Consider the following 115,343-nt stretch of genomic DNA (forward strand, 5'->3'; position numbering starts at 1 on the left):
GGGGGGTGGGCGGGGGGGGGGGGGGCGGGGCGGGGGCCATTTTCCCGCCGCCGGGCCACCGCCCGAACGCAACAGCCCGCCACTGGCCGGAGGTTGCCCTGACTCGCCGTCGAAGTCCGTGGATTGCATCTTCCTGCACCTCCCCTTGCCCGGGGCACACCGCTCGGCTGGTATTGGACTCGTCTTTTCGAACAGTTCGGCACCAGTTCGCGTGGGGCCGGGTGGAGCGCCGATCGTGCTCTGCCGGCCAGACAGGGGGAGTGATGCACGAGCGTGAATTCCGTGCCTTTGTGTCCGTGGCCGAGATCGGCCGGATGGACCAGGCGGCCAGAGTGCTCGGCTATTCCCAGCCCGCGGTCAGCTACCAGATCAAATGTCTGGAGCAGGTGCTGGGGATCAAGCTGTTCACCCGGGATTCCACCGGTGCGAGACTCACCAGAGAAGGCCGGATGATACTGCCCTCGGCACGGGCCGTGCTCTCGCTGATCGACAGTATGAAAGACGTCTGCACACCGACCTGAACGGCGGGCGGCGCGCAGGCCGGGCGAAGGTCTCGCGCCCCGCAAGTGCGTTACTCCAGCAGGCCGTTGCTCCACACCCAGGCGGCGATGCCGACCCGGTTCCGGGCGTCCAGCTTCCGCTGGACGTTGGCGATATGGGTCTTGGCGGTACCCGCGGAGATGAACAGCTCCGTACCGATCTCCGCGTTGGTCAGCCCCTTGGCGACCAGCCGCGCGATCTCCGTCTCCCGCTCCGTCAGGGCCTCCGCGGGCTGGATCGGGCGCGGGCGGGCGGCGGCCCGGGTGTGCCGTAGCAGACTCACCGTCAGCGAGGGGCTGATGAGGGTGTCACCGGCCATCGCGGCCCGTACCGCCTCCACCAGGAGCGTCGGGCCGGAGCGCTTCAGCAGGAAGCCGCAGGCGCCGTGGTGCAGCGCGGTCTGCACATACTCGTCCAGCCCGAAGGTGGTCACCACCACCACCCGCACCGGGTCCCCCACCTCGGGGCCGGCGAGCCGCCGGGTCACCTCCAGGCCGTCCAGGCGGGGCATCCGGATGTCGGCGAGCAGCACATCCGGTTTCAGCGCCCGGGCCAGTTCCACGGCCTGGAGGCCGTCGGACGCCTCGCCCACGACCTCCATGTCCGGCTGGGAGTCCAGAATCAGGCGGAAGCCGATGCGCACGGACTCCTGGTCGTCTGCGAGAAGAATACGAATCGTCACGCGCAGCACGGTAGTTGGGTGATCCACACCCCGGCCACCGGTACCCCGTATTCAAAGATTCACTGCGGACTTCGGTACGTATTCCGGTGCTGGCAGCATCGGCGCGGGCACTGTGCCGCCGCGGTGCGCCGCGTCCCCCTTTTCCCTCGCGTGATGCGCGAATTTCCAGCTTTGGAGTGGTGACTGAGCATGGCTCGCACCAAGAAACTCGGATGGGTCGCCGCCTCCGGCGCCGCGGCCCTGACCTGCACCCTGATGGGGATCCTCGCCCCGGACACGGCGAACGCCTCTTCGGCCGACGCGACCCGCCTGCCGAGACCGGCCGCCCCCGCCGGCACCCCCAACACCGCCGTCTGGCCCGGCGGCCGCTTCACCTCCGGCGGTGGCGGTGGCTCCGGCACGGCCCCCGCGACGGCCGGCCCCGCCGACGGCAGGACCCTGACCGGGGTACGGCCGAAGCTGTCGGCGGCCCGCCAAAAGGGCGCGGTGGCCTACGAGTTCGTCCTCTCCACCGGGGCGAGCCCGCGCAGCGGCCAGCTCACCTCCTCCGGCTGGGTCGGCGGCCCGAGCTGGCAGGTGCCCGCCGGACTGCTCAAGAACGGCGGGCACTACACCTGGACGGTGCGCACCAAGGACCGCTCCGGCCGGGTCAGCCGGGACGCCGCGGCCCGCTCCTTCACCGTCGCCCAGCCCCTGGGAGCGCAGGAGGACGGCAGCCCCACCGCGACGGACACCCTGGGCCCGGTGACCGTCGGCCTCGCCACCGGCGATGTCTCCGCCTCCGTCAACACCGCGCAGGTCCCCACCGGCGCGGGAATGCTGGGCGCCACCTTCCGCTACGACTCGCAGGCCGCGGGCACCACGGCCGGGCTGACCGGTTCCTACTACGCGGGGGACTCGGCCACCGGTATCGGCGCCCAGGAGAAGCCCGCCGCCCGGCGCACCGACGCCCGCGTCGACTTCGACTGGGGCCGCGCGGCGCCGTACCCGAAGGCCGGGGCGGGGGCCGCGTTCCGGGCGGCGTGGACCGGCCGGTTCACCGTGCCCGCCGACGGGGTCTACCGCTTCGGCGGCAGCCATGACGGCGGGCTGCGGGTGCTGGTCGACGGCCGTCCGGTGCTGGACGACTGGAAGGGCGCCAAGGCGGGCGACCGCCCGGCGTACGGCAGCGGGGTGCGGCTGAGGGCCGGGGGGACCCACCGCATCACCGTGCAGTACCGCCACCCCGGCGGGGCGGACGGCGGCCGGATCGCCCTGTGGGCCGCCGACGCCCGGCACTCCGCGCCCGTCCCGGCCTCCTGGCTCCAGCCCTCCGGCGCGGTACTCCCGCCCGGCTGGACCGTCACCCCGGACCCGACCGGAGCGGCCGCCGAATCGGCCGCCAACTCCCCGGCCGCACAAGCCAGTTCGGCGGTCCAGCAGGACGCCTCCGCCGCCGCTCCGGCCGGCGGGGACACCTCCGCGGCGGCCGGTACGACGGCCCCCGGCACGACCGTGAAGGCCGGGCAGGGGCGGGCCGGGGCCGATACCGGGAAGACCGCCAAGTCCGGTGCCGGTGCGGCCGGTTCGGCGACTCCCGAAGGGCAGCAGGCCGGTATCGCCGCCGCCGAGGACACCGGCGCCGGGTTCGTCTACGCCGGTGACAAGGCCTGCGCCGACGACGCGGCACCCGCGGGCTATGTCTGCGCCGTGCGGGTGCCGGGCGCCGGGACCACCCAGCTCTACTACCGCGGCGGCAAACTGGTCCGCTTCGTCAACCCGGGCGGTGAGACCACCGACTTCGGCTTCGCCGCCGACCACCGGCTCACCACCGTGCGGCCCCCGCTGGTGATGGACTGGATCGCCGCGGGCGAGGGCCGCGACACCGAGGCCGCCCGGTACGCCATCGGCTACCGCGGCGACAGCGCCGCCGCCGCCCGGGTCACCGGCCCCGACCCCGCCGGCACCGACGCCGCCTCCTCCCTGCGTCCCCGCCACGACTTCGTACCCGCCGAGGGCGGGACGCAGGTGCGCGTCGCCGGTGCCACCGGGACCCGTACGGTCACCTTCGACGGCGCCGGGCGCACCGCCACCGACACCGACGGCACCGGCCGCACCACCCGCTACACCTGGACCGAGGACGGCCGCCTCCGCACCTCGGCGGACCCGGCCGGCCGGCTCACCACCACCGTGTACAACGAGGCCGGAATGCCGGCCGGCACCTACGGCCCCGGCCCGGCCGCCTGCTTCGGCAGCGACCTGCGCCCGGTCCACCCCGCCCCCGAGGGCTGCGAGCGCGTCCCCGCCCAGACCACCGAGTACGGAGCGGCCGGCCTGACCACGGTACGGGCCGACTCCGACGGTGTCCCCGCGCTGACCACCCGGCTCCAGCTCAGCGAACTCGGCCTGCCCGCCGCCTCGGTGACCGACCCCGGCGGCCTCGCCCTCACCACGGCCTACGGCTACGACGAGGCGGGCCGCCCCACCAGCGAGACCAGCCCGGGGGGCGCCCGCAAGACCTTCGCCTACTACGGGGCCGAGGAGAGCGCCGACAACCCCTGCACCCGGGAGAAGGACCCGGCGCCCCAACTCGGCCTGCCCAAGTCGGTCGCGCTGCCCGCCGGCGCGGACGGCTCCGCCCGGGTGGAGAAGTTCGTCTACTCGCGGCGCGGATACCCCGTCGCCGTCAACTTCGGTGGCTCCGACTGGACTTGCACCCGGTACGACGACCGCGGCACCGTCACCGAGATGTCCATGCCGGGCAACGCCAACCTGCCCGGCTGGACCGTGAAGTACGACAGCGCCTACCACGGTGATCCGCTGACCGTGCGGGCCACCCACCCCGACCACACCCTGACCCGCACCGTCGACCTGCTCGGCCGCCCGGTGCGCTTCACCGACGCCCTGGGCGTCACCACCACCACCGGCTACGACCAGGCGGGCCGGGCCGTACGGGAGCACGTCGCCCCGCCCACCGGCTCGGGCGCCGCACAGGTCCGGCACACCCGCTACGACGCCGCCGACCGTGTCCAGCGGACCGACCTCGACGGCCGCACCCTCGCCACCGCCGGATACGACACCGCGGGCACCCTGAAGGACGTGCGCTACGGCAACGGCACCCGTCTCGACATCCGGCGCGACCCGGCGGGCCGGATCACCGCCAGGGACTGGACCCTCGCCGACGGCAGCAAGCAGTCCACCCGCGTCACCCGCTCCCGGTCCGGAACCGTCGTGGACGAGTCCACCGCGGGCAAGGACCCCCGCCCGGACGGGCCCAACTACCGCTACGACGCGGCCGGCCGACTGGTCCGCGCCCACCTCACCGGGCACGACTACACCCGCGACTTCACCGGCAAGCAGGCGGGCTGCCCCGGCGGCACCCGCCCCGAGGCCGGAGCCGACGGCAACGTGGTCCGCCTCACCGACCGCACCCCCGAGGGCACCGCGGTCACCGGCTACTGCTACGACACCGCCGACCGGCTGCTCGCCACCACCGGCGACCACCCCGTCACCGGCACCACCTACGGGCTCAACGGCCACCTCACCGGCTACCGCGTCGACGGCCGCCAGGAGACCCAGCACCCCGACGCCGTCGAGCGCTACCTCGGCGCCTCCGTGAGCGGGCCCGGCGCCGCCGACGTCCGCTACACCAAGGACGTCGTCGACCACCTGACGGGCCGCACCGCCAAGACGGTCCACGGCACCGAGGAACTCCGGTACGGGCACACCGATATGAACGACCCGGCCCCCGACCTCGTCCTCGACGGCGGCAAGCGGCCGCTGGCCCGGGTGCTGGGCCTGCCCGGCGGAGTCGTCCTCACCCTCGACGCCCACCGCTCCGGCGCCGCCGCCACCACCTGGAGCCATCCCACGGTCCGCGGCGACATCTTCCTCGTCACCGGCGACGACGGCCGCCGCCGGGGCGACCAGTACCAGTACGGCCTCTACGGCGAGCCGCTGCGCGCCGACGGCACCGTCGACCCGCAGCACCTGCCCGACAACCTGCCCGGCGCCTACGACTACGGCTGGCTCGGCCGGTACCAGGTGGGCACCGAACACCAGGGCGCCCTGCTCTCCACCGTGCTCGACACCCGCGTACTGAACCCGACCCTGGGGCGGTTCTCCGCACCGGTGTCCTCGGGCCCCTTCCTCAACCCCTACGAGTACGCGGCCGGCGACCCGGTCAACCACACCAGCATCAACGGCTACTCCCTGGAAGCGGAGACGGAATGAACACCACCCCCTTCACCGGCGCCGACACCGAGCTGGCCGAACTCGACGGCACCCACCTGCTGCGCGTCACCCCCGAAGGAGGCGACCACCGCGCCTGGTTCACGGCCAACGCCGAAGCGCTCCGGGCGGCGATGTACGAGCACGCCGCCGTGATGGTGAAGGCGAGCGGGCTCACCGAGGACGCCCAACTCGCCCAGATCGCCGAGACGGTGGGCGGCCGGACCCTGGAGTACAACGAGCGGTCCACCCCGCGCAGCCGCGTCACCGGCAAGGTGTACACGTCCACCGAGTACCCCAAGGACCAGAGCATCCCCCAGCACAACGAGAGCGCCTACTCCCGCAACTGGCCGCACAACGTCTTCTTCTACTGCGCGCTCGCCGCGGCCACCGGCGGAGAGACACCCGTCGCGGACAGCGCCGCCGTACTCGAAGCGCTCCCGGCCCAACTGGTGCGCCGCTTCGAGGAGAAGGGCGTGCTGTACACCCGCACCTACCGCACCGGGATGGGCCTGTCCTGGCAGGAGGGCTTCCAGAGCGACGACAAGGGCTATGTGGAGAGCTACTGCGCCGACCAGGACATCGAAACCGAGTGGGACGGCGATGTGCTGCGCACCCGGCAGCGCCGGCCCGCCGTCCTGGCGCACCCGGTGACCGGCCGCAGGGTGTGGTTCAACCAGGCCCACCTCTTCCATGTGGCGGCGCTGCCCGAGGCGGTACGCGAGGGCCTGCTGGAGATCTGCGGGGAGGACGGGCTGCCGCGCAACGCCTACTACGGCGACGGCACCCCCATCACCGCCGACGAGATCGCCACCGTGCTCGGCGTCTACGAGGAGCGGACCCTCGCCGAGCCGTGGCGCACCGGGGACCTGCTGATGATCGACAACCTCCTCACCTCGCACGGCCGCCGCCCCTTCACCGGCGACCGCAAGGTCGTGGTGGCCATGACCCGGCGCGAGGCGGCATGACCACCGAGACACCCGCCCCCGCCGCCGCCCCCGCCGCGCCGCCCGCGGCCGACCTCACCGATCCGGGTACCTTCCTCGACAGCCGGGAGCGGCTCTTCGAGCTGTGGCACGGGTTCCGCACCCGCAGCCCCGTCCACTGGCACCCCGTGCGGGACCGGGCGGTGCCCGGCTTCTGGGTGCTGTCCCGCTACCGGGACGTGATGGAGGTGTACCGCGACAACAAGCGGTTCACCTCCGAGCGGGGCAATGTACTCGCCACCCTCCTGGCGGGCGGCGACTCGGCCGCCGGGCGGATGCTGGCCGTCACCGACGGCCGCCGCCACCGGGAACTGCGCAACGTGCTGCTGAAGGCGTTCGCACCGCGGGTACTGGAACCCGTGGTCGAGGGAGTGCGGCAGCGGGCCGACCGGCTGGTGCGGGCCGCGGTCGAGCGGGGCGGCTGCGACTTCGCACAGGATGTGGCCGAGCACATCCCGATGGCCACCGTCGCCGACCTCCTCGGGGTGCCCGCCGCCGACCGGGACTATCTGCTGTCCCTCACCAAGCAGGCACTCAGCTCCGAGGAGGAGGGCCAGTCCGAGGAGGAGTCCCTCGTCGCCCGCAACGAACTCCTGCTGTACTTCTCCGACTTGGCGGAGGACCGCCGCGACGACCCCCGGGACGACGTGGTGAGCGTGCTCGCCGCGGCCACCATCGACGGCGAGCCGCTCACCGGGCAGGAGATCGTCCTCAACTGCTACAGCGTCATCATCGGCGGCGACGAGACCAGCCGGCTCTCCATGATCGGGGCGATGGACGAACTGATCCGCCACCCCGGGCAGTGGCGGCGCCTGAAGTCCGGTGAGGTGACGGTGGAGAGCGCCGTCGAGGAGGTACTGCGCTGGGTCACCCCCGCCATGCACTTCGGCCGCCGCGCCCTGACCGACGTGGAGATCGGCGGGAGCACCATCCGGGCCGGTGACGTCGTCACCCTGTGGAACACCTCGGCCAACCACGATGAGGAGGTGTTCACCGCCCCGGAGGTCTTCGACCTGGGCCGCACCCCCAACAAACATGTCTCCTTCGGCTACGGGCCGCACTTCTGCCTCGGCTCCTATCTGGGGCGGGCGGAGATCAGCAGCCTGCTGACCGCGCTGCGCACCCATGTCGCCGAGGCGGAGTCGACCTCCCCGGGCCGGCCCATCCACTCCAACTTCCTGCACGGATACAGCTCCCTGCCCGTTACCCTGCGCCCGGAACGCCGGCCGGCATAAGCCCCCGGCGCACCTTCCCGCGCGCCTTCTCGTACCGAGCGCCCCGTCCGTCCGGACGGGGCGCTCGCGCGTTCCGTGTAAAGACCGATGAGCATTCTTCGATATGGCCCCGTGAGCGCATCGAAGTTTTCCATGAGTCCCATGGCGGACGGGAATTGATTCGTAGTGTGGGCCGCGTCGTCGTCAACGCCCCCTGCCCGGCGGGCGTTTTCCGGGTATTGACGCGCCTAGCCAATCGGAGTGGGTAAATGGCCGATCAGAATGGACTCCAACTGCCGCTGACGGCCGCTCAGTACGGAATGTGGCTGGCCCAGCAGGTGAATCCGGAAAACCCGATGTACAGCATCTCCGAGTGCGTGGAGATATCGGGTCCCCTCGACACCGCGCTCTTCGACCGGGCCCTGCGCCGCACCGTGGACGACGCGGAGGCACTGCGGGTACGGCTGCACCACTCACCCGCCGGCCCGGTGCAGTCCGTGGTGGACGACCTCGACTGGCGGCTGCACACCGTCGACGTCAGCACCGCCCCCGACCCGGCCGCGGCCGCCGAGGAGTGGATGCTGGAGCGGGTGCGCACCCCGGTCGACCCGGCGGAGGGGCCGCTGTTCACCTTCGGGCTGCTCACCCTGGCCGAGGACCGGCACAGTTGGTTCAGCCGGGTGCACCACATCCTGGTCGACGGCTACAGCTGGTCCCTGATCGTCTCCCGGGTCGCCGCCGTCTACACCGCGCTGGCGGCCGGACGGGAACCGGAACCGTCCGGCTTCGGCCGGCTGCGCGACCTGGTCGACCTGGACACCGCCTACCGGGCCTCACCTCAGTCCACCGCCGACGCGGACCACTGGCGCCAGCACCTCGACTCGCTCGCCGCACCTGTGGGACTGGCCGGGCCGCCCCGGGGCGTCCCCACCGACCACGTCCGGCGCGCCGGGGAGGTCACCCCGGAGCGCGCCGAGGCACTGCGCACGCTCGCCCGGGAGACCGGGTCGAGCTGGCCCGCCGTGGTGGTCGCCGGGATCGCCGCCTATCTGGGGCGGCTCACCGGCGCCGACGACCTCGTCCTCGGACTCGCCGCCGCGGCCCGCCCCACCGCCGCCGCCCGCCGCACCCCCGGCATGGTGTCCAACGCCCTCCCGCTGCGCATCCGCACCGGCCCCGGCACCACCGTGGCCGGCCTGGTGCGCTCGGTCGGCGACGAGATCCACCAGGCCCTGCGCCACCAGCGGTACCGCTATGAGTCCATCCACCGCGACCTCGGCATGGTCGGCGCCCGCAAACGGCTCTGGGGCCCCGAGGTCAACCTCCTGATGTACGGCGGGCAACTCGCCTTCGCCGGGCACCCGGCGACCGTACGCGGCTTCTCCATCGGCCCCGAGGAGGACCTGTCGCTGGTGGTGGACAACCGCGCCCCCGGCGCGGGATTCCTCATCGACCTGCACGGCAACGCCGACCTCTACACCGAGGAGTCCCTCACCGGGCACGCCGAGGCGCTCGCCGCCTTCCTCGACGCCCTCGCCGCGGCCGGTCCCGGCACCCCCCTGGACGCCGTCCCGCTCACCGCCCCGCCCGGCTGGCGGCCCCCGGAGCGGGACACCCCCACCCCGGACCCGGAACCGCGGCGCGCCGCCTACCGGGCACCGGGCACCGAGCGGGAACGGACCCTGGGCGGGCTGGTCGCCGAGGTGCTCAAGGTGCCCGGTGTCGGGATGGACGACAACTTCTTCGAACTCGGCGGCCACTCCCTCACCGCGATCCGCCTCCTCAGCCGCATCCGGGAGGAGTTCGGCGCCGAACTCCCCATCCGCACCGTCTTCGAGGCGCCGACGGTCACCGCGCTCGCCGCCCGGCTCGACACCCCGGGCGACCGGCACCGCCCCCTGGAACCCGCCGCCCACCGCCCCGGGGAACTGCCGCTCTCCCTCACCCAGCACGGGCTCTGGCTGGTCAACCGGGTCCAGGGACCGAGCGGCGCCTACAACATGGGCCTGGCGCTCCGGCTCACCGGCCGCCTGGACCGGCCCGCGCTCGCCACCGCCCTCCGCGATGTCCTCGCCCGCCACGAGAGTCTGCGCACCGTCTTCCCGGAGAGCGACGGGCGGCCCCGGCAGCAGATCCTGACCCCCGAGGAGGCCGCCGCCCGCGCCGTACTCACCGAGCGGGCCGCCGACGAGGCGGGCCTGGCCGCCACCGTCGCCGGGGTCGTCGCCGAGGGCTTTGACCTCACCACCCAACTCGCCGTCCGCCCAAGGCTGTTGGTGCTCGGTGAAGAGGACCACGTCCTGCTGCTGGTGCTCCACCACATCGTGGCCGACGGGCTGTCACTGGCACCCCTGGCCCGCGACCTCGGCCACGCCTACACCGCCCGCACCGCGGGCCGGGCACCCGACTTCGCCCCGCTGCCCGTCCAGTACGCCGACTACACCCTCTGGCAGCAGTCCGAATTCGGCGACCAGGACGACGCGGACAGCCGGCTGGGCCGCCAACTCGCCTACTGGAAGGAGGCGTTGGCGGGTGCGCCGGAGGAACTCGACCTGCCCTCGGACCGGCCCCGCCCGGCCGAGCCGGACAACCGCGGCGACATCGTCCGCTTCGAGATCGCACCGGACCTGCACCGGCGGCTGACCGAACTCGGCCGCACCCAACGGGCCAGCCTGTTCATGGTGCTCCAAAGCGCGGTCGCCGTACTGCTGAGCCGGCTCGGCGCCGGGGAGGACATCCCCCTCGGCAGCGCCGTCGCCGGACGCGGTGACGCCCGGCTGGACGACCTGGTCGGCTGCTTCGTCAACACGGTGGTCTTCCGCAACGATGTCTCCGGCAGCCCCACCGTCGCCGAACTCCTGCGGCGCGGCCGGGAGATGGCGCTGTCCGCGCAGGCCCACCAGGACCTGCCGTTCGAGCAGGTCGTGGAGGCCCTCAACCCCGACCGCTCACTCTCCCGGAACCCGCTGTTCCAGGTGATGATGGACGTACAGAAGCCGGCCGAGTCGACCCTGGAGCTGCCCGGACTGGTCACCGCGCCGCAGCAGGTCGACCCCGGGGTCACCAAGATGGACCTGCTGTTCGGCTTCGACGAGCGGCTCACCGGCCAGGACGCACCGGACGGCATCGGTGGGCGGCTGGAGTACAGCACCGCCCTCTTCGACCGGTCAACCGCCGAGGCGATGAGCGTCCGGCTGCTGCGGGTGCTGGAGGCGTTCGCGGCCGACCCCGAGTGCCGAGTCGACGGCATCGACCTGCTCTCCGCGGACGAACGCCGCACCCTGCTGGACGACTTCGGCACCGCCCCCGCCGCCCCGCCCCGGGCCCTGCTGCCCGCCCTCTTCGAGGAGCAGGCCGCCCGCACCCCGCACGCCGAGGCACTCCGGGACGGCGACCGCGTCCTCAGCTACGGCCAACTCGACACCCTGGCCAACCGGTTGGCGCACGCCCTGATCGATGCGGGCGCGGGCCCCGAGCAGCGGGTCGCGGTCCTGCTGCCGCGCTCCGCCGACCTGGTGGTCGCCCTGCTCGCCGTCGCCAAGTCCGGCGCCGCCTATGTGCCCGTCGACCCCGAGTACCCCGCGGAGCGGATCGCGTACATGCTCGACGACGCGGCGCCCGCACTGGTCGTCGCCGGGGCGGGCACCCGGGCGGCCGTACCGGCGGGCCTCCCCGTACTGGACCCCGCCGCGGAGCATCCGGGACCCGGCACCGCGCCCACCGACGCCGACCGTGTCCAGCCGCTGACCGGGGACCACCCCGCCTATGTCATCTACACCTCCGGCTCCACCGGCCGCCCCAAGGGCGTGGTGGTGGAGCACCGCTCGCTCGCGGGCTACCTCCAGGACGCCCGCACCTACTACCCGAGCGTCGCCGGCGGCACGCTCCTGCACTCCCCGGTCTCCTTCGACCTCACCGTGACCTCGCTGTACGCCCCGCTGATCAGCGGCGGCGCGGTCCGCGTCACCGCCCTGGACGGCCCCGCCACCGGCGCACCGCGGCCCGCCTTCCTCAAGGCGACCCCCGCCCATCTGGCGCTCCTCGGCGTCCTGCCCGAGGAGTTCAGCCCCACCGGTGAACTGGTCGTCGGCGGCGAGATGCTGCTGGGTGAGGCCGTGGCCGAACTCCGCCGCCACCGCCCCGGCGTCGCCGTCGTCAACGAGTACGGCCCCACCGAGGCCACCGTCGGCTGTGTGCGGTACCGGCTGGAGCCCAAAGACGCGGTGCCCGGCGGCCCGGTGCCCATCGGCCGGCCCATGCCGGACACCTCCGTCCGCGTCCTGGACCGGGCGCTCCACCCGGTACCGCCCGGGGTGCCCGGCGAGATCTACCTCGGCGGCGGCCGGCTCGCTCGCGGCTACCTCGGCCGCCCCGCCCTCACCGCCGCACGCTTCACCGCCGACCCGTACGGCCCCGCCGGTGCCCGGATGTACCGCACCGGGGACCTCGGACGGTGGCGCCGCGACGGGCAGTTGGAGTATCTGGGGCGGGTCGACGACCAGGTCAAGCTGAACGGGTTCCGGATCGAACCCGGCGAGATCGAGGCGGTCCTCGCCCGGCACCCGGGGGTGGCGCACGCCGCGGCCGCGGTCCGCGAGGACGTCCCCGGCCACCGCAGACTGGTCGGCTACGCGGTCCCCGCACCCGGCGCCCGCCCCACCCCCGACGAGGTCCTCGCCCGCACCGCCGCCCGACTCCCCGCCCATATGGTGCCGTCCGCCGTGGTGCTCCTCGACGCGCTGCCGCTCACCCCGAACGGCAAGCTGGACCGGGGGGCGCTGCCCGCACCGGAGTTCGCCGCCCAGGCCGAGGCCCGCTCGCCGAGCACCCCGACCGAGGAGACCGTCGCGGCACTCTTCGCCGAGGTACTCGGGCGGGACGCGGTGGGTCTGGACGACAGCTTCTTCGAGCTGGGCGGCGACAGCATCGTCTCCATCCAGCTCGTCGCCCGCGCCCGCCGCAGAGGGCTGGCCCTCTCACCCAAGGACGTCTTCGAGCTGAAGACGGTCGCCGCCCTGGCCGCCCACCTCACCGAGACCGCCCCCGCCGACCGGGCCGACGACACCCCGGGCTCCGGCCCGCTGTCCCCGACCCCGGTGATGCGCTGGCTGGAGGAACGCGGCGGCCCCGCCGACGGCTTCCACCAGTCGGTCCTCCTGCTCGCCCCGCCCGCCCTCGGCGTCCCCCCGCTCACCGGCGCACTCCAGGCGGTACTCGACCGCCATGACGCCCTCCGCACCCGACTCAACCGCCCCGTCGACGGAGGCCGCTGGACCTACGAGATCCCCCCGCCCGGCGCCGTCGAAGCGGGTGGACTGGTGCACCGGGTGGACATCGCCGGAGCGGACGGCGACACCCTGCACACCGTCCTCGACCGGGAGGCCCGCGCGGCCTGGAACCGCCTCGACCCGGCGGCCGGGACCATGGTCCAACTGGTCTGGTTCGACGCGGGACTTGAGGCTCCCGGGCGGCTGCTGTTCGCCGCGCACCACCTCGTCGTGGACGGTGTCTCCTGGGGCGTGCTGCTGCCCGATCTGCGGTCCGCGTGGGAGGCGGTGACCGCCGGGAAGGAACCCTCGCTCGCCCCCGTCGGCACCCCGCTGCGCCGCTGGACACGACTCCTCCAGGAGCAGGCCGCCGGGCGTACCGGAGAGGAGCAGCTCTGGGCGCACATCCTCCGCGAACCCGCCCCCGCGCTCACCGAACGCCGCCCGGACCCGGCCCAGGACACCGCCTTCGCCGCCCGGCACCTCACCAGGGTGCTGTCCGCCGAGGACACCGAGGCCCTGGTGCGGCGGGCCCCCGCGGCGCTGAACGCGGGCGTCCACGAGGTGCTGCTGACCGCGCTCGCCGTCGCCGCCGACCACTGGCGCACCCCCAGACACCTCGCCGGTGGCAGCGGCCTGCGCGTCGATGTGGAGGGCCACGGGCGGCAGGAGATCGCCGAAGGGCTCGACCTTTCCCGCACCGTGGGCTGGTTCACCACCCTGCGCCCCGCCCGCCTCGACCCCCGGGTCACCGACTGGGACGGGCTGTGGGAGGGCGGCCCGGCCGCCGGTCAGGCCCTGCGCACCGTCAAGGAGGAACTGCGCGCGGTGCCCGAAGAGGGCCTCGGATACGGCCTGTTGAGGTATCTCGGCACCGAATCCCCGCTCGCCGCCCTGGCCGAGGCGCCGGTGCTCTTCAACTACCTGGGCCGCGCCCCCGGTTCGGGCGGCGGCCCGTGGGACACCGCGCCCGAGAGCGACGTGGTGCTCGCCGAGGGCGCCGACCTGCCGCTGTCCCACCTGCTGGAGATCAACGCCCTGGTGCGGGACCACCCCGAGGGGCCGCGCCTCACCGCCCGACTGACGTTTCCGGGACGGCTCCTTCCGGAACCCGAGGTCCGCGAGTTCGCGGACACCTGGTACCGCGCCGTCCGCGCACTGCTCCACCACGCCGAGCGCCCGGACTCCGGCGGCCGCACCCCCTCCGACCTGGCGCTGGTGGAGCTTTCCCAAGACGAGATCGACGGCCTTGAAGCCGAGTGGAGGACGCTGCAATGACGAAGTCGGGTCCCGAGGACATCCTTCCGTTGTCCCCGCTCCAGGAGGGGCTGCTCTTCCACGCCTTGTACGACGAGGCCGGCGACGATGTGTACACCGTGCAGGTCGTCCTCGACCTCGGCGGCGGCCTGGACACCGCGGCGCTCAGATCGGCCGCCCAGGCCCTGCTGGACCGCCACGCCAACCTCCGGGTGGGCTTTCTGCACCCCAGGCAGAGCCGCCCCGTCCAGGTGGTGGCCCCGCACGTCGAGGTGCCCTGGGCCGAGACCGACCTGCGGACACCGGGCGGGCGGGACGCGCCGGGCACCGCGGACCGGTTGGCCGCGCTCCAGGCCGAGGAGAAGGCCCATGACTTTGACCTCGCCCGGCCGCCGCTGATGCGCTACCGGCTGGTGCGGCTCGCCGACGACGCGTACCGGCTGCTGATCACCTTCCACCACATCCTGCTGGACGGCTGGTCGACCTCGGTGCTGCTCGGTGAACTGCTCCAGGTGTACTCGGCCGGGGGAGACACCTCCGGGCTGCCGCCGGTCACCCCGTTCCGCGAGCATCTGGCGTATCTGGTGCGGCAGGACCACCAGGCGTCCGAGGAGGCGTGGAGCGGGGCGCTCGCCGGGATCGACGCGCCCACCCGGCTGGTGCCGTCCGACCCGGCCCGTGAGGTGGTCCACCCCGAGCAGTACACGCTGGAGCTGTCCGAGGAGCGCACCGAGGCGCTCTCGGCCCGGCTGCGGGCCCGCGATCTGACCTTCTCCACCGCCGTGCACGGCTCCTGGGCGCTGCTGCTGTCCGTGCTCACCGGCCGGGACGATGTGGTCTTCGGCACCGTGGTCTCCGGCCGCCCGCCCGAGGTGCCCGGCGTGGAACGCATGGTCGGGATGCTCATCAACACGCTGCCGGTGCGGGTCCGGCTCTCCGGCGGCGACTCGCTGCGGTCCGTCCTCGCCGGGCTCCAGAGCGAGCACCTGCGGATGACGGACCACCAGTTCACCGGGATGCGCGACATCCACCGGCTCTCCGGGCACCCCGAACTCTTCGACACCTACGTCGCGTTCGAGAACTTCCCGTTCGACCTCCAGCGCCTGCGCGACCTCGCGGGCGGCCTCACCATCGACGGCTTCGACGTCCTCGACGCCAACCACTACCCGCTCTGCCTGGTCTCCCATGTGTACGAGGGACGGCTGCGGCTGCTGCTCAACTACCGCCCCGACCTGTTCGACCGGGACCAGGTCGAGGTGATCGGCGGCCGCCTGCTGCGCATCCTTCAGGCCGTGGCGGAGGACCTCGACCGCACCGTCGCCGGTCTCGACCTCCTCGCCGAGGACGAGCGGGCCCGGCTGACGGGCGGATCGCGGGCCGAGCAGGAGGACACCGGGCGGGCCACCTTCTGCGAGCTGTTCGCCGCCCAGGCGGCCCGCACCCCCGACGCCGTCGCCGTGGAGTCCGCCGCCCTCACCCTCAGCTACGCCGAACTCGACGCGCGCGCCGCGGCCCTCGCCGCCCGCCTCGCCGGGGCGGGCGTGGGGCCGGAGCAGACCGTGGCACTGGTCCTCGGCCGCAGTGCCGAGTCCGTGATCGGCTCCCTCGCCGTCATGAAGGCCGGTGCCGCCTATCTGCCCGTCGACCCCGACTACCCGGCCGAGCGCGTCTCGTTCATGTTCGAGGACGCCAGGCCCGCCGCCGTCCTCACCACCGCCGCCCACCGCGGCGCCGTACCGGACTCGGGGGCCGCCGTCCTGCTGGTCGACGGCGCCGAGGACAGCGGTACGGCCGGGGTGCCCGCTGTTCCGGTGCCGGTGTCCGCGCCCGCCTATCTGATCTACACCTCCGGTTCCACCGGTGTGCCCAAGGGCGTGGTGGTGACCCACAGCGGTCTCGCCGCGTTCGCCGCGACGGAACGCGAGCGGTTCGCCGTCGACGCCTCCAGCCGGGTGCTCCAGTTCTCCTCGCCCAGCTTCGACGCCTCGGTACTCGAACTGTGCATGGCGCTGACCTCCGGCGCCGCCCTGGTGGTACCCGAGCCCGGGGCGCTGGCCGGTGAGCCGCTGGCCGAGCTGATCGCGGACCGCGGCATCACCCACGCCCTGATCCCGCCCGCCGCCCTGGCCAGCGTGCCCGCGGCCCGGCTCCCCGGATTCTCCTGCCTGATCGTCGGCGGCGACTCCTGCCCGCCCGAACTGGTGGCCCGCTGGTCGCCGGGGCGGCGCATGGTCAACGCCTACGGCCCCACCGAGTCCACCGTCGTCGTCTCCATCAGCGCACCCCTCACCGGCACCGGCACCCCGCCGCCCATCGGCAGCCCGGTGCGGGGCACCCGCGTCCATGTCCTGGACGCCGCACTGCGGATGGTGCCGCCCGGTACCGAGGGCGAGCTGTATGTGTCCGGCGCCGGGCTCGCCCGCGGCTACCTCCGCCGCCCCGGCCTGACCGCGCAGCGCTTCGTCGCCAACCCCTTCGGCGCCCCCGGCGAGCGCATGTACCGCACTGGGGATGTGGTGCGGCTCGGCGGCGACGGGCAGTTGGAGTTCGTCGGCCGTGCGGACGACCAGGTCAAGATCCGCGGCTTCCGGGTCGAACTCGGCGAGATCGAGAGCGAGTTGGCCCGCCACCCGGAGGTGGACCGGGCCGCCGTGTCCGTCCACGAGGCGCAGCAGGGCGTACGGCAACTCGTCGCCTATGTGGTGCCCGCCCGGGGAGCGCGTCTCGACGCCGAGGGGCTGCGCGCCCGGGTGGCCGAGCGGCTGCCCGAGTACTTGGTGCCCTCGCTGGTGGTCGCCCTGGACGCGCTGCCGCTCACCGCGCACGGCAAGCTGGACCGCAAGGCGCTGCCCGCGCCGCTGCCCGCTCAGGCCGGGGGCCGCGCCCCCGAGGGGGAGCGGGAGGAGCTGCTGTGCCGGCTGTTCGCCGAGGTGCTCGGGGTGGAGCGGGTCGCCGCCGACCAGAGCTTCTTCGAGCTGGGCGGCGACAGCATCACCTCCATCCAGCTCATCAGCCGGGCCCGCAAGGCGGGGCTGCGCCTCACCCCGCGCGAGGTCTTCACCCACCGCACCGTGGAGGCACTGGCCGCCGCGGCCCAGGACACCGCCGCCGCACCCGCCCGCGGTGCCGCCCCGGACGGGGTGGGCGGCGTCCCGCTGACCCCGATCATCCACTGGTTCCGTGAACACAGCGGCCCCACCGCCCGGTTCAGCCAGGCCATGACCGTGCCGGCCCCCGCCGGACTCGACACCGGCCGGGTCACCGCCGTGGTGCAGTCCCTGCTGGACCGCCACGACACGCTGCGGCTGAAGCTGACGCGGATCGAGGACATCGGCGAATGGGCCCTGGAGGTGACCCCGCCCGGCAGTGTCCCGGCCGCCGAGGCGGTGCGCCGGGTGGACGCCGCCGGAGTAGAGGGGGAGGCCCTGGACGCCCTGGCGGAACGGGAGTTCACCGCCGCGCAGGACCGGCTCGCCCCCGAGGACGGCCGCCCGGTGCAGGCCGTCTGGTTCGACGCGGGCACGGGCCGCCCCGGCCGGCTGCTGCTGGTCGTCCACCATCTGTCGGTGGACGGGGTGTCCTGGCGCATCCTGCTGCCCGAGGTCTCCGCCGCCCTGACGGCCGCCGCCGAGGGCGCCGACTTCACCCCGGAGCCGGTCGGCACCTCCTTCCGCCGCTGGGCCCGCCATCTCACCGCGGCCGCCGGCGAACCCGACCGGGTACGCGAACTCCCCTTGTGGCGCTCGGTGTTGTCCGGCCCCGACCCGCTGCTGACGGAACGCCCCCTCGACCCGGGCACCGACACCCTCGCCAGCGCCGGCCACCTCACCCTGCGGCTGCCCGCCGACCTCACCGAACGCCTCCTCGGCAAGGTCCCCGCCGTGTTCAACGCCTCCGTCAACGACGTGCTGCTGACGGCCCTTTCACTGGCCGTCGCCGACTGGCGCCGTGCGCGGGGCTGCGGCGAGGCCTCCTCCGTCCTGGTCGGGCTGGAGGGCCACGGCCGGGAGGACCTCCTCGACGGGGCCGATCTGTCCCGCACCGTCGGATGGTTCACCAGCCTCTACCCGGTGCGCCTGGACCCGGGACCGCTCACCGCCGAGCAGTTCACCGCGGGCGGCCCGGAACTCGCCGGGGCGCTGCGGGCGGTCAAGAAGCAGCTCCGGGCCATCCCCGACAACGGCATCGGCTACGGACTGCTGCGCCACCTCAACCCGCGTACCGCGGTCACCCTGGCCCGGTTCCCCGAGCCGCAGATCGGCTTCAACTACCTGGGGCGCATCGGGACTTCGGACGACGGCGGGCTCGGCGGCGGAGCGGACCCCGCCACCCCGCTGCCGTACACCGTCACCGCGAACGCCGTCACCGAGACCCACGCCGACGGGCCGCGCCTCACCGCCACCTGGACCTGGCCCGGTGCCCTGCTCACCGAGTCCGAGGTGCGGCGGCTCGCCTCCGCCTGGTTCGACGCCCTGCGCGGCCTCGCCGCCTGCGCCGAGAGCGGCCCCGGCGGCCTGGTCCCCTCCGACCTGCCGCTGGTCGACCTCACCCAGCCCGAGATCGACCGCCTGGGCTCCGGCCGCGGCCCCCTCACCGACCTCCTGCCGCTGTCCCCGCTCCAGGAGGGCCTGCTCTTCCACACCGAGTACGACCGGCACGGCGAGGACGTGTACATCACCCGGATGGCGCTGGACGTGGACGGCGCCCTGGACACCGCGGCACTGCGGGCCGCCGTCGCCGGGCTCCTCACCCGCCATGCCAGCCTCCGCGCCTGCTTCGACCGCACCACCACCGGCGCCCCCGTCCAGCTCATCCCCGCCGAGGTCGAACCGCCCTGGCAGGTCGTCGACCTCAGCGCACTCGGTGCGGACGCCCAACAAGCCGAACTGGACCGGCTGTTGGCTGCCGAACGCGCCCACCGCTTCGCCCCCGCGCGGCCCCCGCTGCTGCGCTTCACCCTGATCCGGCTCGGCGAGGACCGCCACCGGCTCCTCTTCGCCGCCCACCATCTGCTGCTGGACGGCTGGTCGGCGCAGATACTCGCCGGTGAGCTGTTCGCCCTGTACGGGCAGCGCGGCGACGCCTCCGCGCTGCCGCCCGCCGCGCCCTACCGCGACTACCTGGAGTGGCTCGCCGGCCAGGACGGGGCCGCCGGCGAGGAGGCCTGGGGCGCCGCGCTCGCCGGGGTGGACGAGCCCACCCTGATCGCACCCCGGGCGGACGGCGCCGCCACCGCGCCGCCCGGCCGGATCGTGGACGAACTCCCCGCCCCGCTCAGTGCCTCCCTCACCGCGGCGGCCCGCACCCGCGGCCTCACCATGAACGCCGTGGTGCAGGGCGCCTGGGGGGTGGTCCTCGCCCAACTCACCGGCCGCCGGGACGTGTTGTTCGGTGAGACCGTGTCCGGGCGCCCGCCGGAGCTGCCCGGCGTGGAGTCCATGGTCGGCCTGTTCAGCAACACCCTTCCGGTACGGGTCCGGGTGGACCTCGCCGCCTCCCTCGCGGACACCCTCGCGGCCGTCCAGGCACAGCGGGTGGACCTGCTGGCCCACCACCACCTGGGGCTGGCCGACCTCCAGCAACTCACCGGCCTGGACACGCTGTTCGACACCGCCGTCGTCTTCGAGAACTTCCCCGCCGACGACACCGGTGACGGGCACACCCTCCACGGGCTGACCCTGTCCGAGGTGGACACCAAGGGCGACAACCACTACCCCCTCGGCATGGTCGTGCTGCACGACGAGCAGCGCACCGTCCTCAACTGGTACTACCGCGCTGAGGCGGTGGACCGGGAACTGGTGCACGGCGCCGTGCGCGCGGTGCGCCGCGTCCTGGAGGCCTTCGCCGAGGCCCCGGACACCCCGGTGGGCCGGCTCCGGCTGCTGGACGACGAGGAAACCCGGCGCCTGACCGCCGATGCCGCCGGCCCCACCGCACCCGTGACGGCGGCGGTCGTCCCGGAACTGGTCGACGCCCAGGTGGCACGCACCCCGGACGCCGTCGCCCTCGCCGACGGCACCACCGAGCTGACCTACGCCCAACTCGCCGCCCGCGCCGACCGGTTGAGCCGCACTCTGGCCGCCGCCGGAGCCGGACCCGAGACCTTTGTGGCGGTCGCCATGGAGCGCTCGGCCGAACTGGTCGTGACCCTCCTCGCGGTCCTGAAGTCCGGCGCCGCCTATGTGCCGCTCGACCCCGCGCACCCCGCCGAGCGCCTCGCCCTGATCCTGGCCGACGCCCGCCCCCTGATCCTGCTCACCGACCGCGCCACCGCCCCCGCACTGCCCCCAACCGACGTACCAATACGGGTACTTGACGACCCCGCGACCGCCGCCCACCCCACCGGCGAAGACACCGGAAGCCGTCGGCCCCTCACCGCGGACCACCCCGCGTATGTCCTCTACACCTCGGGCTCCACCGGCCGCCCCAAGGGCGTGGTCGTCACCCACCGCTCCGTCACCGACTACCTGGGCTGGACCCGGCGCGCCTACCCCGCCGCCGCCGGGGTGGCGCTGCTGCACTCGCCGGTCGCCTTCGACCTCAGCGTCACCGCGCTGTTCACTCCGCTGGTCGCGGGCGGCACGGTGCTGCTGGCTCCGCTGGAGGAGGACCCCGCGGTCTCTGCCAGGCTGGCCGCGGCCCCCGTCACCTTCCTCAAGGCCACCCCCAGCCATCTGCCGCTGCTCGACGCACTGCCCGACGCCTACTCGCCCTCCGGTGAACTCCTGCTGGGCGGCGAGGCGTTGCTCGGTGAGGCGCTCACCGGATGGCGCGAACGGCACCCGGACACCACCGTCTGGAACGTGTACGGCCCCACCGAGGCCACCGTCAACGTCACCGAGTACCGCATCGATCCCGGCACCCCGCTCCCCGCGGGCCCCGTACCGATCGGCCGCCCCCAGGGCAACGTCCGCGCCCAGGTCCTGGACGCGGCGCTGCGCCCGGTGCCGACCGGGGTGACCGGCGAGCTGTATCTCGCCGGCGCGTGCCTGGCCCGCGGCTACCTCGGCCGCCCCGACCTCACCGCACTGCGCTTCACCGCCGACCCGCACGGCCCCGCCGGCTCCCGGATGTACCGCACCGGCGACCTGGCCCGCCGGCTGCCCGACGGGAATCTCGTCTACGCCGGGCGCGCCGACGACCAGGTGAAGCTCCGCGGCCACCGGGTCGAACTCGGCGAGGTCACCGCGGCCGTCGCCGCCCTGGACGGTGTCACCGCACAGGCCGTGGTGGTCCGCGAGGGCGCGGACGGCGGGCGGCTGGTGGCCTACGCCGTACCCGCCGCCGGACACCCCGCCGACGGTCGGGAGCTACGGGAACGGCTCACCGCCGTGCTGCCCGAGTACATGGTGCCGGACGCGGTGGTGGTGCTTGACGCGCTGCCGCTCACCCCGAACGGCAAACTGGACCAACGGGCCCTGCCGGAACCGGACTTCACCCCGGCCGCCGCCGTCCGCGCCCCGCGCACCCCGCAGGAGGAGATCCTCTGCGGGCTCTTCGCCCAGGTACTGGAACGGCCCGCGGTGGGCGTCGACGACCACTTCTTCGAGCAGGGCGGCAACTCGCTCAGCGCCGTCCGGCTGCTCAGCCGGGTCCGCGCCGCGTTCGGCGCCGAGGTCGACGTCCGCGCCGTGTTCGAGGCGCCCACCCCGGCACTGCTCGCCGCCCGGATCACCGCGGGCGGCAGCGACCGGCCCCGACTGGCCGCCGGGACCCGCCCCGAAGAGGTGCCGCTCTCCTCGGCGCAACGCCGGCTGTGGTTCCTGGACCGGCTCGCCGGCGGGTCCGGCGCCTACAACATCCCGCTCGGCATCCGGCTCACCGGCGACCTCGACACGGCGGCGCTGCGTACGGCCCTCGGCGATGTGGTGGCCCGGCACGAGACCCTGCGTACCGTCTTCCCCGACACCGGGGGCCGCCCCCGGCAGCAGGTGCTCGACGCGGCGGACACCCCCGTCACCCTGGACACCGTCCGCACCACACCGGAGGAACTGCCCGAGGCGCTGCGCCGGGAGGCCGCCCGCGGCTTCCGGCTGGACGTCGAACCGCCCCTGCGGGCCACCCTGTTCACCGTTGCGGAGCGGGACCACGTCCTGCTGCTGACCCTGCACCACATCGCGTCCGACGGCTGGTCCAACGCCCCGCTCGCCCGCGACCTCACCCGCGCCTACACCGCACGGCGCGAGGGCACCGCACCCGACTTCGCCCCGCTGCCCGTGCAGTACGCCGACTACACCCTCTGGCAGCGCGGACTCCTAGGCGACCCCCAAGACCCGGAAAGCGTCGCGGCCCGCCAACTCGCCTTCTGGCGCGCCACGTTGGCGGGAGTGCCGGCCGAGCTGGAGCTGCCGGCGGACCGGCCGCGTCCGGCGGAGATGACCGGCGACGGCGCCACCGCGGAGTTCCACATCGGCGCCGAACTGCACACCCGGCTCGGCGAGTTGGCCCGTGCCCACCAGGTCAGCCTGTTCATGGTGGCCCAGGCGGCCTTCGCGGCGCTGCTCACCCGCCTCGGCGCCGGTACCGACATCCCCGTCGGGACGGCGGTCGCGGGCCGCTCCGAAGAGGACCTGGAGGAACTCGTCGGCTTCTTCGTCAACACCCTGGTGCTGCGTACCGACACCTCCGGCGATCCCACCTTCGCCGAACTGCTGGCGCGGGTGCGGGCCGTGGACCTGGCGGCCTACTCCCACCAGGACCTGCCTTTCGAGCACCTGGTGGATGACCTGGGCGAGGAGGCCCGCTCACTGGCGCACACCCCGCTGTTCCAGGTGTTCCTCGCCTTCCAGAACCACACCGCCCCCGCCCTGGCGCTGCCCGGCCTCGACATCCGGCCCGCCGAGATCGAACTCACCTCCGCCAAAACCGACTTGGGCATGGAACTCGCCGAGGAGCACGACACCGCGGGCCGCCCGGCGGGACTGCGCGGACTGGTCAGCTACCGCACCGACCTCTTCGACCGGTCGACCGTGGAGTCCCTGACGGCGCGGTTCACCGCCCTGCTGGCCGCGGTCGCGGACGACCCGGACCGCAGGCTCGCCCGGATCGACCTGCTGCCCCCCGGCGAGCTGCACCGGGTACTGACCGAGTGCAACGACACCGCCCGCAAGACGCCGGAGGCCACCCTGCCCGCCCTCTTCGAGGAGCAGGTGGCGAAGACCCCCGGGAACACCGCCGTCATCACCGCGGACGAGCACCTCACCTACGCCGTACTCAACGCCCGCGCCAACCGGTGGGCGCACCACCTCACCGCCCTCGGCGCCGGGCCCGAGCAGTACGTCATGGTCGCCGTACCGCGTTCCCCGGAATGGCTCGCCGTCACCCTGGGCGTCCTCAAGTCCGGTGCCGCCTATGTGCCGTTGGACCCGGGCCACCCCGCCGAGCGCCTCGCCCACCTGATCGGCGACGCCCGCCCGGCCCTGGTCGTCACCACCGCCGAAGGCCCCGAACTGCCCGACGGCACACCGGTGTTGTACGCCGACTCCGCCGAGGTCCTGGCCGCCGTCGCCGCCGCACCGGACACCGACCCCGACGACAGCACCCGCACCGCGCCGCTACGCCCGGACCACGCCGCGTACCTCATCTACACCTCCGGCTCCACCGGCCGCCCCAAGGGAGTCGTGGTCACCCACCGGGGGATCGGCGGGATGGCCGCCTGCCACGCGGAGAACCTCGCCGTCGACGGCACCAGCCGCGTCCTCCAGGCCGTCTCACCGAGCTTCGACGTCTCCATCGGCGACCTCACCATGACCCTGCTCAGCGGCGCGGCCCTGGTCCTGCCCGACGGCCACCGCGCCCGCGCCGGAGCCGAACTCGCCGCGCTGCTGGACCAGCACCGGGTCACCCATGTCCAGCTCACCGCCGGTGTCCTCGCCACCCTGCCGCACACCGAACTGCCCGCACTGCGCGCCCTCGCGGTCGGCGGCGAGGCCTGCCCGCCCGACCAGGTCGACCACTGGTCCCGCGGCCGCACCCTGGTCAACGTCTACGGGCCCAGCGAGACCACTGTCTGCGCCACCATGAGCCGCCCCCAGTCCGGCCGGGTGCGCCCGCCCATCGGCGCCCCGCTGTGGAACACCCGCGCCTATGTCCTGGACGCCTTCCTGCGCCCCGTGCCCACCGGAGTCACCGGCGAGCTGTACCTCGCCGGAGACGGACTGGCCCGCGGCTACCTCGACCGCCCCGCACTCACCGCGGAACGCTTCGTCGCCGACCCCTTCGGCGGGCCGGGGGAGCGCCTGTACCGCACCGGGGACCTGGTGTGCCGGGAACCCGACGGCCAGTTGCGGTTCGCCGGGCGCGCCGACGACCAGGTGAAGATCCGCGGCTTCCGGATCGAACCCGGCGAGATCGAAACCGCCCTGGACGGCCACCCCGAGGTGGCCCGCTCCTCCGTCACGGTGCACCAAGCGGCGGACGGGCGGCGGCAGTTGGCCGCCTATGTCGTCCCGGCCGAGGGTGCGCACCCCGACCCGGAGGCGCTGCGCACCCGGCTCGCCGAGCGGCTGCCGGAGTACATGGTGCCCGCCCTCTACACCGTCCTCGACACCCTGCCGCTCACCCCCAACGGCAAGGTGGACCGCGCCGCGCTGCCCGAGCCCGACCTCGGCGGCCGCTCCGAGGGCCGCGCCCCGGGCAGCGCCAAGGAGCGCCTGCTCTGCGAGCTGATCGGGGAACTGCTCGGGGTGGAGCGGGTCGGCCCGGACGACGGCTTCTTCGCGCTGGGCGGGGACAGCATCGTCTCCATCCAACTCGTCAGCCGCGCCCTGGAAGCCGGGCTGGAGTTCACCGCGGCGGACGTACTGCGCCACCGCACCGTCGCGGACCTCGCGGCGGCCGCCACCGGACTGGACGAACCGGCGGAGCCGGCGGCCGGCGGGGCGGACGCCGGGGCCGGCGAAGTCCCGCTGACCCCGGCCGTGCACGCCCTGCGGGAGCGGGTACGCAGGCCCGGGGAGGCGGCGTCCACCGCCGTTCTGGCGCTGCCCCCGGACACCGCCGGAGCCACCCTCCACACCGTGCTCCAGGCACTGGTGGACCACCATGCCGCCCTGCGGCTCAGGCTCACCCGGCGGGCCGGGAACCTGGTCTGGGACCTGGAGGCCCGGCCGCGCGGCGCACTCACCGCCGCCGCACTGCTCGACCGGGTCGATGTGTCCGGCGCGGGACCGGACCGGCTGGCCGCCGAAGTGGCCCGCCACACCGGTGCCGTCCGGGCCGCGCTGGCACCCGAGGACGGTGTGATGCTGCGTGCGGTGTGGCTGGACGGCGGACCGGGCGGAGCGCACCGGCTGCTGCTCGCGGTGCACGCCCTGGCCGCGGACACCGCCTCCTGGCGCGTCCTCGTCGAGGACCTGCGCACCGCCTGGACGCAGACCGCGTCCGGCCGCACCCCGCGCCTGGAGCCCGTGGGGATGACCTACCGGGCCTGGGCCGAACGCACCGCCGCCGCGGCCGCCGTACCCGCGCTGGTGGAGGAACTGGAGGACTGGAGGCGGCGGCTCGGTGCCCCGGCGCTGCCGCCCGCCGGCGCCCCGGACCCCGGCCGGGACACCGCGGCCACCCTGCGGCAGCACCAACTCACCCTGGGCGCCGCCGAGTCCGAGGCGCTGCTCGCCATCGCGCCCGAGGCCTTCACCACCGGCACCGAACAGATACTGCTCGGTGTGCTCGCCGCGGCCACCGACCGCTGGCGCACCCGCCGCGGCCTGCCCGGCGGCACCGGACTCACCGTCGACGCGGCGTACGACGGCCGCAGCGACCCCGCGCTGCGGCGCACCCTCGGCCCCCTCACCACCGTCCGCCCCGTACCGCTCGGCGCCGGGGAGACCGGTGGCACCGTGGCCGGGCACATCAAACGGGCCAAGGACGCCCTGGCCGCCGAGCCCGGCGACGGCACCGGCTACGGCCTGCTGAAACACCTCAACGCGCAGACCGCGCCGCTGCTCGCCGGGCTCCCCGCACCCCGGATCCGCTTCGCCCACCTCGGTGCCTTCCGGGCGCCCGACCCGGACGGTTCGGTGCCGCTGGAGGCGGCGGGCGCCGTCCTCCCCGTCGCCGGGGAAGCCCCCGACACCCCGGTCGGCTACGCCCTCGATGTGCAGACCCGGGTGGACGACACCCCCGAGGGGCCGCGCCTGGTGGCCCGCTGGTCCTGGCCCGAGGCGCTGTTCGCCCCCGGCGAGATCGAGGAACTCGCCGAGGACTGGCGGCACTTCGCCGGTACCCTGGCCACCGAGGCCCCCGGCGCCGGACGCTCCCCCTCGGACTTCCCGCTGGTGCGGCTGACCCAGCCCGATATCGACCTCCTCGAACAGGACGGGCGCCTCGCCGACGTACTGCCGCTGGCCCCGCTCCAGGAGGGACTGCTCTTCCACTCCCTGTACGACCGGCGCCAACCGGACGTGTACACCGTCCAGTTCGGTCTCGACCTGGAAGGCGACCCGCGGACGGAGGCACTGCGCGCCTCGGTCGCCGCCCTGCTGACACGACACCCCAATCTGCGCGCCGGCTTCGCCCACGAGGGCCTCTCCCAGCCGGTGCAGTTCATCCCCGCCGAGATCGAACTCCCGTGGTCCGAGGCCGACTTGAGCGGACTGGACGACAGTGCGCAGGACGCGGAGGTGCGGCGGGTGATGCACACCGAACGCACCGAGCGCTTCGACGCCGGCCGCCCCCCGCTGCTGCGCTGCGCCCTGCTGCGCCTCGGCGGCGGCCGCGCCCGCCTCGTCCTGACCCTGCACCATCTGCTGATGGACGGCTGGTCCACCCCCGTCCTGCTGGACGAACTCATGCGGCTCTACGCCGCCGACGGCGACCCGGCGGACCTGCCCCCGGCCCACCCGTACCGCGACTACCTGGCCTGGCTGGGGGAGCAGGACCGGTCGGAGGCCGAGGCCGCCTGGCGGCGGGTGCTGGACGACTCGGTCGAGCCCACCCTGCTCGCGCCCGCGGACCCCGAGCGGGCGGCCGTGGCGACCGAGAAGAAGTCCGTCACCTTCGGCGGTGAACTGGTCGCCCGGCTCGGCGCGCTCGCCACCCGCCACGGCATCACCATGAACACGGTCGTGCAGTCCGCCTGGGGCATTCTGCTCGCCCGGCTCACCGGCCGGGACGACGTGGTGTTCGGCGCGACCGTCTCCGGGCGCCCGCCCCAGGTCCCGGGCGTGGAGCGGATGATCGGGATGTTCATCAACGCCCTCCCGGTCCGGATGCGGCTCCGGCCGGGCGCCCCGGCCGACTCCGTACTGGCGGGCCTGTGGGAGCAGCAACTGGATCTGACGGCACACCAGTACATCCGGCTGGTGGACCTCCAGCGGACCACCGGCAAGGGCGAACTCTTCGACACCCTGCTGGTGTTCCAGAACATCCCGGCCGACGGTGCCGGTTTCGGCGGCGACACCGGGGTCCGCGCGGTGGACCTGGAGATGAACAACGCCACCCACTACCCGCTCACCCTGGACGCCGGACTCTCCGGCGACGAGCTGCACTGCGGCTTCGGCTACCGTCCGGACCTGTTCACCGAGGCCGATGCCGCGGCGGTGGCCGAGGGCTTCCGCACGGTGCTGCACGCCCTGGCGGACGGGACCGGCGAGCCCGCCCGCACCGACGACGAGCCGCTGACCGCCTGGTGGTCCACCCTGCGCGACGCACTGGAACCCACCGCCACCGGGGCCGCGGACACCGGTGACACCGAGCCGGTGCCGGGTGAGAGCCCGACCGAGGGCTCCGCCGAGGGGGAGCGCGTCCTGGCCGCCCTGTTCGGTGAACTGCTCGGCGTCGAGGGCGTCGGTCCGGACGACGACTTCTTCGCCCTGGGCGGCGACAGCATCATCTCCATCCGGCTCGCGGGCCGCGCCCGCACCCAGGGCCTGCGCCTCAGCCTCCGCGATGTGTTCAAGCACAAGACCCCCCGCGCCCTCGCCCGCGTCGCCCGCCCCGCCGAGGGCCCCGACAGCGGCACCACCGACGACGGGATCGGTGAACTCGCCCTGACACCGGTCATGTCGGACCTCTACGAGCGGGGCGGCCCCACGGGCGAGGTGCACCAGGCCGCGCTGCTCCAGGTCCCGGCCGGGGCCGGCGAGGAGCGGCTCGCGGGCGCACTGCGGGCCGTCCTCGACCACCACGACATCCTCCGCGCCCGGCTGCTGGACGAGCCCGGCGGACGGCGCCTGACGGTCGCCCCCCGGGGCTCGGTGGATGCCGCGGCCCTGCTCAGCCGTATCGACGCCACCGGGACGGCACCCGGCGAGCTGATGGCCGCGGTGGTGGCGGCCCAGACCCGGGTGCAGGGCGAACTCTCGCCCGAAGCGGGGGAGTTGGTCCGGGCCGTCTGGTTCGACGCCGGTCCCGAGCGGCCCGGGCGGCTGCTGGTCCTGGTGCACCATCTCGCGGTGGACGCGGTGTCCTGGCGGGTGCTGCGCGAGGACCTCAAGGAGGCCTGGCAGGCACTCTCCGAGGGCCGGGAACCGGAACTCGCACCGGTGGGCACCTCGTTCCGGCGGTGGTCGGCGGAGCTGGCGAAGGAGGCGCTGAGCGAGCGCCGTACGGCCGAACTCCCGTTGTGGCGCTCGATGTTGGAGTCCGCGGACCCGCTGCTCTCCCAGCGCCCCTTGGACCCGAAGGTGGACACCGCCGGCACCGCGCGCAGCTTCACCACCACACTGCCGCACGACCTGGCGGAGCCCCTGCTGGGGCGGGTGCCGGGGTTGTTCCACGGTGGTGCGGAGGAGGTGCTGCTGACGGCGCTGGGGTCGGCGGTCGGCCGGTGGCGTGCCGAGCGCGGCCTCGGTGCGGCCAGTGCGGTGCTGGTGGGGCTGGAAGGGCATGGCCGTGAGGATCTGGTGGACGGGCTGGACCTGTCCCGGACGGTGGGGTGGTTCACCAGTCTGTATCCGGTGGTGGTCGACCCGGGACCGCCGGACGGGGACGACGCGACGGCGTTGAAGCGGGTGAAGGAGCAGGTGCGGGGGGTGCCGGACCGGGGACTGGGGTTCGGGTTGCTGCGGCATCTGAACCCGGTGACCGGGCCGGAGTTGGCCGGTTTCCGGGAGCCGCAGATCGGCTTCCACTACCTCGGCCGCGTCGACGCCGCGGCCGGGAGCGCCGACCGCGCCGAGGACTGGGCGGCGCCCCCGGAGGCCGTCGAACCCCTCGGCAGCGGCGGCCACCACCTGCGCCCCCTCGCCCACGCCCTCACGCTCAGTGTGGTCGCGCGGGAACGGCCCGACGGGGTGCGGCTGCTCGCCGTCTGGTCCTGGCCCGGCGCCCTCTTCGAAGAACGCGAGATCCGTGCCCTGGCGGACCTGTGGACCGGCGCCCTGACCCGGCTGGCCGCACTCGCCGACCGCCCCGGATCCGGCGGCCTCACCCCCTCCGATGTGTCCCTGCTGGCGCTTTCGCAGGACGAGATCGATGAGTTCGAGAGTGACCTGAGCTGATGGAAGGAAACCGCACGGTGACGAAGACTGGATTCATCGACATCTGGCCGCTGTCCCCGCTCCAGAAGGGGATGCTCTTCCACGCCCTCTACGAGGGTCCCGAGCAGGACGGCACCGGCCGCGGCGGGGACGTGTACGTCATCCAGATGGCACTCGACCTGCGCCGCGAACTCGACCCGGCCGCCCTGCGCGGCGCCGTGGCCGCCGTCCTCGGCCGGCACGACAACCTGCGCGCCTCCTTCCGCAACCGCGCCTCCGGCGAACCCGTCCAGGTCATCCTGCGCGAGGCCGAACCCGACTGGTCCTCGACCGATCTGCGCCGGCTGCCCGAGCCGGAGCGCGCCGCGGAGTTGCGGCGGCTGCTCGACGAGGACCGCACCCGCCGCTTCGACCTCTCCCGGCCGCCGCTGCGCTTCTCCCTGATCCGGCTGGCCGACGAGGAGTACCGGTTCGTCTTCACCGCGCACCACATCCTGCTCGACGGCTGGTCCATGCCGCTGGTCCTCGGCGAGCTGATGGAGCTGTACCTCGCGGGCGGGGACACCGCCCAACTCCCGCCCGTGGAACCGTACAAGGACTATCTGGGCTGGCTCGCCGGGCAGGACCGGGGGGCCGCCGAGGAGGCGTGGCGGCGGGCGCTCGACGGGGCGAAGCCCATGCTGGTGGCCGGGGGAGCGGCGGGCGCCGCGCTGCCGGAGACCCTCGTCGAGGATGTCGACCCGGCCCTCGCGCACGCCTTCGCGGAGCGGGCCCGCTCCCTGGGCCTGACCCCCAACTCCGTCTTCCAGACCGCCTGGGCGCTGGTGCTGGGCTCCCTGACCTCCCGCGACGACGTGGTCCTCGGCGAGACCGTCTCCGGCCGCCCGCCGGAGCTGCCGGGGGTGGAGCGGATGGTCGGCCTCTTCATCAACACCCTGCCGGTACGGCTGCGCCTGGACCCCGGGCTCTCGCTCGGCGAGCAGGCCCGGCTCCTCCAGGACGGGCAGGCCGAACTCCTCGCCCACAAGCACCTCGGGCTCGCCGAGATCCAGCAACTCGCGGGCACCGGGCCGCTGTTCGATGCCATCAGCATCTTCGCCAACTACCCGATCGACACCGACACCCTCCAGACGTCCGCCGAGGGCATCGGCGCCGTCTCCGCCACCACCCGGGACGCCACCCACTACTCCCTCAGTCTGGAGGGCACCATCCGCGGCGAGCGGATGACGCTGCGTCTGGACCACCGCCCCGACCTGTTCACCGAGGGCGCGGGGCGCACCGTACTGGACCGGCTCCTCGGGGTGCTGGCGGCCTTCGTGGACGACCCGGACCGCACCGTCGGCTCCCTCCCGCTGTTCACCGCCGGTGACCGGGACCGCCTGCTGCGCCCCGCGGCGCACCGGGCCGAGGCCGTGGCCCAACCGCCCGTACCGGAGGGCGGCGACGCGGAGCGGGCCGAGCGCGAGGAACTGCTCGGCCGGCTCTTCGCCGAGGTCCTCGGGGTGGACTCGGTGGCGCCCGACGACAGCTTCTTCGAGCGCGGCGGCGACTCCGTCAGCTCCATCCAACTCGCCCACCGCGCCCGCAAGTCCGGTATCGCGCTCAGCCTGCGGGAGATCTTCGAGCACCGCACCGTCGCCCGCCTCGCCGCGTTCGCCGGTGCCACCCCGACCGCTGCCGCCGTCCGGGCCGAACCCGACGAGGGCACCGGCCCGGTGCGGCTCACCCCGATCATGCACTGGCAGCTCGACCGGGGCGGCCCCCTGGACGCCTTCAACCAGACGATGACGGTGCCCGTCCCCGCCGGCCTCGGCGAGACCGGTATCCGCACCGCGCTCCAGGCGCTGCTCGACCACCATGACGCGCTGCGCCTGAGACTCGGTGGCTCCGCGGCGGACGGCTGGACGCTCCAGGCCACCGCCCGGGGCACCGTACGCGCCGAGGACTGCCTGGTACGCGCCGCCGCCGGTGACGAGGAGGCCGTCCAAGTACGCGCCGCGGCAGGCCGGTTGGCGCCGGCCGAGGGGCGGATGGTGCAGGCCGTCTGGTGGGACGCGGGCCCCGACACAGAGGCCCGTCTCACCCTGGTCGTCCACCATCTGGCCGTCGACGGGGTGTCCTGGCGCATCCTGCTGCCCGACCTCCAGTCCGCTTTCGCCGCCCTGGAATCCGGTGCCGCCATCGACCTGGAACCGGTGGGCACCTCGTTCCGGCGGTGGTCGGCGGAGCTGGCGAAGGAGGCGCTGAGCGAGCGTCGGACGGCCGAACTCCCGTTGTGGCGCTCGATGGTGGAGACCGAGGACCCGCTGCTCGCCGAGCGCCGGGTCGACCCCGAACGCGATGTGCTGGGCACCGCACGCCAGTTGACGGCCACTCTCCCCGCCGAGGTGACCGAACGGCTGCTGGGGCGGGTGCCGGGGTTGTTCCACGGTGGTGCGGAGGAGGTGCTGCTGACGGGGCTGGGGCTGGCGGTGGGCCGGTGGCGTGCCGAGCGTGGCCCGGGTGCGGCCAGTGCGGTGCTGGTGGGGCTTGAGGGGCATGGGCGTGAGGATGTGGTGGCGGGCTTGGATGTGTCGCGGACGGTGGGGTGGTTCACCAGTCTGTATCCGGTGGTGGTCGACCCGGGCGCGGTGGGTGTGGACGCGGCGGTGGCGTTGAAGCGGGTGAAGGAGCAGGTGCGGGGGGTGCCGGACCGGGGGCTGGGATTCGGGTTGCTGCGGCATCTGAACCCGGTGACCGGGCCGGAGTTGGCGGGTTTTCGCGAGCCGCAGATCGGCTTCAACTACCTCGGCAGGACCGGCACCGCCGAGCCCGCCGAGGTGGCGGACGCCGACACCGTACGAGTGCGGGACCTCACCGGCGCCGGGGACGCGGACATGCCGCTCTCCTACACCCTGGACGTCAACGCCGCCGCCGTGGACCACCCCGAGGGCGCCCGGCTCACCGCCTCCTGGACCTGGCCCGGGGAACTGCTCGCCGAGGACGACGTCCGGCGGATCGCCGCGCTCTGGTTCGAGGCGCTGCGGGAACTCGCGGGCCTCGCCGACCGCCCGGACGCGGGCGGGCTCACCCCGTCCGACGTACCGCTGGTCACCGTCGCCCAGCCGGAGATCGACCGGCTGGAAGACACCTACGGCCGCCTCACCGACATCCTGCCGCTCTCCCCGCTCCAGGGCGGACTCCACTTCCACGGCCTCTACGACGACGCCGCCCCGGACGTGTACACCATCCAGTCCGCCATCGACCTCGAAGGCCCGCTGGACCCCGCGCTGCTCCGGGACTGCGTACGGACCCTGCTGCGCCGCCACGGCAACCTCCGGGCGTGCTTCGTCACCGGAGCCGAGGGCGCACCCCTCCAGGTCATCCCCGAACAGGCCGAACCCTCCTGGGACGACGCCGACTTGAGCGCCCTGTCCGGCCCCGCGCTCGACGCGGAACTGGAGCGGCTGCTCGCCGCCGACCGCACCCGGCGCCTCGACCTCACCACCCCGCCGCTGCTGCGCTGCACCCTGGTCCGGGTCGGCGAGCAGCGCCACCGCTTCATCCTCACCGTGCACCACATCGCCCTGGACGGCTGGTCCATGCCGCTGGTCGTCGGTGAACTCTTCGAGCTCTACGCACGCCGCGGCGACGCCTCCCGACTCCCGCCGCCCGCCCCGTACAAGGACTACCTGGCGTGGCTCGCGGCGCAGGACCGCGAGGCGTCCGAGGAGGCCTGGCGGGAAGCCCTGGCCGGACTGGACGAGCCGACGCTGCTCGCGCCCGAGGCCCATGACCTGGACCCGGTCGCCCCCGAGCGGGTCCATGTCGAGCTGCCCGAGGAACTCGTGGGGCGGCTGGTGTCCCGCGCCCGGGAGCAGGGGCTGACCGTCAACACCGTGGTCCAGGGCGCCTGGGGCGTCGTCCTCGGCGCGCTCACCGGACGGGAGGACATCGTCTTCGGCGCCACCGTCTCTGGGCGTCCACCGGAGCTGCCCGGGGTGGAGAAGATGGTCGGCCTCTTCATCAACACCCTGCCGGTGCGCGTCACCACCCGCCGCGACGACTCCCTGCTCGGCCTGCTGTCCCGGGTGCAGACCCGGCAGTCCCGGCTGATGGCGCACCAGCATCTGGGCCTCGCCGACGTACAGCGCCTGGCCGGGACGGGTGAACTCTTCGACACCGTCCTCGCGTTCGAGAACTTCCCGATGGACGTGGACAACCTGGAGAGCACCGCGCAGGAACTCGGCGTGGTCGACGCCCGGGTGCGGGACGCCGTGCACTACCCCCTCGCGCTCAGCGTCGGCCAGCGCGGCACCTGGATGAGCCTCCAGTGGCAGTACCGGCCCGACCTGCTCGACCGGGCGGCCGTCGAGGCGGTCAGTGCCCGGGTGGTCCGCGTCATCGAGGCCTTCGCCGCCGACCCGGACCGGCCGCTCGCCACCCTGGACCTGGTCACCGCCGAGGAGCGCACCGCGCTGACCGCCCCCGGCGAGGGCGCCCCCGCCACCCCCGCGACCCTGCCCGCCCTCTTCGAAGCCCGGGTCGCCCGCAGCCCGCGGGCCCTCGCCCTGGACGCGCCCGGGGTGCGGCTGACCTACGCGGAACTCGACGCCCGCGCCAACCGCCTCGCCCGGCTGCTGATCGCGCGGGGGGTCGGGCCGGAGCAGACCGTGGCGCTGGTCCTCGGCCGGTCCGTGGAGTCGGTCGTCGCCCAGCTCGCCGTCGTCAAGGCGGGCGGCGCCTTCCTCCCCGTCGACCCCGAATACCCCGTCGACCGCGTCGCGTTCATGCTCGGCGACGCCCGCCCCGCCGCCGCCCTCACCACCGGCGCCCACCGCACCGCGCTACCGGCGGACACCGAGGTGCCGGTACTCGTCCTGGACGAGGCGGAGACCGTACGACGACTGGCGGGGCTGCCCGGTACCGCGGTCACCGACGCCGACCGGATCGCGCCGCTGCACCGGGCGAACCCGGCGTACGTCATCTTCACCTCCGGGTCGACCGGCACCCCCAAGGGCGTGGCCGTCACCCACCAGGGGATCGCCGGCCTCACCGCCATCCACCGCGAACGCTTCGGGATCACCCCGGACAGCCGGGTCATGCTGTACGCCTCACCGAGCTTCGACTCGGCGGTCGCGGAGTTCTGCACCACCCTGTGCGCGGGCGCCACCCTGGTGGTGCCCGAACCCGGGCCGCTGGCCGGTGAACCGCTCGCGGAGGCCCTCGCCGCCCGCGAAGTGACCCACCTCCAGATCCAGCCCGCGATACTCGCCACCATCGAACCCGGGTCCGTACCCGGCCTGCGCCACCTCTCCGCCGGCGGCGAGGCCGTCCCCGCCGAACTCTCCGACCGCTGGAGCCGGGACCGCCACTTCATCATCGTGTACGGCCCCACCGAGGCGACCGTCATCACCACCCTCACCGGGCCCCTCACCCCCGGCACCGGCACCCCGCCCATCGGCCCGCCCATCCCCGGCTGCCGCGCCTACGTCCTGGACGCCGCCCTGCGCCTGGTGCCGCCCGGAGTGCCCGGCGAGCTGTACCTCGCGGGCGACGCCCTGGCCCGCGGCTACCTGGGGCGGCCCGCGCTCACCGCGGGACGGTTCGTCGCGGACCCCTTCGGGGCGCCCGGCGAGCGCATGTACCGCACCGGAGATGTGGTGCGGCGCCGCCACGACGGGGCGCTGGACTTCATAGGCAGGGACGACCAGCAGGTCAAGATCCGCGGGGTGCGCATCGAACTGGGCGAGATCCAGGAGGCGTTGACCCGGCACCCCGACGTCGACCAGGCCGTCGTCCTGGTCCATGCCGCGGAGTCCGGCGCCAAGCGCCTGATCGCCTACGTGGTCGCCGCCCCCGGCCGCCGCCCCGACGCCGCGGCCCTCACCGAGCACCTCGCGGGGGCCCTGCCCGTCCATATGGTGCCCGCCCAGTTCATCCCGCTGGACGCGCTGCCGCTGACCGTCAACGGAAAGCTCGACCGCGCCGCACTGCCCGAGCCGGAGACCGGCGCCGCCGAACCCACCCGCGAACCGCGCAACGAGACCGAGGCGGTCCTGTGCACCCTCTTCGCCGAGGTCCTCGGCGTCGAACGGGTCGATGTCGCGGAGAGCTTCTTCACCGCGGGCGGCGACAGCATCAGCTCCATCCAGCTCGTCGGCCGCGCCCGCCGCGCCGGCCTCGTCTTCAGCCCCCGCGATGTGTTCCTCCACCCCAGCCCCCAAGCCCTGGCGGAACTCGTACTCCAGAACCGGCAGGACGAGGCCCCCGCGCCGGAGCCGGCGGGCGACGGCGTCGGGGAGGTGCCGCTGACGCCGATCGTGCACTGGATCCGTGAACGCGGCGGCGACATCGACAAGTTCAACCAGAGCATGTCGGTCGAGCTGCCGCCGGGCACCGAACCGGCCGCGCTCACCGCCGCCCTCCAAGCCGTGCTCGACCACCATGACGCGCTGCGGATGACGCTGTCCCGGCTCGGCGAGGACTTCGGCTGGTCGCTTCAGACCCTCCCGCCGGGCACCGTCCGTGCCGAGGACTGCCTGCACCGGGTGGACGCCGCCGCCCTGATCGCGGCCCGCACCGGCGAGGCGGAACTCGACGCCCGCGCCGCCCAGGAGCTCACCGCCGCCCAACTGCGGCTCGACCCCGGGGCCGGGGCGATGGTGCGCTGCGTCTGGTTCGACGCGGGACCCCAGTCGCCCGGCCGGCTCACCGTCATCGCCCACCACCTGGTGGTCGACGGGGTGTCGTGGCGCATCCTGCTGCCCGACCTGGAATCCGCGCTGGAAGCCGTACGCGCCGGACGGCCCGTGGCACTCGACCCCGTCGCCACCTCCTTCCGCACCTGGGCCCGGCAGCTCACCGAACTCGCCGCCGCACCCGAGCGGATGCGGCAACTCCCGCTGTGGCGCGGCATTCTGGACGGCCCCGACCCGCGGCTCACCCCGCGCCCGCTGGACCCGGCCCGTGACACCTTCGGCACCTCCGCCCGGTTGAGCCTCCAGCTCCCCGCCGAGGTCACCGCACCCCTGCTGGGCCGGGTGCCCGCCGCGTTCAACACCGGCATCAACGACGTCCTGCTCACCGCGCTCGCCCTGGCCGTCACCGACTGGCGGCAGCGCACCGGCCGGGGCACCGGCACCGAGGTCCTGGTCGACGTCGAGGGCCACGGGCGGGAGGAGATCGTCGAGGGCGCCGACCTGTCCCGCACCGTCGGCTGGTTCACCAGCCTCCACCCGCTGCGCCTGGACGCCGGAGCGCCCACCGAGGAGGTGTGGACCGGCGGTGCCGCCGCCGGACGCGCCCTGAAGCAGGTCAAGGAGCAGTTGCGCGCCATCCCCGAACACGGCGTCGGCTACGGGCTGTTGCGCCACCTCAACCCGCAGACCGCACAGGTCCTCAGCCGCTGCGCGGCACCGCAGCTCGGCTTCAACTACCTCGGCCGCCTCGGTACCGCCGAGGACCCGGCCGAGCCCCCGCGCCCCCGGGTCGACCGCGACTCGTCCGGTACCGCCGAGGCCGGGATGCCGCTGACCCACCCCATGGACCTCGCCGCCAGCGCCGTCACCTACCCCGACGGCCCCCGGCTGGTCGCCCACTGGATCTGGGCCGGCGAACTGTTCTCCGACGAGGACGCCACCGACCTCGCCGAGAGCTGGTTCCGCGCCCTCACCTCCCTGGTGCAGCACGTCGAACGCGGCGCGGAGACCGGACGCACCGGCGGACTCACCCCCTCCGACCTGCCCCTGGTCGACCTCGGCCAGGACGAGATCGAACGCCTGGAGACCAGCACCGGCGGCCTCACCGACGTACTGCCGCTCTCCCCGCTCCAGGAGGGCCTGCTCTTCCACGGGCTCTACGACGAGCGCGGCGCCGACCTCTACACCACCCTGCTCGCCTTCGACCTGCGCGGACCACTGGAGCCGGAGCGCCTGCGACGGGCCGCCCGGGCGCTGTTCGCCCGGCACGCCAATCTGCGGGCCGGCTTCCGCCCCGACACGGCGGGCCAGTCCCTCCAGATCATCCCCGACTCAGTGCCCCTGCCCTGGCGCGAGGTGGACCTGACCGGACGGGACGAGGCGGAGCGGCGGCGCGCCCTGGACCGCGTCACCGAGGAGGCACTCGCCGAGCGGTTCGACCCGCGTACCCCGCCGCTGCTGCGCTTCACCCTGGTGCGGACCGGCACCGAGGCGCACCGGGTCCTGCTGACCAGCCACCACATCCTCTTCGACGGCTGGTCGGGACCGGTCCTGGCCGGTGAACTCTTCGAGCTGTACCGCACCGGCGGCGACGACTCCGCACTGCCGCCGGTGACCCCGTACAAGGAGTACCTCGCCTGGCTCGCCGGGCAGGACCGCCCAGCCGCCGAGGACGCCTGGCGGGAAGCGCTCGCGGGGGTGGACGAGCCCACCCTGGTGGCGCCCGCCGACCCGGCCCGCGCCCCGGTGCGGCCCCTGACCTGCGAGGTCCGGCTCCCGGAGGCGGCGACCAGCGCCCTCACCGCGGCCGCCCGCCGCCACGGCGTCACCAAGAACACCGTGGTCCAGGCCGCCTGGGGACTGCTGCTGGCCGGGCTCACCGGCCGGGACGACGTGCTCTTCGGCGAGACGGTCAACGGCCGCCCCGCCGAACTCCCCGGCGTCGAGACCATGGTGGGCCTCTTCATCAACACCCTGCCGGTACGGGTGCGGATCCACCGCGGTGACTCCCTGCTGGACCTGGTCACCCGGCTCCAGGAGCAGCAGTACACGCTGATGCCGCACCAGTACCTCGGGCTGACCGACATCCAGCGCCTGTGCGGGACCTCGGCGCTCTTCGACACCGCCACCGAATTCGGCAACTACCCGGTGGACGGTGAGCAGTTGGCGGAGACCGCGGAGGGCCTCGGCATCGTCGACGCCAGCGTCCAGGACGGCACCCACTACCCGCTGACCCTGGCCACCTCCGACCTGGGCACCACCGTCGCCCTGCGGATCGACTACCGGCCCGACCTGTTCGACACCGGCACCGTCCGCGCGCTCGGTGAGCGGCTGCTCGGGGTGCTGACGGCCTTCGGTACGGACCCCGGCGGCCGGGTCGACGCCCTGGACACCCTGTCGGCACAGGAGCGGCACACCCTGCTGGTGGAGTGGAACGACACCGCGCGGGAGCTGCCCCCGCTGTCGGTGCCCGGACTCTTCCGCGAGCAGGCCCGCCGCACCCCCGGGGCACCGGCCGTCATCCTCGGGGACACCCGCCTGTCCTACCGCGAGCTGGACGAGCGCTCCGACCGGCTCGCCCGCCGCCTCACCAGCGCGGGCGTCACCGCCGAATCCCCCGTCGCGGTCCTCATGGAGCGCTCCGCCGAGGTACCCGTCGCCCTGCTCGCCGTCCTCAAGGCGGGCGGCGCCTACGTACCGCTGCGCAGCACCGATCCCCTCGGCCGGATGCGGCAGTTCGCGGCCGACACCGGCGCCGCCGTCGTCCTCACCGACGCGGCGCTGACCGGGCGGGCGCGGCAGCTCGGGCTCACCGTGGTCGGCGCCCACCAGGACACCGCCGCCCCCGCCGGCCCGCCACCCGGCGAGATCCAGCCGGACCGGCTGGCGTATGTGATGTACACCTCCGGGTCCACCGGCCGCCCCAAGGGCGTCGCCGTCACCCACCGCAACATCGTGGAGTACGCCCAGGACCGGCGCTGGTCGGGCGGCATCCACCGGCGGACCCTGATGCACTCCCCGATGGCCTTCGACGGCTCCACCTACGAGGTGTGGGTACCGCTGCTGAACGGCGGCGCGCTGGTCGTCGCACCGCCGGGAGACCTGGAGGTCGGCGTGCTCCGCCGGCTCGTGGCCGAGCACGGCCTCACCGCGCTCTTCCTCACCGCCGGGCTGTTCCGCCTGATCGCCGAGGAAGGGCCGGACTGCCTGGCCGGGGTGCGCCAGGTGCTCACCGGAGGCGACGCCATCCACACCGCGGCGGTGCGCCGGCTGCGGGAGGCCTGCCCGGACCTCGTGGTGGTGGACGGCTACGGCCCGACCGAGACCACGGCCTGCGTAGTGTGCCACGCCCTGCCCGCGGCGGAACCGGTCCCCGCCCGCCTCCCCATCGGCCGCCCCATGGACAACGTCCGCGTCTACGTCCTGGACACCGCCCTGCGCCCCGTCCCCACCGGAGTCGTCGGCGAGCTGTACCTCGGCGGCAGCGGGCAGGCCCGCGGCTACGCCGGGCTGCCCGGGGTGACCGCGGCACGCTTTGTGGCCGACCCCTTCGGCCCGGCGGGCTCCCGGCTGTACCGCACCGGAGACCTGGCCCGGTGGACGGGCGCCGGCGTGCTGGAGTTCGCCGGCCGGGTGGACGAGCAGATCAAGCTGCGCGGATTCCGTGTCGAGCCCGGCGAGATCGAGGACCGCCTCGCCCGCCACCCCACCGTCGCCCAGGCCGCGGTCGTCCTGCGCGAGGACCGGCCCGGCGAGAAGCGGCTGGTCGGCTATGTGGTGCCGGCCGCGGACCTCGACGCGGGCGAGCTGAAGCAGTACCTCGGTGCCGAACTGCCCGACTACATGGTGCCGTCGGCCCTGCTGGTGCTCGACGCGCTGCCGCTGACCGGCAACGGCAAACTCGACCGCGCCGCCCTGCCCGCCCCCGAACAGGACGGCGGCGCGGCGCACCGCGCCCCGCGCGACGAGCGCGAGGAGACCCTGTGCGGGCTGTTCGCCGATGTCCTCGGGGTGCCCCGGGTCGGCATCGACGACAGCTTCTTCGACCTCGGCGGCCACTCGCTGCTCGCCACCCGCCTCACCAACCGCATCCGCGGCGCCCTCGGCGTGGAGACCCCGGTACGGGCCGTCTTCGAGGCGCCCACCGTGGCCGCGCTCGCCGCCCGGCTCACCGAGGCCGAAGCCGCCCGGCAGCGACTGGCGCCCGCCACCCGGCCTGAGCGCGTACCCCTATCGCACCAGCAGCGCAGGCTCTGGTTCATCGACTCCATGGAGGACACCGCCGGTATCTACAACGTCCAGTTGGCGGTGCGGCTGATCGGCGAGACCGACCCGGAGGCCATGGCGGCGGCCCTCGCCGATGTGGTGGAGCGCCATGAGAGCCTGCGCACCGTCTTCCCCGCCGAGGGCGGCACCCCCTACCAGCGCGTCCTCGGCGCCGAGGACCTCACCGGGCGGGTCACCCTCGGGCGGCGCACCATCACCGCGGACCAACTGGACGATGTACTGGGCGAGTTGGGGCAGACCCGGCTCGACCTCTCGGACGACCTCCCGCTGCGCGCCGAACTGCTGCGGCTGGCGCCCCGCGAACACATCCTGGTCCTGGTGCTTCACCACATCGCCGCCGACGGCTCCTCACTGGCACCCCTCGCCCGCGACCTCGGCACCGCCTACACCGCCCGCCACCGGGGCACCGCCCCCGAGTTCACCGCCCTGCCCGTGCAGTACGCCGACTACGCGCTGTGGCAGCAGCGGGTACTCGGCGGCGAGGACGACCCGGACAGCCCCTTCGCCCGCCAACTCGACTACTGGCGCTCGCACTTGGCCGGACTGCCGGAGGAACTGGAACTCCCCGCCGACCGGCCCCGCCCGGCCGGGGGCGGCAGCCGGGGCGGCCGGGTGGCGCTGAACGTGCCGGACGAGGTCGCCGAGGGGGTGCACCGGCTGGCCGCGGAGAGCGGCGCCAGCGTGTTCATGGTCCTGCACGCCGCGGTCGCCGCACTGCTGCGGCGGCTCGGCGCCGGGCAGGACATCCCCCTCGGCACCGTGGTCGCCGGCCGCGGCGACGAAGCGCTCGACGAACTGGTCGGCTTCTTCGTCAACACCCTGGTCCTGCGCACCGATGTGAGCGGGAACCCCGGTTTCCGGGAACTCCTCGACCGGGTGCGCACCACCGACCTGGCCGCCTTCAGCCACCAGGACGTGCCCTTCGAACGGCTGGTGGACGAGCTGGCCCCCGCCCGGGTCCTGGGCCGCAACCCGCTGTTCCAGGTGGCGGTCAGCCTGGAGAACAACGAGGAGGCCCGCCTCGACCTGCCCGGCCTCACCCTGGCACCCCAGCGGACCTCGGCGGACATCGCCAAGTTCGACCTGTCCTTCTCCTTCGGTGAGGCGAAGCGGGACACGGGGCGCACCGGTCTCGGCGGTGAACTGGAGTACAGCAGCGCGCTGTTCGACCGCGCCACCGCCCAGTCGCTCGCGGACCGGCTGGTGCGGCTGCTGACCGCCGCCGTGGCCGAACCCGACCGCGGCATCGCGGAGTTGGACCTGCTGCTGCCGTCCGAGCACACCCTGCTCCGGCAGGTCAACGACACCGGACACCGGCAGCCGCCCGGCACCATTGTGTCCCTCTTCGCGGCCCGCGCCGCCGAGCAGCCCGACGCCCCCGCCGTCACCGAATCCGGCAGCACCCTCAGCTACGCCGAACTGGAGGCCCGGGCCGACCGGCTCGCGGACCGGCTCGCGGACGCCGGCGTGGTTCGCGGCGACACCGTGGCCGTCCTCCAGGAGCGCTCCGCCGACCTGGTGGTCGCCACCCTCGCCGTACTGAAGGCCGGAGCCGCCTATGTACCGCTGGACGCGCGCTACCCGGCGTCCCGGCTGGAGCTGGTCGTGGCGCGCACCGGATGCCGGGTCCTGCTCACCGACCGGGCCCTGTCCGCAGTGGAGTTCCCCCACACCGCGGAGGTCGTCGTCGCCGACGCGGACGAGGCACCCCGCACCGGGGAGCGGCCGCCGCGGCCCGTGGTGCGCCCGGACGAGCTGGCGTATCTGATGCACACCTCCGGTTCGACCGGGCAGCCCAAGGGCATCGGCGTCACCCACGCCAACGTCCTGGCGCTCGCCGGGGACAGCCGCTGGACGGACGGCCACGACCGGGTACTGATGCACTCGCCGCACGCCTTCGACGCCTCCACCTACGAGATCTGGGCGACACTGCTGCGCGGCGCGGAGGTCGTGGTGGCACCGCCCGGGCAAATCGACGCGGCCGGGCTGCGCCGGCTCGCCCAACAGGCCCGGATCAGCGCGGTGTTCATGACCACGGCCCTGTTCAACCTGCTCGCCGAGGAGGACCCGGGCTGCTTCGCCCCGCTGCGCCAGATCTGGACCGGCGGCGAGCAGGTCTCCCCGGCCGCGTTCCAGCGCGTACTGGACGCCTGCCCGGACACCGACGTGGTGCATGTCTACGGGCCGACCGAGACCACCGTGTTCGCCACCTGCCTGCCGCTGAGCGCCCCGCACCGGGTCGGCCGCACCGTGCCGATCGGGCGCCCCATGGACGCCATGCGGGCCCACATCCTGGACGACCGGCTCCACCCCGTCCCGCCCGGTGCGTCCGGCGAGCTGTATCTGGCCGGCACCGGGGTGGCCCGCGGCTACCACGGGCTGGCGGGGATGACCGCGCAGCGCTTCCTCGCGGACCCGTTCGGGGCGCCGGGGCAGCGGATGTACCGGACCGGGGACGTGGTGCGCTGGGACTCGGAGGGGCGGATCGAGTTCATCGGCCGCTCCGACCACCAGGTCAAGATCCGCGGCCTGCGCATCGAACTCGGGGAGATCGAGGCGGCGTTGGAGGACCGGCCGCAGGTCTCGCAGAGCCTGGTGACGGTGGTCGAGGACGGCCCGGGCGGCAAGAAGCTGGTGGCGTACGTCGTCCCGGCGGCCGGGGCGGACACCGCGGGACTGCGCGAGCAACTCGCCCGGCGCCTCCCCGACTACATGGTGCCCGCCGCCGTGGTGACCCTGCCCGGACTGCCGCTCAACACCAGCGGCAAAGTCGACCGCGGGGCGCTGCCCGCCCCCGACTTCGGCGCCTCGGCATCCGGCCGCGGCCCGCGCAACCCGCGAGAGGAACTCCTCTGCCGGGTCTGGGCGGAGGCCCTCAAACTGGACCGGGTCGGCATCGACGACAACTTCTTCGAACTGGGCGGCGACAGCATCGTCTCCCTCCAGCTCACCAGCCGCGTCCGCGCCGTCTTCGGGGTGGAACTCTCCAACCGGGCCGTCTTCCAGGCGCCCACCGTGGCCGCGCTGATGGAGCTCCTCGGCGAGGGCGACCAGCGGGACGACTCCTTCGACGTGGTGCTCCCGCTGCGCACCGGCGGAGACGCCGCACCGCTGTTCTGCCTGCACCCGGTGGGCGGCGTGAGCTGGATGTACTCGGGCCTGATGCGGCACATCGACGGCGCCCACCCCCTCTACGGCATCCAGTCCCGCGGTCTCGCCCGCGAGGAGCCGCTGCCCGGTTCGGTGCCCGAGATGGCCGAGGACTACGTCCGCCGCATCCGCGAGGTCCAGCCGTCCGGCCCGTACCACCTGATCGGCTGGTCCATGGGCGCGATCCTCGCCCATGAGGTCGCCGTCCGGCTCCAGGCGGAGGGGGAGCGCGTCGCTCTGCTCGCCAACCTCGACCAGCCGCCCATCAGCGCCGACGACCTCGACGGGGAGTACGCGGCCGCCGACGAGCAGAAGGTCCTGATGGCCCTGCTGGACTTCGTCGGCCACGACCCGAGGACCTTCGGTGAGGAACCGCTCCAACACGACGCGGTGATGGCGCTGCTGCGGGAGGAGGGCAGCGCGCTCGCCACCTTCGACGAGGAGCACATCCTGCGGGTCGGAGTGGTCAACAACAACAACTGGGATCTGACGCTCGGCTATCAGCCCGGTGTCTTCCAGGGGGACGTACTGCTGATCGTCGCCACCCGCGACGAGGACCTCCCCGGCGGCCGGGACGAGAAGATCCGCCGGTCCGTGGCCAGGCTCGGCGGCTTCGTCAGCGGCGGCGTCGAGGTCGCCGAGGTCGACTGCGAGCACCGGCAACTCCTCACCCCGGGCCCGATCGCCGAGGTCGGCCGCATCCTCCAGGAACGGCTCCGCACCCCACACGACTGACCGGTACCACCCCGCCCGGTCCCCGGCAACGCGCGTGCTGCCGGGGACCGGGCATGTCTGCCACCCGGCGGGGCCGCGGCGCCAAGGATCTGCCGATCGGCAGATGCGGCGGCCCGGCCTCCGAAGAGAGGGTGGACACCGCACACCAGAGGAGGCAGGCGTGATGTCACGGACGATCCAGAAGGCGCACCGGCCCAGGGCGGAGCGCGACGAGTCACCGCGGCCCGGGGCCACCGTCGGCCGGCGGTTCCCCTTCGGGTGGGCGGCCTTCCTCGCCCTGCTCTGCTACGGCCTGGCCAACCTGTACTGGGCCCTCGGCGGTTCCGGTTTCCCGTTCGGCGCGAACGACGCCAACCCCGAGTACTCCGCCTTCGAGCATGTGGGCCGCGCCCAGCTCGCCCCCTGGGTGGCGGGCGGCTTCCTGGTCAGCGCCGCGGTGGCGCTGCTGCTGGCACTGCCCGGGCGGCGCCGTGTCCCGACCGGGGTACTGCTGGGCGCCACCGCGCTGGCCGCCGCCGCGGTCCTCGGCACCCTCGCCGACTTCCGCATCCTGGGCAACCTTGCCTATGTCTTCATGCTGCAGTTCAGCGCCATCAACTGGACCGTCGTCAACCAGGTGTTCGCGGTCGTCGCGGTCGGCCTGATGGTGGTGTCCGCGGTGGGCTACCAGCGCCGCGTCACCGGTGCCTGCACCAGGTGCGGACGCACCGAGTCCGAGGCCGGCTGGACCTCCCCGGCCGAGGCCGCCCGCTGGGGCCGGAAGGCCGTGTACACCGCGGTCGTGGTGCCGCTGGTGTACGCCAGCACCCGCTGGGCGTGGGCCATCGGCTACCCGCTCGGCATCTCCCAGAAGATGTGGGACGACGGCAAGAAGGACCACCTGTGGATGTACGGCGCGGCCCTCGCCACCATGGGGGCGCTCGGCTCGCTGCTCACCCTGGGTCTGGTGCAGCGCTGGGGTGAGGTGTTCCCGCGCTGGATTCCGTTCCTGCGGGGCAGGCGGGTGCCTCCGGCGCTGGCCGTCGTGCCCGCCTCACTGGTCTCCGTGATGGTCACCAGCGCCGGGATCATGTACATCCGGCTGCACTTCCAGGGCGCCTTCGACGACGTCCGGCACAACTGGGGCGCCACCGTCCCGGAGACCATCTGGCCCGTCTGGGGCATCGCCCTGGCCGCCGCCACCCTCGCCTACTACTTCCGCCGGCGGGGTGCCTGCAAGAACTGCGGACGCGGCGCCCACTGACGCCCCCGCCCCCGAGACGGCGGCTCCGAGCCCGCAAACCCCCGCCGGGTTCGGAGCCGCCTTTCTGCTGAGGAGAACCGCCATGCCGGACACAGGACTTGAGGAACCGACCCGGCAGCCCGCCCCGGCCGCCCCCCGCCCGCGCTGGTGGCACCGCTGGCCCGACTGGTCCGGATATCTCGCCGTGGCCTGGTCGTTCCTCTACGGACTGGCCGGCCTGTACTGGGCGTGGGGAGGGGGCGGTTACCCCTTCGCCGGGACCGTCACCGAGCGCTCCTCCGAATCGCTCCTGGAACCCAGCGGTGCCTCGGTGGTGGCGCCCTGGATCGCGGCCTTCGGAGCCGTGGGGGTGGTCGCCGGAGTGCTGATGGTCCGCGGCCGTACCGGCCGGTTCCGCGGCGCGCTGCTCGCCTTCGGCTGGACCGCCGGTGCCGCGCTGACCCTGCTGATCCCGGACTACTCCCTGCTGGGACTGCTGGTCTTCGCCCCGCTCCTGGTGGTGTTCGCGTTCACCGGTGTCCCCGGCGGCCAGCAGTTCGGCGACATCGTGTACTGGCACCGGATCAACCTGATCATCGTCTTCGCCGGCGGACTGCTCTGGCTCGCCACCACCCTGGCCTACCAGCGCCGCACTGGCGGCGCCTGTGTACGGTGCGGCCGGGGCCCGCGTGCCGTGGCGGGCGGCACCGACCGGGCCGCGGCGCTGCGCTGGGGACGCCGGGCGGTGTGGGTGGCCGTGGCGACCACCCTGCCCTACGACATCACCCGTATCGCCTGGTACTTCGGCTGGCCGCTCGGGATCACGGACGCCTTTCTGAAGGACATGCGGGACACCCCGTACCTGCTGGAGATCGGGCTGTCGCTGGGGGTGGTGTCCACCCTGGGGAGTCTGCTGACGCACGGGCTGGTCGCGCGCTGGGGCGAGGTGTGGCCCCGCTGGGTGTGGTTCAAGCACGGCCGGCCGGTGCACCCGGCGACCGCCATCGTGCCCGCGGCCGTCGTCGCCCTGCTGCTGGTCCCCGCGGGCCTGATGGCGGCGCGCGACTACGACACGGCGATGTGGGGCACCCTCGGCCCGGCGATCCTCTGGGTGCTGTGGGGCGCGGCCCTCGGCGCGGCCACCTACTGCTACTACCTCCGGCGCCGCGGGCAGTGCACCTGCTGCGGACGCGACTGAGGCCCAACTCCCGCTGGATACAGGGCAGTTGGGCCTCGGGCAGAGCGAACCGGTCGGACGGCTCAGGTCGCCCGGCGGAAGGCACGGACCGCCACCGGGGCCGCCAGCGCGACGATGACCACACAGGCCGCCAGCGTGCCCAGGACGTTGCCCGCGTCCGGTTCGCCGAGGGCCAGGTTCCGGGCGGCGCTGATGGCGAAGGACATCGGGTTGACCTCGGCGAAGGCCTTCAGCCAGCCGGGCAGTCCGTCCGGCGGGACGAAGGCGTTGGAGGCGAAGAGCAGCACCAGGTTGAGCATCCCGCCGATGGGCTGGAGGGACTCCGGGCGACGCAGCCAGGCCGACAGGGCCATGAACACCCAGCCCAGGGACCAGCCGAGCGCCACCGCCACCAGCATCGCGCCCAGGGACCCCAGCAGCCCCCCGTCCGGGCCGTAGCCGAAGACCAGGGCGCCCGCGCCCAGCATCACCAGCATGTTGATCGCGTTCAGCGCGGTGTCGGCGATGCTGCGGCCGACGAGGACCGAACCGGTGTGGATCGGCATCGACTTGAAGCGGGCGACGATCCCGTTGTGCATCTCCGTGGTCAGCGCCACCCCCGACTTGAGGCCCGCGCTGATCGAGCCGGTGACCAGGAAGGCCGGCAGCAGGTAGTCGATATAGCTGACGCCCGCCGGGAACGACGAGGTCTGCGAGACGCTTTTGAAGACCTGGCTGAACACCGTCAGCATCAGGATCGGTTCCAGCACACCCGGCAGGACCAGCGAGGGGTCGCGCAGCGCCTGGAGCGAGCGCCCGGAGAGGATGACGATCTGGTGGAGCCTGCCGGTTCCGGAGAACCGCGTGGGGGCCGATGGAGCCGCCGTCCCGGCCCGGTCGGTGGTGAGGGTCATCGTGATTCCTGACTGGCGGTGGAGTGGTTCAGGGCCATGTACACGTCGTCCAGGGAGGGTTCGCTGAACTCCAGCCCCGCGAGGTCCACGGTCGCCTCGTCGGTGGCCCGGACGACCTGCGCCAGGGCCGTGGAGTCCCGCACGGGCATGGTCAGCACCAGCCCGTCGTCCTCGTACGCGGGTGCCAGCCCGGCCTTCCGCAGCGCCGACTCGGCCTGGGCGCGGTCCTGGGTGTCCCGCACCCGCACCGACACCGAGCGGCGGCCCACCCGTTCCTTCAGCTCCTGTGCGGTGCCGGAGGCGATGACGCGGCCGGAGCCGAGCACGGTGATGGCGTCGGCGAGGACATCGGCCTCGTCCAGGTACTGGGTGGTCAGCAGGACGGTGGTGCCGTCGCGGACGAGGCGCCGCACCACGTCCCACAGGCCGCGGCGGGCCGCCGGGTCGAGGCCGGTGGTGGGCTCGTCGAGGAAGATGACATCCGGGTGCCCCACCATGCTCGCCGCCAGGTCCAGCCGGCGGCGCATCCCGCCCGAGTAGCCCTTGGCGGCCCGCCTGGCCGCCTCGCTGAGGGAGAAGAGTTCGAGCAACTCCTCGGCGCGGGCGGCGGCTTGGGCCCGGGTGGCGCCCAGCAGCCGCCCGATGAGTACGAGGTTGGCGTAGCCGGAGAGGGTCTCGTCCACCGAGGCGTACTGGCCGGTGAGGCCGATGCGGCGGCGCACCTCCTCCGGTGCCGCGACCACGTCGAGACCGGCCACCCGGGCCCGTCCCGCGGTCGGCAGCGACAGGGTGCTGAGGATGCCGACGACGGTGGTCTTCCCGGCGCCGTTGTGCCCGAGCAGGCCGAGGACCGTGCCGCGTTCCACGGTCAGGCTCACCCCGTCCAGGGCCTTTGTCCGGCCGAACGTCTTGGTGACGTCCGTCAATTCGATCATCGGGGTCTCCATGGAATTCCCTTCACTCGGCACAGATAAGTCCGCTGCCGGTCTTCGGGATTTCGAGGGATGACCGAAAGGGACCCCATGGGCCGTCGCCTGTACCCGTACGGTAGCCGCGGTGGGCGAATTCCTGGAGCGCGGATCAGAATTGTCGAACTGGTATTGCGGAACTCGGAGAAGGTGTACGGGCCGCCGTCTCAGTCCAGGGGGAGGACCGCGCCGACCCGCCAGCCCCTGTCGCCGTGCGGCCCGTACTCCAGGCTTCCGCCGAGGGCCGAGGCCCGCTCGGCGAGCCCGGTCAGGCCGGTGCCCCCGCCGTGCCGCCCGCCATCGCCGAGGAGGCCGCCGGCGGATTCGGTGATCGACGGGACGCTGTTGACGACCGACACCTCCAGCACGGGGAGTTGAGTCTCCGGTGGCCCGCATACCGCCACGGACACGGTGACCAGCGGGGTGGCGCCCGCGTGCCGGCGGATGTTGGTGAGCGCCTCGACCACGATCCGGTGGGCGGTGTTCGCCACCTCGCGCGGCACCCGGTCCGCCTCCTCGGGGGTGAGCCGGATGTCCGCCCGTACCTCGGCCCGTCCGGTGTCCCGGAACCGGTCCACCACATCGGCGATATCGCCGAGACCGTAGGCGTGCGGGGCGGTCTCGGCGGGGCCGGTGCGCCCGCCGCCGGCGGAGTCGTCCAGCATCCGGACGGTGCGGTCCATGGAGTTGAGCGCCTGGAGTCCGGCGGCCTCGATCTGACGGAGGATCGGCAGCACCTCCTGTGGCCGGTCGGCGCCGACGACCTGCGCCGCCTGGGCCAGGACCACGATGCCCGAGACATCGTGGGCGACGAAGTCATGCAGATCGCGGGCGAGTTCGAGCCGCTGATGACGGCGCGCCTCCCGTACCGAGGTCAGCCGACGGGACTCCAGGCCGCGCAGATATCCGCCGACGGCGCCCGCGGCGATCGCGCCCAGGGCGAAGAACGCGCTCTGTGCGGCGGCCTCCAGCAGGGTCGGCGGGACCTGGAGCCGCAGGATCACCGTCGAGGCCAGCAGCCCGAGCACCGGGCAGAGGACGATGGCGGTACGGGCCGGGGCGTACCGGGCGAGCAGGCAGAGCAGCAGCAGGGTCGCGGCGATCTCCACCAGCGTCAGCAGTCCCGCCGAGCGGAGGGTCTCCGGGGGGTGGGAGAAGGCGGTGCCCAGTGCGGAGGCCGCCGTCAGCACGAGCACCACCGGCACCATCGGCACCCGGTCCCGCCAGCCCGCCACGGCCAGCGCGGCGAGTACCGCCACCGTCATGGTGGCGGCCGGACGCCACCCCGCCGTCCCGCCCGCGACCAGCCCGCCCAGCACCGTGAGCACGGCCAGCGCGGCACAGGCCGGGCGGAGCACCCGGGTACGAAGGCGGTTCCCGCCGCTTGTGATCATCCGCCGCATCCTAGGGGGTGTCTCCCAGAGCCGGGGCGGCGGGAAGCGGGGCGGTATCCCGGATGTTCCGCCGCCGGCCGCCGTGGGGGGGGGCGTCCTTTTGGTGACAACTCCGGGACGCCGGGCGGCTTTTCCGGTGCGGGGAGAGGCGGAAAGGCGGCATGTTGGCATTTACCTGCCAGGGCGGCAAAGGGACGGAGGACCGCTCAGGGCCCTTCTCTAGAATCCCTGCGGTGCGAGCGTCGCCGATTTCTCGGGGAAGGCAAGGAAATGCCTGGTGAGAACGGATCGGAACCATCGGAACTGGACCGGTTGCTGCCCGAGTGGCATTTCCGGGAGCTGCACCGCGTTCCGGTCCGGGGGGTGGCGACGGACCGGGTGATGGCGGCGGTCCACGCCACGACCTGGGGCGAGGCGCCGCTGGCCCGCGCCCTGGTGGCCCTCACCCGGGCCGATGTCTCGGCCGGCCGGCGCATCGTCCCGGACTTCCTCAGCACCATGGGCGAGGTGGCGCCCAGCGCCGAGGACGAGTTCCTCTTCGTCGGCGCCCAGGCGCCGGGCGACACACCCCGTCCCCCGGGCACCCTGCTGGAGATCGTCACCGGCTGCCGGGAACCGGGCATCCTCAAGGTCGGGATGAACGTCCGTTACGCGCAAGGGGTGTTGAGCTCCGAGACCCGCATCCTGGCCACCGATGAGCGGACCCGCCGGGTGTTCGCGCCCTACTGGTACCTGATCCGCGCCGGCAGTGGGCTGACCCGCAGATCCATGCTGGCCGCGATCCGCCGCCGGGTCCTGCGCGAGTCCCGCCGGAGCTGACCGGCACCGGCCGCCTCCTTCCGGCAAAGGGGGCTACAACACGGCCCGTTGACCGTTCAGGGCGTCCATCCGGTGGGGCAGCCCGCTCCACACCGCGGGTGTGTAGAAGTGGCCGCCGTCCAGGCGGGTGGCGGTGAACGGGCCGGCGGCCAGCGCGCGCCAGGCGGCGACGGCCGTCTCGTCCAGGTCGTCGTCCACCCCGTACAGCAGTTGGAGCGGCACGCCGAGCCGGTCGCCGCCGCGGTGGCGGCGGCTGTCCGAGGCGACCAGGTCGGCGCGGAAGATCTCCACCGCCATCGCCGTCAACTCCGGTTCGCCGCACACCTCTTGGGGCAACTGGCCGGAGCTGAGCATCCACTCCAGGAGTTCCGCGTCGGTGTTCCCCGAGTGCGGTGGGGCGCCGGGCGGACCGGTGCGCTCGCCGGGTGCGGGCGCCGCGGAGACGACCACCGCCGCGGGCGCCCGCAGCCCGGCGCGTTCGGCGCGCAGCGCCAAGTCGAAGGCGAGCGAGGCGCCCATGCTGTGCCCGAAGAGCACATAGTCGCGGCTCGCGGTGGACCGCAGGGCGGCCAGGGCGTCGCCCAGCAGCTCGTCCCAGGTGCCGGCGAAGGGCTCGCCGTAGCGGGCCTCCCGGCCCGGGTAGCAGTACAGGGCGAGTTCGGTGTCCCCGGGCAGGGCTTCGGCCCAGGGGCGGAACGGGGCGGTGCCGCCCCCGCAGTAGCTGAGGCAGAACAGGGTCCGGTGGGCCTCGGGCCGCGGGCGTGGACGGATCGGTTGCCCGGTCATCGCGGCGCCTCCTCTCGTTGCCGTCGGTCGGCTCGCGGCACGGTAGCCCGGCGCGGAGGGGCGGTGCCGGGGCCCGGTGAAGAATCTTCGATGCCCCTGCGGTGACAGTCGGTGTGCGAATGAGTCCGCTGGGTGACGGAAGTGGGCGGCTGCTGTACGGCCGGTGGGGACCCGCGGCGGTTTCCGGGCCCTTTGCCCGGCTGCCGGAGCGGTGGCGGAAACGGTGGCAACGCATTATTCAATTCTTCTCATCGAAATCTCTCGACCGCCTGGTGCGCGTGCTTACCGGCAGACCTTGTCGGTGTGTTTCCCGGCTGCGTAGGGTCGGCTCGAATTGGGCGACCGTGCCAGGAAGGGAAGAAGTTCATGGCCAATCCGTTCGAGGATGAAGAAGCCGAGTACCACGTACTGGTGAACGATGAGGGGCAGCATTCCCTCTGGCCCGTGTTCGCGGAGATTCCGGCCGGCTGGCGGAAGGTGCACGGAGCCGCCGCACTCCAGGAATGCCTCGACTATGTGAACGAGAACTGGACCGATATGCGGCCGCGGAGCCTCGCCGTCGCCATGGACGCCGGGTCCGCCTGAGCGGTACCGCCCGGCCCCATCGAGAAACCTCCGTCCCCCTCAAGAAAACCTCTGGGAGAAAACAATGCCGGCACTCGCCGAAGACCGTCGCACCGCCGTCCGGGACATCGTCGTGGACATCCTGGAACTGGAGGAGGAAGTGGTCACCGACACCAGTCTCTTCATCGACGACCACGGCGCGGATTCACTGCGCGCAATCGAGATCCTCGCCGCCCTGGAGCGGGAGTTCGATATCACCATCGACCAGGCCAAGCTCGCCGAGATGGTGAATCTGGAGGCCGTCTACCAGGTCGTCGCGGAGGCTCCCGCCCGCTGACCGCCGTCTGCCGGTCCGAAGGTCAAAGGAGAAAGAAATGCCCTCAGTACGCCCCGGTGCGACCGGGAAACGCCGGGTGGTTCTCACCGGTTTCGGAGTGATCTCCAGCATCGGCATCGGGGCCGAGGAATTCACCCAGGGCCTGCGGGCCGGCCGCAGCGGCACCAGTCCCATCTCGCTGTTCGATGTGACGGGCTTCGTCCATGTCAACGGCTGCGAGGTGCGGGACTTCGACCCCGAGCAGTGGATATCCCGCACCCCGGTACGGGAGTTGGGCCGCGCCAGCCGCTTCGCCGTGGCGGCGGCCGTGATGGCGCTGCGGGACGCCGGGCTGGACCCCGGGGGGCTCGCCGGACGGCGGGGCCTGATCTCCGTCGGCACCACGGACGGCGAGTCCTACGACCTCGACCGGCTGGTGGCCGCCGAACTCGCCGACGGGCCGGAGCAGATGGACCCGGAGACCGTGCGGCGCGTCTCACCGGCCAGGCTCTCCACCACCATCGCGCAGGAACTCGGCCTCGCCGATGTCGAAGCCCCCACCATCGCCACCGCCTGCTCCGCGGGCAACTACGCGATCGGCTACGGCTTCGACGCGGTCGGCTCCGGAGAGGTGGACTACGCGCTGTGCGGCGGCGCCGACGCCATGTGCCGCAAGACCTTCACCGGCTTCTACCGCCTCGGCACCATCGCCCCCGAGCGGTGCAGCCCCTTCGACATCGACCGCAAGGGCATCCTCACCGGTGAGGGCGCCGGCGTCCTGGTGCTGGAGAGCCTGGACAGCGCCCTCGCCCGCGGCGCCACCATCTACGCCGAGGTCCTCGGCTACGGCCTGAACTGCGACGCCTACCACCAGGTCGCGCCCAACGGCGACAGCGTCGCCCAGTGCATGAGTCTGGCGCTGGAGAACGCCGGAGTGAAGCCCGAGGAGGTCGATCTGATCTCGGCGCACGGCACCGGCACCAAGGCCAACGATGTGACCGAAGCAGCCGCCATCCGCGCGGTGTTCGGCAGCGAACCGCCCCGCACCGTGTCGCTGAAATCCATGCTCGGCCACACCATGGGCGCCGCCAGCGCCCTCGGGGCGATCGCCTGCGGCCTCGCCCTCACCCACGGCTTCATCCCGCCGACCATCAACCACACCCGCACCGACCCCGACTGCCCGATCGACTGCGTACCCAACCACGCCGTCGAGGCCGATCTGCGCATCGTGCAGAACAACGGCCTCGCCTTCGGCGGCAACAACGCCATCGCCGTCCTCGGCCGCTACGACGGGGACGGTGAGCCCCGGTGACCTACCCGATCATCGGTACCGGAGCGATCGCCTCCATCGGCGCCGACCCCGGTGAGATCTTCGACAGCCTGTGTGCCGGGCGCAGCGGACTCGGCCCGCTGAAGGCCTTCGACCGCACCCGGTACAACGCCCAGCAGTTGTTCGAGATCGACGACCGGCGGGACGAGGGCGTCGACGAACCGGGCCGCGCCACCCGCTTCCTGGTGCACGCCGTACGCCAGGCGGTGCGCGACGCCGGGCTCCCCGACGACCTCTCCGGCATCCCGGTACTGGTCGGCACCGGGCTGCGCGAGCTGCGTTCGCTGGAGCTGTGGTGGCGCGACGGCGTCCCCTTCGACGCCGACGGGCTGCACTTCGAACGGGCGCTGGCCGAGGAGTTCGGCGCCGACGACACCCACACCTTCGCCGGGGCCTGCTCGGCGTCCCTCTACGCGCTGGCGCTCGGCTGGGACCTGCTGGAGCTGGGCGAGGCCGACACCGTCGTGGTGGCCGGCTGCGACGTGGTCACCGAGAGCATGTTCGGGCTCGCCGACCGGGTCCAGTTCGATCCGCCGCCCGATGTCCGCCCCTTCGACGACCGGCGGCGCGGCACCATCCTCGGCGAGGGCGCCGCCGCCGTCGTCCTCACCCGCGACGCGGGCGAGCGCCCCGTCCGCGGCCTGCTGCACTCGGTGGCCGCCAACTGCGACGCACACCACCAGACCGCGCCCGACGAGGCGGGCGTCACCGCCGCCGTACGACAGGCCCAGCGGCGGGCCGGGGCGGAGCCGGCCGATATCGACCTGGTGGTCCTGCACGGCACCGGCACCCCGCTCAACGACCGCACCGAGGCCGTCGTCACCGGCGGCGTCTTCGACGGCTCCCGGCCCGCCCTCACCGGCGTCAAGTCGCTCACCGGCCACACCTCGGGGTCGGCCGGACTGCTCAGCCTGATCACCGCCCTGCGCGCACTGGCCACCGGGCTGGTACCGCCGGTGGCGAATCTGGCCCAACCCATGGCGGAGGCACGGGAGTTGAACCTGGTGACGGGGGAGCCCCTGGCCGCGCCGCTGCGACTGGCGCAGGTCAACAGCTTCGGCTTCGGCGGAGTCAACGCCGTCGCCGTGGTGGGGGGTGCGGTATGAGTGCCGTCGTCACCGGGGTGGCCGTGGCGCTGCCCGGGACCGCCGACCCGGAGGGTCTGCTCGGCCCGGCGCCGACCGGGGCCGCACCCGTCGACCCCACCGCCGTCATCGGCCGAAAGGGCCTGCGGTTCAACGACCGCGCCACCCGGCTCGGCCTGCACCTCGCCCATGGCGCACTCACCGACGCCGGGCTCCTCCACGACGGCGAACCGACCGTGCCCGGCGACCGGATCGCCACCGTGGTCAGCTCCAACCTGGGCAACGCGGACACCGTGTGCCGGGCCGTGCAGAGCATCGCCAAGGGGTCCACCATGGCCCTGCGTCCCATGGACACCCCCAACGCCTCCAGCAACATCACCGCCTCCGAGACCGCTATCCGCTACCGGCTGCGCGGCCCCAACCTCACGGTGTGCAACGGCGGTTCGTCCGGTCTCGACGCGCTGCGCTGGGCCGCCGTACTGCTGCGCTCCGGCCGCGCCGACCATGTACTGGTCACCGGGGTGGAACCGGACAACGAGGTCACCCGCAGGCTGGTCGGCGGACCGGTGGCCGACGGGGGAGCGGCCGTCGTACTGAGCCGGGCCGGCACCGCACCGGCCCGGGCGCGGCTCGGCGCTGTGGTCCGCACCGCCACCCCGGCCGCCACCGCCGCCGCGCTCCGCGCCCGGCACCCCGGCGACAGCCTCTGGCTCGACGCCGGTACGGACGCCGTCCCGCCCGGTGAGCGGCGGATCACGCTGGCCGACCGGGGCGAACTCTCGGGCGCGCTGGGCGTGGTGCAGTGCGCGGCCGCGGTCGGCTGGTTCGCCCGCGGCGGCGGCCCGACCACCGTGCACGCCCTGGCCGGCCGCGCCGGAGTGTCCCTGCTGGCCCCGGGGAGCGGTCGATGAGCGGTGACGGGGCCAATGTCGTGCTGCTGCACGGGCTCGGCAACAACGAGGGCGTCTGGTCGCGGATCGCCGGCCACTGGCGCCCCGGGCTGCGCGTCCACACCCCCCGGCTGCCCTGGCACAGCGGCGGTATCACCGAGTGGCGCCACCAGGACGACTCCACCGCCCTGCTGGCCGGACTCCTCGACCGGATACCCGGCGGAGCGGACCTGGTGGTGGCCCACTCGTTCAGCTCGGTGCTGATGCTCGACCTGCTGAGCCGCCGCGCCGCCGAGGGCCGTCCGCCCGACACGGCTGGTGTCGTCCTCGCCAACCCCTTCTACCAGGACGACGCCGACGACTTCCGGTGGGACATGATCGCGCCCACCCTGGACGACTTCCCCCGCACCATGGCCGAGTCGATCCGGCTCTCCACTCCGGGCCACCCCATCGAAGCGGGCCGCCTCGCGGACATGGCGCGGCGGATGACCGAGTGGATCGGGCCCTACGGCTGGCTCAGGTTCTTCGAGAACTACCTGCGCACACCGCTGTTCCCGGTCCAACTGGTCGACACCCCCGTCCTGGTGGTCGGCGGCGGCGCCGACCGGTCCGCACCGGCCGCCCACGCCCGCACCCTCGCGGACGCGCTGCCTTCGGGCGAGTGCCTGATCCTGCCCCGCTGCGGCCACTTCCCGATGCTGGAGCAGCCCGCCCGACTCGCCGCCGCCGTACACGAGTTCCTCGACCACCGCGCACTGCGCCCCCGCCCTCTCCGCACGACGTGACACGTTCCGACCTGAAGGAGTCCGTGATGGACCTGACGCCCGACCCCGCGGTGGCGGCGCTGCTGCAGACCCCGACCACCGCCCGGCTGCGCCCCCTGTCCGAGGGCAACAACATCAGCTTCGCCATCGGCTTCAAGCACATCAACTACCTGGCCGAAGCGGCCGTACGGGACCACTTCCGGCAGGCCGGGCTGCCCGTCGGGGACCTCTACCGGCGCTTCGGGCTCGGCTTCGACCTGGTCGACATCCGCTCCCGGCTCGGCGCGCTCCTCGACATGGACGACGAGGTCGAAGCCGTCGTCACCCCCAAGGTCCCGGACGGCGACCGGTTCCGTTTCCGCGTCGAGCAGTTCGTGGCGCGGGACGGCCGCCGGGTGCGGTGCGCCGACTCCACCGTGGCCGTGGCGCTGCGCGTGGACGGCCATATCGCCGCCGAGGAGACCGCCCCCGCCGGACTGGAGCGGTTCACCACCGCCCGCCTGGGCACCGGCGAGCGGCTGGAGGTGGCCGCGGCGCCCGTCCCGTACGGCGAGTTCACCGCCGGGCGCGGTACCACCGCCGACCCGGTGCTCAGCGAACTCATCGGCGAGACCAACGCGTTCGGCTGGCGGTGGCGCGTCGGCTACTTCTACGGCCACTACAACGAACGCGTCCAGATGTCCGGGTTCCTGCGGATCATGGAGGAGGTCGAGGACCTCTTCCTCGCCGATCGCGGCCTCGCCATCAAGGAGGTCCTGGACACCCGCGGCTGGATCCCCGTCGTCACCCAGTCCCGCGTCCAACTCCTCGACGAGACCCTGATGGAGGAGGAGGTCTACACCGTCTACACGGTGGAGAACATCCTCAAGACCCTCCTCTACTCCACCCGCATGGACTGCTACGTCCTGCGCGACGGCCACCTGGTGAAGACCGCCACCGGCACCATCACCCACGGCTATCTCCAGGAAGTGGCGCCCAACCGCTGGGAGTTGGCCGCGTTCGACCAGGCCACCGTGCGCGCCCTCACCACACCCCGCAAGGCCGTCTCATGAACGCCGCGACGACCCCGCCGCCGGTGATCACCGGCTGGTCGGCGATCTCCCCGCACGGCATCGGCGCCGCGGCCTTCGCCGAGGGCCTGCGCGCCCAGCGGCCCACCGCGACGGCCGTCGACACCGAGCGCTGGCGGGTCCCCGCCGGCCGGGCCCACCTGGTACCCGGCTTCGAGGTCCGCGAGGCGCTCGGCAGGAAGGGCACCCGCTCCATGGACCGGGTCACCGGGCTCGCGGTCGCCGCCGTCGGCTCCCTGCTCGACCAGCCGGGAGCCCGCCGCGAGACGGAGACCGGCGGGCGGGCGGGCCTGGTCCTCGCCACCACCACGGGCAGCGCCGCCAGCATGATGGACTTCACCCGCAGCTCCCTGGAACGCGCGCATCCCTCCGACGTGGACCCCGCGGTCATCCCCAACGCGGTGATGAACTGCGCGGCCGGGCAGTGCGCCATCCGGCACGGCATCAAGGGCCCCAACACCACCCTGGCCGGTGGCCGCGCCGCCGGACTGCTCGCGCTGAACTACGCCACCCGCCTGCTGGCCAACGGCCGCGCCGACTCCGTACTCTGCGGCAGCGCCGAGGAGTTCTCCCACGCCCGGTACTGGCTGGAGCGGCACAGCCGGGGCGCCGAAGCCCCGGGGGTCGCTCTCGGTGAGGGCGCCGCCGTGCTGCTGGTCCGCCCCGGCGACGCCGCCGGCCCCGAACGGCCGCCGCTCGCCGAGGTGTTGGCGGTCGGCTCCCGCGTCGCCACCGGCAGCCGGGTCCGCGGCGCCCTGGAGACCTGCGTACGCTCCGCCCTCGACCAGGCCGGAGTGGACCCCGAGGGGGTGTGGGCCGCGGTCCCCAGCGACGCGCCCGGACTCCTCGGGCACCTCGAACGGGAGGTCCTCACCGAGATCTGCGGGAGCACCGCTCTCGCACAGGTGCCGGCCATCGGCAGACTCGGCGATCTGTCCGCGGCGACCACCCAGTTCCAGATCGCCGCACTGCTCGCCGTCGCCGCGCAGGACCCCGCCGCCGCGGGCCGGGCCGCCGTGGTGACGGCCGCCGACCGGGATGGCTCCCTGGTCTGCGCGGTACTCCGCACGGCGGGAGCCCGATGAAGGCCCCGCCGGCCGCCGCGGGCACGGCCAGCCCGGTCGCCGCTCCGGTCCGCGTCGAGGCGCGCACGGCGGAGGGCCTCACCGCGGCGGCGAGTGTCCACATCCTCGACGGGGAGCCGGTGTTCGCCGGGCACTACCCGGGGTTTCCGATCTTCCCCGGGGTGTGCATCGTGGAGTGTGTGCGCCGGGCCGCCGCCGACGCCGCTCCGGACGTCGCGCCCGGGCCGCTGACCGCCGTGGAGTCGGCCCGCTTCGCCACCTCCGTCCACGCCGGCGACACCCTCGCCCTCACCCTCGACTGGCGCCGTACCGGGGCCGGTTGGCGCTGTGACGCGACCGCCGCCACCGCGCGGGGGCGGGCGGCCCGGGTCAAGCTGCGCTTCGCCGCCCGGGGAGGTGCGCGATGAACCCGGCCGAGGTCGCCGCGGCACTCCCGCACCGCTACCCGATGCTGCTGGTCGACCGGGTCGCCGAACTGGTGCCGGGGGAGCGGATCACAGCACTGAAGGCGATCACCCTCAACGAGCCCTGGTACGCGGGCGCGCCCGCCGGGTCCGACTACCCGCAGGTCCTGCTGGTCGAGTCCTGGGGGCAGTCGGCGGGCCTGCTCGCCCTGGCCTCGGGCGGCGCACCCGAAGACCAGGTCATGGTGTTCGGCTCGGTGACCGGGGCAGAGTTCACGCTGCCGGTGCGGCCCGGCGATGTCATCGAGCACCGGGTGCGGATCGCGCTCGCGCTGCCCGACTCCGTTGTGTTCGAGGGGAGTTGCCACCGCGGCGAGGACACCGTGATGACCGTGGACCGCATGGTGATGGCCTTCCGCCCCGCCGGAACACTGCGCCCCGCCGGAACACTCCGCGCTGCCGGAACACCGCGCCCCGCCGAGCCGCCCGTACCCGTGTCCGCCGCGCCCGGAAGAGAGACCCGATGACGACCGAATCCAGACCCGTGGCCCTGATCAGCGGGGGCTCCCGGGGGATCGGCCGGGCCGCGGTGCTGCGGCTCGCGGCGGACGGGCACGACATCAGCTTCTGCTACCACTCCAGCCCCGACGCGGCCGAGGTCCTCGCCAAGGAGGCCGGGGCGCTCGGCGCCCGGGTCCTGCCCCACCGGGTCGATGTCACCGACCCCGAAGCGGTACGCGAGTGGATCGCCCGCACCGAGGGCGACCTCGGCCCGGTGGACACCGCGGTCACCTCCGCCGGCATCACCCGCGACAAGGCCCTGGTGTCGATGTCCGACGACGACTGGCGCTCGGTGCTCGCCACCAACCTCGACGGCGTCTTCCACGTCTGCCGCATCGCCGCCTTCTCCATGATGAAGCGGCGCCGTGGCTCCCTCGTCAACATCTCCTCGGTCGCCGGGGTGTACGGCAACGCCACCCAGACCAACTACGCCGCCTCCAAGGCCGGGATCATCGGCTTCTCCAAGTCCCTCGCCAAGGAGATCGGCCGCTACGGCGTCCGCGTCAACGTCGTCGCGCCGGGCTTCGTCGACACCGACATGGTGGCCGCCGTCCCCGAGCGGGTGCGCACCAAGGCGCTCGCCGGAGTCGCACTCGGCCGGATGGGCACCGCCGAGGAGGTCGCCGACCTGGTGTCCTTCCTCGCCGGGCCGCGCGCCGCCTACATCACCGGATCCGTTGTCCAGATCGACGGGGGAATAGCACTGTGAGCACCGCAAGAGGCCGCAGGAAGCAGCCCAGATGGTACTTCTCGCTGCGCAGTCCGTACTCGTGGTTCGCCTACCGCGACCTCACCGAGAAGTACCCCGACGCCCTGGACCGCATCGAGTGGATCCCGTACTGGGAGCCGGACGAGGAGTCCACCCGGCTGCTGACCGGGGCCGGGGTGACCCTGCCGGTGATGCCGATGCACCGCACCAAGAACTTCTACATCCTGCGCGACGCCCGGCGCTGGGCGCACGCCCGCGGCTGGGAGGTGACCTGGCCGGTGGACCGGGCCCCGCACTGGGAGGTCTCCCACCTCGCCTACCTCGCCGCCGAGGACCAGGGCCTGGGCCGGTCCTTCGTCGAACTCGCCTACCAGGCACGGTGGTTGCAGGGCCGGGACCTCGCCGAACGCGAGACCGTCGCGGACATCGCCCGCGAACTCGGCCTCCCCGCGTCGCTCGCCGACTCCGTGGACGATCCGGACCTGCGCATCAGAGGAGTGGAGTGCCTGATCTCGGCCTACCACGACGACGCGTTCGGGGTGCCGTTCTTCGTCCACGGCCGTGAGCCGTTCTGGGGCGCCGAGCGGGTCAGCGCCTTCGTGGCCGCCGTACGCGGCGACCGCTGGGACGGCACCAGCGACGCACCCTTCGAGGCGCCGCCCTTCCGGGACCTCCCCGGCGGCGGCTCCAGCCCTGAGAGGAGCGAGTGATGACCACCACCGCCGCGCCCCCGCGCATCCTGCCCCGCTGGGTCACCCCGGGCGGCGAGCGGTCCGCGGGCACAGGCTGGGCCGCGCTCACCCGTCCCGTACCGCTGCGGCTGGCCGCCCGGGTGCGGCTGCTGGCCCGGCGGACCGGCACCGGCTGGGAGGCCGCACTGCTCGCCGCGCACACCGCGGTACTGACCGCGCTGAGCGGCGAGGACACCCTGCACACCGGGTACACCGCGCCGGACGGCGGTCCCCCGCGGGCCCGTACCGTCGGCCTCGGCGGGGGGAGTTGGCGGGAGCTGCTCACGGCCTCGGCGCGCTCCGCGGCCGAACCGGTCGAGGGCCTCTTCGAAACCGTCCTCGACCTCGGCCAGGACGGCCCGGGGGAGCCGCCCGCGGGCACCGTCCTCACCACCCGGCTCCACCCGGACCAGGGCGGTCTGAGCCTGACGCTGCGCTTCCGCACCGATGTGGTGGACGCCGAGGCCGCCGCCCGGATCGCCGGCTACTACCTGGCCGCCCTCACCGCGCTGGCCGCGGAACCTGATTCCCCGGTACGCGCCCACAGCCTGCTCACCGCCGCGGAACACCGCCACCAGATCGACCGACTCGCGGGTCCCGCGGTCGAGTTGCCGGACAAGAGGTTCCATCAGCTCTTCGAGGAGCGGGCCGCCCGCAGACCCGGGGACACCGCCGCCGTCCACGCGGGCACCACCTGGACCTACGGGGAACTCAACACCCGCGCCAACCGGATCGCGCACGCCGTCCTCGCCCGCGACCCCGAGCCCGAAGCCGTGGTCGCCGTGGTCACCGAACGGAACCTCGACTGGCTGGCCTGCGTCCTCGGCGTCCTCAAGGCGGGCTGCGCCTATCTGCCCGTCGAACCGCACGCCCCCGCCGACCGGATGGCGCGCACCCTGGCCCGCAGCGGCTGCCGCCTGGTACTCACCGAGGACGGCGTCCCCGACCACCTCACCCGGGCCGCACCGGCCGGAACGGAACTGCTCACCACGGCCGCCGCCCTGGCCGAGGACCACCCCGGCACCGACCCCGAAGTCCCCGTCACCGCGGACCAACTCGCCTATCTGTACTTCACCTCGGGCTCCACCGGCGAACCCAAGGGCGCCATGTGCGAGCACGCCGGGTTCCTCAACCACCTCCTCGCCAAAATCGAGGACCAGGGGATCGGCGCCGGGCAGGTCATCGCCCAGACCGCCCCGCAGTCCTTCGACATCTCCCTGTGGCAACTGGTCGCCGCACTGCTGGTGGGCGGCTCCACCCTGATCGTGGAGCAGGAGGCGATCCTCGATGTGGACCGCTTCCTCGACACGGTCGAGGAGGGCAAAGCCGCCGTACTCCAACTCGTCCCCTCCTATCTGGAGGTGGTCCTCAGCCGCCTGGAGGAGCGGCCGCGCCCCCTGCCCGCGCTGCGCTGCCTCTCGGTCACCGGCGAGGCACTGAAGAAGGAGCTGGCGGTCCGCTGGTTCGACCGCTTCCCGCAGGTGCCCCTGGTGAACGCCTACGGCCTCACCGAAACCAGCGACGACACCAACCACGAGGTCATGACCCGGGTACCGGCCTGGGACTCGGTGCCCCTGGGCCGCCCCGTGCGCAACGTCCGCGTCTATGTGGTGGACGAGGCGCTGCGCCCGGTGCCCCTCGGCGCCCCCGGCGAGATCGTCTTCTCCGGGGTGTGCGTGGGCCGCGGCTATGTCAACGACCCGGAACGGACCGCCCAGTCCTTCACCGAGGACCCGCACCGGCCGGGCCAACGCCTGTACCGCTCGGGCGACTTCGGGCGCTGGCTGCCCGGCGGCACCCTGGAGTTCCTCGGCCGGCGCGACGCCCAGGTCAAGATCCGCGGATTCCGGATCGAGATCGGCGAGATCGAGAACCAACTGGTGCGGCTGCCCGACGTCCGCGACGGCGCCGTCGTCGTGGTCGACCTGCCCGACCGGGGCCGCCACCTCGTCGCCTTCCAGAGCGGCGCCGACACACCCTCCGACACCCTGCGCGAGCGGCTGCGGCAGACGCTGCCCCCGTACATGGTGCCCGGCCAGGTGGTGCGGCTCGACGCCCTGCCGCTCACCGGCAACGGCAAGACCGACAAGAAGGCCCTGCGGACGCTCGCCGCCCGACTCGCCGCCCAGGACGAGGCGGAGGGCCACGAGGCTCCGGCGACCGACACCGAGCGGCGCCTCGCGGCCGCCTGGGCCGAGGTGCTGTCCCTGCCCGCCGACCGCGTCGGGCGCGGCGACGGCTTCTTCGACCTGGGCGGCACCTCCCTCTCCGCGGTCCGGCTGGTCGTCAAGGCGGGGCGGGCGTTCACCCTGCGCGATGTCGTCGCCCACCCCGTACTGCGGGACCTCGCCCGCTTCCTCGACGAGGGCCGACCGGCCACGCCCGCCCCCACGGACCGGCCCACCGCCGCCACGGCACCCGCCGCCGTGCCGGGCGCCGAGCCCTTCCCGGTGGCCCGCACCGAGGGCCGGCCCGCCGTCCTGGTACTCGACGGGCCCGCGCCCGCCGACCCGGCGGACTGGGTCGCCCGGCACGCCGACCGGCTGCGCGCCACCGTCGGCGAGCACGGCGCGCTCCTGGTCCGCGGCCTCGGCCTCGCCGACGCCGAGACCGTCGGCCGCACCGGCCGCGCCCTGCTGCACGAGGTGATGACCGAACGCGAGGGCTTCGCCCCGCGCCACGCCCTCGCCGACGGGGTGTACTCGTCCTCGGAGTGGCCCGTCGACCAGCCCATGTGTATGCACCACGAGCTGAGTTACGCCCGGGAGGTCCCCGGCACCCTGCTGTTCGCCTGCCTCACCGCACCCGGGTCCGGCGGAGTCACCGGCGTCAGCGACTCGGCCGAGGTCCTCGCGGCACTCCCGCCCGAACTGGTCGCCCGCTTCGAGACCGAGGGCTGGCAGATCGACCGCACCTACACCGAGACCGTCGGCGTCGGCCTCGCCACCGCCTTCGGCAGCGACGACCGGGCCGCCGTCGAGGCGTACTGCGCGCCCCGCGGCATCGAGTGCCGCTGGCAGGCCAACGGCGATCTGCGCACCCGGCAGCGGGCCGCCGCCGTACTGACCCACCCGGTGACCGGACGGCGCGGCTGGTTCAACCAGATCGCCTTCCTCAACGAGTGGACCCTCGACCCGGTGATCCGCGAGTACCTCACCTTCGAATTCGGCGCCGACGGCCTCCCGTTCAACAGCCGCTACGGCAGCGGCGCGAGCCTCGACGAGGACACCGTGCTCACCATCAACGGCGTCTACGAGAAGCACACCCTGCGCGAGCCCTGGCGCGACGGCGACCTGCTGATCGTGGACAACCTGCGGATGGCGCACAGCCGGGAGCCCTACGAGGGGGAGCGGCAGATCGCCGTCGTCCTCGGCGACCCGGTGACCGTCCCCGCCCACCCCTGACCGACCGCCGTCCCGCCCCGCCGGGCGCGGCCCGCCGCGCCCGGCCACCGACCAACGATGGAGCAGACCATGTCCCGCCAGCCGCTTGTGCCGCCGTTCGCCGTCATCACCGGTGCCCAGGTGGCCGAGGTGCTCACCGGCAGTGAGAAACAGGTAGTCGACCTCGTGGAGGACGTCTACAAGCTGCACGGCCGGGGCGACTCGGTCAACCCGCCCTCGTACTTCCTGCGCTTCCCCGACCGCCCCACCTCGCGCATCATCGCGCTGCCCGCCTCGGTCGGCGGCGAGCGGCCCACCGACGGCCTGAAGTGGATCTCCAGCTTCCCGGACAACGTCGCCGCCGGAATCCCGCGCGCCTCCGCCGTCCTCATCCTCAACGACCACACCACCGGCTATCCGACGGCCTGTCTGGAGAGCTCCATCATCAGCGCCTCCAGGACCGCCGCCTCCGCTGCGCTCGCCGCCGACCGCCTCAGCCGGGGCCGCCGCGCCCGCCGCGTCGGCTTCATCGGCGGCGGCCTCATCGGGCGCTACATCCACCGCTATCTGGAGGCCACCGACTGGGAGTTCGACGCGCTCGGCGTCCACGACCTGTCACCGGACCACGCCCGCGGATTCGCCGACTACCTGGAGAGCCGCCCCGGCGACACCCCCGTCACCGTGCACCAGAGCGCCGAGGACCTCATCCGCGGCAGCGACCTCGTCGTCCTCGCCACCATCGCCCCCAGCCCCTACCTCCACGACCCGGACTGGTTCGGCCACAACCCCCTCGTCCTCAACGTCTCCCTGCGCGACCTGGCCCCCGAGATCCTGCTCGGCTCCGCCAACATCCTGGACGACGTGGAGCACTGCCTGAAGGCCGAGACCTCCCCCCACCTCGCCGAACAGCTCACCGGCGGACGGGACTTCATCGACGGCACCCTCTGCGACGTACTGGAGGGCCGCGTCCGGCTCCCCGAGGACCGGCCCGTCGTCTTCTCCCCGTTCGGCCTCGGCGTACTCGACCTCGCCCTCGGCCGGCACATCCTGGACGAACTGAGCGACACCGGCCGGCTGCACACCGTGGACGGCTTCTTCCACGAACTGGACCGCTACGGCCGCGCCACGGCCGACGCGGAGCACCAGGGAACGCGGTGACGAAGTGACGGTCATCACCGCCCCGTACGAGATCAACGTCGACGATGTGTTCGTGGACCTGGAGGGCGTCTTCGGGGTGCCCCTCCACCTCAAGTACGAGGGGATCAACCTCGCCGGGTCCGTCAAGCTCAAGGCCGCCTTGGAGATGGTGCTCGCAGCCGAACGCGACGGAATCCTCACCCCGGGCGCCGTGCTGGTGGAGTCCTCCTCGGGCAATCTGGGCGTCGCCCTCAGCATGATCGCCGCACACCGCGGATACGGCTTCGTCTGCGTCACCGACTCCCGCTGCAACCCGGCGACCCGTCGGCTGATGGAGTCCTTCGGCGCCCGCGTCCTGGTCATCTCCCGGCCCGACCGCGAACGCGGCCTGCTGGGCGCCCGGATCGACTATGTGCAGCGCCTGGTCGACTACGACCCCCGGTACGTCTGGCTCAACCAGTACGTCAACCCGCACAACTGGCTGGCCCACTACCGCACCACGGGGCCCGCCATCGCCCGCCAGTTCCCCGACCTCGACGTGCTGTTCGTCGGCGCCGGCACCACGGGCACCCTGATGGGCTGCGCCCGCTACCTCAGAGCGCAGCGGCTACCGGTACGGGTGGTCGCGGTGGACAGCGTCGGCTCGGTGACCTTCGGCGGCCCGGCCGGCACCCGGCACATCCCCGGACTCGGCGCCGGCGTACGGCCCCAACTCCTGGACGAGCGGCTGGTGGACGAGGTCGTCATGGTGCCGGAGCGGGACACCCTGGAGAGCTGCCACGCCATGGCCCGGCAGGGCTTCCTGTTCGGCGGGTCCACCGGCACCGTCGTCAGCGGCGCCCTCGGCTGGCTCACCGCCCGCCCCCGCGGCGAACGCCTCACCGCGGTCGCCCTCGCCCCCGACCAGGGCGACCGCTACCTCGACACGGTGTACGACCCGGACTGGGTGGCCCGCAACCTGGGCACACCGCCACCCCGGGACCCGGCGGGGGAGAGCGGCACCAGAGAGCTGCAACCGGCGGTCGGCGCGGGCTGATCCAACCCCGGACCACGGCCGGAGCACCCCGATTCCGCGAAGGACGACAGCATGAACCCCGGCACCGCCACCGACACGGCCCCCACCACCGCGGACCGCTGGTTCCGCCGCTACTCCCGCACCCCCGCCCCCCGGCGCCGCCTGCTGGTTCTGCCGCACGCGGGCGGCTCGGCCAGCTTCTACCACGACTGGGGCACCGCCTTCGACCCCGGGACCGAGGTACTCGTCGCCCGCTACCCCGGCCGCCACGACCGGCTGCTCGACCCGTGCATCGACCGCATGGAAGAGCTGACCGAGCACCTCACCCGGGCCCTACTGCCGCTGCTCGACGTGCCGTTGACCCTCTTCGGGCACAGCATGGGCGCCTCCCTCGCCTACGAGACGGCCCTGCTGCTGAGCCGCCGGCACGGGGTGGCCGCCGAGTCCCTGCACGTCTCCAGCCGCAAACCGCCGCACCGGCTGACCCCGCGCCCGCTGCACGAACAGGGCGACACCGCGCTGATCGAGGAGGTCCGCCGCCTCGGCGGCACCGACGAGGCACTGCTCACCGACCCGGACCTGCGCGAGATCGTGATGCCCGCCATCCGCGCCGACTTCACCATCGTCGGCACCTACGGCCCCCGCCCCGCCGCCCCCGTCGACTGCCCCGTCTACGCCTACCTCGGCACCGAGGACCCGTCCATCACCCCCGACGACATGTCCGCCTGGTCCCAAACCGCCCCCCACGGCTTCCACCTCGACACCTTCCCCGGCGCCCACTTCTACCTGACCGAACACCGGCCCCGGCTCACGGAGTTGGTGGCGGGGCGGATGGTGCACGTGTGAAGTCCTTGGGCGCCGAGCGCGTCCAGTCAGGCCACGGTGTCTCTGGCAGACCCGAACACCTGGGGTCCGCTCCCCCCCGCTTTCAGTCGACGGTGCGCGAGATCGGCTCACGGGTGACGACGGCCTCCAGCATGTCGACATATGTGTCGACGTCGTCGTGGGCCGGCCGGGGCTCACCCTGTCGGTAGTCCAGGAGTTCGTACGCTCTCCCCGGAGACCCACCAGGACGCCGCCCGCCGCTACCAGCGGATCCATGCCTGGCTGACCGACTTGCCGGGCGACGGGTAGGACATCCGGGGCGCGAGAAGGGGTGTTGGCCCCTCCCTCGCGCTTCGGACAGGCCTGGCATGGGCATGTCTACATGTGTCAACTGTGGTGCTGTCAGCGGTAGTTCGGCTGGGGTCCTCGGGGCGGGGGAGGGCGGCGAGGGGTTTCTGCTGGGTCGCGCGGTGATGGCCACAGTGATGTGTTCGCGCTCGATCGTCGGTGCCACTGCCCGCCTTTGGAGGCCGCGTTGATCAGATCCCTGTCAGTCGTTTCCCGTAAATGGTCCGCCGTGCTGGCGGCCGTGGTGCTCGCGGGCGGTATCGCTCTCGGTGCGGCGCCGTCGGCGGCGGCGTTGCCGCCGGGTATCCCGTCGAAAGCTCAGGCGCAGAGTGAGTTGAACAGTCTGACCGTGCGGTCCGAGGAGTCGATGACCGGCTACTCCCGAAGCCTGTTCCCGCACTGGATCACCATCTCCGGTACCTGCAACACCCGGGAGACGGTGCTCAAGCGTGACGCGGACTCCTACACCGTCGACGCGAACTGCAATCTGACCTCGGGCAAGTGGTACAGCTACTACGAGGGTGTGACCCGCTCCTCCGCCTCGCAGATGTCCATCGACCATGTCGTGGCCCTCGCGGAGGCATGGCGGTCCGGTGCCAGGCAGTGGACCACCGACCGGCGCAAGGCGTTCGCCAACGACCTCAGCGGCCCCCAGCTCATCGCCGTGACCACCGAGATCAACAGCTCCAAGGGTGACCGCGATCCGGCCTCGTGGGTGCCGCCGCGCAGCGGTGCGCGCTGCACGTACGCGAAGATGTGGATCCACAGCAAGTACAAATGGGGTCTGCATCTGCAATCGTCGGAGAAGTCCGCGCTGCAGGGCCTGGTCGGCGCCTGCTCGTACTGACGCGGTCACCTAGGGGGTGTCAGCGGGGCGGTGTGAGTGATCGCGGACTTCGTGATCGCTCACACCGCCCTCACCGCCGTGCGTTACGCCGCGTCGCCCATCCACTCCTTCTCGTACGCCGCGTAGGTGCGGTCATGGGTCGCGAGGTGGACGAACTGGTCGACGTACTCCTGGAATTGGTCGTCGCCGCGCGGCACGGCGTACGCCTTCTCCGAGAACGTGAAGGGCTTGTCCGGGTGCAGGGAGCACAGTTCGGGGTGGATCTTGGACTGGTAGAGGGTCTCGCTCGCGTCCGTCATCATGACGTCGGCGCGGCCCGCGATGATCTCCTGGAAGATCGTGGTGTTCTCCGGGTGCAGCTTGATGGTGGCCTGTTTGATGTTCGCGCGTGCGAACTGTTCGTTGGTGCCACCAGGGTTGACGATGACGGTCGTGCCCGCCTTGTCGATGTCCTTCAGCGTGCCGTCGCCGAACTTCGCCTTGTCCGCGCAGCGCACGATGGGCGTCTTGCCGTCCTGGCGGGTGGGCTCGCTGAAGTACACCTGGCGGGCGCGCGGCAGGGTGATGGAGACGCCGCCGGCGCCGATGTCGCAGCGGCCCGAGGCGACGTCCTTAGTGAGATTGGCCCAAGTCGTCGCCACATAGCGCGGTTTGGCGTCGAGGCTCTTCGCCAGGTCGGCGGCCATCTTGATGTCGACACCGCTGTACGTGCCGTCGCTGGGGTCGAGGTGGGTGAAGGGGCGGTAGTCGCCCGTGGTGCACACCCGGAGGACACCGGTGCGCGGTACGGAGTCGAGGAGGCTGTCGTGCGGGTTGCCCTTGTTGCGGGCGTCCGCGGAGGCACCGGAGGACGCGGGTGCCGCGGCGGTGACGGTGAGGAGACCGGCGAGGGCAAGGATGGACAGGGCTGAGGCACGTTTCATCGGCGAGCTCCTTCGCGGGTGCCCGGGCGGCGGGGCCGCACCCGGGCGTTGGCTTCGGGGTGGGGGCGTGATCACTCTGGCAGAACCGCACCCGCCCGGGGAGACCCGTCCCACCAGTCGGGCGGTACGCCTCCACCCCGAGCGCCGGGAGCACGCGCCGGGAGCAACTCACTTACGCCGCCGACCACTTCGGCCTGTTGCCAGTCCCGGCCTCCCGGTCGCGCCAGGCCAGGGCGAGGTTCAGGAAGCCGTCGACCACGTCACCGTCTGCGGCGCCCGCCCCGTCTTCACCACGGCCCGGCGCTTCCCCGACGCTGGCGAGGTGGCCTAGGTCGGCGCGATGGGCTCCCGCCGTACACGCCTGGACCGCCTGGACCGCCTGGACCGGCTGAGGGCGGCCGGGGCCACCGACGCGGAGCCGGCCCGGCTGCGGTCACCGATCGGCCTGGATTCGAACGGCCGCACCCCTGCGCCGGCCATCCCGATGAGGCCGCCCTCTCGATCACCGCCGAGATCGTCGCCCACCGCCGCGGCGGCTCCGCCCTACCGCTCACGGGCGCCCGCCTCCCGATCGACCGCGAGGCCGCTCCGTTCGGCCGGGTGGCTCCGGGATGTGGTGGCGGGTCCGCCATCTGACCCAGCTTGTTCATCAAACCCGCCCCTGTTCCGCGGCCCGGCCCCGAGGATGGGGGAGCGCCATGACGCCATGACCAGATCCATCCTTGTCCGAAGAGAGATCACCAGACATGTCTGCTCAAGAACTCGCGCACCATCCGCCCCAGCGCATCGGCGTGGTCGCCGAGTCCGTCCCCGGGGAGACCCGAGTCGCGGCGACCCCGGCGACGGTGCGTCAACTGCTCGGCCTCGGCTATGAGATCGCCGTCGAGTCCGGGGCCGGCGAGGCCTCCGGCTTCACCGACCAGGCCTACACCGACGCCGGTGCGGAGATCGGCAAGGCCTGGGACGCGGATGTCGTACTGAAGGTGAACGCACCGTCCGGTGCCGAGATCGGCCGGCTGCGGCGGGGTGCGACCGTGCTCGGTCTGCTGGCCCCGGCGCAGAAGCCCGAGCTGCTGGAGGAGTTGGCCGCGGCCGGGGTGACCGCCCTCGCGCTGGACGCGGTGCCGCGGATCTCGCGCGCGCAGTCCATGGACGTCCTGTCGTCCATGGCGAACATCGCCGGCTATCGCGCGGTCATCGAGGCGGCGCATGTCTTCGGGCGGTTCTTCACCGGCCAGGTGACCGCGGCGGGCAAGGTGCCGCCGGCGAAGGTCCTGGTGGCCGGGGCCGGGGTGGCCGGACTGGCGGCGATCGGCGCCGCCTCCAGCCTCGGCGCGGTGGTCCGCGCCACCGATCCGCGGCCCGAGGTCGCCGACCAGGTGACCTCGCTGGGCGGCGAGTACCTTCCGGTGGACGTGGCCCAGGAGGCGAGCACCGACGGCTACGCCAAGGCGACCTCCGCCGACTACGACCGGGCGGCCGCCGAGCTGTACCACCGGCAGGCCGAGGACGTGGACATCGTGATCACCACCGCGCTGATCCCGGGCCGGGCCGCCCCGCGACTGCTGACGGCGGCGGACGTGGCCGCGATGAAACCGGGCAGTGTCATCGTGGACATGGCCGCCTCCCAGGGTGGCAACGTCGAGGGAACCGTCCCGGGCGAAGCGGTGGTCACCGGCAACGGTGTGACCGTCATCGGCTACACCGACCTCGCCTCCCGGCTGCCCGCACAGGCCTCGCAGCTCTTCGGCACCAACCTGGTGAACCTGGTCAAGCTGCTCACCCCCGCCAAGGACGGCCGGTCGACGGTCGACTTCGACGATGTGGTGCAGCGCGCGGTGACCGTCGTACGGGACGGCGAGGTCACCTGGCCGCCGCCGCCCGTCCCGGTGTCCGCAGCGCCCGCCGCGCGACCGGCGGCCGCACCCGTCGTGCCCGAGCCGGACCGGCCGAAGCTGACACCGGCCAGGCGCTTCGGTCTGATCGGGCTCGGCATGGTGGCGATGTTCCTGCTGCTGGCCTTCGCCCCCGCCCAACTCGCCGAGAACTTCACGGTGTTCGCACTCGCCGTGGTCATCGGCTACTACGTCATCGGCAAGGTGCACCACGCGCTGCACACCCCGCTGATGTCGGTGACCAACGCCATCTCCGGGATCGTCGTGATCGGTGCCCTGCTCCAGATCGGGCACGAGAGCACCCTGGTCACCACCCTGTCCTTCGTGGCGATCCTGCTGACGAGTGTCAACATCTTCGGAGGCTTCGCCGTCACCCGCCGGATGCTGTCCATGTTCTCGAAAGGCTGAGCCGAGATGACCTCCCTGACGGCCTCTCACGCGGCCGACCTCGTCGCCGCCCTGCTCTTCATCCTGAGCCTGGCCGGCCTCTCCCAGCACCGCACCTCCCGCGCCGGAGTCGTCTACGGCATCGCGGGCATGGCCCTCGCACTGATCGCCACCATCGTGGTCGCGGCACGGAGCGTCAGCGCCGGTGCGGTGGCCCTGATCCTGCTGGCCATGGTGCTCGGGGCGGTACTCGGCCTGCTGCGGGCGCGGCAGGTCGAGATGACGCAGATGCCCGAACTGATCGCGGTACTGCACAGCTTCGTCGGCCTCGCCGCGGTCCTGGTCGGCTGGAACGGCTACCTGGAGGTGGAGGCGCACGGCACGGCGCAGACCCATATCGGCGCCGGACTGCTGGGCATCCACCACGCCGAGGTGTTCATCGGCATCTTCATCGGCGCGGTCACCTTCACCGGTTCCATCGTCGCGTTCCTCAAGCTGTCGGCGCGCATCCGGTCGAGTCCGCTGATGCTGCCCGGCAAGAACGCGCTGAACCTCGGCGCGCTCGGTGTCTTCGTCGCGCTCACCGTCTGGTTCACCCTCAGCCCCAGCCTGCCGCTGATGATCGCGGTGACCGTACTGGCGCTGGCCCTGGGCTGGCATCTGGTCGCCTCGATCGGCGGCGGTGACATGCCCGTCGTGGTCTCCATGCTGAACAGCTACTCGGGCTGGGCCGCGGCCGCCGCCGGATTCCTGCTCGACAACAATCTTCTCATCGTCACCGGCGCACTGGTCGGTTCCTCGGGTGCCTACCTCTCGTACATCATGTGCAAGGCGATGAACCGCTCCTTCGTCTCCGTCATCGCGGGCGGTTTCGGTATCGAGGCGCCGGCGGCCGGCGGGGAGGAGCAGGGCGAGCACCGGGAGGTGCGCGCCGCGGAGGCGGCCGAGACGCTCGCCGGGGCCCGCTCGGTGATCATCACGCCCGGCTACGGCATGGCCGTCGCCCAGGCTCAGCACCCGGTCGCGGAACTGACCCGGCGGCTGCGTGAGCGGGGCGTCGAGGTCCGCTTCGGCGTCCACCCCGTCGCCGGGCGCCTGCCGGGCCATATGAACGTGCTGCTGGCGGAGGCGAAGGTGCCCTACGACATCGTCCTGGAGATGGACGAGATCAACGACGACTTCGCCGGTACCTCGGTGGTGCTGGTCATCGGCGCCAACGACACCGTCAACCCCGCCGCGGAGGAGGACCCCGCCAGCCCCATCGCCGGGATGCCCGTACTGCGAGTGTGGGAGGCGGAGCAGGTCATCGTCTTCAAGCGCTCAATGGCCTCCGGCTACGCGGGAGTTCAGAATCCGCTGTTCTTCCGGGAGAACAGCACCATGCTCTTCGGCGACGCCAGGCAGAGCGTGGAGGACATCCTGCGAGCCCTCGGCACCGACGGCCGTGCCGACACGGCCCCGGCCGCCCGGCAGGCGGTCGCCGGATAGGCGTCACGGGCCGCGCCCGCCGGAGGCTCAGTCACCGGCGGGCGCTGCCGCGGACCGTGGCGAGCAGGGCGCGGGCCTTGGTCACGGCGGCCGATCGGCCCTTCCGCCCGGCGATGCGCTCCAGCCCGGGGAACGCGGCCGCCCCGGCGGGGATCCACCCGCGCCGCTCGGCCTCCGCGAGGTGCGGTGCGTAGAGCACCGCGAGGTCGAGCACCCGGTTCAGCCACCGCGGCAGTGTGCCGGCGGCACCGGCGACGGTGATCGAGTCGACCAGGACGGGCCACAGCACCGGCAGTGTCCGGGGGCGCTTCTCCAGGACCCGCACCATGCGCGCGGGGCTCGCTTCGAAGGTGCCGACCAGCCCGCGCACCGCCGTCCGCATCCCGCGCCAGCCGATGAGCCCGCGCTCGCCCAGCTCCCCGGCGAGGCGCTCCCCGGTGAACCCGGCGTCACCGTCATGGCACAGCGTGGTCAGGACCACGGCGTGCATCGCGGTGGTGAGGACCCCGGTACGCGCGGCGTCCTCCCGTTCCGGGTGCGGTACGAGGCGGGCACCGTCCCAGGCGAGGAAGACGCGGCCGGGATACGGGGCGCCGCCGCCCGGCTCGTGTTCCTCCGCGGCGCACTGCGCTTCCCGCTCCAGGTCGTACGTCCAGCCCTTCACCACACGGAACACGCGCCCCGGCCGGTCGGGCAACCGGATGTCCAGGGCGAGCAGCTTGGTCGGCGCCCCGGGGTCGGCCCAGGTGGCGCTGAGAAGGGCTCCGTCGTCGGGGGCGTCGAAGGTGCCGGCGTCCGCGGGCCACACCTCCGCGAAGCCGGGCACCGCTCGGGGCGCGGCCACCGGAACGGCCGGGGGCGCCGTACTCGCGGGCAGTCGGGACACCGCCTCCCGTGAGGGTCTCGCCCCCCGGCGGCCCGACGGACGGCGCGGTACGGAACCCGGATTGGCACACCGGGTTCCGTACGCGCGCGTCGGCGCTGTCCCCGTACAGGTCAGGCGCCCGACTCCGGTGCGGCCGGGGCGAGTTCGGCGGTGAGGGGGGCGCTGCTGTAGCCGCGGAGGAGGTGGTTGAGGACGCGGGTCGGGTCGCCGTCGGGAGTGAGGGTCGTGCAGTGGGTGGCCAGGGCGTGCAGCACGGCGCGGACCTGGAGTTCGGCGAGGGGGATGCCCGCGCACAGATGGGGGCCGCCGCCGAAGGCGAGGTGCTGGTCGTTGCCGGGGCGCCGGATGTCGAAGGTGTCGGCCTCCGGCCCCCACTGCGCCTCGTCCCGCCCGGCCGAGCCGTACAGCAGCCAGAGCTGCTCGCCCTTTTCCAGGTGCACACCGGTGATGTCCGTCGGGCCGGTGGTCAGGCGGCCGAAGGCCTGGATGGGGGCTTCGAGGCGCAGCGCCTCATGGAAGGCGGGCGTGGCCCAGCGCTCGGGGTCGCCGCGCAGGGTCTGCCACTGCTCCGGGTGCCGGGAGAGCTGCACCAGGCAGTCGGCGAGACCGAGGACGGTGGTGTCGATCCCCGCGGCCGTGTACGCGGAGGCGAGGGGGATGGCGTCGCTCTCCTCGATCTGCCCGGCGTCGACGGCCTCGAAGATGGCGCCCATCCACGAGTCGCGGTCCACGGCCTCACGGGTCAGCGTCTCGTGGAGGAGTTCCACCATGCGGGAGGCCAGCGGAAGGGCCTGCTGGTAGCGGGAGTTGTCGGGGCCGAAGACGTTGAACGTGGCGGCGGCGCCGTCCAGCAGCAGTTCGCGGTCCGCCTGCGGCAGGCCCATCAGTTCCATGACGGTGTCGCACACCATGTGCTGGGACAGGGCGACGGCGTCGAACCGGCCGGACTCGACATGGGCCCGCACCAGGCGCTCGGCGCGTGCGGTGACGCGGTCGGCCAGGCCCTTCATCGCACGCGGGGCGAGCTGCTTGGACAGCACCCGGCGCAGCTTGACGTGCTGGGCGCCGTCCGAGGCGAGCACCGTGCCGGCCAGCAGTTGCTCATTGGCCAGATCGGTGAGGGCTATACCGTCCTCGGAGCCGTAGAGGTCGGGGTTTCTGAGGATCGCGGCGAGCTGGGCGTGGTGCGGTACCGCCCACACCCCGTACTCCTCCAGGCGCACCGCCGGCCCCAGTTCGCGCAGCGAGCGGTAGGACGGATAGGGGTCGGTGAGGACCTGGTCGTCGAAGAGCGGTATCGGGCTGGAAGGTGCGATGGCTGGCATGGGAACCTCCGGGCCTATGCGGTGACGGGCTGGCTGAGCCGGTACTGCAGGAGCTGGATCAGGGCGAGCGTGCTGGAGCCGGATTCGCGGGCGTCCAGTTGCAGCAGCGGGATGTGCGGCGGCAGGTCGATCGCCGCCCGCAGATCGTCGCTGCTGTAGGACGGCGCCCCGTCGAAGCGGTTGACGGCGACTATGTACGGTGCCCCTCGGTCCTCGAAGAAGTCGATACTGGCGAAGCAGTCCTCCAGGCGCCGGGTGTCGGCCAGGATGATGGCGCCGAGCGCGCCGCGGATCATGTCGTCCCACATGAACCAGAACCGCTCCTGGCCGGGCGTGCCGAAGACGTACAGCGTGACGTCCTCGACGGTGCGCCGGCCGAAGTCGAAGGCCACCGTGGTGGTCGTCTTGTCCTCCACGCCACCGGTGTTGTCGACGCCGACGCTCGCGGAGGTCAGCACCGCTTCCGTGTTCACCGGCTCGATCTCGCTCACCGCACCGACGAAGGTGGTCTTGCCGACGCCGAAGCCGCCGGCGATCACGACCTTGACGGGTGCGGGAGAGGGGTCAGTTGGCACGCCGATCACCCTGGGTCTCCTTCTCGTATTGGGCCTTCAGCCCCTTCAGCACACGCTCCATGAGGCCGAAGGAGACGTTGTCGTTGCGGGACATGTCCGCCGGCGCCCGGGCCGTGACCAGGTCCAGGCGCTGAAGGTCGGCGACGAGGACGGTGAGGACGCCCACCGGCAGTTCGAGGAGCCCCGCCAGCTCCGAGACGGCGCGGGGAGCCTCGGAGCACAGGTGCAGACACCGCTGGTGCGCCGCGCTCAGCGGCTGCCGGCCGGGTGTTCCGCACACGGTGATCTGGGTGGCGAACGTCAGCTCGGCGCTGGGCGCCCGGGTGCGGCCGCCGGTCCCCGCGTACGGGCGGGACCGGCGGCCGCCGGGGGAGCTCGTCACCGGTTCTGCCAGCTCTGCTGGGCAGTGGCCAGCTCGCGGCGGTCGACGTCGAGCATGTCGCCGAGCTGGTTGGCGAGTTCGGTCACCTCGAAGCCGAGGGCGCCGAGGTTGGCCTCCTTCGTCGCGTAGAGGGCGATGACGCAGTGGCTTCCGGCGCGGCTGGTGACGCACCATCCGGACTCCATCTCGACCACCGTCCGCAGGACCGGGCCCCCCGACTGGTAGCCGGCCTGCTGCACCGCGAGGCTGGACATGCCGCTCGCGATGGCGGCCAGGCGCTCGCCGTGCTGGCGGCGGGCCTCCGCCGCCTCCTGCTCGGAATCGGCCCTCAGGTTCCAGCCGCTCATACAGCGGAACACACCGTCCTGCGTGACCACGACGGCTCCCAGGACGTGGTGGATCTGCGCGACCCGGTCGTCGAGGATGCTCTGGATTTCGGGGTTCATGATGGTGCTCGATCCTTACTGACTCGGGAGCTGCCGCTCGTCTGCCTGCTGCGTGCCGTGCTGGAAGCCGGCCCAGGTGCTGTCGACCTCCGCCGGGTCGGACCTGGTCCATTCCGGCCGCTGGTCGGGCCGGGCGCCGGTGCGGAGGACGTCGGGGATGTGCTCTCCCCGCCTGCGGTGCGGCAGGGGAGCGGCGTCGGGGTCGCTGGCCGCCGGGAACATGTGCCCCGACCGGTGGTGGGCCTGGCGCTCGGCGTGCGCGGCGGCGGGATCCACGGGGGCCGGGCCGGTGGGGGCCGGGCTTGCGGGGGCGGGGGCGGGACCGGTGTGGGCGGGGGTCTTCGCCTGCTGGCGCCGCCGGGGCAGCGACACCGGCTCCGCGCCAACCGGCGCCGACTGCTCCGGCACCATGGGCCGGGCCGCCCGCGCCGCCGGCTGCGGCTTGGGCGCCGACATCTGGTCCGCCCGTACCAGAGCCTCGTCGTCGATCATCACGATCGCGGTGATCCCGCGGTACGGAGAGGGACGCAGGGAGACGCTGAGGTGGTGGCGGCCGGCCAACTGGGCCACCACGAACAGCCCGAGGCGTCCCCGTCGGCTGGCCATCGCCTCGAAGGTGGCCGGGTCGTGGTGGGTCAGCGCCTCGTTGGCCGCTTCGATCTCCGCCGGGTCCATCCCGAATCCGGCGTCCTCGACCTCCAGCGCCACCCCGTGCATCGCCTTCCGGCTGCGGACCACGACGGGCGCGTTGGAGTTGCCGAGCCCGTTGTCGAGGAGGGCGGCGGTCACCGCCACCACGGCGGCCACATGCTGCGGGGACACATACGCGGTGTCGGTGATCTGGTTCTCGACCCGCCCCGGCATCCCGGTCTCCACCGCCGCGTCATTGGCCAGGTCCAGCAGCGACTTGGGCTCGGTGTACAGATTGCGCTGGTCGACGGTGCCGGCCGCGAGGACGCCCACGTGCTCCTGGTGGCGGCGGGCGGCGGCCACCGAACCGTCGATCCGGATCAGGTCCGTCAGCAGCTCCGGGTCGACCTCCCGGCGGTTCATCGCCTTGTCCAGGTAACCGAGGCCGCGGTTGATGTGGCCGAGGGTCCGCTCGGTGGCCGTCGCCACGAAGGCCCCGATGCCCCGCCGGTCGGCGGCCTGCGCGCCGGCCTGGCGGACCGCGGTGCGCTGCGCCTCGACCAGGGCGGCGGCGACATGGCCGAACTCGTCCGCCTGCGGCGGATCGGGGAACTCCGCCTCCACGTCGATCAGTTCGCCGCGGCGCAGCCGGCTCACCACCTGCGGCAGCCGCCGCGCCCCGTCCTCCGTCTGCCGGCGCAGCTCACGCAGGCGCGCGGAGATCGACCGGATCAGCCACACGATCAGCCCGGCGATGGCGAGGATCGCGGCCAGCAGCACCGCACCCTGCACCAGCACCCCGGTGCGGATCTCGTCCGCCCGCTCCATGCCGTGCGCCAGCAGCCCCTGGGTGCGCTGGAGGTTCAGATCCGCGAACCGGACACTGGACTTGGCGTAGGCCGCGTCCCACTTGGCGAGCAGCGCCTCGTCGCCGATCTGCTGCTTGCCCAGGTCGTCGGTGGGCGGTGCGATCACCGACCGCTGCGCCGCCTGGAGCTGCCCCCACTCCTTGCTGGTCGTGATCTGCCCGTACAGCTTCTTCTCCGACGCCGGGAGGTAGGGCGCGATCCACTTCTCGTACATGACCTGCTGGGTGCCGTACGCCTCCGCGAAGGCGACGCGGTGGGCGGCGGTCATCGAGCCGGAGGCGCGGGCCTGGGTGAGGAGCATGTCCTGCCGGGCCAGCGCGTCCGAGGCGTGGAACAGGCCGACCAGCGGCCGGGTCTCCAGGGTGAGCGGCCCGTCGTCCATCGCGCTGAGCGCCTGGTAGAAGGCGATCATGCTGGTGACCAGGCCGGTGTAGTAGTCGGTGGCCTCGTCGGCGCCGCCGGTGCGCGCGTCGACCTGCTGACGGACCCGGGGCAGGCGGTCGAGCTGGTGGTAGACCGCCTCCACGTACTCCCACCGGTGCCGCTGGTCGGTCCGCAACTCGGTGCCGGACAGCTTGCGGAAGCTGGCCAGCCCGGCGTCGGTCCTCGCCCGCTGCTGCCGCAGGTCCCGCTTGGCCGCCGCCGTGGGATGCGCCAGATAGACCGCGGTCAGCTTCCGCTCGGCCTGCGTTCCCGCGAACAGCGGCAGCGAGGCCTCGCCGCCGAGCCGACCGGTGGTGGCGTCGTTGCGCAGGGCCTGCTGCCGATGCCACGCCGGTACGGCGTTGGTGACCACCAGGCCGAGCAGGGTGGCGATGGCGACGAACGCCAGCACGAAGAGGCGGGTCCGCACCGTCATGGTGCGGCCCGCCGTTCGGCGGGCTGTGCGGTCTTGGGGAGTCATGGGTCCTCGGACGTTCGGTGGTGGTCAAGCAGAGAAGCGTGGACCGGCTGCCACGGCTTCGGCACCGGCTCCGCGGTACTGGGGAAGCGGCGCACCGGCGAGACGTTACCTCGTTTCTGACGTCCCGTGAGCTGCGGGTGGCGGAGCGTACCTGGCACCCAACACCGGTACGGGGAGGGCGAGTTGGACCGAGAGCGGGCTGGTCGTGCGTGGGTGTGCACGGAGGCCGCCGGGGCCCTCCGCCACGGCACACGGGTCCCGGAAATCCGAGGGCTTTTCTTCGGGGACCGCATTCCCATCGCCGCCACTCGGGTGGAAGTGCCCGCCGGGCGATGCCATTCGAGGCGGTCCCACGGTGCGCCCACGGATTACCGAATTCCCTGTCCTGATCGCTGTGACCAGCGTCAACTGAGGCCGTGACATGAGGAGTTACCGGAGGCCGAGGCTTTTCCGGCCACCGATCCGGACCGGGTCATTCTCATCCCGGGGGCGGTTCATCCGTGCCGCCCTCGCGGCGTCCCACACATAAAGAATTCAGCTCCACCATGGAAAGCCGATAAAACCCACACAGACACCGTTCCCGGAGCCCGCCGCCCCGCCCCCGCATCGTGCACACGCCCCGCGCACCCCGAGATCGCCCCTGTCAAGTAGCCGCCCCCGGCGCTGACTTGGATGCCGCGGGGCAGTGCGCGGGCAGTGCCCGTACCGGCTGAGGCTGTCGCGGCGGCGCGGGCACCTCGAACCGCTCGGCTTCGGCGCCGCCGAGGTCGCCGGGGTGCTCGCCGCGGGTGGTGGACCGCATCCCGGACCCCTCCCGCGCCCACGACGAACCGGCACCGGACGACGACGAGGACCGCCCCGGGGCCGGGTGACCCGGGACCCCGCAAACGTCCTCCGGACCCGCGGCGGGGACGTTCGGTGGGGACGCATGAGTCTTATTGAATATGGATGTCATTATCGACTACTGTCTGACCTGCCACGTCGAAAGCCGAGTGTGCGGCGGTAGGGGAGGGGGCCTGATGGCTTTGGCGGACCGGGGGTCCGGAGGCGGGGGGATCAGCGCGGACCGGGACCGGTGCGTGGGGGCGGGCCAGTGCGTGCTCGCCGCGCCCGGTGTCTTCGACCAGGACGAGGAGGAGGGACTCGTACTCGTCCTCGACGGGAGCCCGCCGGAGTCCCGGGCGGCCGCGGTGCGGCTGGCGGTCCGGGCGTGTCCGTCCGGTGCCCTCGGCCTGCGGTAGCCCGCCGACCGCCGCCCGCGCCGACCCGCCGGCCGGCCCAACGCATCCCGTGTGCCGCGGAGTTGACCCGGCGCGCGGTTCAGCTCAGTGACACGTCAAGGAGAACCATGTCCGGACAGATCGACCGCCGTTCCCTCCTCCGCCGCGGTGCGGTGGGAGCCACGGCCCTGGCCCTGGGCCCCGGCCTGCTGGCCGCGTGCTCCACGGACGAACCCGCCTCCGGTCGGAAGGAGGGCTCGCCCCGCTCGGGCGGCACCCTCCGCGGCGCCTTCGTCGGTGGGGGCGCCTCCGAGACGCTGGACTTCTTCAACGGCCCCTCCGCGCTGGACCTGGTCCGGGCCCGGGCCTGGCACGGCACCCTGGGCAACCTCGACCCGGACGGGCCCGACGGGGTGCGCTACGGGGTCCTCAAGGGCATCGACATATCCGACGACCTCTCGACGTACACCCTCCATGTGCGCCCCGATGTCCGCTTCACCGACGGCTCCAAGCTGACCTCCGCGGACATCCTGCACTCCCTGAGCGCCCTCGCGGCCAAGAGCAAACTGCCCGTGTACCAGCTCGCCGCCGCCAACTTCGACCTGGCGCGGGCCAGGGCCGACGGGGACCTCAAGGTCGTCCTGCCGACCCGCCGCCCCATCGCAGACGGCCGCATGATCCTCTGCCAGGGCAACTTCCTCATCGTCAAGGAAGGCACCAGGAACTTCCGCGAGGGGATGCCCAGTTGCGGCCCGTTCCGGCTGACCGGGTTCACCGCGGGCCAGGGCTCCGCGTTCGAGCGCTATGACGACCACTACGGCCATGTGCCCCACCTCGACGGTCTCGAACTGCGGTCGATCGCCGACTCGACCGCCAGGGCCGGTGCGCTCACCAGCGGCGAGGTGGACTTCGCCCACGACCTCTCACCCGTCACCGCGCGCACCCTCGCGGACCAGAGGAAGGTCGAACTGGCCCCCACCGAGAGCCCGTACCTGGTCGGCCTCTCGTTCCAGATGAACATGACGGCCGAGCCCTTCGACGATCCGCGGGTGCGGGAGGCGTTCAAGCTCGCCGTCGACCGGGAGGCCATGGTGAAGACGGTGTTCTACGGCAACGCCCAGGCCGGCAACGACCTGCCGGGCATCGGCTTCCCCGACTACGCGGAGGGCCTGCCGCAGCGGAGGCACGACCCGGAGCGGGCGCGGGCACTCCTCAAGAAGGCCGGTGCCGACGGGATGAAGGTCCGGCTGACCACCGGCCCCGAGACACCGGGCATGGTGGAGATGGCCGCGCTCTTCGCCGAGGACCTGAAGCAGGTCGGAGTCCGCGCCACGGTCCGCGAACTGCCCGCCGGCCAGCTCTACGCGGACTTCCCCGCGTACACCGCGCTACCGCTGGCCGGTTCGTACCAGATGCCCATCCCGGCGCTGTCGACGTACCAGATGAGTACGGCGGGCGGGTCGCCGGCGTCGTTCGGATGGAAGGAGCCCGGCACGGACGCCCTGGTGGCGAAGGCACGCGCCGCGACCGATCCGGAGCAGGCGAAGAAGCTGGGCACCCGGGCGCAGCGGACCCGCTGGGAGGAGGGCAACCAGGTGCTGCCGGTCTTCAAGCCGAATCTGAACGCGCAGGCCAAGGGCGTCAAGGGCATCCGCGAGGACCTCTTCGAGCAGTTCCCGGGTTTCTCCCGGGCGTCGCTGGCGTGAGTCTGCCCGTCTTCGTCCTGCGCCGCCTCGCTGGTGCGGCCGTGCTGCTGGTGCTGCTGTCGGCGGCGGTCTTCGCGGCCACCGATGTCCTGCCGGGCGACGGTGTCAGCGCGGTCGCCGGGGTGGACGCCTCCGAGGCCCGCCGCGCCGCCGTCCGCACCGAACTGGGCCTGGACCGGCCCGCCGCCGAACGGTACGCCCACTGGGCGGCGGACGCGGTCCGGGGGGATCTGGGGCGGGGCTTCGTGGGGGAGCGGCCGGTCACCGGTGTGCTCGCCACCCGGCTGCCGAACAGTCTGCTGCTCGCGGGACTGACGCTCGCGGTCACCGCGCCGCTCGCCGCGCTGCTCGGCCTGTGGACCGGGCTGCGCGGCGGCACCGCCGACCGGCTGGTCTCGGCGGGCGCCCAAGTGCTGGCCGCCGTACCGGAGTTCGTCGTCGCCGCCCTGCTCGTCGCGGTACTGGCGGTGTGGCTGGAGGTGCTGCCACGGGTCGCGGTCATCCCCCTCGGCGCGACCCCGCTGGACGTGCCGCACGCATTGGTCCTGCCGGTACTCACCCTCAGCACGGTCGCCCTCGCGGTGGCCACCCGGCTGCTGCGGGTCTCCGTGGCGGATGTGGCGGCCACCCCGTACTGCGAGGCGGCGCGCCTCAACGGGGTGCGCGGGGTGCGGCTCGCGGTGCGGTACATCCTGCCCAACGCCGCCGGGCCGGCCGTACAGGCGCTCACCCTGACCACCGGGGCGCTGGTCGGCTCGGCGGTGGTGGTGGAGAACGTCTTCGACTACCCGGGGATCGGCCGGGAGCTTCAACTGGCCGTCGCCGCAAGGGACATACCGATGGTGCAGGGCATCGCCACCGCTCTGGTCGCGGTGATGCTGGCGGTGCTGCTGCTGGGCGACATCTGTGCGCGTCTGCTGGGCGCCGGGAAGGAGCACCGCCGATGACGACGGTCCTGACGCCGCCCCGCAGGCGGACCCGCACGGCGCGACCCGCCCGCGGCAGACGCCCCCGGCCGCCGCTGCTCACCGGGGCGGGCGCCCTGTGCGTACTGCTGCTCGCCCTGCTGGGCCCGCTGCTCGCCCCGCACAGCCCCACCGTCCGGCTGGCGGCGCCCTTCCAGCAGCCGGACGGGCAGTTCCTCCTCGGCACCGATGTGCTGGGCCGCGATGTGCTGAGCCGGGTGCTCGGCGGCGGGCGCACCATCGTGCTCACCGCACTCGCGGGGACCGCGGCGGCCGGAGCCGTCGGGACCCTCGCCGGAGTCCTGGCGGCCATGGTGTCCCGGCGGCTCGGTGATCTGCTGATCCGCTGTGTGGACGCCCTCGCCGTGCTCCCCGCGCTGCTCGTCGTCCTCGTGCTGGCCGCCGGCTTCCCCGGCAGCCACGCGGCCCTGGTCGCCGCCGTCGCCCTGGCCACCGCCCCCTTTTCCACCCGGGTACTGCGGGCCGCCGCGGACACCGTCCTGGACAGCGGGTATGTCGAGGCCGCGCTCGCCCGGGGCGACACCCGCCGGGCCGTGCTCCGCCACGATGTGCTGCCCAATGTCGCCGGACCGGCCCTGATGGACACCGCGTTGCGCCTGGTCGCCTCCCTGCATCTCACCGCGACCGCGGGCTTCCTGGGCCTCGGGCCGGGCGGGGCGGCGCCCGACTGGGGCCGGATGGTGAGCGAGAACGTGCCCGGGGCGACCCTGTCCGCCGCGCCGTTCCTCGCCCCGGCACTGCTGCTGGTCCTGCTGTCCGTCTGCGTCGGCCTGCTCGCCGGACGGCTCGCCGACACCGCGGGGAGGGGCGCCGTATGACCGGCCGTACATCCGAGGCGGTCCCGCTCGCCGAGGTCCGGGGACTGACGCTCGGCCCGGTGTCCGGCGGCCCGCCCGTGCTGCGCGAGGCCGAGGTGTCGGTGCGGCGCGGGCGGGTGCTGGGCGTCGTGGGCCGGTCCGGTTCCGGCAAGAGCAGTCTGGCGTACAGCCTGCTGGGGCATGTCCGCCCCGGCCTGGAACTGCGCGGCGGCACGGTACGGGTGGACGGCCGGGACCCCTTCGACCGCGCGGACGCCCGCCGGCTGCGGGGGCGCCTGGTGTCGTTCCTCGGGCAGGACCCGGCCTCCTCGCTCAACCCGGCCCTGCGGATCGGCACCCAGATCGCCGAGGCGGTACGGCTGCGCACCTCTGCCCGGAGCACCGGCGAAGTCCGGGCGCGGGTAGGGGAGTTGCTGCGTTCGGTACGGCTGCCGGACGATCGGGCGTTCCGGCGGCGGCTGCCGCGGCAGATCTCCGGCGGGCAGGCCCAACGGGTGTCCCTCGCCGTGGCGTTGGCGGGTACGCCCGCCCTGCTGGTCCTCGACGAACCCACCAGCGGACTCGACCCGGTGCTCGCGGACGGGATGCGCGGCCTGCTGGCCGAGGTCCTGTCCACCGGGGACCGGGCCGCCCTGCTGGTCAGCCATGACCCGGCGTGGATCACCTCGGTGTCGGACGAGGTGATCCGGATGGAGGGCGGCCGAGTCCTCCCGCCCGGGACCCCCCTGGCACCACCGCCCGCCCGGCCGTCCCTCAACTCCCCGCCTGACGAGGAGAGTTCGGGGCGCGCCCGGGATGCCGCCGGTGGGCTGGCGGTGCGCGGGCTGAACGCCGCCCACGGCCGGGCCCCCGTGCTGAGCGAGGTCTCCCTCACCGTCCCGGCCGGATCCTGCACCGCCGTCGTGGGCCCCTCGGGATCGGGGAAGACCACCCTCGCCCGCTGCCTCGCGGGCCTGCACCCATCGGCGCGGGGGAGTGCGGAGTGGCTCGGGGACGGTACGGATTCGGGGCGCGCCGCTCCGGTGCAACTCGTGGCACAGGACGCCCGCGGCGCCCTCAACCCCCGGGAGACGGTGCGCGGCGCCCTCACCCGCCCCCTCCGGGGTGTGGGCGGCACGTCCCCCGAAGAGGCCGCCGCCGAAGCCCTACGACTGCTCGGCCTGGTCGGTCTGGACGCGGCCGTACTGGGGCGCCGGCCGGGCGAGTTGTCCGGCGGCCAGCGTCAACGGGTCGCCCTGGCACGGACGTTGGCCGCCGAGCCCCGCGTCCTGGTCTGCGACGAGATCACCTCCGCACTGGACCCGGACACCGCGAGCGGCGTCCTGGACCTGCTGGACTCGCTGCGGCGGACCCTGGGACTGACGGTGGTGACGGTGACGCACGACCTGTCGGCCGCGGCCCGCCGCGCGGACCGGGTCGTCGTCCTCGACGCGGGACGGGTGGTGGAGTCCGGCCCGGCCGACCGCGTACTGGTGGCCCCGGAACACCCCGTCACCCGCGCCCTGCTCGCCGGGGCCGACGACCCGGTACCGAGGTAGCGGCCGATGGCGCCGTGCTTACGGGTCTTGCGGGGCTTACGGGGCTCACCGGCGAGGCTCCTACGGTCGGCGCGGAGGGGCACCCGGCATCCCGGGTGCTCCGCGCACACCTCACGGACGCGGCAACTCCTCGGCCAGCGCCGCCTTGTCGACCTTGCCGACCGCGGTCAGCGGCAGCGCGGGCACCGGGACGACCTCGTCCGGCGTCTTGTAGTCGGCCAGCCCGCGTTCCCGGAGATGGGCGGCGATCTCCCGCACGCCGGGGGCCGGTCCGGCGCAGACGACGAAGGCGACGGTCCGCTCCCCCCAGCGTTCGTCCGCGATCCCCGCCAGCGCCGCCGCGGTCACGGCCGGGTGGGTCAGCAACTGCTCCTCCACCTCGGCCGCGGCGATCTTCTCCCCGCCGCGGTTGATCTGGTCCTTGATCCGCCCCACCACCACCAGATGCCCGGTCGGCAGGCGCCGCACCACATCCCCGGACCGGTAGTGGCCGCCGGGCGTGAACGCCGTGCGGTTGTACTCCTCGGCCCGGTAGTAGCCGCGCAGCGTGTACGGGCCCCGGGTGAGCAGTTCGCCCGGCGTCCCGTCCGGCACGGGCCTGCCGTCGGCGTCCACCACCAGCACCTCGTCGTCCGGGGAGGCGGGCCGGCCCTGGGTGGCGCAGATCAGGTCCTCGGGGTCGTCGAGGCGGGTGAGGTTGATCAGGCCCTCCGCCATACCGAAGACCTGCTGCACGGTCACCCCGAGCGCCGGTCCCAGCCTGCGCGCCTGCTCCTCCGGCAGCCGCGCCCCGCCGACCTGCACCACCGCGAGGCTGCCCAGGTCCCAGCCGCCGGACCCGGCCTCGTCCATCCAGTGCGGGACGAGCGGCGGGGTCAGCGAGGTCAGGGTCACCCCCTCCCGCTGGACCAGGTCGAACGCCGTCTGCGGGCTGGGGTCCTGGGCGATGACGACGGTGCCGCCGGCCAGGAGGGTGCCGAGCACACCGGGGCAGGCGAAGGTGAAGTTGAAGCCGATGGGCAGGACCGCCAGATAGACGGTCGACAGGTCGAGCGCGCAGATCCCGGCGCAGGCACGGGCGTTGTAGGCGTAGTCGTCATGGGTCCGCGGGATGAGCTTGGGCAGCCCCGTGGTGCCGCCGGACAGCAGGAGCAGGGCGGTGTCCCCGGGGGCGGCCCCTCCGTCGTCGGTGTCGGGGCCCGGGGACGGGTGCGCGCGCAGCGACTCGAAGGAGACGAAACCGTCGTCGGTGCCCGGGTCCCCGACCACCACGACATGCCGCAGCGGTCCCTGCGGCCCCTGCTCCGCCCGTATCTCCCGCAGCAGTCCGCGGTGGTCGAACCGGGCGTACCGGTCGGGCACCACACAGGCCACGGCTTCCGCGACGCGCACCAGGTGGCCGATCTCCCGGCGCCGGTGGCCGGGCATGGCGTGCACCGGAACGGCACCGAGCCGCTGGAGCCCGAACCAGACGAGCAGGAACTCGGCGCAGTTGGGGAGTTGGACCACGACCCGGTCGCCCCGCCGGATGCCCAGCCCCCGCAGTCCGCGGGCGACCCGGTCGGCCTCGGCGTCCAACTCGGCGTAGCTCCACCGCCGCTCCCCGTCGACCAGGGCGGGGCGTCCGCCGTGCCGGGCCGCGGCCTGCCGCAGCCGGGTGCCGAAGGTCACCCCCTCCCAGTGGCCGGCGGCGCGATAGCGCGCCGACTCGGCCTCGGACCAGGTCAGTTGGGTCTCGGTCATGGGGTTCTGCCTCTCCTGTCCGGGGCCTCTGGCGCCCGGTCCCGTGGTGTGGCTACGATGCGAAGGCAGTATAGAAATGATAATCATTTCTATCTAGAGCTTCCCGACCCACCCCGAGCGACCGGAAGGTTCCAGCAGTGAGCGATGAAGCAGTCGTCCGGACGCGGACCGCGGCAGACGGCGAAGGCGACCGCGCCCCGCACGCCCCCGCAGCGGTACTGGAAGCGGTGGCGCACGCACTGCGGACGGCACCGCAGGAACTGGACGAGGACCGGGACCTCTTCGAACTCGGCCTGGACTCACTGGCGTTGATGTCCCTGGTCGGCACCTGGCGGCGGGCGGGCAGCACCGTCACCTTCCAGGACCTCACCCGCACCCCGACCCTCGCCGCCTGGACCGCCCTGCTCGAACGTCGGCGCGGTGCCCGCCCCACCCCGGTTCCCGCGCCGCCCGCCCCGGCGACCGGCCCGTTCCCGCTGGCCACCATGCAGCACGCCTACTGGATCGGACGCCAGGACGGGCAGCCCCTCGGCGGGGTCGCCGCCCACTTCTACGTCGAACTCGACGGCCACCACCTCGACCCGGACCGGCTCGGCACCGCCCTGCGGTCCCTGGTGCGGCGGCACCCGATGCTGCGGGCCGTCGTCGACGAGGACGGCCACCAGCGCTACGGCACCCATGGAGCCCCGCTCACCGTCCACGACCTGCGCCGGCACACCCCCGACCAAGTCCGGTCGGTGCTGGCGGAGTTGAGGGAGCGCAACACCCACGCCCGCCCCGATCCCACCGCCGGCGAGGTCTTCCGCGCGGGCCTCTGCCTCCTCCCCGAGGGCGGCACCCGGCTCCAGATCGACCTGGACATGATGGCCGGCGACGCCCTGAGCCTGCGGGTCCTCCTGTCCGACCTGCGCCGCTTCTACGAGCACCCCGACGACCCGCCGCCCGCGCTCGCCCTCGACTACCGCCGGTACCTCGCCGAGCACGCGGCCCGGCGGGAGGCGGAACGCCAGGAGCACGCCGCCTGGTGGCGGGAGCGCCTGCCGGAGCTGCCGCGCGCCCCACGGCTGCCGACCAGCGTCGACCCGCTCACCCCCGTCGGCGCGGACGACAGCGCACTGACCCACTCCCGGCGCCTGCACCACTGGCTCGGCCCCGCCGACAAGGCGGCGCTGCTCGAAACCGCCCGCCGGCACGGCCTCACCCCGGCTGCCGCTCTCGCCACCGCCTTCGCCGAGACCGTCGCGGCCTGGAGCGACAGCAGCCGCTTCCTCCTCAATCTCCCCCTCTTCGACCGGGAGCCGTTCGACCCCGAAGTGGCCGCCCTGGTAGGGGACTTCAGCAGTTCGGTACTGCTCGACGCGGACCTGAGCGAGCCCCTTCCGTTCTCCGGGCAGGCGCGGCGCCTCCAGGAACGCCTCCAGGAAGGCATCTCCCACGGCGCGTACGGCGGCGTCGAGGTGCTGCGCGATCTGGCCCGCGCCGAAGGGGCCCCGGTACTGGCGCCCGTCGTCTACACCAGCGCCATCGGCCTCGGCGAGATCTTCGAGCAGGACGTCCAGCGGGCGTTCGGCCGCCCGTCGTGGATCATCTCCCAGGGCCCGCAGGTCTTCCTGGACGCCCAGGTCACCGAACTCGACGGCGGCCTCCTCCTCAACTGGGACGTACGCGACGGGGTGTTCGCGCCCGGAGTGCCCGACGCCGCGTTCGACGCCTACCGCCGCCTCGTCACCCGCCTGGTGACCGAGCCCGACGCCTGGACCCGGCCGGTGGACGGACTGCTCGCCCCCGGCGTCCTGCCCGGGCGCGCGATCGCCGCCCTGCCCCCGGCGCCCGTCTCCGGACACGCCCTGCACACCCGCTTCTTCCGGCACGCCGAGACCGCACCGGACCGCACCGCCGTCGTCCGCCCCACCGGCGAGCCGATCGGCTACGGCGAACTCGCCCGCACCGCACGGCAGATCGCCGCCCTGCTGCACGCGAACGGAGTGCGGGAAGGCGACACCGTGGCGGTGACCCTGCCCAAGGGCGCCGACCAGATCACCGCGGTCCTCGGCATCCTGGCCGCGGGCGCCGCCTACGCCCCCGTCGGCGTGGAGCAGCCCCCCGTACGCCGGGAACGCATCCACTCCGTGGCCGCCGCGTCCGCCGTGCTCACCGACCGGGACCACGCCCACCTCTGCCCGGACGGGGTGCCGGTACTGCTCCTGGACGAGGCGCGGGCGCTGCACCCCGCGCCCGTCGCCCAGCCGGACCCGGCGCTGCCCGCCTATGTGCTGTTCACCTCCGGCTCGACGGGAGTGCCCAAGGGGGTCGAGGTGCCGCACCGGGCGGTCGTCAACACCGTCGAGGCGATGGCGGAACATCTCGGCCTCGGCGCCTCGGACCGCACCCTCGCCCTGTCCGCGCTGGACTTCGACCTCGCGGCCTGGGACATCTTCACCCCGCTGTCCCTCGGCGGGCAGGTGGTCGCCTTGGCGCAGGAGCACCGCCGCGACGCCCACCACTGGGCCCGGCTGGTCCGCGCCCACGGGGTGACCCTCGTCCAGTGCGTGCCCGCCCTGCTGGACCTGCTGATCGCCGCCGGCCAGGACGAAAGCCTCGGTCACTCCCTGCGGATGGTGCTGCTCGGCGGCGACTGGATCGGCCTCGACCAGCCCCGGCGGCTGCGCGCCCTCGTCCCCGGCTGCCGTTTCGTGGCGCTCGGCGGGATGACCGAAGCCGCCGTCCACTCCACGGTGTTCGAGGTGGAGCGGACCGACCCGGCGTGGAAGTCCGTCCCGTACGGTGTGCCGCTGCGCAATATGCGGGCCCGGGTGGTGGACGGGCGGGGGCGGGACTGCCCCGATCTCGTCCCCGGAGAGCTGTGGATCGGCGGCCCCGGTGTGGCCCTCGGCTACCGCGCGGACCCGGCACGCACCGCGGCGCGTTTCGTCGAGTACGACGGTGAACGCTGGTACCGCAGCGGGGACTTGGCCCGCTACCGGTCCGACGGGGTGCTGGAGTTCCTCGGCCGCGCCGACCACCAGGTGAAGATCGGCGGGCACCGGATCGAACTCGGCGAGGTCGAGTCCGCACTGGAGGACGACCCCGCCGTACGGCACGCGATCGCCACCGTCCTCGACACCCCCGTACGCCATCTCGCCGCCGCCGTGTCCGCGCCCGACGCGGCTCCCGACCCGGAGGCGATCCGCCTGCGGGCCGCGGAGCGCCTGCCCGCCCATATGGTCCCCGAGCGCGTACTGGTGCTGCCCGAACTGCCGTTGACCGCCAACGGCAAACTCGACCGGGCCGCCGTCCACCGGGCCGCGCTCGCGGCCGCCGGGCAGGAGGCGTCCCGAGTCTCCGCGCCGGACGGCCCGGTGGAGAAGGCGGTGGCGGCCGAGTGGGCCGAACTGCTCGCGGTGGCCGAGGTGGGGCGCGACAGCAGCTTCTTCCTGCTGGGCGGCGACTCCCTGGTGGCGACCCGGATGATCGGCCGGCTGCGCACCGCGGGCTTCCCCGGCGCCCGGGTCGCCGACCTCTTCGCCCACCCCGTCCTACGCCACTTCTGCCGCACCCTGCACCCCGCGACGACCCCCGGCGACGAGCCCGCCGTCCCCGCCCTGCTGCCCGACCCGGCCCGCGCCCACGACCCCTTCCCGCTGACCGGAGTCCAGGCCGCCTACCACACCGGCCGCGACCCCCGCTTCACCCTGGGCGGCGTCGGCACCTGGCACTACACGGAGTTCGACGGCACGGACGTCGACGTGGACCGGCTGGAGCAGGCCTGGAACGCCCTCGTCCGGCGGCACGGAATGCTGCGCGCGGTGGTCGAGGACGGACAGCAGCGCGTCCTGCCCGAGGTGCCGCCGCTGCACATCCCCGTCACGGACGCCCCAGCAGCGGACCCGGCCACGGCCCTCGCCGCACTCCGCGCCCGCCTGTCCCACCAACTCCGCGACCCCGCCCACTGGCCCCTCTTCGCCATCGAGGCGGTGCGCTACCGGGAGGAAGGGGCCGGCGCGATACGCACCCGGATCGGCATCGGCCTCGACTACCTGGTGCTCGACGCGCTCTCCATCACCACCCTCTACGCCGAACTCAACGCCCTCTACGCCGACCCGGACGCCCAACTGCCGCCCGTGGACGTGTCGTTCCGCGACTATCTGACCCGGCTCCCGGTGGACCAGGAGTCGGCCGAGCGGTCCCGCACCCACTGGCAGGCCCGGCTGGCCGAACTGCCGCCCCCGCCCGCGCTGCCCTTCGACCGGGACCCGGCGCTGCTCGACACCCCCGTCTTCACCCGGCGCCGCCTCAGCCTGCCCGCCGAGGACTGGCAGACCGTCAAACGCGGCGCGGCCCGACACGGCCTCACCCCCTCCACCGTTCTGCTGGCCCTGTACGCGGAGGTCCTGGAGACCTGGAGCGGATCCGACGCGGTGACCGTCACGCTCACCCTCTTCAACCGGCGCGATGTCCACCCCCATATCCACCGGGTGCTGGGCGACTTCACCTCGCTGTCCCTCGCGGGCCACCGCCGTACGGGCACCTCGTGGCTGGCGGCGGCCGGTGCGCTGCAACGCCGGCAGGCGGAGGACCTGGACCACGCCGATGTGCCGATCGACTGGCTGCTGCGGGAGTTCGGCCGCCGCACCGGCACCGTGGACGCCGCCGCACCTGTGGTGTTCACCAGCGCCATCGGTGTCGGTGACGCCACGCTCGCCGGAGCGGGCACCGGGCTCCCCGCGAAGGTCTGGGGCATCTCCCAGTCCCCGCAGGTCTGTCTGGACAACCAGGTCACGGAGGAGTCCGGAAACCTCATCGTCACCTGGGACGCCGTCGAGGAACTCTTCCCCGAGGGAGTCCTGGACGCCATGTTCGACGCCCACACCCGGCTGCTGGGGCACCTGGTGACCGGTGACTGGACGGCACCCCTGCCCGACCTCGTGCCCGCCGCCCAGTACGAACGCCGGGCCGCCGAGGCGCAGTTGTCCGAAGGGGCACCGGTGGCGCCGCGCCCGCTCCACCAGGCGTTCTTCCGCCACGCGGCGGCCACCCCCGACCGCCCCGCCCTGGTCACCACGGCAGGGCAGGAGACGACCTACGGGGCACTCCGCGAGCAGGCGCTGCGTACCGCCGCCGCGCTCCGTGCGACCGGGGTGCGGCCGGGTGACCTGGTGGCGGTGACGCTGCCCAAGGGGCCGGAGCAGATCGCGGCCGTCCTCGGGGTCCTCGCGGCCGGCGCCGCCTATGTACCGCTGGGTCTGGAACAGCCCGCCGCCCGCTTGGAACGGGTGTACTCCACCGCCAAGTTCGCGGCGGTCGTGGGGAGTTGGCCTACCGGCGACGGAACAGGCCCGCGCACACTGACCTTCGCCGACACCCAGGGCCATGAGCCGCTGCCCGCGCCCGTGGAGACATCACCCGGGGCACTCGCCTATGTGATCTTCACCTCCGGTTCCACCGGCGAGCCCAAGGGAGTCCAGATCTCCCACGCCGCCGCCTGGAACACGATCGCCGACATCAACACCCGGCACGGCATCACCGGGGACGACCGCGTCTTCGCCCTGTCCGCACTGGACTTCGACCTGTCCGTCTACGACCTCTTCGGCCTGCTCGCGGCGGGCGGCTCCCTGCTGCTGCCCACCGAGGACCAGCGCCGGGAACCCGCCCGCTGGCCCGGCCTGCTCCACCGGTACGGCGTCACCGTCTGGAACACCGTGCCCGCCCTGCTCGACCTGCTGCTCGACGCGGACGCGCAACAGGGGGACGGCGTCGGCCGGTTGGGCGGGCTGCGGACGGCGCTGGTCTCCGGTGACTGGATCGGTCTCGACCTGCCCGCCCGGCTGCGGGCCCGCACCACACGGCCCTGCGCCTTCGTCGCCATGGGCGGGGCCACCGAGGCCGCGATCTGGTCCAACACCCTCACCGTCACCGAACCGGACCCCGCGTGGGTGTCCATCCCCTACGGGCGCCCCCTGACCGGGCAGCGCTACCGCGTGGTCGACCAGGAGGGGCGGGACTGCCCCGACTGGGCGCCCGGCGAACTGTGGATCGGCGGCACCGGACTGGCCCGCGGCTATCTGGCCGACCCGGCCCGCACCGCGGCCAAGTTCGTCACCCAGGACGGCCAACGCTGGTACCGGACAGGCGACTTGGGCCGGTTTCGCGGGGACGGGCTGCTGGAGTTCCTCGGCCGCCTCGACAACCAGCTGAAGATCGCCGGGCATCGCATCGAGGCCGGTGAGATCGAGGCCGCACTGGAGGCGCATCCGGCTGTCGCCCGGGCCGCCGTCATCGCCGTGGGGGAGCGCACCGCGCGGCGCCTGGTCGCCTTCGCCGTACCGCAGGATCCGGCGCCCGCGGTGGAGCCGGCACTCGCCGAGGATCTCCTCGGCTCGCTGGCCGAACGGGTACCGGCGTACGCCGTCCCCTCCCGCGTCCTGCTGCTGCCCGCCCTGCCCCTTACCGCCAACGGCAAGACCGACCGGGCGGCTCTGGCGGACCTGGCCGGGCCGGGGACCGCGGCCACCGCCGCCGAACCACCCCGCGGCGAGACCGAGGAAGCGATCGCCGGGCTCTGGCACCGGCACCTGCCGGAGCGGGCACCTGACCGCAACGCCAACTTCTTCACCGCGGGCGGCGACAGCCTCGGCGCGCTGCGCCTGCTCACCGCGATCGAGCACCGCCTCGGCGCCACCGTGCCCGTCCGCCGCTTCTTCGCCGCACCGACCATCGCCGCGCTCGCCGCGGACGTCAACCGAACGCTCGCGGCCCACGGGACCGCCTACGAGACCGGAGAGCTGTGAACATCGCTGAACTGCTGGCCCGTTACGCCGACGAGGGCGTGGTGCTGTGGGCCGAGGACGGACAACTGCGTTTCCGCGCCCCGCAGGGCCGGCTCACCGACACCCACCGGGCCGAACTCCGCACCCACAAGGACGACATCCTGCGCCACCTGGCCGCCGGAGAGCCGAAGTTGACCGCAGACCCGGAGCACCGCCACGACCCCTTCCCGCTGACGGACATCCAGGCCGCCTACCTCATCGGCCGCACCGACGCCTACGCCTACGGCGGCGTCGGCTGCCACGCCTATGTCGAACTGGCCTTCCCCGAGCTGGACTTGGACCGGGTCACCGCCGTGTGGCAGGAGCTCGTCCAACGCCACGAGATGCTCCGCGCCGTCATCCGCGACGACGGCTACCAGCAGATCCTGCCCGAGGTACCCGCCCTCACCGTCGGCGCCGACGACCTCACCGCGCTCCCCGCCTCCACCGCGGCGGCGGAACTGGCCCGCACCCGGGCCCGGCTCTCCACACGTGAGGCGCCCACCGACCAGTGGCCCCTCTTCGACGTCCATGTCACCCGGACCGCCGAACAGGCCGTACTGCACCTGGCGTTCGACATGCTGGTCGTCGACCACGCCGGCCTGCGCATCCTGCTCGCCGAGTTCCAGCAGCGCTACCGCGGCGCCGCCCTCACCGAGGCACCCCGGATCACCTTCCGCGACTACGTCCTGGCCCGCCGCTCCCGCACCGACAGCGAGGCCCACACCCGCGACCGCGCGTACTGGACCGACCGGCTCGACACCCTGCCGCCCGCCCCCGAACTGCCCCTCGCCGAAACCTGGGAGAGCGGTGCCGGCGCCCCGGAACCCGACACCGCTCCCGGCGGCCCGGTGGTGTTCCGGCGGCGGGAGGTCCTGCTGCCCGCCGCCGACCGGGACCGCCTCACCGAACGCGCCGCACACCGCGGGCTGACCCTGTCGGCGGCCCTGCTCACCGCCTACGCCGAGACCGTGGGCGCCTGGTCGCGCACCAGCCGTTTCACCCTCAATGTGCCCACCGTCGACCGGCCCCGACTCCACGAGGACATCGACCGCCTCATCGGGGACTTCACCTCCCTCGAACTGCTCGCCGTCGACCTGGACACCCCGGCCGACTTCGCCGAGCGCACCAGGACCGTCGGGCAGCGGCTCCTCGAAGACCTGGCGCATCCGCTGTTCACCGGCTCCGACGTGCTCGCCGAACTCTCCCGCCGGGCCGGCGCCCCCGCACTGATGCCGGTCGTCTTCACCAGCGCCCTCGGCACCGGCGCCACCGTCGAGGGCGTACCCCCCGAGGTGACGTACGCCGTGACCCGTACGCCCCAGGTGTGGCTGGACTGCCAGGTCATGCACCGTGGCGACGCGCTGAACCTGTCCTGGGACATCCGCGAGGGCGCCCTCAGCCACGGCGTGGCCGACGCCATGTTCGAGGCGTACACGGCACTCGTACGGTCCCTCGCGGCCGAGGGGGAGACCGGCGAGGCCGCCTGGGACGCGCCGGCCCGGGTCGCGCTGCCCGAGGCGCAGGCCGCGCGCCGCAGGGCGGCCAACGCGACCGAGGGGCCGCTGCCCGAGGCCCTGCTCCATGAACCGGTACTCGCCCAGGCCCGCGCCACCCCGGACGCGATCGCCGTCCGCACCCCCGAACTGACCCTCTCCTACCGGGAGTTGATCACCCGTGCGGTCGCCGTCGCCGAGCGGCTGACGGAGTCGGGGCTGCGGCCGGGGGAGCCGGTGGCGATCTGGGCGGACAAGGGCTGGGAGCAGGTCGTCGCCGTCTTCGGCACCCTGCTGGCCGGTGGCGCCTATCTGCCCGTGGACACGGCACAGCCCCCGGCCCGCCGGGACACCATCCTCGCGGACGCCGGTGTCCGCACCGTCCTCACCCAGTCCTGGCTCGCCGAACTCGAAGACCTCCCCGCGGGTGTGTCCGCCCTCGCCGTGGACCTCGCCGGGGAGGCGAGCACCCCCACCCCGCCCGCCGCCCGGCGGGACCCGGACGACCTCGCCTATGTCATCTACACCTCGGGCTCCACCGGCACCCCCAAGGGCGTGATGATCAGCCACCGGGCCGCCCTCAACACCGTCCAGGACATCAACCGCCGCTACACCGTCACCGCCGACGACCGCGTCCTCGGCATCGCGGGACTCGGCTTCGACCTGTCCGTCTACGACCTGTTCGGGCCGCTCGCCGTGGGCGCCACCCTCGTCCTGCCCGGCGCCGACCGGCGCGGCGACCCCTCCCACTGGGCCGAACTCGTCCGCGACTTCGGCGTCACGGTGTGGAACTCCGTCCCCGGCCAGCTCCATATGCTGTGCGACTGGCTGCGCTCCGAACCGCCCAGCGGCGAGAGCCCGTTGAGGCTCGCGCTGATATCCGGCGACTGGATCCCGGTCGCCCTGCCGGACCAGGCCCGCGCACTGCTGCCCGGGCTGGAGATCGTCTCGCTGGGCGGGGCCACTGAGGGCTCCATCTGGTCCATCGCCCACCCGATCCGCGAGGTCGACACCAGCCGCCCCAGCATCCCGTACGGCACCCCGCTCACCAACCAGACCTTCGCCGTGCTCGACCGGGAGCTGCGGCCACGGCCCGAGTGGGTGCCGGGCGAGCTGTACATCGGCGGCGCCGGAGTCGCCCTCGGCTACCTCGGCGACGAGGAACGCACCGCGGAGCGCTTCCCCACCGATCCCGCCACGGGGGAGCGCCTGTACCGCACCGGGGACCTGGGGCGGTATCTGCCCGACGGGACCATCGAGTTCCTGGGCCGTGAGGACGCCCAGATCAAGATCCGCGGCTACCGGGTCGAACTCGCCGAGGTGGAAGCCGCCGTACAGGACCACCCGGCGGTCGCGGCCGGCGCGGTCGTGGTGGACGACTCCGCCGCGGGCGGGCGCCGGCTCGCCGCGTTCGTGGAGACGGCCCGCAAGGACGGCGTCGGGCCCGCCCCGGCGAGCAGGCGGCGGGCGCGCACCGCGGCCGCCGATGCCGTGCACGAGGCCGCCGCGGCCGTCGACTCCGCACGGCTCGGCGACTTCCTCACCGCACTGGACGAGGTGGCGCTCGCCGAGATGACGCGGGTCCTCGAAGCCTCCGGAGTCTTCGACGCAGGCGCGGCACCCACCGCGCAGGAGGTCGGTACCGCGCTGCGCGCCACCCCGCGGCACCGGCACATCGTGGCGCGCTGGCTGCGGGCCCTGGCCGCCCGGGACCGGCTCACCCACCGCGCGGCGGACGGCACCTACACCGGGCTCGTCCCCGTCAGCGGGCCCGAGGCGGCCCGCTGCTGGCGGACGGCCGCCGAGCTGGAGCACGAGATCGGGTGGAGCACCGGACTCCTCACCGCCATGCGGACCTGCGCCGAGCGGCTGCCCGAACTCGTCGCCGGCGACACCGGTATCCGCGAGCTGCTGTTCCCGGGCGCCGCGACCGAGGCCGCGGACGCCGCCTACCGCGACAACCTCGCCATCCGCCACCTCAACCGCGCCGTGGTCGCCGCCCTGCGGGAGATCGCCGCGGGCCACACCGGCGAGGAGCGGCTGCGGGTGCTGGAGGTCGGCGGCGGCGTCGGCGGCACCACCGGTGAACTGGTGCCGGTACTCGCCGAGTTCGGCGTCGACTACCTCTTCACCGACGCCTCCGCGTTCTTCCTCGGCGAGGCCCGGGAGCGCTTCGCCGACCACTCCTGGGTCCGCTTCCAGCGCTTCGACGTGGACGAGGACACCAGGTCCCAGCACCTGCTGCCCAACACCTTCGACGTGGTGCTCTGCGCCAACACCCTGCACGCCGCCGCCGACGCGGACGCCGCCGTCGGCCGGCTCCGGGAACTCCTCGTCCCGGGCGGGCAGTTGGTGTTCGTGGAGAACATCCGCGACGAGAACCTGCCGCTGCTGATCTCCATGGAGTTCCTGGAGGTCGCCGGCCGCACCTGGACCGATGTGCGGGAGCACACCGGGCAGTCCTTCCTGACGCACACCCAGTGGCGCGAACTCCTCGACACCCACGCCGCGTCCGAGGTCACCACCCTGCCCGACGCGGCCGACGCCCTGGCGGCGACCGGGCAGGAGGTGTTCCTCGCCACCATGAAGGACGACCGGCACCATGTCCCCGTCGGCGAACTGGCCCGCACCGCCGCCAACCGGCTCCCCGAGTACATGCTGCCCTCGGTGTGGCAGGTCGTGGACCGGCTGCCGCGCACCGCCAACGGCAAGACCGACCGGGCCCGGCTGCGGGCCTGGCTGCCGCGGGAGAGCGCACCGGACGCGGTGGAACGGCAGCAGCCCAGGGACGGCCTGGAGAGCAGCCTCGCCGCACTCTGGTCGGAGCTGCTCGCCGTCGAACACATCGCCCGCGACGACGACTTCTTCGACCTCGGCGGTGACTCGCTGCTGGTCGCGCGGATGGTGGGCCGCCTGCGGGAGCGCGTACCGCAGGCGGCGGACCTGGAGTGGGAGGTCGTCCTGCGCCATATGCTGCGCCGCCCCACCGTCGCCGGTCTCGCCGCGTTTCTCCGCGGGCTGGACGGCCCCGAGGACGAGGCCCCCGCCGTACGCACCGATCCGGTGATCCCGCTGCACGGCACCCGCGGCGAGGACGAACCCACCACGGTCCTGGTCCACGCCGGAACCGCGACGATCATGCCGTACCGGGCGCTGATCACCGAGATCAGGCGCCGCTCGCCCGGTGTGGCCGAGGTCGTCGGGGTGGAGGTCCCCGACCTGGACGGGTTCCTCGGCGCCCCGCCGCAGGGACTCATCGAGCAGATGGCGGCCGGCTACGCGCGCGCCCTGACCGCGGACGGACGCCGCCGCTTCCATGTCGTCGGCTACTGCCTGGGCGGGCTGATCGCCACCGAGGTCGCCCGGAACCTGGCCGAGTCCGGTGCCGAGGTGGAGAGCCTCACCGTCATCAGCAGCCACAGCCCCCGCTTCCGGCTGGACGACGAACTCCTCGCCGAATACTCCTTCGCCGTCATGATGGGCATCGACCCCGCCGAACTCGGCTTCCCCGCCGACCAGTACCGGGTGGCCGCCGCGGCCGACGCCGTCCTCGCCGCCAGCCCCGGCATCCTGCCGGACGGCGGACTCGCCGCCCTGCAAGGGGAGTTCGAGGATGTCGCGGTCCGCTTCCGGGAACTGGCCGAGGTGCCGCGCGCCACCCGCATCGCCCGGATGTGCGAGGCGGTGCCCGCCTCGGCCGGCACCTACCAGCCCGACCACATGACCCGGCTCTTCCTCGCCTTCCGCCAGAGCGTCTTCGCCATCACCCGCTACGACGCCGAGCCCTACGCGGGCGACATCACCTTCCTGCGGCACGACGGCGCCTACCCCTTCCCCGGCAGCAAGGACGCCGTCACCGCCTACTGGGAGGAACTCACCCTGGGCGACCTGGACATCGTCGACATCGGCGGCGACCACTACACCTGCCTGTCCGTCGAGCACGCCCCCGGCATCCTCAAGACCCTCGGCGGACTGACCGAGGGGGCGATCACCCGATGACCGGCCACCGCATCGGAGTCCTCGGCGCCTCCGGGGCCGTCGGCCGGGCCGCCGTACGGGAGTTGCGGGCCCTCGGGCACACCGGGCTCCTCCTCGGCGGCCGCAGCCCCGAGGCGCTGGACGCGATCGCCGCGGAGGACACCACCGGCCGCGACCGGACCGTCCGGGCGGACGCCGACACCCCCGGCGGGCTCGCCGCCTTCACCGAGGGCTGCCGCACCGTCCTCAACTGCGCGGGCCCCACCTACCGGTTGCGGGCCACGGTGGCCTCCGCGGCACTCGCCGCCGGAGCGGACTGCGTCGACGTCGCCGGGGACGACCCGGCCGCCGAGGACCTCCACCAGGAAGGCGACCCGGCCCGCGACGGCCGTACGGTCGTCCTCTCCGCGGGCGCCCTGCCCGGACTGTCCAGCCTGCTGCCGCGCTGGCTCGCCGGGCAGGGCCTGGACCGGGCCGCCGCCCTCACCGCGTACTGCGGCGGACTGGAGACCTGCACCCCCACCGTGGCGCGCGACCTCATGCTGTCCCTGACCTCGGGCGGCGCCGGCGGCACGGCCTACGGCGAGGCACTGGCGGCCGTCCGCGGCGGGCGCCGCACCCCCCGCGCGCTGCGCACCACCGAGGACACCGAACACGGGGCGTTCCCCGGCCGGGTCGCCCTCCAGCCCTACCTCAGCCAGGAGAGCGAACGCCTCGCCACCGCACTGGGGTTGGACCGCCTCGACTGGTACAACGTCCACCCCGGGCCCGCCGTCCGCGCCCTGCTCGGACTGCTGCCGGGCCGCCTCGCCGCCGGGGACGACCCGGCGGAACTCGCCGACCGCCTGCTCCTCGCCGCCGACCTCGACCTGGCCGGCCGCAGACCGTACTACGTCATGGACTTCGCCCTGTCCGGTACCGCGTCCGGGCGGCCCGCCACCGCCGGGCTCACCCTGCGCGCCGCCAGCAGCTACCGGCTCACCGCGGCCGTCGGCGCACTGGCGGCGGACGCGGTCGCACGCGCCGGGATCCCCCCGGGCGTCCACTTCGCCTGCGACGTACTGGACGCCGAGACCGTGCTCCGCCATCTGCGGTCCCACGGCGTCGCGGACCTCCGGACCACCGGCACGGCGGCCCGCACCGAACCGAACGAGCAGATGGAAGAAGGCGTGCTGTGAGCACACCGGCACCGATGCGCATCCTGGTCTGCGGCACCAACTTCGGCCGCTTCTACGCCGAGGCGGCACACCAGCGCCCCGGCTACGCCCTCGCCGGCATCCTCAGCCGGGGATCGGCCGCCTCCCGCGCCTACGCCTGCGGCCTCGGCGTCCCCTTCCACACCCGCGTCGACGACCTCCCGGCCGATATCGACGCCGCCTGTGTGGCGGTGAGCTCCGCCATCTCCGGCGGCCAGGGCACCGAACTCGCCCGGGCCCTGATGGACCGCGGCATCCATGTACTCCAGGAACACCCCCTGCATCTCACCGAGTTGACCGCCAATCTGAAGCACGCCCGCCGCCGCGGAGTGCGGTACCGCATCAACACCCACTACCCGCGGGTCGCCCCCGTCCGCACCTTCATCGACGCCGCCCGGCGGCTCACCGCACGGCAGCGGCCCCTCTTCGTGGACGCCGCCACCCCCGTCCATCTGATGCACCCCCTGGTCGACATCCTCGGGCAGGCCCTCGGCGGCCTGCGGCCCTGGCGGTTCGCGGACCCGGCACCGCTGCCCGACGACATCGGGCCGCACCCCTTCCGCTCCCTGCACGGGATGCTCGCCGGCGTCCCCCTCACCCTGCGGATACACCACCAACTCGACCCGTCCGACCGGGACAACCACGCCCTGCACTGGCACCGCGTCTCCCTCGGCACGGAAGGCGGGGTCCTCACCCTGGCCGACACCCACGGGCCCGTCCTGTGGAGCCCCCGCCTGCACATCGGCCGCGACCGCGACCACCGCTTCGTACTGGACGGGCCCGGGACGGGCGGCCTGGGCCTCGGCACCACCACCGTCGCCGGCACCACCGGAAGCTTCCGCACGGTCTTCTCCGACCTGTGGCCGCAAGCGGTCGGCTCCGCCCTCGACGCCCTCCGCGACGCCGCCGAGCACGGCGGCGACGCCCTGCGCGACGGCCAGTACGACCTGGCGGTGTGCCGCATCTGGAGCGACCTCGCGGCCCGCCTCGGACCACCCGAGATCATCCGGCCGTCCACCCCGCGTCCCCTGGCCGCCGGCGACATCCTCCGGCTCTCCGACGAGCCGAGCCCCAACAGCCCCCGGACCGAGGGCAGTTCACCCCGCCCCGCGGACACCCTGCCGTACACACCGTCCGCGGAGTTCTTCGACCTGGTCGCCGCCGGACACACCGCGACCGCGAGCATCCCCGCCATCGTCGACGTCCTCGCCGGGGCCGACCTCAGCACCGGGCCGGTCGCCGACATCGGCGCCGGCACCGGACTGGTCACCGAGGCCGTCGCCCGCGCCCGGCCCGACGCGGAGATCCTCGCCTGCGAACCGGCCGTCGGAATGCGCGCCGTCCTCACCAGCCGCGTCTTCAGCGACCCCGCCCTGCGCTCCCGCGTCACCATCACCGCCGACGCGGCCCCCGGCCTGGACCTCCCGGACCGCGTCAGCGCCGTCCTGCTCTGCGGGGTCCTCGGCCATCTCGACGGCGACCAGCGGGCCGTGCTGTGGCGGCGGCTCATCCCGCGGCTAGCGCCCGGCGGGCTCGTCCTCGTCGAACTCATGCAGTTCGAGAGCCAGTTGGCCTTCCCGGAGACCCGGCTCGCCACCGCCACCGCCGGACGGCACCGCTACGAATGGTCCTTCGCCGGGGCACCCGACGAGACCGGCGACGGCACCATGCGCCTGCACTCCACCTGGCGCGTCTACCGGGACGGCGCCCCGCACGCCCGGCGCGAGGTGCACGACTCCTACCGCTGGACGCCCCTCACCCTGAAGGACGTCGCCGCCGAGTCCGGTCTCACCGCCCGCCCGCTGCCCACCCGCCCCGGCGCACCCCCGCTCGCCGTCCTCACCCGCACACCGGCCACCGCCCCCGCGGACGAACCGGCCCCACCCCACCCGCACACCACCGCCGACCTCTGAGGACCACCATGACCACCCCCGCACCCCGGCCGACCCCCGACACGGCAGCCACCTCCCAACAGGCCGACGCGCCCCGCGAGTTCCCCATCCGCCGCGGCTGCCCCTTCGCCCCGCCCGCGGAGTACGGCACCATGCGCGGCGACGACCCCGTCGCCCGCATCACCCTGCCCACCGGACGTGAGGCCTGGGCGGTGACCCGCTACGACGACGTACGCGAACTGCTCTCCGACCCCCGCGTCAGCGCCGACATCCGCCACCCCAACTTCCCCGCACTCGGCGAGGGTGAGCAGGAGGCCGGGGCCCGATTCCGCCCGTTCATCCGCACCGACGCCCCCGAACACACGCGCTACCGGCGGATGCTGCTGCCGGTGTTCACCGTGCGCCGGGTCCGCGCGATGCGGCCCGCCGTCCAGGCCTGCGTGGACGACATCCTCGACGGAGTGCTCGCCGCCGGCGGCCCGGTGGACTTCGTCTCCGCCTACGCCAACGCCGTCTCCACCTCGGTGATCTGCGAACTCCTCGGCATCCCCAAGGAGAACCTGGAGTTCTTCCGGGACGTCACCCGGATCTCCGGCTCCCGCCACAGCACCGCCGAGGAAGTCGCCCACGCCCTCGGCGGACTCTTCGGCCTCCTCTCCCGGCTGATCGGCGAACGGCGGGACGAACCCCGCGACGACCTGATCTCCCAACTCGTCACCGGCCACCTGGCCACCGGCAAGGTGACCGAGGACGAACTGCTGTCGACCCTCGGCATCACCATCAACGCCGGGCGTGAGACCACCACCAGCATGATCGCCCTGAGCACCCTGCTCCTCCTGGAACAGCCCGAACTGGCCGCGGAACTCCGCCAGGACCCCGCCCTGATGCCCGCCGCCGTGGACGAACTCCTGCGGATCCTGTCCGTCGCCGACTCCATCCCGCTGCGCGTCGCCGCCGAGGACATCGAACTCTCCGGCCGGACCATCCCCGCGGGAGACGGCGTCATCGCCCTCCTCGCCGCAGCCGACCACGACCCCGAGCAGTTCGACACCCCCGGGCAGGCCGACTTCCACCGCACCGACAACCACCACCTCGCCTTCGGCCACGGGGTGCACCAGTGCATCGGCCAGCACCTGGCGCGACTGGAACTGGAGGTGGCCCTGGAGACACTGCTGCGCCGCGTCCCCGGCCTCCGCCTCGCCGGCGACCGCGAGCAGGTCGCGATCAAGCACGACTCGGCCACCTTCGGCCTGGAAGAACTGATGGTGACCTGGTGACCGCCCACCCCCCGCCCCCCGCCGCGCACACCGCCAACCCCTGGATCAGAGCGTGGACCACGGCGCCCACCGCCCGGCTCACCCTGATCTGCCTCCCGCACGCGGGCGGCAGCGCCGGCTTCTACCGGCCCTGGGCGGCACTGATGCCACCCGAGGTGCGACTCCTCGGCATCCAGTACCCCGGCCGCGAGGACCGCTTCGACGACCCCGCGAGCACCGGCATGGGCGACCTGGTGACCTCCGTCGCCGACGCCGTCCAACCCCTCCTCGACCGGCCCTACGCCCTCTTCGGCCACAGCATGGGCTCCGCCGTCGCCTGGGAACTCGCCCATGAACTCCACCGGCGCCAACTCCCCGGCCCCCGCCGCCTCTTCGTGTCCGGCCGCGCCGCCCCCGGCACCGCCCTCACCGGTCACCTGCACCGGCAGGACGACGACACCCTCTGCGCGGAACTCGACCGGCTCGGCGGCACCAGCGGCGAGATCCTCGCCGACCCCGGACTGCGCCCCCTGGTCCTGACCGCCGTACGCCACGACTACCGGATCATCGAGACCCACCGGCCGCGGCGACGGCCGCCGCTGTCCTGCCCCCTCCATGTCCTGACCGGCGGCGACGACCCCGAGCTGGGAGCGGACCGCTGCCGCGAACAGGCCGCGGGCTGGGCCGCCCTCACCACCGCCCGCACCGAGGTCCGCGTCTTCCCCGGCGACCACTTCTACCTCACCCCGCGCCGCGGTGAGGTGGTCGCGGCCGTCCTGCGCCGCATGGACCCCTCCCTGGCCACCTCGGGCCCCCGCACCTGGCCCAGCACCCCATGACCCCCGGCCCCAACACCCCACCCACGCCCGCCCGTTCGGCCGCACCCGCCGCCCTCGCCCGGAGACTGTCGTGATCGACTACTACTCGACCTCGGCCGAGTTCTACGAACTGGTCGCCACCCGGCACACCGCCAGCAGCGGCCCCCCGCTGACCCGCGTCCTCACCGGCCTGGACACCTCGCACGGCCCCGTCCTGGAGATCGGCGCCGGCACCGGACGCGTCACCGAGGTCATCGCGGCCGCACTCCCCGAAGCGGACATCCTCGCCGCGGAACCCTCACCCGTGATGCGCGCCATGCTCACCTCCCGCATCGCCCGCGACCCGGACCTGCGGCGCCGGGTCACCGTGGACGACGGCGCCGCCCAGGACCTCGAACTCCCCGAACGGCTCTCCGCCGTCGTCATCTTCGGCGTGGCCGGCCACCTCACCGTCCCCGAGCGCACCGCCCTGTGGAAACGCCTCGCCGCCCGCCTGCCCGACGGAGCACCCATCGTCGTGGAACTCATGGGCGTCTCCACACCCCGCGTCATCCCACCCGTGATGTCCCTCCGGGAGACCATCGGCCGCCAGACCTACGAGTGGTGGATCGGCGGCGAACCCACCGAGGGCGACGCCATGCGGTTCACCACCACCTGGAAGGTCCTGCGCGACGGGCGCACCGTACGCGAGGTCGCCGACAGCTACGACTGGCACACCTTCGACGCCGCCCGACTCGCCCGCGAGGCCGGTCTGACCAGCCGCCGCATCACCGAAGCGGGCGGCAGGCCCATCCCCGAAATCGGAGTCCTCCTCAAGTGAAGTCCCAACCACCCCAGCCCGGCCCCGAGTTGGCACCCCAGGCACCCGCGGACCCGCTGCGCACCCTGGCCCGGCCCGTCCGGGGACCGCTGGCCACCGCCGTCGCCCTCCAGACCGTCGCCGCCCTCGCCGGAGTGGTGCCGTTCATCGCCGTGTCCCTGATCGCCGACCGCCTCACCGCCACCCCGCCCGCAGGCGGCAGCACCCTGTGGCCCCTGGCCACCCTGGCCTGCGCCGCCGGCTTCCTCGCCCTGGCCTGCGGCACCGCGGCCGGCGCCCTCGCCCACCTCGCCGACAACCGGCTCCAACTCGCCCTGCGCCGCCGCCTCGCCCACCACATCGGCAAGCTCCCCCTCGGCCGGCTCACCGAACGCAACACCGGCGAAGTCAAACAGGCCGTGCACGACGACGTCAGCGCACTGCACACCCTCTTCGCCCACACCCTGCTCGACATCGTCACCGTGCTCGCCGCCCCGGCACTCGCCCTGGCCTACCTCCTCACCGTCGACTGGCGCCTCGCCCTGATCAGCGTCACACCCCTGCTGCTCGGTGTGCTCCTCTTCGGCCGCGCCATGAGCGGCGCCGCCGGACAGATGACCGAGTACGGTGCCGCCCTGGGCCGGATCTCCGCCGCCGCCGTCGAATTCGCCGCCGGCATCAGCGTGTTCAAGAGCTTCGGACGTGGACGCCGAGCCCATGAACGCTTCATCGACGCCACCGAGAACTTCGCCGGCTTCTTCTCCCGCTGGGTCCGCACCACCCTGATCAGTTCCACCGCCGCCCTGCTCGTCGTCGCCCCCGCCGTCGTCCTGCTCCTCCTGGCCGCCGCCGGCACCCTGTTCGCCACCCGGGGCTGGACCACCCCCGCGGACCTGGTGCCGTTCCTGCTGCTCGGCCCCGCCATCGCCGCCCCCATGACCGTCGTCGGCCCCCGCGTCCAGCAGATCCGCGCCGGCCAGGCAGCCGCCACCCGCATCACCGAACTCCTCCACACCCCCACCCTCCCCGAACCCGCCGAACCCGCCCTCCCGCACGGCCACCACATCGCCCTCCGCGCAGTGTCCTTCTCCTACGACGGCCGCACCGACGTCCTGCACCACATCGACCTCGACCTCGCCCCCGGTACTGTCACCGCACTCGTCGGCCCCTCCGGCTCGGGCAAATCCACCCTGGCCTCCCTGCTGCCCCGCTTCCACGACACCACCGCCGGCACCATCACCCTCGGCGGCACCGACCTCCGCGACATCCCCTCCACCGAACTGTACCGCCACATCGGCTTCGTCCTCCAGGACGTACGGCTGCTGCGTGCCACCGTCACCGACAACATCCGCCTCGGCCGGCCCGACGCCACCCAGGACGAAGTCGAACGCTGCGCCCGCGCCGCCCACATCCACGACCGGATCACCGCCCTGCCCGAGGGCTACGCCACCGAACTCGGCACCACCACCCTCTCCGGCGGCGAAGCCCAACGCCTGTCCATCGCCCGGGCGTTGCTCGCCGACGCCCCCGTCCTCGTCCTCGACGAGGCCACCGCCTACGCCGACCCGCACTCCGAAGCACTCATCCAGGACGCGCTGTCCACCCTCGCGGCCGGGCGCACCCTGCTCGTCATCGCCCACCGGCTGGCCACCATCCGCTCCGCCGACCGGATCGTCGTCCTCGACGACGGACGCGTCACCGAACAGGGCCGCCACGACGACCTCCTGGCCGCCCACGGCCGCTACACCGCGCTCTGGCAGGCCCAGCACACCCCGACCGACCCCACCCCCGACGGAGCCGCCCCCGCGGACCCCATCCGGGAAGGAAGCGCACGATGATCCGCCAACTCCGCCGCACCCTCGGACCGGAAGGCTCCCCGCCGCTCGACCGGCTCCTCGTCCTCCAGAGCGGCGCCGCCGTCCTCCAGGGCATCACCTTCGCCCTGCTGGTGCCACTCCTGCGGACCCTCCTCGGCCCCCACCCCGACCACACCTGGTCCTGGCTGACCGCACTCACCATCTGCGCACTCGGCTGCACCGCACTCCAGGGCGCCGCCATCAGCAACGGATTCACCGTCGGCTCCCGGCTCTCCCGCACCCTCCACCACCGCATGGCCGACCAGGCGCTGCGGCTGCCGCTGGGCTGGTTCACCGCCGGCCACACCGCCGAGTTCAGCCGGCTCGCCGGACAGAACGTCATCCAGGTGATGAGCACCCCCGCCCATCTGCTGCGCCCCTTCATCAACTCCCTCCTCACCCCCGTCACCCTGGTCGTCGCCACCTTCTTCTTCGACACCCGCACCTCCCTGGTCCTGCTGGTCTGCACACCCGTCCTCTTCGGCATCCAGACCGCGAGCACCGCCGTGCTGCGCCGGCTCGACCTCGGCCGCCACACCGCCCTCACCGAGAGCGCCGACCGCGTCCTGGAGTACACCCGCAACCAGCCCGTGCTCCGCGCCTTCGGCCGAACCGCCGACGGCTACGGGGCACTTGACGACGCGCTGGTGGCCGAGGCGGCCGCGGACCGCCGGCTCATCGCCCGCGGTCTGCCCGGACTGGTCTCCTTCTCCTTCGCCACCCGCCTCGTCTTCGCCCTGCTGCTCGCCCTCGGTGTCGCCTGGCACCTCGACGGCTCCCTCAGCACGCCCGACCTGCTGGCGCTGCTGGTCCTGCTGACCCGCCTCATCGACAGCGTCTCGTCCGCCGCCGAAGCCGGTGCCGGGATGCGCATCGCCCGCAACACCCTCGAACGCCTCGGCACCCTCCTCGACGAACCCCCCTTCCCCCAGCCCACCGCACCGCGGCAACCCCGCGACAGCAGCGTGGAGTTCACCGATGTCGACTTCCACTACGGAGGCAAACCCGCGGCCGGCACGAGCGCACCCCCCGCCCTCCGCGAGGTGGGCTTCCGCCTGCCCGAACGCAGTATGACGGCCCTCGTCGGACCCTCCGGCGCCGGCAAGACCACCATCGCCGCACTGCTGGCCCGCTTCCACGACACCACCGCCGGCACCGTAAGGATCGGCGGCGTCGACGTCCGCGAGATCGCCGCCGAGGACCTCGCCGCCCATATCTCCCTCGTCTTCCAGGACGTCTACCTCTTCGACGGCACCATCGAGGAGAACGTCCGCATCGCCGCCCCCGACACCGACCCCGAGCAACTGCACACCGCGGCCGCCCTCTCCGGACTCGACCGCGTCATCGAGGAACTGCCCGACGGCTGGGCCACCCGCGTCGGGGAAGGCGGCACCCGGCTCTCCGGCGGGCAGCGGCAGCGGGTGTCCATCGCCCGCGCCCTCCTCAAGGACGCCCCGATCCTCGTCCTGGACGAAGCCACCGCCGCCCTCGACCAGGAGAACGAAGCCCTCTTCGCCGACACCGTACGCACCCTGGCCCGGCAGAAGACCCTCCTCGTCATCGCACACCGCCTCAGCACCGTGGTCGACGCCGACCAGATCCTGGTACTCGAAGACGGCCGCATCACCGAACGCGGCACCCACCAGGACCTGTTGACGGCGGACGGCACCTACGCCTCCCTCTGGCGGCACCGCACCCGGGCCCACGGCTGGCGACTGGGGACGGCACCCGTATGACCACCCACCCCGGACCCCCGGCAGCACCGGAAAGGCACCGAACCATGACCATCGGATCCCGGAACTCCTGGGCGGACTGGGCGAGTTGCATCCCCCCGCTCACCCACACCACCACCCGGGAACCCAGCCCCGACCCCGCCGCCACCGCCACCCGCCTCGCCCGGGCCGACCTCGCCGGCCCGTACATGCTGTACGAGACGGGGGACGGCGTCTGGCACTTCGCCGCCGGCCCCGCGGCCAGCCTCACCGCCGACGCCACCACCGTCACCGCCCACTGCGCAGGACACACCTGGACTTCGCCCACCGGCGGGCAACCACTGGCCGCCTTCGCCGACGCCCTCTCCGCCCTGCGCCCCACCGGCGGCCACCCGCGCCACTACTACGGCTGGGCCGCCTTCGAACTCGCCCACCTGCTCCACGCCGACCCCGCCGCAGCCGGTGACCGGCCCCTGCTCCACGCACTCGTCCCGTCCCTCGAAGTCACCCTCACCGACCGCGGAACCACCATCCGCGCGGTGGACGAGACCTGGACCCGTAAAATCGCCGACCTCCTCACGGAACCCGCGATCGCACACTCCGCCCAGGACGCCCCCGCACCCGTGGGCCGCGACACCGCCGAGACCACCATCGCCACCGGCACCACGGCCTACGGCCACGCCGTGTCCCGTACCGTCGCGGACATCCGTACCGGACTCCTGGAGAAGGCGGTCCTCTCCCGGAAAGTCCCGCTGCCGGACGGCCGCCGCCCCGACTTCCCCGCCACCTATCTGGCCGGCCGCCGGGCCAACACCCCTGCCCGTTCCTACCTGTTGGACCTCGGCGGGTACCGGGCTGCCGGGTTCAGCCCGGAGACCGTACTGGAGGTGGCGGCGGACGGACGTCTCAGCACCCAGCCGCTCGCCGGCACCCGCGCACTGGGCGGCGACCCGGTGGAGAACGGACGGCTGCGTGCCGAACTCCTCAGCGACCCCAAGGAGATACATGAGCACGCGGTGTCCGTCCGCCTCGCCTGGGACGAGGTGGCCGCGGTGTGCCGTCCGGGCTCGGTCGCGGTCGAGGAGTTCATGACCGTCAAACCCCGCGGATCGGTCCAGCACCTTGCCTCCCGGGTGGCCGGCAGACTGCGGCCCGAGTGCGGCCCCTGGGACGCCTTCGCCTCCCTCTTCCCCGCCATCACCGCCACCGGCGTCTCCAAACGCGCCGCCCTCCAGGCCCTCGCCCGCCATGAGCGGGGACCCCGCGAGCTGTACGGCGGTGCTATGTTCCGCGGCGGCACCGACGGCGAACTTGACGCCGCCCTCGTACTGCGCACCCTCCTCGGCAGCGGCGAGGAAGTGTGGTTGCGGGCGGGCGCCGGGATCACCCCGCAGTCCGACCCGGAACGGGAGATCGAGGAGACCTGCGAGAAGCTCCGCAGCATCGCCCCGCACCTCCGGTTCAACCAGCCCTGAACCGGAGCCCGTTGAGGTCCGCGCCGCCCCCGCTTCGCCGCCGGCCCGCAGGTCGGCCCCGTACCGTTCGCGCAACCGCTTGCGAAAAGTTATGGCGCAACCGCTTGCGCAACTGCTTGCCCCGTCCTTAACGTGTGCTGACCCGGCCACGGTGGTGTGGCCGGGAAGCCATGGAGGTTGGTGACATGAAGCGGTCGAAGGGGCTGACGCGGGCCCTCGTGCCGGTGGGGGCGCTCTCTCTCGTCCTGTCCGGCTGCGCCGGAGCGGGTGGCGGCGGCAGTGACGCGGGTGGAACGAAGACCGTCAAGGTCGCCTTGGTGTCCAACCCGCAGATGCAGGACCTGAAGAAGCTGGCACCGCAGTTCGAGAAGAGCCACCCCGGCATCAAGCTGGAGTTCAGTGTGCTGCCGGAGAACCAGCTCCGGGACTCGGTGACCAAGGACATCGCCACCAAGTCGGGCCAGTACGACGTGGCTTCGATCGACAACCTCAACGGGAGCACCTTCGCCAAGAAGGGCTGGCTGACCGACCTCGGTCCGCTGGCGAAGAAGACCTCCGGTTACGACACCGGCGACTTCATCCCGTCGATGTGGACCCTCAACCAGGAGAAGGGCATCCAGTACGGGGTGCCGTTCTACGGTGAGTCCACCTTCCTGATGTACCGCAAGGACCTGTTCGAGAAGGCCGGTCTGAAGATGCCGGCCAAGCCGACCTGGGACCAGGTCGCCAAGCTCGCCGACAAGCTGGACACCAAGGACGTCTCCGGGATATGCCTGCGCGGCAAGCCCGGCTGGGGCGAGAACATGGGCGTCCTGAGCACCGTCATCCAGACCTTCGGCGGCAGCGTCTACGACTCCCACTTCAAGGCGCAGATGAACAGCCCGGCCACCACCAAGGCCGTGAAGTTCTACACCGACCTGGTCAAGAAGGACGGCGAGGCGGGCGCCGCCAACGCGGGCTTCACCGAGTGCCTGTCCACCATGGGCCGCGGCAAGGCCGCCATGTGGTACGACTCCACGGTCGGCGCCTCCCTGCTGGCAGACAGCAAGCAGTCCTCGGTCGCCGGGAAGATCGGTCTGGCACCGGCCCCGGTGGTGAAGACCAAGTCGGCGGGCTGGCTCAGCTCCTGGTCCTTCATGATCCCCAAGACCTCCAAGAACACCGACGCCGCCTGGAAGTTCGTCTCCTGGGCCACCTCCAAGGAGTACGCCAAGCTGGTCGGCGACAAGCTGGGCTGGACCCGGGTCCCGCCGGGTGTGCGCACGTCCACCTATGAGATCCCGGAGTACCGCAGCGCCGCCAAGGACTACGCGGACGCCACCCTCGCCCAGATGAAGAGCGTCAACCCCAAGCAGCCGGGCGTCGCCCCGCAGCCGTGGGTGGGCACCAACTACGTGGCCATCCCCGAGTACCCGGACCTCGGTACCAAGATCTCGCAGGAGATGTCCGCGGTGATCGCCGGGCGGGAGAGCGTGTCCGCAGCGCTGGGCAAGTCCCAGGGCTGGGCGGAGAAGGTCGCCGAGTCCGGCGGATACCAGAAGTAGCCCCGGGCCAGGGCCAGTTGGAGCCGGGCGCAGACCCGGAAGCGGAGGGGCCGGGCCGCCCGGCCCCTCCGCCGGCCCGGTCCGGTCGAGTAACACAGCCAAGGAGTCGCAGCGGTGCGCGCAGCAGTCATGCAGGGCCCGGGGGCCCTGGCCCTGGAGGAGCGGAGCCGGCCCGAACCGGGACCGCGTGAAGTCCTCGTCCGTATCACCTCCTTGGGGATCTGCGGATCGGATGTGTCCTTCTTCCGCCACGGCCGCCTCGGGCACAGCGTGTTCCGGGCGCCGGTGGTCCTCGGGCACGAACCCGCGGGCGAGGTGGTGGCCTGCGGTTCCGGGGCGACCCGGCACCGCCCCGGGCAGCGGGTGTCGGTGGAGCCCGGCATCCCCTGCGGCACCTGCGCCCAGTGCCGTACCGGGCACTACAACCGCTGTGCCGACATCCGCTTCCTCTCCGACCCGCCCCACGACGGGGCGATGCAGGAGTACGTCGTCGTCCACGAGGCCTTCGCGCACCCGGTGCCGGACCGGCTCTCCGACGACGCCGCCGCACTGATCGAACCGCTGTCGGTGGCGCTCTGGGCCGCCCGGCGCGGCCGTATCGGCGCCGGGGACCGGGTGCTGATCACCGGCGCCGGGCCGATCGGGCTGCTGTCGGCGCAGGTGGCGCGGGCGCTCGGGGCGACCGAGATCGCGGTCAGCGACGTCAACCCGGCCCGGCTGGCGGTGGCTTCGGACTTCGGCGCCACCACGACCATCCTGTCCGCCGACGCGCCCGCGGCCGCCGCCGAGGTGTCCCCGACGGTGCTGGTCGAGTGCTCGGGCAGCCCCCGGGCGCTCGCCGACACCCTGCCCGGTACCGCGGCGGGCGGCAGGGTCGTCCTGGTCGGCATGGGCCCCGAGGAGGTCAGCCTGCCGCTGGGCCTCGTCCAGCAGCGGGAGCTGACCGTGGGCGGCGTCTTCCGCTACGCCAACACCTGGGAGACCGGCATCGAACTGGCCGCGTCCGGCCGGGTCGACCTCGACGGCCTGGTCACCGACCGCTTCCCGCTCACCGGCGCCGCCACCGCCCTCGATCCCGACACCGCCGTCACCACGTCCGTCAAGACCGTCATCGACCTGCGCGACTGAACGCGGCCCGGCACGGCCCGCCGCGCGGCACTTCCCTACGCGACACATTCCGGAGAACCCAGGTGTACCTCCCGACCACCGAATGCCAGGACGGCCCCGAACTCCCGGTGGAGACCGACCTCGCCGCCCTGGCAGCACGCGCCCGACGGCTCATGGAGCGGCCCGGCCGGGCCGTCCTCGGTATCGCCGGCGCCCCGGCGGCCGGCAAGAGCACACTGGCGTCCGCGCTGGTCCAAAGGCTCGGCCCGCGCGCCTGCCTGCTCCCCATGGACGGCTACCACCTGGCCGGCTCGGTCCTCACCGGGCTGGGCCGCCGGGAACGCAAGGGCGCGCCCGACACCTACGACGCGGACGGCTTCGTCGCCCTGCTGCGGCGGCTGCGGGACGGCGAGCGGTCCGAGACCGTCTACGCGCCGCGGTTCCACCGCGAGATAGAGGAGTCCATCGCCGGGGAGATCGTCATCGGCCCCGATATCGACCTGGTCGTCGCGGAGGGCAACTACCTGCTGCTCCCGGACGGCCCCTGGCGCCGGGTCCGCCCCCTCCTGGACGAGGGCTGGTACGTCGACCCGGACGAGGAACTGCGGCTGCGGCGACTGGTGGACCGGCATGTGGAGTTCGGCCGCAGCCCCGAGGAGGCGCACGCGCGGGCCCACGGCACCGACCAGGCCAACGCCGTCACCATCGCGGCCACCCGGGCCCGTGCCGACCTCGTGGTGCGGCTCGCCGGGAGAGAGGAGCAGTGACCATGTCCGCAACCGTGGCCGGCGAGCCCGCGAAGGCCGCGCCGGGCGGCACCAGGTCCGCCGCACGGCCGACCGGCCGGCGCCGGGAGGCGTGGATCAGGCGCCTGCCGCTGCTGCCCGCACTGATCTATCTGATCGTGCTGACCCAACTCCCGTTCCTCGCCACCCTCTACTACAGCGTCCGCTCCTGGAACCTGCTGACCGGCCGCAACACCTTCGCCGGTCTCGACAACTACGCGGCCGCGTTCACCGACCCCACCTACCGCACCGCGGTCCTCAACACCGTGGTGATCACCTCGGTCACGGTGCTGCTGTCGCTGGTGCTGGGGGTGGGGCTGGCGCTGCTGATCAACGAGCGGTTCCTCGGCCGCGGAGTGGTCCGCACCCTGCTGATCACCCCGTTCCTGATCATGCCGACGGCCGCCGCGCTGCTGTGGAAGTACACCATGCTCGATCCCGAACAGGGCATGGTCAACGCCCTGTTGGGACTCTTCGGGGTGGAGCCGGTGGCCTGGCTCCAGGAGTATCCGCTGACGTCGATCATCGTGGCCGGGGCCTGGCAGTGGACCCCGTTCATGATGCTGATCGTGCTGGCCGGGTTGCAGAGTATGCCGCACGACGTGGTCGAGGCCGCCGCCGTGGACGGCGCGGGACGCTTCACCGTCTTCCGGTATCTGACCGTCCCGCACCTCAAGCCGTTCATGCAACTGGGCGTGCTGCTGGGTGCGATCAACGTGGTCAGCACCTTCGACGGGATCTTCATGATGACCCAGGGCGGCCCCGGCACGGCCACCACCAACCTGCCCTACTTCCTGTACCAGCAGGCGTTCCAGAGCTTTGAGATCGGACGGGCCGCCGCCCTCGGCGTGGTCACCGTGATCGGCACCATCATCGTCGCGCAGGCCGCGCTGCGGCTGCTGTCGGGCCTGCTCGCCGGACCGGAGGCACGCTGATGTCCACCCTCACCACCGGCACAGGCACCGGCTCACGCGCCGCCCGGCGCCCCCGGCTGCGCCTCGGGCGCGCGCTCCTCGGCTGGGCCACTGCCCTGGTCTTCTGCTTCCCGGCGATCTGGATGGTGGTCACCGCCTTCCGTCCCGAGGGCGGCTCCTACACCTCGCTCGGCTTCACCCCGACGCTGGACGAG

63 protein-coding genes and 1 pseudogene (1 of these 64 running past the window's edge) are annotated in these 115,343 nt (G+C 73.4%); 50 read left to right on the forward strand and 14 right to left on the reverse strand.

Annotation, left to right across the window (positions count from 1 at the left end; translation table 11 throughout):
• Nucleotides 1-263: 263 nt before the first annotated feature.
• Nucleotides 264-521 (forward strand): LysR family transcriptional regulator, encoded by a 258-nt coding sequence (locus ACFVST_RS03075; protein ID WP_390146289.1) that lies wholly within the window; start codon nt 264-266, stop codon nt 519-521.
• Nucleotides 522-571: 50 nt separating this feature from the next.
• Here the strand turns inward: ACFVST_RS03075 and ACFVST_RS03080 are convergent, their stop codons facing one another.
• On the reverse strand, nt 572-1,222 hold the full coding sequence (locus ACFVST_RS03080; RefSeq protein ID WP_390146291.1) for a response regulator: 651 nt from the start codon (nt 1,220-1,222) through the stop codon (nt 572-574).
• Between the two features lie 189 nt (nt 1,223-1,411).
• Between ACFVST_RS03080 and ACFVST_RS03085 the strand changes: the two genes are divergently transcribed.
• The 8 genes from ACFVST_RS03085 (at nt 1,412) to ACFVST_RS03120 (ending at nt 46,849) form a co-directional block, all read left to right on the forward strand.
• Nucleotides 1,412-5,434 carry a PA14 domain-containing protein gene (locus ACFVST_RS03085; protein ID WP_390146293.1) on the forward strand — a complete coding sequence of 1,341 codons (4,023 nt, stop codon included), beginning with the start codon at nt 1,412-1,414 and terminating at the stop codon, nt 5,432-5,434.
• A complete protein-coding gene (locus ACFVST_RS03090) occupies nt 5,431-6,399 on the forward strand; it encodes a TauD/TfdA family dioxygenase (RefSeq protein WP_390146294.1) in 969 nt (322 codons plus the stop codon). Before ACFVST_RS03085 ends, ACFVST_RS03090 begins: the two co-directional genes overlap by 4 nt.
• On the forward strand, nt 6,396-7,652 hold the full coding sequence (locus ACFVST_RS03095; protein ID WP_390146296.1) for a cytochrome P450: 1,257 nt from the start codon (nt 6,396-6,398) through the stop codon (nt 7,650-7,652). The genes ACFVST_RS03090 and ACFVST_RS03095 overlap by 4 nt, the downstream gene beginning before the upstream one ends.
• A gap of 248 nt (nt 7,653-7,900) precedes the next feature.
• Nucleotides 7,901-14,176 carry an amino acid adenylation domain-containing protein gene (locus ACFVST_RS03100; protein ID WP_390146298.1) on the forward strand — a complete coding sequence of 2,092 codons (6,276 nt, stop codon included), beginning with the start codon at nt 7,901-7,903 and terminating at the stop codon, nt 14,174-14,176.
• Nucleotides 14,173-29,598 carry an amino acid adenylation domain-containing protein gene (locus tag ACFVST_RS03105; RefSeq protein ID WP_390146300.1) on the forward strand — a complete coding sequence of 5,142 codons (15,426 nt, stop codon included), beginning with the start codon at nt 14,173-14,175 and terminating at the stop codon, nt 29,596-29,598. Before ACFVST_RS03100 ends, ACFVST_RS03105 begins: the two co-directional genes overlap by 4 nt.
• Nucleotides 29,599-29,615: 17 nt before the next feature.
• Complete coding sequence (locus tag ACFVST_RS03110; protein ID WP_390146302.1) at nt 29,616-44,429, forward strand: amino acid adenylation domain-containing protein; 14,814 nt, start codon at nt 29,616-29,618, stop codon at nt 44,427-44,429.
• Nucleotides 44,430-44,592: 163 nt separating this feature from the next.
• Nucleotides 44,593-45,672: a hypothetical protein gene (locus ACFVST_RS03115; RefSeq protein ID WP_390146304.1), complete on the forward strand. Its 1,080-nt coding sequence runs from the start codon at nt 44,593-44,595 to the stop codon at nt 45,670-45,672.
• 82 nt (nt 45,673-45,754) lie between these two features.
• Complete coding sequence (locus tag ACFVST_RS03120; protein ID WP_390146305.1) at nt 45,755-46,849, forward strand: NYN domain-containing protein; 1,095 nt, start codon at nt 45,755-45,757, stop codon at nt 46,847-46,849.
• 62 nt (nt 46,850-46,911) lie between these two features.
• Here the strand turns inward: ACFVST_RS03120 and ACFVST_RS03125 are convergent, their stop codons facing one another.
• The 3 genes from ACFVST_RS03125 to ACFVST_RS03135 all read right to left on the reverse strand — a co-directional run bounded on the left by ACFVST_RS03125 (nt 46,912) and on the right by ACFVST_RS03135 (nt 50,104).
• On the reverse strand, nt 46,912-47,742 hold the full coding sequence (locus tag ACFVST_RS03125; RefSeq protein WP_390146307.1) for an ABC transporter permease: 831 nt from the start codon (nt 47,740-47,742) through the stop codon (nt 46,912-46,914).
• Nucleotides 47,739-48,689 carry an ATP-binding cassette domain-containing protein gene (locus ACFVST_RS03130; protein WP_390146309.1) on the reverse strand — a complete coding sequence of 317 codons (951 nt, stop codon included), beginning with the start codon at nt 48,687-48,689 and terminating at the stop codon, nt 47,739-47,741. The genes ACFVST_RS03125 and ACFVST_RS03130 overlap by 4 nt, the downstream gene beginning before the upstream one ends.
• 188 nt (nt 48,690-48,877) lie before the next feature.
• The gene (locus ACFVST_RS03135; RefSeq protein WP_390146311.1) at nt 48,878-50,104 is read right to left on the reverse strand and encodes a sensor histidine kinase; all 1,227 of its coding nucleotides are present in this window, start codon (nt 50,102-50,104) and stop codon (nt 48,878-48,880) included.
• A gap of 270 nt (nt 50,105-50,374) precedes the next feature.
• Here ACFVST_RS03135 and ACFVST_RS03140 point away from each other — a divergent pair, with 270 nt between their 5' ends.
• Nucleotides 50,375-50,923 carry a hypothetical protein gene (locus ACFVST_RS03140; protein WP_390146313.1) on the forward strand — a complete coding sequence of 183 codons (549 nt, stop codon included), beginning with the start codon at nt 50,375-50,377 and terminating at the stop codon, nt 50,921-50,923.
• Nucleotides 50,924-50,956: 33 nt separating this feature from the next.
• On the opposite strand, the gene ACFVST_RS03145 is transcribed toward ACFVST_RS03140, so the two are convergent.
• Complete coding sequence (locus ACFVST_RS03145) at nt 50,957-51,709, reverse strand: thioesterase II family protein (protein WP_390146315.1); 753 nt, start codon at nt 51,707-51,709, stop codon at nt 50,957-50,959.
• Nucleotides 51,710-52,075: 366 nt separating this feature from the next.
• Between ACFVST_RS03145 and ACFVST_RS03150 the strand changes: the two genes are divergently transcribed.
• From ACFVST_RS03150 to ACFVST_RS03230, 17 genes are all read left to right on the forward strand, one after another.
• Complete coding sequence (locus tag ACFVST_RS03150) at nt 52,076-52,294, forward strand: MbtH family protein (protein ID WP_390146317.1); 219 nt, start codon at nt 52,076-52,078, stop codon at nt 52,292-52,294.
• A 64-nt stretch (nt 52,295-52,358) separates the two neighbouring features.
• Nucleotides 52,359-52,610, forward strand: a complete 252-nt coding sequence (locus ACFVST_RS03155; protein WP_390146319.1) for an acyl carrier protein — start codon at nt 52,359-52,361, stop codon at nt 52,608-52,610.
• 37 nt (nt 52,611-52,647) lie between these two features.
• Nucleotides 52,648-53,901: a beta-ketoacyl-[acyl-carrier-protein] synthase family protein gene (locus tag ACFVST_RS03160; RefSeq protein ID WP_390146321.1), complete on the forward strand. Its 1,254-nt coding sequence runs from the start codon at nt 52,648-52,650 to the stop codon at nt 53,899-53,901.
• On the forward strand, nt 53,898-55,025 hold the full coding sequence (locus ACFVST_RS03165) for a beta-ketoacyl-[acyl-carrier-protein] synthase family protein (protein WP_390146323.1): 1,128 nt from the start codon (nt 53,898-53,900) through the stop codon (nt 55,023-55,025). Before ACFVST_RS03160 ends, ACFVST_RS03165 begins: the two co-directional genes overlap by 4 nt.
• Complete coding sequence (locus tag ACFVST_RS03170) at nt 55,022-55,915, forward strand: beta-ketoacyl synthase N-terminal-like domain-containing protein (RefSeq protein ID WP_390146325.1); 894 nt, start codon at nt 55,022-55,024, stop codon at nt 55,913-55,915. The genes ACFVST_RS03165 and ACFVST_RS03170 overlap by 4 nt, the downstream gene beginning before the upstream one ends.
• Nucleotides 55,912-56,679, forward strand: coding sequence for an alpha/beta fold hydrolase (locus ACFVST_RS03175; protein ID WP_390146327.1), 768 nt, complete (start codon nt 55,912-55,914; stop codon nt 56,677-56,679). Before ACFVST_RS03170 ends, ACFVST_RS03175 begins: the two co-directional genes overlap by 4 nt.
• Before the next feature lie 26 nt (nt 56,680-56,705).
• A complete protein-coding gene (locus ACFVST_RS03180) occupies nt 56,706-57,710 on the forward strand; it encodes a hypothetical protein (RefSeq protein ID WP_390146329.1) in 1,005 nt (334 codons plus the stop codon).
• The gene (locus ACFVST_RS03185) at nt 57,707-58,813 is read left to right on the forward strand and encodes a beta-ketoacyl synthase N-terminal-like domain-containing protein (protein ID WP_390146331.1); all 1,107 of its coding nucleotides are present in this window, start codon (nt 57,707-57,709) and stop codon (nt 58,811-58,813) included. The genes ACFVST_RS03180 and ACFVST_RS03185 overlap by 4 nt, the downstream gene beginning before the upstream one ends.
• Nucleotides 58,810-59,220 (forward strand): hypothetical protein, encoded by a 411-nt coding sequence (locus ACFVST_RS03190; RefSeq protein WP_390146333.1) that lies wholly within the window; start codon nt 58,810-58,812, stop codon nt 59,218-59,220. Before ACFVST_RS03185 ends, ACFVST_RS03190 begins: the two co-directional genes overlap by 4 nt.
• Nucleotides 59,217-59,744: a 3-hydroxyacyl-ACP dehydratase FabZ family protein gene (locus ACFVST_RS03195; protein WP_390146335.1), complete on the forward strand. Its 528-nt coding sequence runs from the start codon at nt 59,217-59,219 to the stop codon at nt 59,742-59,744. The genes ACFVST_RS03190 and ACFVST_RS03195 overlap by 4 nt, the downstream gene beginning before the upstream one ends.
• Nucleotides 59,741-60,487, forward strand: a complete 747-nt coding sequence (gene fabG, locus ACFVST_RS03200; protein WP_390146337.1) for a 3-oxoacyl-ACP reductase FabG — start codon at nt 59,741-59,743, stop codon at nt 60,485-60,487. The genes ACFVST_RS03195 and fabG overlap by 4 nt, the downstream gene beginning before the upstream one ends.
• The gene (locus ACFVST_RS03205) at nt 60,484-61,197 is read left to right on the forward strand and encodes a 2-hydroxychromene-2-carboxylate isomerase (RefSeq protein WP_390146339.1); all 714 of its coding nucleotides are present in this window, start codon (nt 60,484-60,486) and stop codon (nt 61,195-61,197) included. The genes fabG and ACFVST_RS03205 overlap by 4 nt, the downstream gene beginning before the upstream one ends.
• Entirely contained in the window at nt 61,197-64,622 is a 3,426-nt protein-coding gene (locus ACFVST_RS03210; RefSeq protein WP_390146341.1) for an amino acid adenylation domain-containing protein, read from the forward strand. Before ACFVST_RS03205 ends, ACFVST_RS03210 begins: the two co-directional genes overlap by 1 nt.
• A 69-nt stretch (nt 64,623-64,691) precedes the next feature.
• Nucleotides 64,692-65,759: a 2,3-diaminopropionate biosynthesis protein SbnB gene (sbnB, locus tag ACFVST_RS03215; protein WP_390146343.1), complete on the forward strand. Its 1,068-nt coding sequence runs from the start codon at nt 64,692-64,694 to the stop codon at nt 65,757-65,759.
• 4 nt (nt 65,760-65,763) lie between these two features.
• The gene (gene sbnA / locus ACFVST_RS03220; protein ID WP_390146345.1) at nt 65,764-66,774 is read left to right on the forward strand and encodes a 2,3-diaminopropionate biosynthesis protein SbnA; all 1,011 of its coding nucleotides are present in this window, start codon (nt 65,764-65,766) and stop codon (nt 66,772-66,774) included.
• Between the two features lie 51 nt (nt 66,775-66,825).
• Entirely contained in the window at nt 66,826-67,599 is a 774-nt protein-coding gene (locus ACFVST_RS03225) for a thioesterase II family protein (RefSeq protein ID WP_390146347.1), read from the forward strand.
• A gap of 514 nt (nt 67,600-68,113) precedes the next feature.
• On the forward strand, nt 68,114-68,773 hold the full coding sequence (locus ACFVST_RS03230) for an HNH endonuclease family protein (RefSeq protein ID WP_390146349.1): 660 nt from the start codon (nt 68,114-68,116) through the stop codon (nt 68,771-68,773).
• An 83-nt stretch (nt 68,774-68,856) separates the two neighbouring features.
• Here ACFVST_RS03230 and ACFVST_RS03235 read toward each other — a convergent pair whose 3' ends face one another.
• Complete coding sequence (locus ACFVST_RS03235) at nt 68,857-69,696, reverse strand: transporter substrate-binding domain-containing protein (protein WP_390146351.1); 840 nt, start codon at nt 69,694-69,696, stop codon at nt 68,857-68,859.
• Nucleotides 69,697-69,952: 256 nt separating this feature from the next.
• Between ACFVST_RS03235 and ACFVST_RS03240 the strand changes: the two are divergent.
• The 3 genes and pseudogenes from ACFVST_RS03240 to pntB form a co-directional block, all read left to right on the forward strand.
• A pseudogene (locus ACFVST_RS03240) lies at nt 69,953-70,332 on the forward strand (XdhC family protein); the annotation flags it as partial.
• 110 nt (nt 70,333-70,442) lie between these two features.
• Nucleotides 70,443-71,999: a Re/Si-specific NAD(P)(+) transhydrogenase subunit alpha gene (locus ACFVST_RS03245; RefSeq protein WP_390146353.1), complete on the forward strand. Its 1,557-nt coding sequence runs from the start codon at nt 70,443-70,445 to the stop codon at nt 71,997-71,999.
• Between the two features lie 6 nt (nt 72,000-72,005).
• A complete protein-coding gene (pntB, locus tag ACFVST_RS03250; protein WP_390146355.1) occupies nt 72,006-73,466 on the forward strand; it encodes a Re/Si-specific NAD(P)(+) transhydrogenase subunit beta in 1,461 nt (486 codons plus the stop codon).
• A gap of 31 nt (nt 73,467-73,497) precedes the next feature.
• Here the strand turns inward: pntB and ACFVST_RS03255 are convergent, their stop codons facing one another.
• The 7 genes from ACFVST_RS03255 to ACFVST_RS03285 form a co-directional block, all read right to left on the reverse strand.
• Complete coding sequence (locus ACFVST_RS03255; protein ID WP_390146356.1) at nt 73,498-74,352, reverse strand: hypothetical protein; 855 nt, start codon at nt 74,350-74,352, stop codon at nt 73,498-73,500.
• Nucleotides 74,353-74,462: 110 nt separating this feature from the next.
• Nucleotides 74,463-75,677: a cytochrome P450 gene (locus ACFVST_RS03260; protein WP_390146358.1), complete on the reverse strand. Its 1,215-nt coding sequence runs from the start codon at nt 75,675-75,677 to the stop codon at nt 74,463-74,465.
• 14 nt (nt 75,678-75,691) lie between these two features.
• Nucleotides 75,692-76,252: an ATP/GTP-binding protein gene (locus ACFVST_RS03265; protein ID WP_390146360.1), complete on the reverse strand. Its 561-nt coding sequence runs from the start codon at nt 76,250-76,252 to the stop codon at nt 75,692-75,694.
• A complete protein-coding gene (locus tag ACFVST_RS03270) occupies nt 76,242-76,634 on the reverse strand; it encodes a DUF742 domain-containing protein (protein ID WP_390146361.1) in 393 nt (130 codons plus the stop codon). The genes ACFVST_RS03265 and ACFVST_RS03270 overlap by 11 nt, the downstream gene beginning before the upstream one ends.
• Nucleotides 76,631-77,080 (reverse strand): roadblock/LC7 domain-containing protein, encoded by a 450-nt coding sequence (locus ACFVST_RS03275; protein WP_390146363.1) that lies wholly within the window; start codon nt 77,078-77,080, stop codon nt 76,631-76,633. The genes ACFVST_RS03270 and ACFVST_RS03275 overlap by 4 nt, the downstream gene beginning before the upstream one ends.
• A 15-nt stretch (nt 77,081-77,095) precedes the next feature.
• A complete protein-coding gene (locus ACFVST_RS03280; protein ID WP_390146364.1) occupies nt 77,096-79,483 on the reverse strand; it encodes a nitrate- and nitrite sensing domain-containing protein in 2,388 nt (795 codons plus the stop codon).
• Nucleotides 79,484-80,126: 643 nt separating this feature from the next.
• On the reverse strand, nt 80,127-80,285 hold the full coding sequence (locus tag ACFVST_RS03285; RefSeq protein WP_390146366.1) for a hypothetical protein: 159 nt from the start codon (nt 80,283-80,285) through the stop codon (nt 80,127-80,129).
• A gap of 217 nt (nt 80,286-80,502) precedes the next feature.
• Here ACFVST_RS03285 and ACFVST_RS03290 point away from each other — a divergent pair, with 217 nt between their 5' ends.
• The 5 genes from ACFVST_RS03290 (at nt 80,503) to ACFVST_RS03310 (ending at nt 85,751) form a co-directional block, all read left to right on the forward strand.
• Nucleotides 80,503-80,724, forward strand: a complete 222-nt coding sequence (locus ACFVST_RS03290) for a ferredoxin (protein WP_390146368.1) — start codon at nt 80,503-80,505, stop codon at nt 80,722-80,724.
• Nucleotides 80,725-80,831: 107 nt separating this feature from the next.
• Nucleotides 80,832-82,409: an ABC transporter substrate-binding protein gene (locus tag ACFVST_RS03295; protein ID WP_390146370.1), complete on the forward strand. Its 1,578-nt coding sequence runs from the start codon at nt 80,832-80,834 to the stop codon at nt 82,407-82,409.
• Nucleotides 82,406-83,356, forward strand: coding sequence for an ABC transporter permease (locus ACFVST_RS03300; RefSeq protein WP_390146372.1), 951 nt, complete (start codon nt 82,406-82,408; stop codon nt 83,354-83,356). The genes ACFVST_RS03295 and ACFVST_RS03300 overlap by 4 nt, the downstream gene beginning before the upstream one ends.
• Nucleotides 83,353-84,213 carry an ABC transporter permease subunit gene (locus ACFVST_RS03305; protein ID WP_390146374.1) on the forward strand — a complete coding sequence of 287 codons (861 nt, stop codon included), beginning with the start codon at nt 83,353-83,355 and terminating at the stop codon, nt 84,211-84,213. The genes ACFVST_RS03300 and ACFVST_RS03305 overlap by 4 nt, the downstream gene beginning before the upstream one ends.
• Nucleotides 84,210-85,751, forward strand: coding sequence for an ABC transporter ATP-binding protein (locus ACFVST_RS03310; protein ID WP_390146376.1), 1,542 nt, complete (start codon nt 84,210-84,212; stop codon nt 85,749-85,751). The genes ACFVST_RS03305 and ACFVST_RS03310 overlap by 4 nt, the downstream gene beginning before the upstream one ends.
• Before the next feature lie 111 nt (nt 85,752-85,862).
• Here ACFVST_RS03310 and ACFVST_RS03315 read toward each other — a convergent pair whose 3' ends face one another.
• Nucleotides 85,863-87,494: a (2,3-dihydroxybenzoyl)adenylate synthase gene (locus ACFVST_RS03315; RefSeq protein WP_390146378.1), complete on the reverse strand. Its 1,632-nt coding sequence runs from the start codon at nt 87,492-87,494 to the stop codon at nt 85,863-85,865.
• Nucleotides 87,495-87,631: 137 nt separating this feature from the next.
• Here ACFVST_RS03315 and ACFVST_RS03320 point away from each other — a divergent pair, with 137 nt between their 5' ends.
• From ACFVST_RS03320 to ACFVST_RS03390, 15 genes are all read left to right on the forward strand, one after another.
• Nucleotides 87,632-94,282, forward strand: coding sequence for an amino acid adenylation domain-containing protein (locus ACFVST_RS03320; protein ID WP_390146380.1), 6,651 nt, complete (start codon nt 87,632-87,634; stop codon nt 94,280-94,282).
• Nucleotides 94,279-99,795 carry an amino acid adenylation domain-containing protein gene (locus ACFVST_RS03325; protein ID WP_390146382.1) on the forward strand — a complete coding sequence of 1,839 codons (5,517 nt, stop codon included), beginning with the start codon at nt 94,279-94,281 and terminating at the stop codon, nt 99,793-99,795. Before ACFVST_RS03320 ends, ACFVST_RS03325 begins: the two co-directional genes overlap by 4 nt.
• The gene (locus ACFVST_RS03330; RefSeq protein WP_390146384.1) at nt 99,792-100,952 is read left to right on the forward strand and encodes a saccharopine dehydrogenase NADP-binding domain-containing protein; all 1,161 of its coding nucleotides are present in this window, start codon (nt 99,792-99,794) and stop codon (nt 100,950-100,952) included. The genes ACFVST_RS03325 and ACFVST_RS03330 overlap by 4 nt, the downstream gene beginning before the upstream one ends.
• 14 nt (nt 100,953-100,966) lie before the next feature.
• Nucleotides 100,967-102,883: a Gfo/Idh/MocA family oxidoreductase gene (locus ACFVST_RS03335; RefSeq protein ID WP_390146595.1), complete on the forward strand. Its 1,917-nt coding sequence runs from the start codon at nt 100,967-100,969 to the stop codon at nt 102,881-102,883.
• A gap of 8 nt (nt 102,884-102,891) precedes the next feature.
• Nucleotides 102,892-104,139 carry a cytochrome P450 gene (locus tag ACFVST_RS03340; RefSeq protein ID WP_390146386.1) on the forward strand — a complete coding sequence of 416 codons (1,248 nt, stop codon included), beginning with the start codon at nt 102,892-102,894 and terminating at the stop codon, nt 104,137-104,139.
• Nucleotides 104,136-104,957 carry a thioesterase II family protein gene (locus ACFVST_RS03345; protein ID WP_390146387.1) on the forward strand — a complete coding sequence of 274 codons (822 nt, stop codon included), beginning with the start codon at nt 104,136-104,138 and terminating at the stop codon, nt 104,955-104,957. The genes ACFVST_RS03340 and ACFVST_RS03345 overlap by 4 nt, the downstream gene beginning before the upstream one ends.
• Nucleotides 104,958-105,027: 70 nt before the next feature.
• The gene (locus ACFVST_RS03350) at nt 105,028-105,756 is read left to right on the forward strand and encodes a class I SAM-dependent methyltransferase (RefSeq protein ID WP_390146389.1); all 729 of its coding nucleotides are present in this window, start codon (nt 105,028-105,030) and stop codon (nt 105,754-105,756) included.
• The gene (locus tag ACFVST_RS03355; protein WP_390146391.1) at nt 105,753-107,573 is read left to right on the forward strand and encodes an ABC transporter ATP-binding protein; all 1,821 of its coding nucleotides are present in this window, start codon (nt 105,753-105,755) and stop codon (nt 107,571-107,573) included. Before ACFVST_RS03350 ends, ACFVST_RS03355 begins: the two co-directional genes overlap by 4 nt.
• A complete protein-coding gene (locus ACFVST_RS03360) occupies nt 107,570-109,327 on the forward strand; it encodes an ABC transporter ATP-binding protein (RefSeq protein WP_390146393.1) in 1,758 nt (585 codons plus the stop codon). Before ACFVST_RS03355 ends, ACFVST_RS03360 begins: the two co-directional genes overlap by 4 nt.
• A gap of 44 nt (nt 109,328-109,371) precedes the next feature.
• Nucleotides 109,372-110,778 carry a salicylate synthase gene (locus ACFVST_RS03365; RefSeq protein WP_390146395.1) on the forward strand — a complete coding sequence of 469 codons (1,407 nt, stop codon included), beginning with the start codon at nt 109,372-109,374 and terminating at the stop codon, nt 110,776-110,778.
• Nucleotides 110,779-110,963: 185 nt separating this feature from the next.
• Complete coding sequence (locus tag ACFVST_RS03370) at nt 110,964-112,322, forward strand: ABC transporter substrate-binding protein (RefSeq protein WP_390146397.1); 1,359 nt, start codon at nt 110,964-110,966, stop codon at nt 112,320-112,322.
• A 114-nt stretch (nt 112,323-112,436) separates the two neighbouring features.
• The gene (locus ACFVST_RS03375; protein ID WP_390146399.1) at nt 112,437-113,450 is read left to right on the forward strand and encodes an NAD(P)-dependent alcohol dehydrogenase; all 1,014 of its coding nucleotides are present in this window, start codon (nt 112,437-112,439) and stop codon (nt 113,448-113,450) included.
• A gap of 62 nt (nt 113,451-113,512) precedes the next feature.
• Nucleotides 113,513-114,196, forward strand: a complete 684-nt coding sequence (locus tag ACFVST_RS03380) for a nucleoside/nucleotide kinase family protein (RefSeq protein WP_390146401.1) — start codon at nt 113,513-113,515, stop codon at nt 114,194-114,196.
• A gap of 2 nt (nt 114,197-114,198) precedes the next feature.
• The gene (locus ACFVST_RS03385; protein ID WP_390146403.1) at nt 114,199-115,149 is read left to right on the forward strand and encodes a carbohydrate ABC transporter permease; all 951 of its coding nucleotides are present in this window, start codon (nt 114,199-114,201) and stop codon (nt 115,147-115,149) included.
• On the forward strand, nt 115,149-115,343 hold the 5' end (the start) of the coding sequence (locus ACFVST_RS03390; protein WP_390146405.1) for a carbohydrate ABC transporter permease. Its footprint extends 654 nt past the window's final position; 195 of the gene's 849 nt are visible here — the first part of the coding sequence; the start codon lies at nt 115,149-115,151; its stop codon lies off the right edge, out of view. Before ACFVST_RS03385 ends, ACFVST_RS03390 begins: the two co-directional genes overlap by 1 nt.

The sequence above is a fragment of the Streptomyces sp. NPDC058045 genome, assembly GCF_042885635.1.
Classification (GTDB): domain Bacteria; phylum Actinomycetota; class Actinomycetes; order Streptomycetales; family Streptomycetaceae; genus Streptomyces.

Bases quoted from the DNA above. Each gene is read 5' to 3' on its own strand.
- ACFVST_RS03075 (WP_390146289.1), top strand. From the start codon at position 264: ATGCACGAGCGTGAATTCCGTGCCTTTGTGTCCGTGGCCGAGATCGGC.
- ACFVST_RS03085 (WP_390146293.1), top strand. From the start codon at position 1,412: ATGGCTCGCACCAAGAAACTCGGATGGGTCGCCGCCTCCGGCGCCGCG.
- ACFVST_RS03090 (WP_390146294.1), top strand. From the start codon at position 5,431: ATGAACACCACCCCCTTCACCGGCGCCGACACCGAGCTGGCCGAACTC.
- ACFVST_RS03095 (WP_390146296.1), top strand. From the start codon at position 6,396: ATGACCACCGAGACACCCGCCCCCGCCGCCGCCCCCGCCGCGCCGCCC.
- ACFVST_RS03100 (WP_390146298.1), top strand. From the start codon at position 7,901: ATGGCCGATCAGAATGGACTCCAACTGCCGCTGACGGCCGCTCAGTAC.
- ACFVST_RS03105 (WP_390146300.1), top strand. From the start codon at position 14,173: ATGACGAAGTCGGGTCCCGAGGACATCCTTCCGTTGTCCCCGCTCCAG.
- ACFVST_RS03115 (WP_390146304.1), top strand. From the start codon at position 44,593: ATGTCACGGACGATCCAGAAGGCGCACCGGCCCAGGGCGGAGCGCGAC.
- ACFVST_RS03120 (WP_390146305.1), top strand. From the start codon at position 45,755: ATGCCGGACACAGGACTTGAGGAACCGACCCGGCAGCCCGCCCCGGCC.
- ACFVST_RS03125 (WP_390146307.1), bottom strand. From the start codon at position 47,742: ATGACCCTCACCACCGACCGGGCCGGGACGGCGGCTCCATCGGCCCCC.
- ACFVST_RS03130 (WP_390146309.1), bottom strand. From the start codon at position 48,689: ATGGAGACCCCGATGATCGAATTGACGGACGTCACCAAGACGTTCGGC.
- ACFVST_RS03135 (WP_390146311.1), bottom strand. From the start codon at position 50,104: ATGATCACAAGCGGCGGGAACCGCCTTCGTACCCGGGTGCTCCGCCCG.
- ACFVST_RS03140 (WP_390146313.1), top strand. From the start codon at position 50,375: ATGCCTGGTGAGAACGGATCGGAACCATCGGAACTGGACCGGTTGCTG.
- ACFVST_RS03145 (WP_390146315.1), bottom strand. From the start codon at position 51,709: ATGACCGGGCAACCGATCCGTCCACGCCCGCGGCCCGAGGCCCACCGG.
- ACFVST_RS03150 (WP_390146317.1), top strand. From the start codon at position 52,076: ATGGCCAATCCGTTCGAGGATGAAGAAGCCGAGTACCACGTACTGGTG.
- ACFVST_RS03155 (WP_390146319.1), top strand. From the start codon at position 52,359: ATGCCGGCACTCGCCGAAGACCGTCGCACCGCCGTCCGGGACATCGTC.
- ACFVST_RS03160 (WP_390146321.1), top strand. From the start codon at position 52,648: ATGCCCTCAGTACGCCCCGGTGCGACCGGGAAACGCCGGGTGGTTCTC.
- ACFVST_RS03170 (WP_390146325.1), top strand. From the start codon at position 55,022: ATGAGTGCCGTCGTCACCGGGGTGGCCGTGGCGCTGCCCGGGACCGCC.
- ACFVST_RS03175 (WP_390146327.1), top strand. From the start codon at position 55,912: ATGAGCGGTGACGGGGCCAATGTCGTGCTGCTGCACGGGCTCGGCAAC.
- ACFVST_RS03180 (WP_390146329.1), top strand. From the start codon at position 56,706: ATGGACCTGACGCCCGACCCCGCGGTGGCGGCGCTGCTGCAGACCCCG.
- ACFVST_RS03185 (WP_390146331.1), top strand. From the start codon at position 57,707: ATGAACGCCGCGACGACCCCGCCGCCGGTGATCACCGGCTGGTCGGCG.
- ACFVST_RS03190 (WP_390146333.1), top strand. From the start codon at position 58,810: ATGAAGGCCCCGCCGGCCGCCGCGGGCACGGCCAGCCCGGTCGCCGCT.
- ACFVST_RS03195 (WP_390146335.1), top strand. From the start codon at position 59,217: ATGAACCCGGCCGAGGTCGCCGCGGCACTCCCGCACCGCTACCCGATG.
- fabG (WP_390146337.1), top strand. From the start codon at position 59,741: ATGACGACCGAATCCAGACCCGTGGCCCTGATCAGCGGGGGCTCCCGG.
- ACFVST_RS03210 (WP_390146341.1), top strand. From the start codon at position 61,197: ATGACCACCACCGCCGCGCCCCCGCGCATCCTGCCCCGCTGGGTCACC.
- sbnB (WP_390146343.1), top strand. From the start codon at position 64,692: ATGTCCCGCCAGCCGCTTGTGCCGCCGTTCGCCGTCATCACCGGTGCC.
- ACFVST_RS03225 (WP_390146347.1), top strand. From the start codon at position 66,826: ATGAACCCCGGCACCGCCACCGACACGGCCCCCACCACCGCGGACCGC.
- ACFVST_RS03235 (WP_390146351.1), bottom strand. From the start codon at position 69,696: ATGAAACGTGCCTCAGCCCTGTCCATCCTTGCCCTCGCCGGTCTCCTC.
- ACFVST_RS03245 (WP_390146353.1), top strand. From the start codon at position 70,443: ATGTCTGCTCAAGAACTCGCGCACCATCCGCCCCAGCGCATCGGCGTG.
- pntB (WP_390146355.1), top strand. From the start codon at position 72,006: ATGACCTCCCTGACGGCCTCTCACGCGGCCGACCTCGTCGCCGCCCTG.
- ACFVST_RS03260 (WP_390146358.1), bottom strand. From the start codon at position 75,677: ATGCCAGCCATCGCACCTTCCAGCCCGATACCGCTCTTCGACGACCAG.
- ACFVST_RS03275 (WP_390146363.1), bottom strand. From the start codon at position 77,080: ATGAACCCCGAAATCCAGAGCATCCTCGACGACCGGGTCGCGCAGATC.
- ACFVST_RS03280 (WP_390146364.1), bottom strand. From the start codon at position 79,483: ATGACTCCCCAAGACCGCACAGCCCGCCGAACGGCGGGCCGCACCATG.
- ACFVST_RS03285 (WP_390146366.1), bottom strand. From the start codon at position 80,285: ATGCGGTCCACCACCCGCGGCGAGCACCCCGGCGACCTCGGCGGCGCC.
- ACFVST_RS03290 (WP_390146368.1), top strand. From the start codon at position 80,503: ATGGCTTTGGCGGACCGGGGGTCCGGAGGCGGGGGGATCAGCGCGGAC.
- ACFVST_RS03295 (WP_390146370.1), top strand. From the start codon at position 80,832: ATGTCCGGACAGATCGACCGCCGTTCCCTCCTCCGCCGCGGTGCGGTG.
- ACFVST_RS03305 (WP_390146374.1), top strand. From the start codon at position 83,353: ATGACGACGGTCCTGACGCCGCCCCGCAGGCGGACCCGCACGGCGCGA.
- ACFVST_RS03310 (WP_390146376.1), top strand. From the start codon at position 84,210: ATGACCGGCCGTACATCCGAGGCGGTCCCGCTCGCCGAGGTCCGGGGA.
- ACFVST_RS03315 (WP_390146378.1), bottom strand. From the start codon at position 87,494: ATGACCGAGACCCAACTGACCTGGTCCGAGGCCGAGTCGGCGCGCTAT.
- ACFVST_RS03330 (WP_390146384.1), top strand. From the start codon at position 99,792: ATGACCGGCCACCGCATCGGAGTCCTCGGCGCCTCCGGGGCCGTCGGC.
- ACFVST_RS03335 (WP_390146595.1), top strand. From the start codon at position 100,967: ATGCGCATCCTGGTCTGCGGCACCAACTTCGGCCGCTTCTACGCCGAG.
- ACFVST_RS03340 (WP_390146386.1), top strand. From the start codon at position 102,892: ATGACCACCCCCGCACCCCGGCCGACCCCCGACACGGCAGCCACCTCC.
- ACFVST_RS03360 (WP_390146393.1), top strand. From the start codon at position 107,570: ATGATCCGCCAACTCCGCCGCACCCTCGGACCGGAAGGCTCCCCGCCG.
- ACFVST_RS03365 (WP_390146395.1), top strand. From the start codon at position 109,372: ATGACCATCGGATCCCGGAACTCCTGGGCGGACTGGGCGAGTTGCATC.
- ACFVST_RS03370 (WP_390146397.1), top strand. From the start codon at position 110,964: ATGAAGCGGTCGAAGGGGCTGACGCGGGCCCTCGTGCCGGTGGGGGCG.
- ACFVST_RS03385 (WP_390146403.1), top strand. From the start codon at position 114,199: ATGTCCGCAACCGTGGCCGGCGAGCCCGCGAAGGCCGCGCCGGGCGGC.